The organism is Clavibacter michiganensis subsp. tessellarius (assembly GCF_021922985.1).
Classification (GTDB): domain Bacteria; phylum Actinomycetota; class Actinomycetes; order Actinomycetales; family Microbacteriaceae; genus Clavibacter; species Clavibacter tessellarius.
On record NZ_CP040788.1, the window covers coordinates 2592324 to 2704130 of the forward strand.

The 111807-nt window shown below is 74.5% G+C and carries 109 protein-coding genes (2 of these 109 running past the window's edge); 62 read left to right on the forward strand and 47 right to left on the reverse strand.

Annotation, left to right across the window (positions count from 1 at the left end):
* From FGG90_RS12250 to FGG90_RS12260, 3 genes are all read left to right on the forward strand, one after another.
* On the forward strand, positions 1–344 hold the 3' portion of the coding sequence (locus FGG90_RS12250; protein WP_094126769.1) for a hypothetical protein. 379 nt of this gene lie to the left of the window's left edge; 344 of the gene's 723 nt are visible here — the last part of the coding sequence; the start codon falls outside the window, past its left edge; its stop codon occupies positions 342–344.
* 169 nt (positions 345–513) lie between these two features.
* The gene (locus FGG90_RS12255; RefSeq protein WP_094126767.1) at positions 514–1284 is read left to right on the forward strand and encodes a YcnI family protein; all 771 of its coding nucleotides are present in this window, start codon (positions 514–516) and stop codon (positions 1282–1284) included.
* A 148-nt stretch (positions 1285–1432) separates the two neighbouring features.
* Complete coding sequence (locus FGG90_RS12260; RefSeq protein ID WP_337249883.1) at positions 1433–2785, forward strand: PepSY-associated TM helix domain-containing protein; 1353 nt, start codon at positions 1433–1435, stop codon at positions 2783–2785.
* 150 nt (positions 2786–2935) lie between these two features.
* Here the strand turns inward: FGG90_RS12260 and FGG90_RS12265 are convergent, their stop codons facing one another.
* The 5 genes from FGG90_RS12265 to FGG90_RS12285 form a co-directional block, all read right to left on the reverse strand.
* A complete protein-coding gene (locus FGG90_RS12265) occupies positions 2936–3946 on the reverse strand; it encodes a LacI family DNA-binding transcriptional regulator (protein ID WP_094126763.1) in 1011 nt (336 codons plus the stop codon).
* A gap of 80 nt (positions 3947–4026) precedes the next feature.
* Positions 4027–4434: a nuclear transport factor 2 family protein gene (locus FGG90_RS12270; RefSeq protein ID WP_094126761.1), complete on the reverse strand. Its 408-nt coding sequence runs from the start codon at positions 4432–4434 to the stop codon at positions 4027–4029.
* Positions 4427–5134, reverse strand: coding sequence for a Pr6Pr family membrane protein (locus FGG90_RS12275; RefSeq protein WP_237583375.1), 708 nt, complete (start codon positions 5132–5134; stop codon positions 4427–4429). Before FGG90_RS12275 ends, FGG90_RS12270 begins: the two co-directional genes overlap by 8 nt.
* A gap of 124 nt (positions 5135–5258) precedes the next feature.
* Complete coding sequence (locus FGG90_RS12280) at positions 5259–5897, reverse strand: YdcF family protein (RefSeq protein ID WP_210433021.1); 639 nt, start codon at positions 5895–5897, stop codon at positions 5259–5261.
* A 79-nt stretch (positions 5898–5976) separates the two neighbouring features.
* Complete coding sequence (locus FGG90_RS12285; RefSeq protein ID WP_094126757.1) at positions 5977–6231, reverse strand: DUF4287 domain-containing protein; 255 nt, start codon at positions 6229–6231, stop codon at positions 5977–5979.
* Positions 6232–6468: 237 nt separating this feature from the next.
* Here FGG90_RS12285 and FGG90_RS12290 point away from each other — a divergent pair, with 237 nt between their 5' ends.
* Positions 6469–6738 (forward strand): hypothetical protein, encoded by a 270-nt coding sequence (locus FGG90_RS12290; RefSeq protein WP_094126755.1) that lies wholly within the window; start codon positions 6469–6471, stop codon positions 6736–6738.
* A 266-nt stretch (positions 6739–7004) separates the two neighbouring features.
* Here FGG90_RS12290 and FGG90_RS12295 read toward each other — a convergent pair whose 3' ends face one another.
* On the reverse strand, positions 7005–8300 hold the full coding sequence (locus FGG90_RS12295) for an MFS transporter (RefSeq protein ID WP_094126753.1): 1296 nt from the start codon (positions 8298–8300) through the stop codon (positions 7005–7007).
* Between the two features lie 52 nt (positions 8301–8352).
* Entirely contained in the window at positions 8353–10518 is a 2166-nt protein-coding gene (locus FGG90_RS12300; protein WP_165771362.1) for a glycoside hydrolase family 3 protein, read from the reverse strand.
* A gap of 110 nt (positions 10519–10628) precedes the next feature.
* Here FGG90_RS12300 and FGG90_RS12305 point away from each other — a divergent pair, with 110 nt between their 5' ends.
* The 4 genes from FGG90_RS12305 (at position 10629) to FGG90_RS12320 (ending at position 12967) form a co-directional block, all read left to right on the forward strand.
* Positions 10629–11210 (forward strand): TetR/AcrR family transcriptional regulator, encoded by a 582-nt coding sequence (locus FGG90_RS12305; protein WP_165771361.1) that lies wholly within the window; start codon positions 10629–10631, stop codon positions 11208–11210.
* 223 nt (positions 11211–11433) lie between these two features.
* Positions 11434–11904 (forward strand): fluoride efflux transporter FluC, encoded by a 471-nt coding sequence (locus FGG90_RS12310; protein ID WP_237583376.1) that lies wholly within the window; start codon positions 11434–11436, stop codon positions 11902–11904.
* The gene (gene crcB, locus FGG90_RS12315) at positions 11901–12281 is read left to right on the forward strand and encodes a fluoride efflux transporter CrcB (protein WP_094126745.1); all 381 of its coding nucleotides are present in this window, start codon (positions 11901–11903) and stop codon (positions 12279–12281) included. The genes FGG90_RS12310 and crcB overlap by 4 nt, the downstream gene beginning before the upstream one ends.
* A 65-nt stretch (positions 12282–12346) precedes the next feature.
* Entirely contained in the window at positions 12347–12967 is a 621-nt protein-coding gene (locus FGG90_RS12320; RefSeq protein WP_094126743.1) for an NUDIX hydrolase, read from the forward strand.
* A gap of 45 nt (positions 12968–13012) precedes the next feature.
* Here FGG90_RS12320 and FGG90_RS12325 read toward each other — a convergent pair whose 3' ends face one another.
* Entirely contained in the window at positions 13013–13558 is a 546-nt protein-coding gene (locus FGG90_RS12325) for a dihydrofolate reductase family protein (RefSeq protein ID WP_094126741.1), read from the reverse strand.
* 241 nt (positions 13559–13799) lie between these two features.
* Here FGG90_RS12325 and FGG90_RS12330 point away from each other — a divergent pair, with 241 nt between their 5' ends.
* From FGG90_RS12330 to FGG90_RS12365, 8 genes are all read left to right on the forward strand, one after another.
* Positions 13800–15041, forward strand: a complete 1242-nt coding sequence (locus FGG90_RS12330) for a sugar ABC transporter substrate-binding protein (protein WP_094126739.1) — start codon at positions 13800–13802, stop codon at positions 15039–15041.
* On the forward strand, positions 15041–16030 hold the full coding sequence (locus tag FGG90_RS12335; protein WP_094126737.1) for a carbohydrate ABC transporter permease: 990 nt from the start codon (positions 15041–15043) through the stop codon (positions 16028–16030). The genes FGG90_RS12330 and FGG90_RS12335 overlap by 1 nt, the downstream gene beginning before the upstream one ends.
* Complete coding sequence (locus tag FGG90_RS12340) at positions 16023–16913, forward strand: carbohydrate ABC transporter permease (RefSeq protein WP_094126735.1); 891 nt, start codon at positions 16023–16025, stop codon at positions 16911–16913. Before FGG90_RS12335 ends, FGG90_RS12340 begins: the two co-directional genes overlap by 8 nt.
* A 79-nt stretch (positions 16914–16992) precedes the next feature.
* Positions 16993–17766: a ThuA domain-containing protein gene (locus tag FGG90_RS12345; RefSeq protein ID WP_094126733.1), complete on the forward strand. Its 774-nt coding sequence runs from the start codon at positions 16993–16995 to the stop codon at positions 17764–17766.
* Complete coding sequence (locus FGG90_RS12350) at positions 17763–18971, forward strand: Gfo/Idh/MocA family protein (protein WP_094126731.1); 1209 nt, start codon at positions 17763–17765, stop codon at positions 18969–18971. The genes FGG90_RS12345 and FGG90_RS12350 overlap by 4 nt, the downstream gene beginning before the upstream one ends.
* A gap of 20 nt (positions 18972–18991) precedes the next feature.
* A complete protein-coding gene (locus tag FGG90_RS12355) occupies positions 18992–20332 on the forward strand; it encodes an ROK family protein (protein WP_210433020.1) in 1341 nt (446 codons plus the stop codon).
* Entirely contained in the window at positions 20329–21003 is a 675-nt protein-coding gene (locus FGG90_RS12360) for an HAD family hydrolase (RefSeq protein ID WP_094126729.1), read from the forward strand. The genes FGG90_RS12355 and FGG90_RS12360 overlap by 4 nt, the downstream gene beginning before the upstream one ends.
* A 60-nt stretch (positions 21004–21063) precedes the next feature.
* A complete protein-coding gene (locus FGG90_RS12365; protein ID WP_094126727.1) occupies positions 21064–21363 on the forward strand; it encodes a hypothetical protein in 300 nt (99 codons plus the stop codon).
* Positions 21364–21413: 50 nt separating this feature from the next.
* Here FGG90_RS12365 and FGG90_RS12370 read toward each other — a convergent pair whose 3' ends face one another.
* Positions 21414–22418 carry a hypothetical protein gene (locus FGG90_RS12370; protein WP_237583378.1) on the reverse strand — a complete coding sequence of 335 codons (1005 nt, stop codon included), beginning with the start codon at positions 22416–22418 and terminating at the stop codon, positions 21414–21416.
* A gap of 187 nt (positions 22419–22605) precedes the next feature.
* Here FGG90_RS12370 and aroQ point away from each other — a divergent pair, with 187 nt between their 5' ends.
* The gene (gene aroQ / locus FGG90_RS12375; RefSeq protein WP_094126725.1) at positions 22606–23196 is read left to right on the forward strand and encodes a gamma subclass chorismate mutase AroQ; all 591 of its coding nucleotides are present in this window, start codon (positions 22606–22608) and stop codon (positions 23194–23196) included.
* 128 nt (positions 23197–23324) lie between these two features.
* Here aroQ and FGG90_RS12380 read toward each other — a convergent pair whose 3' ends face one another.
* The 5 genes from FGG90_RS12380 to FGG90_RS12400 form a co-directional block, all read right to left on the reverse strand.
* Positions 23325–23663 (reverse strand): YnfA family protein, encoded by a 339-nt coding sequence (locus FGG90_RS12380; protein ID WP_094126723.1) that lies wholly within the window; start codon positions 23661–23663, stop codon positions 23325–23327.
* Positions 23664–23736: 73 nt separating this feature from the next.
* The gene (locus FGG90_RS12385; protein WP_094126721.1) at positions 23737–24228 is read right to left on the reverse strand and encodes an FBP domain-containing protein; all 492 of its coding nucleotides are present in this window, start codon (positions 24226–24228) and stop codon (positions 23737–23739) included.
* 233 nt (positions 24229–24461) lie between these two features.
* Positions 24462–24911, reverse strand: coding sequence for an MSMEG_6728 family protein (locus FGG90_RS12390; RefSeq protein ID WP_094126719.1), 450 nt, complete (start codon positions 24909–24911; stop codon positions 24462–24464).
* 93 nt (positions 24912–25004) lie between these two features.
* Complete coding sequence (locus FGG90_RS12395) at positions 25005–25805, reverse strand: GNAT family N-acetyltransferase (protein ID WP_094131294.1); 801 nt, start codon at positions 25803–25805, stop codon at positions 25005–25007.
* Between the two features lie 70 nt (positions 25806–25875).
* The gene (locus tag FGG90_RS12400) at positions 25876–27519 is read right to left on the reverse strand and encodes a hypothetical protein (RefSeq protein WP_094126717.1); all 1644 of its coding nucleotides are present in this window, start codon (positions 27517–27519) and stop codon (positions 25876–25878) included.
* 200 nt (positions 27520–27719) lie between these two features.
* Here FGG90_RS12400 and FGG90_RS12405 point away from each other — a divergent pair, with 200 nt between their 5' ends.
* Positions 27720–28760: a LacI family DNA-binding transcriptional regulator gene (locus FGG90_RS12405; RefSeq protein ID WP_094126715.1), complete on the forward strand. Its 1041-nt coding sequence runs from the start codon at positions 27720–27722 to the stop codon at positions 28758–28760.
* Between the two features lie 58 nt (positions 28761–28818).
* Here the strand turns inward: FGG90_RS12405 and FGG90_RS12410 are convergent, their stop codons facing one another.
* Entirely contained in the window at positions 28819–29820 is a 1002-nt protein-coding gene (locus FGG90_RS12410; RefSeq protein ID WP_094131292.1) for a LacI family DNA-binding transcriptional regulator, read from the reverse strand.
* A 230-nt stretch (positions 29821–30050) separates the two neighbouring features.
* Between FGG90_RS12410 and FGG90_RS12415 the strand changes: the two genes are divergently transcribed.
* The 3 genes from FGG90_RS12415 to FGG90_RS12425 all read left to right on the forward strand — a co-directional run bounded on the left by FGG90_RS12415 (position 30051) and on the right by FGG90_RS12425 (position 33290).
* Positions 30051–31322 (forward strand): extracellular solute-binding protein, encoded by a 1272-nt coding sequence (locus FGG90_RS12415; RefSeq protein WP_165771360.1) that lies wholly within the window; start codon positions 30051–30053, stop codon positions 31320–31322.
* 67 nt (positions 31323–31389) lie between these two features.
* Complete coding sequence (locus FGG90_RS12420) at positions 31390–32385, forward strand: carbohydrate ABC transporter permease (protein ID WP_094126711.1); 996 nt, start codon at positions 31390–31392, stop codon at positions 32383–32385.
* Positions 32385–33290, forward strand: coding sequence for a carbohydrate ABC transporter permease (locus tag FGG90_RS12425; RefSeq protein ID WP_094126709.1), 906 nt, complete (start codon positions 32385–32387; stop codon positions 33288–33290). The genes FGG90_RS12420 and FGG90_RS12425 overlap by 1 nt, the downstream gene beginning before the upstream one ends.
* Positions 33291–33368: 78 nt before the next feature.
* Here FGG90_RS12425 and FGG90_RS12430 read toward each other — a convergent pair whose 3' ends face one another.
* From FGG90_RS12430 to FGG90_RS12440, 3 genes are all read right to left on the reverse strand, one after another.
* Positions 33369–34631 carry a glycoside hydrolase family 27 protein gene (locus FGG90_RS12430; RefSeq protein WP_094126707.1) on the reverse strand — a complete coding sequence of 421 codons (1263 nt, stop codon included), beginning with the start codon at positions 34629–34631 and terminating at the stop codon, positions 33369–33371.
* Positions 34628–36145 carry an alpha-N-arabinofuranosidase gene (locus tag FGG90_RS12435; RefSeq protein WP_210433019.1) on the reverse strand — a complete coding sequence of 506 codons (1518 nt, stop codon included), beginning with the start codon at positions 36143–36145 and terminating at the stop codon, positions 34628–34630. Before FGG90_RS12435 ends, FGG90_RS12430 begins: the two co-directional genes overlap by 4 nt.
* A gap of 72 nt (positions 36146–36217) precedes the next feature.
* Complete coding sequence (locus FGG90_RS12440; protein ID WP_094126703.1) at positions 36218–38743, reverse strand: glycosyl hydrolase family 95 catalytic domain-containing protein; 2526 nt, start codon at positions 38741–38743, stop codon at positions 36218–36220.
* Between the two features lie 159 nt (positions 38744–38902).
* Here FGG90_RS12440 and FGG90_RS12445 point away from each other — a divergent pair, with 159 nt between their 5' ends.
* Complete coding sequence (locus FGG90_RS12445; protein WP_094126701.1) at positions 38903–39496, forward strand: P-loop NTPase family protein; 594 nt, start codon at positions 38903–38905, stop codon at positions 39494–39496.
* Positions 39497–39741: 245 nt separating this feature from the next.
* Here FGG90_RS12445 and FGG90_RS12450 read toward each other — a convergent pair whose 3' ends face one another.
* On the reverse strand, positions 39742–40650 hold the full coding sequence (locus FGG90_RS12450; protein WP_094126699.1) for a dienelactone hydrolase family protein: 909 nt from the start codon (positions 40648–40650) through the stop codon (positions 39742–39744).
* A 272-nt stretch (positions 40651–40922) separates the two neighbouring features.
* Positions 40923–41615, reverse strand: a complete 693-nt coding sequence (locus tag FGG90_RS12455; RefSeq protein WP_094126697.1) for a YceI family protein — start codon at positions 41613–41615, stop codon at positions 40923–40925.
* 191 nt (positions 41616–41806) lie between these two features.
* Here FGG90_RS12455 and FGG90_RS12460 point away from each other — a divergent pair, with 191 nt between their 5' ends.
* The 5 genes from FGG90_RS12460 to FGG90_RS12480 all read left to right on the forward strand — a co-directional run bounded on the left by FGG90_RS12460 (position 41807) and on the right by FGG90_RS12480 (position 45836).
* Positions 41807–42313 (forward strand): sigma-70 family RNA polymerase sigma factor, encoded by a 507-nt coding sequence (locus FGG90_RS12460; RefSeq protein ID WP_094126695.1) that lies wholly within the window; start codon positions 41807–41809, stop codon positions 42311–42313.
* A complete protein-coding gene (locus FGG90_RS12465) occupies positions 42310–43170 on the forward strand; it encodes an anti-sigma factor family protein (RefSeq protein WP_094126693.1) in 861 nt (286 codons plus the stop codon). The genes FGG90_RS12460 and FGG90_RS12465 overlap by 4 nt, the downstream gene beginning before the upstream one ends.
* A gap of 42 nt (positions 43171–43212) precedes the next feature.
* On the forward strand, positions 43213–43788 hold the full coding sequence (locus FGG90_RS12470; RefSeq protein WP_094126691.1) for a helix-turn-helix domain-containing protein: 576 nt from the start codon (positions 43213–43215) through the stop codon (positions 43786–43788).
* Complete coding sequence (locus FGG90_RS12475) at positions 43788–44354, forward strand: DUF6036 family nucleotidyltransferase (protein ID WP_094126689.1); 567 nt, start codon at positions 43788–43790, stop codon at positions 44352–44354. The genes FGG90_RS12470 and FGG90_RS12475 overlap by 1 nt, the downstream gene beginning before the upstream one ends.
* A 93-nt stretch (positions 44355–44447) precedes the next feature.
* The gene (locus FGG90_RS12480; RefSeq protein WP_094126687.1) at positions 44448–45836 is read left to right on the forward strand and encodes an MFS transporter; all 1389 of its coding nucleotides are present in this window, start codon (positions 44448–44450) and stop codon (positions 45834–45836) included.
* Positions 45837–45843: 7 nt separating this feature from the next.
* Here FGG90_RS12480 and FGG90_RS12485 read toward each other — a convergent pair whose 3' ends face one another.
* Both FGG90_RS12485 and FGG90_RS12490 read right to left on the reverse strand, forming a co-directional pair.
* On the reverse strand, positions 45844–46209 hold the full coding sequence (locus FGG90_RS12485; RefSeq protein ID WP_094126685.1) for a hypothetical protein: 366 nt from the start codon (positions 46207–46209) through the stop codon (positions 45844–45846).
* A gap of 32 nt (positions 46210–46241) precedes the next feature.
* Positions 46242–47252, reverse strand: a complete 1011-nt coding sequence (locus FGG90_RS12490) for a LacI family DNA-binding transcriptional regulator (protein ID WP_094126683.1) — start codon at positions 47250–47252, stop codon at positions 46242–46244.
* Positions 47253–47476: 224 nt separating this feature from the next.
* Here FGG90_RS12490 and FGG90_RS12495 point away from each other — a divergent pair, with 224 nt between their 5' ends.
* The 4 genes from FGG90_RS12495 to FGG90_RS12510 are packed head-to-tail and all read left to right on the forward strand — an operon-like array spanning position 47477 to position 53094.
* A complete protein-coding gene (locus FGG90_RS12495) occupies positions 47477–48766 on the forward strand; it encodes an extracellular solute-binding protein (protein WP_094126681.1) in 1290 nt (429 codons plus the stop codon).
* A gap of 10 nt (positions 48767–48776) precedes the next feature.
* Positions 48777–49805, forward strand: a complete 1029-nt coding sequence (locus FGG90_RS12500; RefSeq protein WP_094126679.1) for a carbohydrate ABC transporter permease — start codon at positions 48777–48779, stop codon at positions 49803–49805.
* Positions 49802–50707: a carbohydrate ABC transporter permease gene (locus tag FGG90_RS12505; RefSeq protein WP_094126677.1), complete on the forward strand. Its 906-nt coding sequence runs from the start codon at positions 49802–49804 to the stop codon at positions 50705–50707. Before FGG90_RS12500 ends, FGG90_RS12505 begins: the two co-directional genes overlap by 4 nt.
* Positions 50704–53094: a beta-xylosidase/alpha-l-arabinosidase gene (locus FGG90_RS12510; RefSeq protein ID WP_094126675.1), complete on the forward strand. Its 2391-nt coding sequence runs from the start codon at positions 50704–50706 to the stop codon at positions 53092–53094. Before FGG90_RS12505 ends, FGG90_RS12510 begins: the two co-directional genes overlap by 4 nt.
* Before the next feature lie 90 nt (positions 53095–53184).
* Here the strand turns inward: FGG90_RS12510 and FGG90_RS12515 are convergent, their stop codons facing one another.
* Positions 53185–54033: an SDR family oxidoreductase gene (locus tag FGG90_RS12515; protein ID WP_094126673.1), complete on the reverse strand. Its 849-nt coding sequence runs from the start codon at positions 54031–54033 to the stop codon at positions 53185–53187.
* A gap of 86 nt (positions 54034–54119) precedes the next feature.
* Here FGG90_RS12515 and FGG90_RS12520 point away from each other — a divergent pair, with 86 nt between their 5' ends.
* Positions 54120–54857 carry a TetR/AcrR family transcriptional regulator gene (locus tag FGG90_RS12520; protein ID WP_094126671.1) on the forward strand — a complete coding sequence of 246 codons (738 nt, stop codon included), beginning with the start codon at positions 54120–54122 and terminating at the stop codon, positions 54855–54857.
* Between the two features lie 24 nt (positions 54858–54881).
* Here FGG90_RS12520 and FGG90_RS12525 read toward each other — a convergent pair whose 3' ends face one another.
* Positions 54882–55739: a helix-turn-helix transcriptional regulator gene (locus FGG90_RS12525; protein WP_086521316.1), complete on the reverse strand. Its 858-nt coding sequence runs from the start codon at positions 55737–55739 to the stop codon at positions 54882–54884.
* Positions 55740–55840: 101 nt separating this feature from the next.
* Between FGG90_RS12525 and FGG90_RS12530 the strand changes: the two genes are divergently transcribed.
* The 3 genes from FGG90_RS12530 (at position 55841) to FGG90_RS12540 (ending at position 57599) form a co-directional block, all read left to right on the forward strand.
* Positions 55841–56521 carry an SDR family NAD(P)-dependent oxidoreductase gene (locus FGG90_RS12530; protein WP_094126669.1) on the forward strand — a complete coding sequence of 227 codons (681 nt, stop codon included), beginning with the start codon at positions 55841–55843 and terminating at the stop codon, positions 56519–56521.
* A gap of 70 nt (positions 56522–56591) precedes the next feature.
* Positions 56592–56990: a polyketide cyclase gene (locus FGG90_RS12535; RefSeq protein ID WP_094126667.1), complete on the forward strand. Its 399-nt coding sequence runs from the start codon at positions 56592–56594 to the stop codon at positions 56988–56990.
* 42 nt (positions 56991–57032) lie between these two features.
* Complete coding sequence (locus FGG90_RS12540; protein ID WP_094126665.1) at positions 57033–57599, forward strand: GNAT family N-acetyltransferase; 567 nt, start codon at positions 57033–57035, stop codon at positions 57597–57599.
* Here the strand turns inward: FGG90_RS12540 and FGG90_RS12545 are convergent.
* Positions 57565–57897 carry a hypothetical protein gene (locus FGG90_RS12545; RefSeq protein WP_094126663.1) on the reverse strand — a complete coding sequence of 111 codons (333 nt, stop codon included), beginning with the start codon at positions 57895–57897 and terminating at the stop codon, positions 57565–57567. The genes FGG90_RS12540 and FGG90_RS12545 overlap by 35 nt on opposite strands.
* 138 nt (positions 57898–58035) lie before the next feature.
* Between FGG90_RS12545 and FGG90_RS12550 the strand changes: the two genes are divergently transcribed.
* The 5 genes from FGG90_RS12550 to FGG90_RS12570 all read left to right on the forward strand — a co-directional run bounded on the left by FGG90_RS12550 (position 58036) and on the right by FGG90_RS12570 (position 63542).
* On the forward strand, positions 58036–58926 hold the full coding sequence (locus FGG90_RS12550) for a serine hydrolase domain-containing protein (RefSeq protein WP_094126661.1): 891 nt from the start codon (positions 58036–58038) through the stop codon (positions 58924–58926).
* A gap of 78 nt (positions 58927–59004) precedes the next feature.
* Entirely contained in the window at positions 59005–60246 is a 1242-nt protein-coding gene (locus FGG90_RS12555) for an AAA family ATPase (RefSeq protein ID WP_094126659.1), read from the forward strand.
* A gap of 142 nt (positions 60247–60388) precedes the next feature.
* Positions 60389–61912 (forward strand): arabinosylfuranosidase ArfA, encoded by a 1524-nt coding sequence (gene arfA / locus FGG90_RS12560; RefSeq protein WP_094126657.1) that lies wholly within the window; start codon positions 60389–60391, stop codon positions 61910–61912.
* A gap of 258 nt (positions 61913–62170) precedes the next feature.
* Positions 62171–62728 carry a hypothetical protein gene (locus FGG90_RS12565; protein WP_063072250.1) on the forward strand — a complete coding sequence of 186 codons (558 nt, stop codon included), beginning with the start codon at positions 62171–62173 and terminating at the stop codon, positions 62726–62728.
* A 280-nt stretch (positions 62729–63008) separates the two neighbouring features.
* A complete protein-coding gene (locus tag FGG90_RS12570) occupies positions 63009–63542 on the forward strand; it encodes a hypothetical protein (protein ID WP_094126655.1) in 534 nt (177 codons plus the stop codon).
* A 174-nt stretch (positions 63543–63716) separates the two neighbouring features.
* Here FGG90_RS12570 and FGG90_RS12575 read toward each other — a convergent pair whose 3' ends face one another.
* Positions 63717–64310: a GNAT family N-acetyltransferase gene (locus tag FGG90_RS12575; RefSeq protein WP_094126653.1), complete on the reverse strand. Its 594-nt coding sequence runs from the start codon at positions 64308–64310 to the stop codon at positions 63717–63719.
* Between the two features lie 49 nt (positions 64311–64359).
* The gene (locus FGG90_RS12580) at positions 64360–64716 is read right to left on the reverse strand and encodes an Lsr2 dimerization domain-containing protein (protein WP_094126651.1); all 357 of its coding nucleotides are present in this window, start codon (positions 64714–64716) and stop codon (positions 64360–64362) included.
* 128 nt (positions 64717–64844) lie between these two features.
* Here FGG90_RS12580 and FGG90_RS12585 point away from each other — a divergent pair, with 128 nt between their 5' ends.
* On the forward strand, positions 64845–65954 hold the full coding sequence (locus FGG90_RS12585) for a CobW C-terminal domain-containing protein (RefSeq protein WP_094126649.1): 1110 nt from the start codon (positions 64845–64847) through the stop codon (positions 65952–65954).
* 39 nt (positions 65955–65993) lie between these two features.
* Here FGG90_RS12585 and aztA read toward each other — a convergent pair whose 3' ends face one another.
* Positions 65994–66641 carry a zinc ABC transporter ATP-binding protein AztA gene (gene aztA, locus FGG90_RS12590; RefSeq protein ID WP_094126647.1) on the reverse strand — a complete coding sequence of 216 codons (648 nt, stop codon included), beginning with the start codon at positions 66639–66641 and terminating at the stop codon, positions 65994–65996.
* A gap of 55 nt (positions 66642–66696) precedes the next feature.
* On the opposite strand from aztA, the gene aztB reads away from it, so the two are divergent.
* The 7 genes from aztB (at position 66697) to FGG90_RS12625 (ending at position 76070) form a co-directional block, all read left to right on the forward strand.
* Positions 66697–67650 carry a zinc ABC transporter permease AztB gene (gene aztB / locus FGG90_RS12595; RefSeq protein ID WP_237583380.1) on the forward strand — a complete coding sequence of 318 codons (954 nt, stop codon included), beginning with the start codon at positions 66697–66699 and terminating at the stop codon, positions 67648–67650.
* 58 nt (positions 67651–67708) lie between these two features.
* A complete protein-coding gene (locus FGG90_RS12600; RefSeq protein WP_094126645.1) occupies positions 67709–68959 on the forward strand; it encodes an ABC transporter in 1251 nt (416 codons plus the stop codon).
* Positions 68956–69888 (forward strand): zinc ABC transporter substrate-binding protein AztC, encoded by a 933-nt coding sequence (gene aztC, locus FGG90_RS12605; RefSeq protein WP_210433018.1) that lies wholly within the window; start codon positions 68956–68958, stop codon positions 69886–69888. Before FGG90_RS12600 ends, aztC begins: the two co-directional genes overlap by 4 nt.
* An 85-nt stretch (positions 69889–69973) precedes the next feature.
* Positions 69974–71185 carry a zinc metallochaperone AztD gene (gene aztD / locus FGG90_RS12610; RefSeq protein WP_094126643.1) on the forward strand — a complete coding sequence of 404 codons (1212 nt, stop codon included), beginning with the start codon at positions 69974–69976 and terminating at the stop codon, positions 71183–71185.
* Between the two features lie 299 nt (positions 71186–71484).
* The gene (locus FGG90_RS12615) at positions 71485–72681 is read left to right on the forward strand and encodes a glycosyltransferase (RefSeq protein WP_094126641.1); all 1197 of its coding nucleotides are present in this window, start codon (positions 71485–71487) and stop codon (positions 72679–72681) included.
* A gap of 102 nt (positions 72682–72783) precedes the next feature.
* Positions 72784–73812, forward strand: a complete 1029-nt coding sequence (locus tag FGG90_RS12620; protein ID WP_094126639.1) for an NAD(P)/FAD-dependent oxidoreductase — start codon at positions 72784–72786, stop codon at positions 73810–73812.
* A 65-nt stretch (positions 73813–73877) separates the two neighbouring features.
* Positions 73878–76070: an ATP-dependent Clp protease ATP-binding subunit gene (locus FGG90_RS12625; protein WP_094126637.1), complete on the forward strand. Its 2193-nt coding sequence runs from the start codon at positions 73878–73880 to the stop codon at positions 76068–76070.
* A gap of 101 nt (positions 76071–76171) precedes the next feature.
* On the opposite strand, the gene FGG90_RS12630 is transcribed toward FGG90_RS12625, so the two are convergent.
* Together FGG90_RS12630 and FGG90_RS12635 are read right to left on the reverse strand one after the other, a co-directional pair.
* Positions 76172–78355, reverse strand: a complete 2184-nt coding sequence (locus FGG90_RS12630; protein ID WP_094126635.1) for an alpha-galactosidase — start codon at positions 78353–78355, stop codon at positions 76172–76174.
* 66 nt (positions 78356–78421) lie between these two features.
* A complete protein-coding gene (locus FGG90_RS12635) occupies positions 78422–78790 on the reverse strand; it encodes a hypothetical protein (RefSeq protein WP_094126634.1) in 369 nt (122 codons plus the stop codon).
* Between the two features lie 152 nt (positions 78791–78942).
* Between FGG90_RS12635 and FGG90_RS12640 the strand changes: the two genes are divergently transcribed.
* The 3 genes from FGG90_RS12640 to FGG90_RS12650 are packed head-to-tail and all read left to right on the forward strand — an operon-like array spanning position 78943 to position 82065.
* Positions 78943–79947, forward strand: coding sequence for an aldo/keto reductase (locus tag FGG90_RS12640; RefSeq protein WP_094126633.1), 1005 nt, complete (start codon positions 78943–78945; stop codon positions 79945–79947).
* 7 nt (positions 79948–79954) lie between these two features.
* Positions 79955–81160 carry a dipeptidase gene (locus FGG90_RS12645; protein ID WP_094126632.1) on the forward strand — a complete coding sequence of 402 codons (1206 nt, stop codon included), beginning with the start codon at positions 79955–79957 and terminating at the stop codon, positions 81158–81160.
* Positions 81157–82065 (forward strand): GNAT family N-acetyltransferase, encoded by a 909-nt coding sequence (locus FGG90_RS12650; RefSeq protein WP_237583381.1) that lies wholly within the window; start codon positions 81157–81159, stop codon positions 82063–82065. Before FGG90_RS12645 ends, FGG90_RS12650 begins: the two co-directional genes overlap by 4 nt.
* A gap of 34 nt (positions 82066–82099) precedes the next feature.
* Here the strand turns inward: FGG90_RS12650 and FGG90_RS12655 are convergent, their stop codons facing one another.
* From FGG90_RS12655 to FGG90_RS12710, 12 genes are all read right to left on the reverse strand, one after another.
* A complete protein-coding gene (locus FGG90_RS12655; RefSeq protein WP_094126631.1) occupies positions 82100–83977 on the reverse strand; it encodes a DUF2207 family protein in 1878 nt (625 codons plus the stop codon).
* Positions 83970–84311 (reverse strand): hypothetical protein, encoded by a 342-nt coding sequence (locus FGG90_RS12660; protein ID WP_094126630.1) that lies wholly within the window; start codon positions 84309–84311, stop codon positions 83970–83972. Before FGG90_RS12660 ends, FGG90_RS12655 begins: the two co-directional genes overlap by 8 nt.
* A gap of 280 nt (positions 84312–84591) precedes the next feature.
* Complete coding sequence (locus FGG90_RS12665) at positions 84592–85818, reverse strand: glycoside hydrolase domain-containing protein (RefSeq protein ID WP_237583383.1); 1227 nt, start codon at positions 85816–85818, stop codon at positions 84592–84594.
* Between the two features lie 214 nt (positions 85819–86032).
* The gene (locus FGG90_RS12670) at positions 86033–86482 is read right to left on the reverse strand and encodes a phage holin family protein (RefSeq protein ID WP_094126628.1); all 450 of its coding nucleotides are present in this window, start codon (positions 86480–86482) and stop codon (positions 86033–86035) included.
* Positions 86483–86564: 82 nt separating this feature from the next.
* Positions 86565–87170 carry a hypothetical protein gene (locus FGG90_RS12675; RefSeq protein WP_094126627.1) on the reverse strand — a complete coding sequence of 202 codons (606 nt, stop codon included), beginning with the start codon at positions 87168–87170 and terminating at the stop codon, positions 86565–86567.
* A complete protein-coding gene (locus FGG90_RS12680; protein ID WP_094126626.1) occupies positions 87167–87745 on the reverse strand; it encodes a hypothetical protein in 579 nt (192 codons plus the stop codon). Before FGG90_RS12680 ends, FGG90_RS12675 begins: the two co-directional genes overlap by 4 nt.
* A complete protein-coding gene (locus tag FGG90_RS12685) occupies positions 87742–88116 on the reverse strand; it encodes a hypothetical protein (RefSeq protein WP_094126625.1) in 375 nt (124 codons plus the stop codon). Before FGG90_RS12685 ends, FGG90_RS12680 begins: the two co-directional genes overlap by 4 nt.
* Positions 88113–88301 (reverse strand): DUF2273 domain-containing protein, encoded by a 189-nt coding sequence (locus FGG90_RS12690; protein ID WP_015489105.1) that lies wholly within the window; start codon positions 88299–88301, stop codon positions 88113–88115. Before FGG90_RS12690 ends, FGG90_RS12685 begins: the two co-directional genes overlap by 4 nt.
* Positions 88298–88744, reverse strand: coding sequence for an Asp23/Gls24 family envelope stress response protein (locus FGG90_RS12695; protein ID WP_094126624.1), 447 nt, complete (start codon positions 88742–88744; stop codon positions 88298–88300). Before FGG90_RS12695 ends, FGG90_RS12690 begins: the two co-directional genes overlap by 4 nt.
* A gap of 250 nt (positions 88745–88994) precedes the next feature.
* Positions 88995–90167, reverse strand: a complete 1173-nt coding sequence (locus FGG90_RS12700) for an AraC family transcriptional regulator (protein ID WP_094126623.1) — start codon at positions 90165–90167, stop codon at positions 88995–88997.
* A 149-nt stretch (positions 90168–90316) separates the two neighbouring features.
* Complete coding sequence (locus FGG90_RS12705) at positions 90317–91258, reverse strand: ferritin-like domain-containing protein (protein WP_094126622.1); 942 nt, start codon at positions 91256–91258, stop codon at positions 90317–90319.
* Between the two features lie 176 nt (positions 91259–91434).
* The gene (locus FGG90_RS12710; RefSeq protein ID WP_094126621.1) at positions 91435–92016 is read right to left on the reverse strand and encodes a TetR/AcrR family transcriptional regulator; all 582 of its coding nucleotides are present in this window, start codon (positions 92014–92016) and stop codon (positions 91435–91437) included.
* Between the two features lie 156 nt (positions 92017–92172).
* Here FGG90_RS12710 and FGG90_RS12715 point away from each other — a divergent pair, with 156 nt between their 5' ends.
* The 3 genes from FGG90_RS12715 to FGG90_RS12725 all read left to right on the forward strand — a co-directional run bounded on the left by FGG90_RS12715 (position 92173) and on the right by FGG90_RS12725 (position 94614).
* On the forward strand, positions 92173–93057 hold the full coding sequence (locus tag FGG90_RS12715; RefSeq protein ID WP_094126620.1) for a poly(ethylene terephthalate) hydrolase family protein: 885 nt from the start codon (positions 92173–92175) through the stop codon (positions 93055–93057).
* A 74-nt stretch (positions 93058–93131) separates the two neighbouring features.
* Positions 93132–94226 carry a spore photoproduct lyase family protein gene (locus tag FGG90_RS12720; protein ID WP_210433017.1) on the forward strand — a complete coding sequence of 365 codons (1095 nt, stop codon included), beginning with the start codon at positions 93132–93134 and terminating at the stop codon, positions 94224–94226.
* A gap of 76 nt (positions 94227–94302) precedes the next feature.
* Positions 94303–94614: a hypothetical protein gene (locus tag FGG90_RS12725; protein ID WP_094126619.1), complete on the forward strand. Its 312-nt coding sequence runs from the start codon at positions 94303–94305 to the stop codon at positions 94612–94614.
* 10 nt (positions 94615–94624) lie between these two features.
* Here FGG90_RS12725 and FGG90_RS12730 read toward each other — a convergent pair whose 3' ends face one another.
* Positions 94625–95167, reverse strand: coding sequence for a hypothetical protein (locus tag FGG90_RS12730; RefSeq protein WP_094131284.1), 543 nt, complete (start codon positions 95165–95167; stop codon positions 94625–94627).
* Between the two features lie 251 nt (positions 95168–95418).
* On the opposite strand from FGG90_RS12730, the gene FGG90_RS12735 reads away from it, so the two are divergent.
* A complete protein-coding gene (locus FGG90_RS12735) occupies positions 95419–95811 on the forward strand; it encodes a hypothetical protein (protein ID WP_094126618.1) in 393 nt (130 codons plus the stop codon).
* Between the two features lie 126 nt (positions 95812–95937).
* On the opposite strand, the gene FGG90_RS12740 is transcribed toward FGG90_RS12735, so the two are convergent.
* The 3 genes from FGG90_RS12740 to FGG90_RS12750 form a co-directional block, all read right to left on the reverse strand.
* Complete coding sequence (locus FGG90_RS12740; RefSeq protein ID WP_094126617.1) at positions 95938–99150, reverse strand: alpha-mannosidase; 3213 nt, start codon at positions 99148–99150, stop codon at positions 95938–95940.
* A gap of 86 nt (positions 99151–99236) precedes the next feature.
* Complete coding sequence (locus FGG90_RS12745; protein ID WP_094126616.1) at positions 99237–100580, reverse strand: 6-phospho-beta-glucosidase; 1344 nt, start codon at positions 100578–100580, stop codon at positions 99237–99239.
* Entirely contained in the window at positions 100577–101323 is a 747-nt protein-coding gene (locus tag FGG90_RS12750; RefSeq protein ID WP_237583385.1) for a DeoR/GlpR family DNA-binding transcription regulator, read from the reverse strand. Before FGG90_RS12750 ends, FGG90_RS12745 begins: the two co-directional genes overlap by 4 nt.
* Before the next feature lie 201 nt (positions 101324–101524).
* Between FGG90_RS12750 and FGG90_RS12755 the strand changes: the two genes are divergently transcribed.
* The 7 genes from FGG90_RS12755 to FGG90_RS12785 all read left to right on the forward strand — a co-directional run bounded on the left by FGG90_RS12755 (position 101525) and on the right by FGG90_RS12785 (position 110580).
* The gene (locus FGG90_RS12755; protein ID WP_094126615.1) at positions 101525–102529 is read left to right on the forward strand and encodes a carbohydrate kinase family protein; all 1005 of its coding nucleotides are present in this window, start codon (positions 101525–101527) and stop codon (positions 102527–102529) included.
* A 77-nt stretch (positions 102530–102606) separates the two neighbouring features.
* Complete coding sequence (locus FGG90_RS12760; protein WP_094126614.1) at positions 102607–103893, forward strand: ABC transporter substrate-binding protein; 1287 nt, start codon at positions 102607–102609, stop codon at positions 103891–103893.
* A complete protein-coding gene (locus FGG90_RS12765; RefSeq protein ID WP_094126613.1) occupies positions 103890–104924 on the forward strand; it encodes a carbohydrate ABC transporter permease in 1035 nt (344 codons plus the stop codon). The genes FGG90_RS12760 and FGG90_RS12765 overlap by 4 nt, the downstream gene beginning before the upstream one ends.
* On the forward strand, positions 104921–105850 hold the full coding sequence (locus FGG90_RS12770) for a carbohydrate ABC transporter permease (protein ID WP_094126612.1): 930 nt from the start codon (positions 104921–104923) through the stop codon (positions 105848–105850). The genes FGG90_RS12765 and FGG90_RS12770 overlap by 4 nt, the downstream gene beginning before the upstream one ends.
* Positions 105850–106611, forward strand: a complete 762-nt coding sequence (locus tag FGG90_RS12775; RefSeq protein WP_094126611.1) for a glucosamine-6-phosphate deaminase — start codon at positions 105850–105852, stop codon at positions 106609–106611. The genes FGG90_RS12770 and FGG90_RS12775 overlap by 1 nt, the downstream gene beginning before the upstream one ends.
* A 145-nt stretch (positions 106612–106756) precedes the next feature.
* Positions 106757–109747 carry a glycoside hydrolase family 2 TIM barrel-domain containing protein gene (locus tag FGG90_RS12780; protein ID WP_094126610.1) on the forward strand — a complete coding sequence of 997 codons (2991 nt, stop codon included), beginning with the start codon at positions 106757–106759 and terminating at the stop codon, positions 109745–109747.
* 260 nt (positions 109748–110007) lie between these two features.
* Positions 110008–110580, forward strand: a complete 573-nt coding sequence (locus FGG90_RS12785; RefSeq protein ID WP_094126609.1) for an NADPH-dependent FMN reductase — start codon at positions 110008–110010, stop codon at positions 110578–110580.
* A gap of 62 nt (positions 110581–110642) precedes the next feature.
* Here the strand turns inward: FGG90_RS12785 and FGG90_RS12790 are convergent, their stop codons facing one another.
* Positions 110643–111807 carry the 3' portion of a beta-L-arabinofuranosidase domain-containing protein gene (locus tag FGG90_RS12790; RefSeq protein WP_165771359.1) on the reverse strand. The gene runs 1211 nt beyond the window's last position, so 1165 of the gene's 2376 nt are visible here — the last part of the coding sequence; its start codon lies beyond the right edge, outside the window; it ends in the stop codon at positions 110643–110645.

Below are 111807 nucleotides of genomic sequence, written 5' to 3' on the forward strand. Positions count from 1 at the left end.
TCGCCGATCCGGGTGCCATGGCCATGCCCGCGGACCACGACGGCGCCATGCTCCTCGCGCACGTCATCGCCGGCCTGATCAGCGTCTGCTCGCTCCGCGCCGGGGCCGACGCCGTCCGCCGCGTCGCGCGGGCGCTCGCCGTGCGCGTGGGCGGCGCGATCTCCGGGGCCGTCGGCGCGCTGGTGGCGGCCGCCGTCGCCGTGGCCGCCGCGCTCGCCGAGCCGGCCGTCGCCCCGCGGCCCGGCCGCCTGGCCGCCGACGTGCGCCCGGCGCGCCTCGTCTCCCTCCTCACCGCGCGGATCCGGGGCCGCCGCGGTCCGCCGCGGCGCCTGCTCGCCGCCTGATCCGCGCCCGCCGCGTCCCTCGGGGACCCGGGCGCGGCCCGCGCCGCCCGCCCGCCGACGATCGCCGCGCCTCCCGCGCCTCCCGCGCCGCCGATCGTCGCCGGGGTGCCGCGCGCCCCCGCACGCCCGGATCCGCACGGCCACGCCCGTGCCCCACCGAAGGACCCCCATGCCCCGCACCACCCGCCTGCCCGCATCCGCCCGCCCGCCGGGACGCCGCCGCCATGTCGACGCCGCCCCCCGGACGACCGGCGCCGCACCCCGGCGCACCGCCTCCCGGCGCGCGCTCGTGGCCACCGGTGCCGCGCTCGGCGTCGGCCTCGCGCTGTCGGCGCCGCTCGCCGCGTCCGCCCACGTCGAGCTCGACGCCTCCTCCACCGCCCCCGCCGCCCTCAGCGTCCTGACCTTCGCGGTCGGCCACGGCTGCGAGGGATCCGCCACCACCGCCCTCGCGATCCGCTTCCCCGCCGACGTGCAGGCCGTGAAGCCGACCCTCACGCCCGGCTGGTCCGTCGCCGAGCAGGAGGCGGCGGACGGCACGACCGTCACCTACACGGCCGACCAGCCGCTGCCCGACGCCCTGCGCGCGACCGTGCAGGTCGAGGCGCTGCTCCCCGTCGACGGCCGGGCCGGGGACGTCGTCGCGTTCCCGACGCTGCAGACGTGCGTGGAGGGATCCACCGACTGGGCCGAGCTCCCGGCCGCGGGCGCCGAGCCCGACCACCCGGCGCCGGCGGTCACCCTGACGAGCGCCGCCGGGACGGCCGCCGACGCGAGCGGCGCCGGTGCATCCGCGGACGCCGCCGCCGCGACCCCCGCCGCGGCCCCGGTCGACCCGGTCGCCCGGTTCCTCGGCCTCGGCGCGCTCGTCGTGGGCGTCGTCGCCGTGATGCTCCTCACCATCGGCATGCGCCGCCCGCAGCAGGGCGCACGCCGATGACCGCCGTCGACGACCGGGCGGATGCCGCGGCCACCGCCGCCGCGACCGCGGACGCCCCGGGGCCGGCGGGCCCGCGCCGGCCCCGGCCCCCGTCGTCACCCGCCCGCCGCGCGGCTGGCTCCTCCCGCTGCTGCTCCGCCTGCACTTCCTGGCCGGGATCCTCGTCGGCCCGTTCATCCTGGTCGCGGCCCTGAGCGGCGCGGCCTACGCGCTGTCGCCGTCGATCGAGCGGGTCGTCTACGCGCACGAGCTCCGCGCGCCCGTCACCGGCGCGACGGTCCCGCTCGCCGCGCAGGTCGAGGCCGCGGAGGCGGTGGTCGGCGGATCCGGCACCCTCACGGCGGTCCGCCCCGCACCCGGTCCCGGCGACACCACGCGCGTGATGTTCACGGGCGACGGCCTCCGCGCGAGCGAGAGCCGGGCGATCTTCGTCGACCCGGCCGACGCGTCCATCCGCGGCGACCTCCCGGTCTACGGCACGAGCGGCGCCCTCCCGCTCCGCTCGGCGATCAGCGACGTCCACCGCACCCTCGGCCTCGGCGACGCGGGCCGGCTCTACAGCGAGCTCGCCGCGAGCTGGCTCGGCATCGTGACGCTCGCGGGACTCGGCCTGTGGATCGCGCGCTGGCGCCGGTCGCCCCGCCGCCGCGACCTCGTGCGGCCGGACCCGCGCGCGACGGGCTACCGGCGCATCCTCTCCTGGCACGCGTCGATCGGCGTATGGCTGGTCGTGGGCGCGCTGTTCCTGTCGGCGACCGGGATCACGTGGTCGCGGTTCGCCGGCCAGAACGTGACCGACCTCCGCGCCGCGCTCAGCTGGCAGGCACCGACCCTGCCGACCGCGCTCGGCGAGGCCGCGGCCGCGGGCGCGAGCGGGGGAGCGGCGGCGGATCCGCACGCCGGCCACCACGGCGGCGCCGCGCCCGCGACGACCGCGCCCGTGGATCCGGCGACCTTCGACGACGTGCTCCGCGTCGCGCAGGGCGTGAACGTCGACACGGGTCTCGTGGAGATCAAACCGCCGTCGGCGGCGGGGACGGCGTGGACCGTGAGCGAGATCCAGCGCTCGTTCCCCACGCAGGTCGACCAGGTGGCCGTCGACGGGAGCACGCTCCAGGTGGTCGGCCGCACCGACTTCGCGGACTACCCCTTCCCCGCGAAGCTCGCGCGCTGGGGCGTCGACACGCACCAGGGGACGATGTTCGGGCTCCCGAACCAGATCCTGCTGGCCGTGACGGCGCTCGGCATCGCCGCGATGGTCGTGTTCGGCTACCTGATGTGGTGGCGGCGCCGTCCGGGCGTCGCGCGACCCGGCCGCCCGGCGCCCGCGGGCGCGCTGGTGCGGGCGCCGTGGTGGGGCATCGCGGCGGTGGTCGCGGTCGGCGTCGGCGTGGGGCTCTTCCTGCCGCTCGTCGGGATCCCGCTGGTCGGCTTCGTGCTGCTCGACGCGCTGGTCACGGCCGCGCGCGTGCACCGCGCGGCGCCACCCGCGGCGGGGTGATCCGGCCGGCCGTCGCGGGAGCGCGGCGGCCGGCCCGTCCGCTGATCCGGTCGGTTGGGCCACTCCGACCGGTCCGCCCGGGACGGTCCGCGCGGCGCGTCCCGGCCCGGCGTCGGCGCTCGCCTGCCCGCCCGCCGGCGCGGCGCCGCATCAGGCCGCGGGCGCCGGCCCCGTCGACGCCGCCACGTGCAGCCGGCACGGCAGCAGCGCGTGCGGCAGCTCGGCGGTCGTGCCGTCGAGGCGCGCGAGCAGCGTCTCCACCGAGAGGCGGCCGAGCTCCGGACCCGGCGCGTCCATCGTGCTGAGGGCCGGCTCCACGAGGGCGCCCACCTCGGTCGACGACGCGAGCGACAGGATCGACACGTCGTCCGGCACGCGCCGGCCCGCAGCATCGAGCCCCGAGATGAGGCCGCGGGCCGCCTGGTCGTTGAGGATCAGGACCGCCGTGATGTCCGGATCCGCCGCCAGCAGCTCGCCCGCCGCGGCCCGCCCGCCGACGGGCGTGGGCGGGCACCGGACCACCGCGGCGGCCAGCCCGCGCTCCGCCGTCTCCGCGCGGAACGCCCGCTCGGTGCGCGTCGTCGGGCCGTACCCGCGCAGGGGCCCGCCCTCGAGGTCCTCCACCATCAGCCCGAAGCGCCGGTGGCCGAGCGCCTGGAGGTGGTCGATCCCCTCGGCGACGGTGCGCTCGAAGTCCATGTCGACGAACGGCAGGTCGCGGGTGTCGGCCGTGCGCCCGATCGAGACGAACGGCACGTCGAGCGCCGCGAGGTCGGCGATGCGCGAGTCGTCCATGCGCACCTCCATCACGATGACGCCGTCGACCAGACGCCCCGAGACGAGGTCGGACACGTCGTCCGGCGACGTGCCCGTGGGCCACAGCACCAGGTGGTAGCCGAGCTCGGACGCGCGCGTGGCCGCGCTCATGAAGATCTCGAGGGCGATGCGGCTGAGGCGCTGCACGTCGGCCGGGAACAGCAGCGCGATGATCCGGGTGCGCTTGCTGGCGAGCGCGCGGGCCACGACGTTGTTGCGGTAGCCGAGCTCCTGCATCGCCTCGGTGACGGCCCGCCGCGTCTGCTCGGACACGGCCTTGGTGCCGTTGACGACGAACGAGACCGTGGCGATCGAGACCCCCGCGCGTGCGGCGACCTCTCGCATGGTCGGGATGGCGGCTCCTCGCGGTCGGGCGGTCGCGCGCGGTCGCGTGCGGGCGGGATGCGCCTCAGCGTAGCCCGGGGTCAGGCCCCGCGGGCGTCTCCGGCGGCCTGCGCGCGCTGGCGGTCGAACGCCGGGCGGAGGGGCGCCGTGTCGTAGACGATGTGCAGCCGCACGATGCGCCCCTCCGCGTCGAGCTCGGCCACGTCGACCACCGAGAAGGGCGCCGGCTCACCGTTCGCGAGGACCCAGTCGAAGTCGAACCAGAAGGCGACCGTGGGCGTCCCCTCGTCGTCCGCGCGCATCACCCGGCGCAGGCGGAGCCGCGATGCGCCGGTGTCGGCGAACAGCGCCGGGTAGAACCGGGCCGCCGGGAGGATCCCGTACAGCGGGGAGTGCACGACGCCGTCCGGGGCGAACAGCGCGAGCGCCGCCGGGACGTCCGCCTGCTCCAGCGCCGCGAGGTACCGCGCGACGAGGGGGTCAGGCACCCCGTGCCCGGAGCGTCGGGCTCTCGCCGCCGGTGCGGGGGCGCAGGCGCGTCACGGCGATGAGGAGGCCGGCGATGCCGCACACCGCGATGGTGAGGCCCACCACGTACTCGCCGACCGTGAGGTACCCGCCGGGCGAGGAGGTCGGGTCGAGGAAGCCGTACGGGTAGTAGGTGGGGCTGCCCGTGACCTGGTCGCCGGTGAAGGGCCCACGGCCGAGCGTGACCGCGATCCAGACGAGGGGGAAGACGATGAGGCGGCCGATGGCGCCGCCGCCGAGCCGGGTGCGGTCGGGCGCGATGAGCCAATCGAGGAGGACGACGATCGGCACCGCCACGTGCACGATCTGGTTGGCCCAGTCGAGCTGCAGGGGAGGCGGGACGGGGAGCCCGCGGAGCAGCAGGTTCCAGACGATCCCGGTGATGAGCAGGTACACCGTCGACGAGAGGCGCAGCGTGGCCCAGGCGACGCTCGCGTCCACCCGCCCGCGCGCCAGGCGCAGGCCGCCGATGGTGAGCACCACCACGCCGAGCAGGTTCGCCTCGGTCGTGAAGAACAGCGCGAAGTCGAGCGACTTCCCGGCGATGCCCGGGATGCCGAGGCTGATCCAGTAGGCGTAGTTGACGTGGTACTGGGCGATGACGCCGACGAGGGCGGCCGCGGCCGTGGCGAGCCGGACGGCGGAGAGGAGGATGCGCACGCGATACGTTCGCACGCCCGCGCGCGCGGCGGGTCCGACTGTCCACGGAGGGCGGGTCCGGGCGGCGATGCCCGGCGGATGCCCAGGCGCCCGGGCGCTCCGGTGCCCGGGAGGAGGTCGCGGCTCAGGCCGCGCGCGCCCGCCGCAGCACCGCGACGACGATGGCGAGCGGCTTCATCCACGTCACCTCGCCGAAGCGGTAGTCCTCCGCGCGCGCGAGGCGGTCCGCGAGGTCGGGGCGGGCCGCGCGCAGGTAGCCGCGCGCCTCCTCGGCGTGCACCGGGTCGGAGACGATGCGGACGGTGTCGGCGTCCTCGATGAGCGGGATCGCGTTCGCGACGTTCTCGCGCGTGCTCCGGCTCGCCTCCTCGAGGACGACGGGGCCCGCGTAGCCGCGCTCGCGGGCGTAGCGGGCGAGGATCCGCGCCTCGGGCTCGTCGCCCATCACGGATCCGCCGCAGAGCACGAGCGTGGTCGACGCGGCGCCCGGGTCCATCGAGCGGAGGGCTGCATCGACCCGGAAGCGGTTGATCCGGTTCGCGCGCGGGCCGGCGTCGCCGAAGCCGAGCACGACGACGGCCTCGCGGCCCACCGTGCCGTCGGGCCGGCCGGGGGCGCGACCGAGGCCGCGCGTGCTCGCGAGGAGGTGGATCAGCTCGCTCGCCGCCAGGACGACCGCGACCGCGACGCCGGCGACCGCGACGCCCGCGACCAGGGCGCCGACCGCGGCGGGCGCGGCGGGGAGGGGCCGGCGGATCCGCATGGGCTCAGGCTACGCGGCGGTGCGGGGCTGGTGATGGTGCCGGTGCCGGGGCTGGTGCCGGCGCCGCGGGCGGTCCCGCTCAGCCCGCGGTGCGCGCGGCCTTCACGAACGCGACGACCGCGTTGGCGTGGCCGTGGCCGAGCCCGTGCTCGGTCTTCAACCAGGTGACCGCGCGCATGTGCGGCTCCACGTCGAGGCGGGCGTCGGCGAGGTCGATCCAGTGCTGCACCGGCTGGCCGTAGGCGCTCTCGATGCTCGGGAAGTAGGAGGCGGGGCCGTGGGTCGTGCGTCCGTCGGCCGGCGGGGGCGGGGCGACGATGCCGTGCGCGTTCATGCTCCGACGCTACCCGGGCCGTGCCGCGGCGACCACGGCGGATCCGGCCGCGGCGGAGCCCCGTGCGCCACCGCCTCCGTCGCGGCGGGCCGGGCGATCCCGCTGCGCACCCGTGTCAAGGGGGGAGACCGCTCCCCGACTGGGGAATAGTCTCGACCCATCGAGCTCGCTCGCCCGGACCCCGTGGCGGCTCGCCAGGACGCCGGCCTCCCCGGCGCTGCGCGACACGAGGGTCACATGCACACCACCACCAGCATCCGCATCGACGGCGAGCCGATCCAGCTCGCCGAGGGCCAGGACGTCGAGGCGCTCAAGGCGCGCATCGTCGACGCCGTCACCGGGGGCGCCCGCTTCGTCGACTTCGTCGGCGCCGGCCAGGTGGGGGTGTCCGTGCTCGTCACGTCGCGCTCCTCCGTGCGCCTCGAGGTGCACGAGCGCGAGGACGAGTCGGAGGATCCCGAGGAGCAGCCCGCGAGCGCCGACCTCGACCTGTACACCTACGGCTAGCGTCCCGCGACGCGCGCTGCGCGGAGCGACCCGGGACGACGCGGGGTCCTGCGCCGTCCCGGGCTGCGCGAGCGGGGGCACGCGCGTCATCGCGGTCGGCACCGGTCGCGTGGCTCGCCCTCGGGGGAGTCCGAGTCCGGGTCCGGTGCGCCGCGGCACGCCTCGTGCGATGCACCGCACCTCGAACCTACGCAGGCGCGTCCCGCCGCGCCATCCTGCGGGCGACCCCTTGACTTCGGGGAGCAGCAGTCGGCGCGGCGCGGGCGTCAGCGCACGGACCGGATCGGCTTGATGAGGAGGGCCGAGGCCGCGACGATGCCCGTCGCGGCGATGAACACCGGCCCGTACCCACCCGTCGCGCCGACGATGCCCGAGGTCACGCCCGGCCCCAGGATCTGCCCGCCCGTGTTCGCCATGTTGAGGATGCCGAGGTCCTTGGCCGCGTTGTCCGCGTCCGGCAGCACCTCGGTGTTGAGCGCCTGGTCGACCGAGTTGTAGACGCCCGTCCCGATGCCGGCGATGAGCGCGTAGACGAGCATCGTCCACGGCTGCGCGACGAAGAACGGGAACAGGGACGCGGTCGCGACGAGGAACGCGGACGCGATCACGAGCGGCTTCCGTCGGCCGAGCCGGTCGGACAGGGGCCCGGACACGGCGCCGAAGAACAGCGACGTGACGAGCTGGATCGTCGCCATGAGCGCGATGATCCCGCCGGCCTGCTCGGTGGTCTGCCCCATGTGGTCGGTGAGGATGTAGAGCTGGTACCCCGTCAGCGAGTACGTGCCGAGCACGAACAGCAGCTTCCCCGAGAGCGCGAGGTAGTAGTCGCGGGCGCCGTGCCGCGGGAACGAGAAGCTCTGCAGCAGCATCCGCGGGCTGAACGCCTCGCGGGGCACGTCGCGGTTCGACTTCTCCGGCGCGATGAGCGCCACGACCGGTCCGGCGACGAGCACGAGCACCGCGAACACGAGCATGCCGGCGACCGGATCCGCGACGAAGCCCGACGCGACGATCTGCGACCCGTGCACGCCGAGCAGCAGGCCGACGCCGTAGACCGCGGAGTACGTGCCGCGGCGCGCGGCGGGGATGCGGTCGGCCAGCATCGCGAGCAGCGGCGCCGCGATCGCGTTGAGGAACAGCTGGAACGCCATCCACGTCGCGACGACGAGGCCAGGGGTGTCCGCCGCCTGCATGGCGAACAGGGAGGCGGACGCGCCGATCGAGCCGAGCACCATCCACGGCGCGCGTCGTCCGATGCGGCTGCGGGTCAGGTCGCTGAGCGCGCCGAACACGATGTTCGAGAGCATCGCCACGATCGAGCCGGTGATGGCGAGCAGCGCGATGAGCCCCACCTTCTCGTCCGGCGCGATCTGCTCGAGGCGCGCGGGCAGGAGCACGGCGTTGTTCGCGAAGAACGGGCCGATCCACAGGGCGGCGCCCACGAACAGGGCGATGCCGAGCCGCACCGGGCGGAACGTGGTGCGTCCGTCGTGCGGATCGGTCGTGATGCTCGTGGTGTCGGGCGCGTGCCCGGCGGATCGGGGCGGGTGGTGCGCGGACATCGTCGTCCTCCGGTCGGTGGTGCGGGTGGGTCGGCGGTCGGTCGGGGTCGGATCAGGGGCGGGCGAGGCGGAGCGAGGCGGTGGCCGCGGCGGGGTCGCCGGAGTACGCGGACGCCTCGACGACGGCGTCGTCGGCCGCGGGGACGAAGCCCTCGGCGGTCCAGCGGTCCGTCGGGCGGGTGGATCCCGTGATCGTCACGGTGCCCGTCGCCCCGGCCGCGAGCCCGATCGGCGCGAAGCCCACCAGCACGCGGCGCGGGAAGTCCTCCGCGTCGAGCGCCGCGTAGAGCTGCACGACGTGCCGGCCGTCCCGGTCGCCCGTGTTGCGGACGGTCACCTCGGCCGCGAAGCGCTCGTCGGCGACCTCGCCCACCGTGACGGCGTCGATCGCGAACGACGTGTACGAGAGGCCGAAGCCGAGCGGGAAGGCGGCGTCCACGCCGTCGCGGTCGAGGAGGCGCTGGCCGTGCCAGCGGTCGTAGGCGATCCGGGTCGCGTCGGCGTCGAAGGCGGGGAGGTGGTCCTCGCTCGTGGGGATCGAGTACGGCAGGCGCCCGGTCGCGTCGTGCACGCCGAGGAGCACGTCGGCGAGGGCGGCGCCGCCCTCGGATCCGCTGTACCAGCCCACGAGCACCGCGGGCACGGCGTCGCGCCACTCCTCGGTGATCACGGCGCCGGCCGTCACCACGACCACCACGGTGCGCGGGTTCGCGGCGGCGGTCGCGCGGATGATCTCCGCGTCCACCGGCCGCACGCGCAGGGAGCGCCGGTCGCCGCCGACGGCCGTGCCCATGGAGAGCTCGCTGCCGGACTGGCTCATCAGCGCGCCGAGGTCGACGCCATCGGGCGCCGGCGGGAAGAGGGCCGTGAGCTCCTCCTGGTCGCTCAGCTCGCCGATGTACTCGCCCTCGTCGGCGGACGTGTAGCCGACCACCACGACGGCGACGTCGGCGGCGCGGGCCGCCTCGGCCGCGGCCTCCGGGTCGTCGGCCGCGACGTGGTCGACGCGCGCGTCGGGGAGCGCGGCGCGGAGGCCGGCGAGGGGCGTGACGACCTCGGGGGAGTGCACGTTGGAGGATCCCTCGTCGCCCGTGTTCGGCAGGTCGGCGAGGCGGCCGACGACGGTCACGCGGGTCAGCTCCGCGGCGGCGAGCGGCAGCAGCGGGCGTCCGTCGACGTCGTCGTTCGTCAGCAGCACGGCGGCGGACGCGGCGGCCTCGCGGGCGAGCGCCCGGTGCTCCGCGGAGAACACGACGTCCATGCCGGGCTCCGGGTCGAGGTCGCGGGCGCGGTACGCGAGCTGGGTCGCGATGATCCGGCGGCCGGCGCGGTCGACGTCCGCCCAGCTCGCGCGGCCGGCCTCGAGGTCGGCGGGCAGGTGCTCGGCGCGCTGCTGCCGGAACGGCTCCTCGACGTCGAGGCCCGCCCGGAGCGAGGCGGTCGCGTCCCGCAGCCCCCAGATGAAGTCGGAGACGGTGACGCCCGCGAAGCCCCACATGCCGCGGAGGATCCCCTCCATCAGCTCCTCGTTCTGCCCCGCCCACTCGCCGTTGACGCTGTTGTAGGCCGTCATGATCCCGTCCACGCCCTCCTCGACGACGCGGCGGAAGTGCGGCAGGTAGACCTCCTGCAGCGTGGCGTCGTCGGCCGTGACGTCGACCGTGAAGCGCGCGTTCTCCATCGAGTTGAGGGCGTAGTGCTTGGCGACGGCCATGCCGTGCCGCTGCACGCCGCGGGTGAGGGCGACGCCGAACGCGCCGAGCAGCAGGCTGTCCTCGCCGTAGGTCTCCTGCGCGCGGCCCCACGCCGGGTGGCGCGGGAGGTTGATGCACACGCCGCCGAAGAAGTCGGCGCCCTGCGCGCGCATCTCGGCGCCGATCGCGCGGCCGATGCGCTCCTCGAGGTCGACGTCCCAGGTCGCGCCGCGGGCCATCGCGACGGGGAACGCGGTGGATCCGCCCATCACCACGCCGCGCGGGCCGTCGCTGAAGCGGAGGCCCGGGATGCCGACCCGGTCGACGCGGCCCATCGTGATGGGGCGCGCGTTGTAGCGCTGCATCATCTCGGCCATGCCGGTCCAGAAGTCATCGTCGCCGTCGAGGAGCGAGAGGCGCTCCTCGGGGGTCAGGCCGTCGAGGATCGACTGCGCCACGGCGCCGGCCTCCTCGCCGCGCCGCACGCGCTCCACGCCCTGCTCGAACTCGGTCCCGGTGCTCATGGTGATGGCTCTCCGCATCGTCGTCGACGTCTTACCTGCATCAGTGCAGGTAAATGGAGCCTAAGCCGCGCTCCCGCGGGAGCGCAACGGCCGCGTGGGAGGATCGGCGGATGGCAGCCGACCGCGTGCGCACCCGACTCGCCCCCGAGCGGCGGCGCGAGCTGATCATCGAGGCGGCCGCGCGGCAGGTCTCCGAGCGCGGGTACAACTCCTTCACGCTGTCGCAGCTGGCGGCCGACTGCGGGATCACGCGCGCCGGCATCGAGCACCACTTCGCCTCCAAGGAGGAGGTGCTCGTCGCCGTCCTCCGGCACCGGGACGAGACCGACGAGGGCGTGATGGGTCCGGCGCCCGCGGGGTCCGTCACCGCCGACGCGGCGTGGGCGGCGCTCGACGCACTCGTGCGGAGGAACGCGGAGCGGCGGGAGATCGTGCGGCTCTACGCGATCCTCGGGGCCGAGGCCCTGGATCCCGCCCACCCGGCGCACGCCTACTTCGCCGAGCGCGCGGTCGAGGCGCGGCGGTGGATCGCCGCGCTCGCCTCCGCGTGGCACCCGGATCCGGACGACTTCGCCGTGGAGGTCCTCGCGATCCTCGACGGCCTGCAGCTGCAGTGGCTCCGCGACCCGGCCCTCGACCTCGCCGGACTGTGGGAGTCGGTGGCGGTGACGCTCGACCGCGCGCCGCGCTGATCCGCCGGGGCGCCGGGGCGCCGGGGCGCCGGGCGCGGGGCTCCGGGCGCGGGGCCGTCCGGCCCGCGCGCACCCGGCCCGTGGTTCAATGGGCGTTCCTCCTCCGGGAGGGCCTCCCGCGGGAGGCGCGGCGGTGGGGCTCGCCGTACCCGAACCTCGACATCCTCGTCGACGACAGTCCCTGTCTCACGGCACCGCCATGCCATCCGAGATGGGAGACCCCATGACCCACCGCTCGCCCCACGACCGCCCGCCGCAGCCCGTCCACCTCCGCGCCTCGTCGCTCGGCCTCGTCGCGCTCGGCGGCGCCGTCGGCACGGGGATCCGCGAGGCCCTCGCGCTCACCTGGCCCGCGCCCGCGGGCGGCCTGCCGGTGACGATCCTCCTGATCAACCTCGTCGGCGCCTTCGTGCTCGGCGCGCTGCTCGAGGCGCTCGCCCTCCGCGGGCCCGACGAGGGCCGTCGCCGCGGCATCCGGCTGCTGGTCGGCACGGGCGTGCTCGGCGGCTTCACCACCTACAGCGCGCTGGCGACGGACGCGGCTTCGCTCGCCGGATCCGCGCTCGGCGTCGCCCTCGCGTACGCGGCGCTCTCGATCGTGGCCGGCGCGGTCGCCTCGCTCGCCGGGATCGCGGTCGGCGGCGCGCTGCACCGGCGCTCGGCGGCCGGCCGCGGGACGGGGGCGGCGTCGTGACCGGCCCCCTCGTGTTCGCGCTGATCTGCGTGGCCGGCGGCGCCGGATCCGCCCTCCGCCTCCTCGTCGACGGCGTCGTGAAGGGCCGCCTCGGCGCCTCGTACCCGTGGGGCACGACCGTCATCAACGTCACCGGGTCCTTCGGCCTCGGCCTCCTCACGGGCGCGGCCGCGCACGCCGGGCTGCCGCACGACCTGCTGCTGATCCTCGGTGGCGGACTCATGGGCGGCTACACGACCTTCAGCACCGCCAGCCTCGAGACCGTGCGCCTCGCGCAGGCGGGCCGGCTCGGCGCGGCCCTCGCGAACGGCGTCGGCATGCTCCTCGCCTGCGTCGCGGCCGCGGGCCTCGGGATCGCGCTGGGCGGGCTGCTCTGATGGCGCTGCTCGCGGCGCGCACACGGCCGCTCGGCGCCGCGGCGGCCCGCGCCTAGGCTCGCGGGATGAGCGTCCCCGGAGCCGACCCCGTCCCCCGCGACGCGGATCCGGTCGCGAGCGGCGCCGATGCCGAGCCCGGCTGGACCACCACCGACCGGCGCGACGCCCACCGCGGACGCGTCGTGCTCGTCGACCACGGCGTCGTGCTGCCCGACGGGTCCGCCTCGCGGTACCTGGTCGACGAGAGCGTGCCGTTCGCGGTCGCGACCCTCGTGGTCGACGGCGACGCCGTGCTCCTCACCCGCCAGTACCGCTTCCCGCTCGGGCGGTGGATCCTCGACCTCCCCGGCGGCGCGGGCGACGCCGACGAGGAGCCCGCCGACGCCGCCCGCCGCGAGCTGGAGGAGGAGCTCGGTCTCGTCGCACCGGAGGTCCGGCCGCTGCGCACCTACGCCGTGAACCCCGGCCGCGCCGCCTGGCTCGTGCACGTGTTCGCGTGCACGGCGCCGACCACCGCGGGCACGCCCGACCGCTCCGACCCCTCCGAGCAGGTGCGCCTCGTGCGGATGCCGGTCGTCGAGCTGGACGCGCTCATCGCCGGGGGCGGGATCGTCGACCCGACCCTGCTGATCGCCCGCGCGGCCGCCGCCGAGCAGGGGCTGCTGCCGCCGGTCGCGCCGCGCTGAGCGGGAGGCCGGCGCGCAGGAGGCGCCGGCCCGGACCGCGCGCGCTCAGTCGCGCCGCGCGTACGTCAGCACCGCGTTGCCCTTGCTCGTGACCTCCGAGCGGCGCAGCTCCAGCCGCGTCATCGGGTCGCCCGGGTCGAACAGGTGCCGGCCGGCGCCCGCGACGACCGGGTGGACCATCAGGGTCAGCTCGTCGAGCAGCCCCGCGAACAGCAGCGCCCGCGTGAGCGAGATGCTCGACAGCACGGCGATCTCGCCGCCCTCGCCGCGCTTCAGCTCCGCGACCGCCTCGAGCACGTCGCCCTCGATGCGGGTGGCGTTCCAGCCGAGGTCGCCCGTGAGCGTCGTCGACGCGACGAGCTTCTCGAGCGGGTTCACGAACGCGACGAACGGATCGTCGGCGGGCGCGGCGGGCCAGTGCGCCGACCACGCCTCGAACCCGCGCCGGCCCATGACGGCGGTCGTGACCGACCCGATCATGCGCCCGAGACCGGCGCCGAGCTCGGCGTCGAACGAGTCGTGCTGGAAGAGGTGGGGGTCCTCGACCACCCCGTCCACGGACGCGAACAGGCCGGCGGTCAACGTGCGCATGGGCTCCTCCTCGAGCTGCGGGTGCGCTCCACATGATCCGCGCCCGGCCGGGCGGCGTCCAGCGTCCGGCGGCATCCCGTCCCGCTCCGCCTGTGGTTAACCGCTTTACACAACCCCCGATCGGGTGTTAGCGTCGCCGCCATCGGGTGCGCGACGACGCCTCCCGGATGCGTGCGGAGCTGGCGGATCAGGAGGTCGTCGCACCCCGGACCCACCGCCACCTCAAGGAAGAGACCACGCGATGTCCCCACGATCCACCGCCCGCCGCCGCCGACTCATCGGCGCCGCCGCCTTCGCGGCCACCGTCCCCCTCGTGCTCGCCGGCTGCTCCGGCGGCGGGGGAGGCGGATCCTCGTCCGGCGGGGATCCGACGACGATCACCGTCACCGACTACTACAACGAGGGCAACGACAACACGGTCATCGGCGACACCCTCACGAAGTGCGGCGAGTCGCTCGGCGTCACCATCAAGCGCACGTCGATCCCGGGCTCGAGCCTCATCCAGAAGGTGCTGCAGCAGGCCTCCTCGCGCACCCTCCCCGACGTGCTGATGCTCGACAACCCCGACCTGCAGCAGATCGCCGCGACCGGCGCGCTCGCCCCGCTCGAGGACTTCGGCATCTCCACCGACGGCTACGCGAAGGGCGTCGTGGACGCCGGCACCTACGAGGGCAAGACGTACGGCCTCGCGCCCACCGTCAACACGATCGCGCTGTTCTACAACACGAAGATGCTGGCCGACGCGGGGATCCAGCCGCCCACCACGTGGGACGAGATGAAGACCGCGGCCGCGGCGCTGAAGGACGGCGACCGCTACGGCATCGCGATGGACGCCAACGCCACCTACGAGGGCACCTGGCAGTTCCTGCCCTTCATGTGGTCGAACGGCGGCGACGAGAAGGACATCGCCACCCCCGAGACCGCGGAGGCGCTCCAGCTCTGGACCGACCTCGTGAAGGACGGCTCGGCCTCGCAGAGCGTCGTCAACTGGACCCAGTCCGACGTCAACGACCAGTTCATGGCCGGCAAGACGGCGATGATGATCAACGGCCCGTGGCAGATCCCCGCGCTCACCGAGTCGGGCGTCGACTACGGCATCGCGAAGATCCCCGCGCCCACCGCCGGCGGCACCGCCGTCGCCCCGCTGGGCGGCGAGGTCTGGACCGTGCCGCAGACGGGGAACAAGGAGAAGCAGGCCACGGCCGCGAAGGTCGTCGAGTGCCTCAACTCCGACGAGAACCAGCTCGACATGGCCACCAAGCGCTTCACGATCCCGTCGAAGACCGCCGTCGCCACCGAGTTCGGCCAGCAGGTGCCCGCGGAGCAGGTGTTCGTCGACCTCGTCGCCGACGCCCGCGCCCGCACCGGTGAGCTCGGCGAGGCGTGGCCGAAGGCCGCGACCAAGATCTACACGGCCGTGCAGTCGGCGCTGACCGGCCAGTCCTCCCCGGAGGACGCGCTGAAGAACGCCGAGCAGGGCTGATGGCGACGACCGCCGTCCCCGCCCGCCCCACCGCGCAGGCGGCCGGGCGGGCCCGGGGCGCCGGGGTCGCGGCCTCCGCGCGGGGGCCCGTGCGCCGCCGTCCCCGCTTCAGGTGGGAGCGCTTCTTCCAGGCGATGTTCCTGGTGCCGGCGGTCGTCTACCTCGTGCTCTTCTTCGGCTTCCCCGTCGTGAAGAACATCGTCATGAGCTTCCAGGAGTACACGACGACCACCTTCTACACGGGCGAGGCGCCGTGGGTCGGGTTCGCGAACTACGCGTCCGTCATCTCGTCGTCGATCTTCTCCACGGCGCTGCTGAACACGTTCCTGTTCACGGCCGGGTCGATCCTCGGCCAGTTCGTGATCGGGCTCGTGCTGGCGCTGTTCTTCCGCCGCTCGTTCCCGCTCAACGGGCTGCTGCGGGCGCTGCTGCTCCTGCCGTGGCTGCTGCCGCTCATCGTCTCGAGCGCGGTGTGGAAGTGGATCCTCGACCAGGACTCCGGCGTGCTCAACCAGTTCCTGCTCGGCACGGGCGCGGTGCAGGACCCGGTGCCGTGGCTCACGAGCCCGGCGTTCGCGCTCATCACGGTGATCGCGGTGAACGTGTGGATCGGGATCCCGTTCAACACGACCATCCTCTACGGCGGCCTGCAGGACATCCCGCCGGAGCTGTACGAGGCCGGCTCCCTCGACGGGGCCACCGGCTGGAAGGGCTTCCGCCACATCACCTGGCCGCTGCTGCGACCCGTGGTGGGCGTGGTGCTCGTGCTCGGCGTCGTCTACACGATCAAGGTGCTCGACATCATCCTCGGCCTCACGAACGGCGGACCCGCGAACGCGACGCAGACCATCGCGACGCAGTCGTACACGCTCTCGTTCCAGCAGTTCGACTTCGGGTCGGGCGCCGCCCTCAGCAACATCCTCATCGCCATCTCGGCGGTGTTCGCGGTGGTCTACCTCCGCGCGAACAGGAAGGCCGTCGATGACTGACACTGCCGCCCGCGTCGCCCCCGCCCGCGGGGCCTCCCGTCCCGCCCTGCCGCGCCCGGTCGGGTCGCGGAGGCCGCGCGCCGACCGCAGCTGGATCTCCACGGTCGTCGGGATCGTGATCCTCGCGCTGATGCTGTTCCCCGTCTACTGGATGGTGAACATCTCGCTGCAGCCGGCCGGCCCCGCCATCGAGGCCGCCTGGTTCCCGTTCGAGGCGCAGTTCGGCGGGTACGCCACGGCGCTCCGCGAGCAGGGCCAGGCGCTCGGCACGAGCCTCGTGATCGCGCTCGGCAGCGTGGTGCTGAGCCTCGCCGTCGCCACCCCGGCGGCGTACGCGCTGGCGCAGTTCCGGTTCCGCTGGATCAACGCGGTGCTGTTCGGCATCCTCATCTCGCAGATGATCCCGGGCATCGTCGTCGCCAACGCGCTCTACGCCGCGTACAACGACGTGGGGCTGCTCAACTCGATCCCCGGGCTGATCCTCGCGGACTCCACGGCCGGCATCCCGTTCGCGATCCTCATCATGCGGGCGTTCATGGCGAACATCCCGCCGTCGATCATCGAGGCCGCGAAGGTGGACGGCGCCGGGAACTTCCGGGCCTTCCGCTCGATCGTGCTGCCGGTGAGCCTCAACGCCGTGATCACGGCCGGGCTCTTCACGTTCCTCTTCACCTGGAGCGACTTCCTGTTCGCGCTGACGCTCACCACCACCGACGACGTGCGCCCCATCACGCTCGGGATCTACCAGTACATCGGGACGTACACCGCGGACTGGAGCACGGTGATGGCGACGGCCGTGCTCGCGTCGCTCCCCGCGATCGTGCTGCTCCTCGCGGCGCAGCGCTTCATCGCGGCGGGAGCGACGGGCGGCGCGGTCAAGTGATCCGGCTCCCGCGCGCCCGCGCTCCCGACGGCCCTCCCGCCGCCTCCGACATCCGCACGATCCTCAGAGAAGAGACACCATGACCGACACCACCTCCCCGCTCCGCGTCACCGTCTGGGGCGAGAACCGCCACGAGCAGATCGAACAGCACGTGCAGGAGCGCTACCCGACCGGGATGCACGGCGCCGTCGCCGAGGGCGTCCAGGAGAACCTCCCCGGGGCGCACGTCGAGATCGCCACCATGGACCAGCCCGAGCACGGCCTCACCGAGGAGCTGCTCGCCCGCACGGACGTGCTCACCTGGTGGGGCCACGCCGCCCACGCCGAGGTGGACGACGAGATCGTCGAGCGCGTGCACCGCCACGTGCTCGCCGGGATGGGCCTCATCGTGCTGCACTCGGGGCACTGGTCGAAGATCTTCACGAAGCTCATGGGCACCACGTGCACGCTCCGCTGGCGCAGCGAGCACGACCGCGAGCTGGTGTGGACCGTGAACCCGCAGCACCCCATCACCCGCGGCGTGCCGAACCCCATCGTCATCGACGAGCAGGAGATGTACGGCGAGTACTTCGACGTGCCCACGCCCGACGAGCTCGTCTTCATCTCGGGCTTCACGGGCGGCGAGGTGTTCCGCAGCGGCATGACCTACCGCCGCGGCTTCGGCCGGATCTTCTTCTTCTCGCCCGGCGACCAGGACTTCCCCGTGTACCACCACAGGGACGTCCGCCGCGTGATCGCGAACGCCTGCGAGTGGGCCCGACCCGACCGCGAGCGCGAGACGCCGACGCTGCTCCGCTACGAGTCCGGCGAGTTCTTCCAGGGCGCCGACTACGCCGGGGCGCTCGAGCGATGACGGACGCGGGGGAGCGCACGGGCGCCGACCACCGCGTCGTCGCGCCGGCCGACGGCGCGCGCCTGCGGGTCGTGCAGGTCGGCGCGGGCGGCATGGGGCGGCAGTGGCTGCAGGCGGTCGCGGAGGATCCCGACGTCGAGCTCGTGGGCGTCGTCGACCTCGACGAGCAGGCCGCGCGGGACGGCGCCGCCGCGCACGGGGCGACGGCCGAGGCGTCCACCGACCTCGGCGAGCTGATCGAGCGGGTGCGGCCCGACGCGGTGATCGACGTCACCATCCCGCGCGCGCACCACCCCGTCACCACGCAGGCGCTCTTCGCCGGCATCCCGGTGCTCGGCGAGAAGCCCGTCGCGCTCACGGTCGCGGAGGGGCTGTCGCTCGCGGCGGCCGCCGAGATCACGGGCGAGCTGTTCATGGTCAGCCAGTCGCGCCGCTACAACGACCAGCTCGTCGCGCTCAAGCGGCGGGCGGCCGACCTCGGCGGCGTCGGCATCGTCACCACCGAGTTCTTCAAGGCCCCGCGCTTCGGCGGGTTCCGCGAGGAGATGGACGACGTGCTCCTGCTCGACATGGCCGTGCACCAGTTCGACGCCGTGCGGTACCTGCTCGACGCGGATCCGGTGAGCGTCTCGTGCGAGTCGTACAACCCGGCGTGGAGCTGGTACCGCGGCGACGCGGGCGCCACCGCGGTCTTCACGTTCGAGGGCGGCGTGCGCTACGTCTACACGGGCAGCTGGTGCAGCCCGGGCGCGGAGACGTCGTGGAACGGATCCTGGCGGCTGAGCGGCGCGCACGGCACCGCCCTCTGGGACGGCGACCACGCGCCCACGAGCGACGTCCCGGACGCGCCCGACGGACCGCCCGCGGAGCCCGCGGCCGCCGAGTCGGTGGGCGTCGAGATCGCCGGCTCGCTGCGGGCGTTCGTGCGCGCGCTGCGGACCGGAGAGCGGCCGCACGGCGAGGTGCACGGCAACGTGATGAGCCTCGCGATGGTGGAGGCCGCGATCGAGTCCAAGGACGCCGACGCGCGCGTCGCGATCGACGACGTGCTCGAGCGCGCCCACGCGACCGCGCTCGCCGACGAGCGGCGCGACGACGTGCGCGCGCGGCTCGAGTCGTGGCGCGGCCAGGGGGTGCGCCGGGCGCTGCAGGGGCAGGCGTCCGCCGGCGCCGCGGCCGTCGCCCGCCCGGCCGCCGCCGGGTAGCCTCGTCGGGTGGGGATCCAGTGACCGGGCAGGAGACGGGCGACGCCGAGCGCGCGCCCCTCGCCCCGGTCGCGGACCCCGCCCGCGCGGTGCCGCTCGCGCCGGATCCGCGCTCCCGCGAGGTCCCGCCCGCCGGCGACGCCCGCTCCCGCGGCACGACGCCCGACCACGTCCGCCGCTCCAACCTCGCGACCGTGCTCCAGATCGTGCACGAGACCGGCCCCGCGTCGCGCTCCGAGCTGACGCGCGAGACGGGCCTCAACCGCTCCACCATCGCCGCGCTCGTGGGCGAGCTGCAGGACCTCGGCCTCGTGGTCGAGTCCGAGCCGCCCGGCACCAACCGCGTCGGCCGGCCGAGCCCCATCGTCTCGGCGGATCCGCGCATGGTCGTCTTCGCGGTCAACCCCGAGATCGACGCCGTCACCGTGGGCCTCGTCGGCCTCGACGGGGTCGTGCAGCGGCGGGTCCGCCGCGACACCGACGGGATCCCGACCGCCGCGCAGGCCGCCGACCTCGCGAGCGCGATCGTCGCCGAGCTGCGCGCCGACCTCCTCGCCGCCCGGCCCGACGCGCGCGTGCTCGGCGTCGGCGTCGCGGTCCCCGGCCTCGTGCGCTTCGACGGCGGCCTCGTGCGCCTCGCGCCGCACCTCGGCTGGGTCGACGAGCCGTTCGCCGCGCTCCTCGCCGAGGCCACCGGGCTCCCGGCGCTCGCCGCCAACGACGCGAGCCTCGCCGCCGTCGCGGAGGGGCGCTTCGGATCCGGCCGCGACGTCGACGACCTCGTCTACCTCAACGGCGGCGCGTCGGGCGTCGGCGGCGGCGTGCTCATCGGCCGCCGACCGTTCGGCGGCGCGGAGGGCTATGGCGGCGAGCTCGGCCACACGCTCGTCGACTCCGGCGGCGAGCTGTGCCACTGCGGCGCCGTCGGCTGCCTGGAGACGACCGTCGGCCAGGACGCGCTGCTCGAGGTCACGGGCCTCCCGCGCGCCCGCGCCGACGAGCTCGGCGACGTGCTCGCCGCGGCGCTCGCGGCGGGTGAACCGGCCGTCACCCGCGAGGTCGAGCGGCAGATCGACAACCTCGCGGTCGCGCTGCGCAACGTCGTCAACATCTTCAACCCGTCGCTCGTCGTGCTCGGCGGGTTCCTCGGCTCGCTGCACGCGGCGGATCCCGACCGGATCCTCGCCCGCGCCACCGCCCAGGCGCTCCCCGGCGCGCGCGAGGCCCTGCGCATCCGCCGCGCCGCCCTCGGCCCCGACCGGCTCATGATCGGCGCGGCCGAGCTGGCGTTCGCGCGCGTGCTCGTGGATCCGTCGGGCGTGATGCGCGCCGCCGGCGCCTCCGAGCTCCCCCCGGCATGAGCGGGTCGGCCCGACCCGGCGCGCCCGTCGACCTCGTGATCCTCGACTGCGACGGCGTGCTCGTCGACAGCGAGGTGCTCGCCGTGGAGATCGACCGGGCGGTCCTCGCCGAGCTCGGCTGGGACATCACGACCGAGGAGGTGGTCGAGCGCTTCGTCGGGAAGTCGCACGCGTCCTTCACGGCCGAGGTCGCCGCGCACCTCGGCCGCCCGCTCGCCGACGACTGGGACGCGCCCTACCTGCACCGCTACGCGGACGCGTTCGAGGCGCACCTGCGGCCGGTCGACGGGATCGAGGACGCGCTCGACCGCATCACGACGCCGACCTGCGTGGCCTCGAGCGGCGGCTTCCCGAAGATCCACGCGAACCTCGCGCGCACGGGTCTCCTGCCGCGCTTCGCGGGGCGGATCTCCAGCGCCACCGAGGTGGAGCACGGCAAGCCCGCGCCCGACCTCTTCCTCCTCGCGGCCGCGCGCATGGGCGTGGATCCGGCGCGCTGCGTCGTCGTGGAGGACAGCCCCTACGGCGTGCAGGGCGCCCGGGCCGCGGGCATGCGCGCCCTCGGCTACGCGGGCGGGCTCACCCCGGCGCACCGGCTGCGCGACGCGGGCGCGACGGCCTTCGACGACATGCGCGACCTGCCGCGGCTGCTGCGGGAGCTCGCCGGCTGAGCGCGGGGTGCCCCGAGCTGGGGCGCGCGCCGCGTCGCACGGCGCCGTAGCGTCGAGCGCATGGCCTCCTTCCCGCGTCCCGTCTGGGACGCGGCCGCCGCGATCCTCTTCACGGCCGCCGTCCTCGCCGTCGGCGTGTGGTCCGGCGGCTGCAGCCGGTTCGGGGAGGCGCCCCTCCGGTGCTGGGCCGGGCCGAGCCTCGGCTGGCCCGTGGCGATCCCGGTGGCCGTCGTCTGCGCGTCGCTCGCGGTCCTGTGCCTCCGTCGAGCGCTCCGCGGACGGGCGGCTCGGGCGGCTCGGACGGATCCCGGGGACGGCGACCGAGCCGCCGCCGACCCGACCCCCGGGCGTGACGCGTGAGCGCGCCGGATCCGGGATCCGCGCGCGGCCGCCGCTAGCGGCCGGACGGATCAGGCCGCCGCGGACCGCACGCGCCGGCGCCGCACCACGAGCGCGCCGGCGACCGCGACGACGACGAGCACCGCGAGCTCCGGCAGCACGCGCGCGGCCGGGCCGAGGGCCGCGACGAACACCTGGCTCGCGAAGTCGACCAGCTCCAGCGGGTAGCGGAGGAGGGCCCGGGATCCGAGCGCGGACGAGACCGCCGTGACGAGCGCCTGGCCGAGCCAGAGCACGACCGTCGCGAGCACCGCGCCCACGATCCGGCCCGCGCCGCGCAGCCCCGTCGCCGCGATCGCGAGCCCGAGCGCGACCGACGGCACCCAGCGCGCGACGGCCGTCAGGGCGGGCTCGATCGACCCGATCCATCCGCCGTCGACGACCGGCGGCGCGCTCGTCACCCACGCCGCGAGCAGCGCGGCCGGCACGGCGGCGGCCACCACCGCGAGCCCGACGGGCGCGAGGGCCAGCACGAGCGCGACGACCGCGGCCACGGCGATCGCCGCGACCGTGCCGCCGACGAACGCCACGAGGTCCACCTGCGCCTCGCTGATCACGGCGCCCGTGCGGTCGACGCCGACGGGCTGCGGGTCGTCGACGCCGAGCCCGTCGGCCGTGACCGTCGCGGCCTGCAGGAGCGCGAGCGCCTGCGCGACGACGAGGCCCGCGACGACCAGCCACGCTCCGCCGCGAGGCAGCCGGGGTCGCAGGATCCGCGCGGCCGCGCCGGCGAGCCCGCCGCCGACCACGATCACCGCGGCCAGCAGCGCGACCGTGTACTGGTTCAGCGGCAGCAGCGCGAGGGGCATGTCCGCCGCGGACGCGACGTCCTGCGCCCACAGGTCCTGGAGCGGGAGGCGGAGGCCCGCGAGGATCCAGGGCAGCAGGCCGAGCGCGGCCGCGGCGACGCCGACGACCAGGGCGAGGAGCGCGCCGCGGACGCCGCGGATCGCGCCCGACCTGCCGGGAGCGTCGGAGGCAGGGGCGGCGTCGGGCGCGGCGTCGGGTGCGGTCATCCGCCCACGCTATCGACGACCGCGCGCGATGCCCCCGCCCCCGATCGGGCCGGCCTGTGGACGCCGCCGTCCGCCCGGGCGCGTCGTCTGCCTATGCTCGCCGCTACCCGACCGCGCCGACCCGACCCGACGTGCGCCGACCCGCTCGCCCCCCTCGATCGACCCGCCCTCCGCAGAACGGATCCCCATGCCCCACCGCGCGCTCCTCGTGTCGTCCGCCTTCGCCGTCTCCCTCGCCGCCGTGCTCGGCGCCGCCGCGCCCGCGCAGGCGTGCCCGCGCGATCCGGCCGAGCAGCAGGCCGTCACCGCCGTGGCGTCCGCCGCGCTCGACCGCCTCGAGATCGCCGACGACGTGGCCGCGTCGAAGTACCTGTCGGGCAAGGCCGTGGCGGATCCCGCGCGCGAGCAGGCCGTCATCGACGCGACCATCGCGGCCGCGAAGGCCGACGGGGTCGACCCGGTCGCCGCCGAGCGCATCATGCGAGCGCAGATCACCGCGAGCAAGCAGGTGCAGTACGCGCTCATCGCCCGCTGGCACGCGCACCCCGACGAGGCGCCGACCACCGCGCCCGACCTCACCACGAGCGTCCGCCCGCGCATCAACGCGGTCGACGCCCGCCTCATCCCGGCCATCGGCCAGGCGCACGACGCGCTCGACGACCGGTCCTGCGGCCACCTCGTGAAGGACGCGCGCGGCGAGCTCGGCCAGGGCCTCGACGACGCGCACCGCAAGGCCTTCCGCACCGCGCTCGCGACGGTGTGCACCCCGGAGTCCTGAGCTCCCCCCGAGACCCGGTCGGGTCCGCTGCCCCCGATGCGCGGATCCGGCCGACCCACCGCGCGCGTCCGTCCTCCGGGGCGGGCGCGCCGTCGTGAGCGGGATCGGCCTCCCGCGTCGACCCGGGTTCAGGCGCCCGCGCCGCGCGGGCCCGCCATGATCACCGCGACGCCGAGCAGGCAGATCACGGCGCCGGCGACGTCCCACCGGTCGGGTCGGTAGCCGTCCACGATCGCGCCCCACAGGAGCGAGCCGGCGACGAACACGCCGCCGTACGCCGCGAGGATCCGGCCGAACGAGGCATCCGCCTGCAGCGACGCGATGAACCCGTAGGCGCCGAGCGCCATCACGCCGAGCCCGGCCCACCACCACGGCCGGCCTTCGCGCACAGCCTGCCAGACGAGCCAGGCGCCGCCGATCTCGGCGACCGCGGCGAGGGCGAACAGGATCACGGTGCGCAGCAGCATGCTCCGAGCATGGCCGACGCCGGGGCACGCCGGCCGGCCCCGCGGTCGCGGCCGGCCCCGCCGTAGCAGCGGATCAGGCCGTCGACGCCACGTCCGCCGCGAAGGACGCGACGCGCGTGCGCAGGTCCTCGATGAGCTGCGCGGTCGCCGCCTCGGGGTCGAAGCCGAGGTACGGGATCGGCCGGGGCTTCCGCACGTTGGCGCTGCACTCGAAGTCGGTGCAGACGAGCGTGCCGATGGTGTTGCCGTTGCGGCCGGCGGATCCGGCCCGGCGCGCGCCGTAGAACACGACCGGCGCGGGCAGGCGCACGTCCTGGCACCACGAGCACTGGGCGCGGGAGCGCGGGGCCGTGCCGGCCTGCTGCAGGAGCACGCCGATCAGCTCGTCGCCCGCGGGGACGACGACGATCCCGCGCTGCGGGGCCTTCGGGTCGCGCCAGCCGAGGAAGTCGAGGCGGTCCCAGGCGAGGTCGGCGAAGCCGTCGGGGAGGCGGACGTCGCGCGCCTCGCGCTGGGAGGCGTTCACGAGGGACGCGCGGATGTCGGATTCGGTGAGGGGGAGCATGGCTGCCTTCGTACGGGGTCGCGGCGGTGCCGCGGGATCGGGTGTCAGGGGTGGCGGCCGGATCCCATGAGGATCGACGGCGTGCCGGGAGCGGCCGGCCCGACCGGGCGCGGCGACGGATCCGTGACTACCTGGTGCCGACGGACGTGCCGCCGACGACCTCCCCACGCCCCGAGGGCGTCGCGCTGCTCATGTCGCTCACGAGGCAACGGTACCCCGGGTGGGGGAATGCATCACGCGCTCGCGACCGGCCAGACGTAGTCGAGGTCGTCGGGATCCCCGGGGAACGACGGGCGGTACAGCTCCGGCGCCTTGGCGAGCAGCTTCGAGCGGTGGGAGAGGTGCAGCTCGGGGCGGCCCCACCACGGCGGCCGGACGATGCGCCCCTCGGAGTACGCGGCGAGGTCCTCGGGCACCTCGGCGATGACCGCCAGCGTCTTCTCGAAGCACGTGTCGGCGAAGCCGCGCCGCATCCACTCGGCGCAGGTCGCCTCCTGGTACTCCATGAGCGCGGGCCGGTATCCGCGCCACATGCGCGTGACGGGGTGGCTCTGCCAGCCGTAGCCGGCGACGGTCACGGCCCTCATCACCTGCAGCGTCTCGACGCGCTGCTTGCCGAGCCGCTTGTCGTCGAGCACGGCCATGCTCGCGTCGAGCTCGGGGTAGGGGAGGAACGTCTGCACCCGGCCAGTCAACTCCGGTGGGCGCGGGGGCGGCCGGGGGCGGCCTCGGGCGATGCCGGCTCCGGATCCCGCGGGGCGGGCCGTGCGCCGCGGTCAGCGCGACCAGGCGTACGGCGTGGTCGTGGAGCAGGCGAGGAGGCCGGACCGCTCGAGGATCGGGCGCGACAGGTCGGTCGAGTCGCTGTGGATCAGGGTCCGCCCGGCGGCGAGGGCCGAGCGCGCGCGGGCGGCTGTGAGCGCGCGGTAGATCCCGCGGCCGCGCCACCCCGGCACGGTCGCGCCGCCCCAGATGCCGGCGAAGTCGGATCCGGGCACCGGCTGCAGGCGTCCGGCCGTGACGACCCGGCCGTCGGCCTCCGCGACCCACAGCTCCATCGCGTCGTCGAGCTCGAGCCGGCGGAGGATCGCGTCGGCGTGGTCGGAGGAGACCGCGTCGCCGAACACCTCGTCCTGCATCGCGCTCATGGCCCGCACGTCGGCCTCGGCCGTGACCCGGCGGAGCGTCACGCCGTCGGGCAGCGTCACGTCGACCGCGAGCCCGCGCGCCTCGCCGAGCATGATCGTCTCGCGCTCCTCGGGCGCGAAGCCGTGCGCGCGGAGGATCCCGTCGAGCCCGGGTGCGCGGTCGTGGCCGCGCGTCTTCCACTCGACCGCCGTGATCGTCGGGTCGTCGCGGAACCGCGCGAGGGCCGCGGGGACCAGCTCGCGGATGGCCTCCTCGTCGAGGCCGCCGAGGTCGGCGTACGTGATGAAGCCGCGGCCGCCGGGGAAGGCGGCGAGCCGCAGCGGGCCGAGCTCGCGCACGTCGAGCGCGTCCGTCGTCTCGGCGTCGGTGCGGAGCTGGGCGTCGTAGGCGGCGAGGAGGCGGGCGGCGGATGCGTCGTCGGGGGTCACGGGCCGACCCTGCCGCACGTGGCCGCGCTGACGGCCGGTCTCGGCGGGCGGCACCACGCGCGCCGCCGGCTCACGCCCGCCGACGCAGCTCCAGCACGCGCGCGGACGGCCCGCCCGGGGCCGACCGCACCGTGAGGATCCCGCGCACGGCGTCCCACTCCGCGTCGCCGCCCGCCGCGCCTCCCTCGGGCACCCGCGGGAAGACGAGCACGACGTCGACCCGGCGGCCGAGGAGCGACGGGAAGGAGAGGAGCGCGGCGTCCGCGTCGCCGAGGTCGATCGCGACGACGACCGCGTCCCCGGTGTCGCGCGCCGCGCAGGTCACGTGGTCGTCGCCCGCGGGGACCCCCCGGGGCCAGAGCGGCACGGAGCGGGTGAGGCCGTCGCGCAGGTCGTCGGCGACCCGGAGGGCGTCGGCGGCGAGGGCGCGCTGATCCGGCCGCAGGGCGTCGTCGGCGTCGTCCGCGTCGTCCGCGTCGAGGTGGAGCACGCCCGCGAGCCCGGCGACGAGCGCCGCGGTCGTCTCCGCGGTGGTCATGTCGGACCGGAGGCGCACCGGGATCCGGGTCTCCTCGGGCAGCGTCGAGAGCGCCGCGGTCGCGATGCCGGTCGCGTCGTGGACGCGGTCGGACGGGATCGCGCCGGACGCCCGGTGCTCGGCGCGCCGGGCGCGGGTCAGCGCCGCGGCGGCGTCCTCGAGGTCGGCCCCCACGGCGAGGAGGGCCGACGCGGGGGCGGTGGAGGCGCCGGGGGCCAGCGGCGCCGCGGTGGTGGGCTCCGCGGGGGCGGGGCGCGAGAGCGCGAGCCGGCAGTCGGCGGTGCCCTCGAGCACCTGCCACCGCCAGGACGCGTCGGCCGCGACCTCCCACAGCCAGGCGACCTCCTGCCGCTCGGAGAGGAGGGCGGCGACGGGCAGGGCGGGCCCGGTCCCGGTCCCGAGGGCGGCGGCCAACGCGCGATCCACGGATCCGCGTCCCGCTCCCGCGCCACCCGCGCCTCCCGCGCCCGGGCACGGCAGCAGCTCGCCGCTCCGCAGGGCCCGCGCCGACCAGCGCTCGACGCCCGCGGCATCCACCCGGCCCTCGAGGAGCTCCCAGTCGGCGGCCGGATCCGGCACGTCGCCCTTGTCGAGCCGCACGCCGAGCGGCGCGGCCCAGCAGGTGACGGCCGCGACGCGCACGGGGGCGCCGGTGCCGTTGGTCACGACCACGGTGCTGCGGAGGGCGCCGTCGCGGCCGTGCAGGGTGGCGGTCACGCGGATCCCGGCGGCCGTCGCCTGCACGAGCACGAGCGTGGCGCCGTCCGCGGAGACGGAGTGGGCCACGTATCGCAGGTCGGCGCCGACGGCCGCCGCGACGCCCGAGCCGACGGCCGCCGCGACGCCCGAGCCGACGCCCGAGCCCGATCCCACGCCCGTGCCCACGCCCTCGGCCACGAGCGCGTCGACGAGCGGGACCGGCTCCGCGACCACCGTCTCGACGCACCCCGCGACCAGCCGCGCGAGCACGACCGGGCCGTCGGCGGCGCGGCGGAGGTGGAGCTCGAGGCGGCCGCTGCGCCAGACGAGGTCGTCGCGCCGGTCGTCGGGCGCGGGATCGACGCGGCGGGAGCGGCCGGCGACGCGGGCCCGGTCGCGGCCCCGGTCGGCCTCGCGGCGGGCGGCGGGGGAGGACGCGGATCGCGGACGCAGCTCGACGAGCGGGGTGGCGGTCATCGTCGTCCTCCGGGTGCCGGGCGGATCGCTCCGCAGTTCGTCATCGAACAGTCGTTGCGCAACTCCCACGAGTTCCGCACGGCGTCCCGTCATTGTCCACCCCGGCTCACTGGGCGGCAAGAGGGTGCCGGGTCTCGATCCGGCATCGGGAGGGCGCGGAAGTTGCGCAACTACGCCCCTCGCTCGGCTAGGCTCCGCCCATGGACAGCAGAGCGGCCGCGCCCCGGCCGACCATGGCGCAGATCGCCGAGCGGGCCGGCACCACCGTCCCGACCGTCTCGAAGGTGCTGAACGGCGGCACCGACGTCTCCGAGGCGACGCGCGAGCGCGTCATGAGCGCCGCCCACGCCCTCGACTACCGCCGGCGACCGCGCACCCGGGCGACCGAGCCGGATCCGCGCGCCGGCCGCATCGTCGACGTCGTCGTCGGCCACATCGAGGGCAGCTGGATCGGGCCCGTGCTGAGCGCCATCGAGGAGGAGTCGTCCGCGGCGGGCGTCGACCTCGTGCTCACGCGCGCCCGACCCGACGGCGAGTGGATCCGCCGACTCCTCCGCCGCCCGTCGCTCGGCGCGATCCTCGTGCTGGTCGACGTGTCCGCCGCGGGCCTGCACACCCTCACGACGGCGGGCATCCCGGTGGTCGTCATCGACCCGAGCACCCGGCCGCCGGCGGAGGTGGCGAGCGTCGGATCCACCAACTGGGAGGGCGGGCGGATGGCGGCCGAGCACCTCATCGCCCAGGGGCACACGCGCATCGGCGTGATCGGCGGCCTCCGCTCGCACCTGTTCGGCAGCGCGCGCATCGACGGCCTGATGACGGCGCTGCGCGCGGCGGGCGTCGTGGTGCCGGACGAGCGCGTCGCGTTCTGCGACTGGGACCGCGAGCGGGCCCGCTCCGCCGCGGGCGCCATGCTCGCCGCGCGCGACCGGCCCACGGCGTTCTTCGCGTGCTCCGACGTGATGGGCCTCGGCGTCTACGAGGCCGCCGACGACGCGGGCCTGCGGATCCCCGACGACCTCAGCGTGCTCGGCTTCGACGGCGTGCAGGAGTCGGCGTGGGCCATGCCGCCCATGACGACCGTGCGCCAGCCGATCGCCGAGATGGGCGCCACCGCGTTCCACATGCTCGAGCAGGCGCACCGGTCGCCGAGGTCGCGCGCGACCGGCTCGCCGGCGTCGCGGATGGAGCTGGAGACGGAGCTCGTGCTGCGCGGATCCGTGGCGCCGCCGCGCCCCTAGGCCGCCGCGCCCGAGATCGATCTCGCGTCGCCCACGCGGTGACGCGGCTCACGCGGACTCACGCCGACTCGCGCTGCACGAGCGTCGTCGGGAGCACCGGCTGCCGGTCGACCTCCTGCCCGAGCGACGCGGCGATCACCGTCTCGGCGGCGACGCGGCCCATCTCCTCGAGCGGCTGGCGCACGGTGGTGAGCGGCGGGTCCGAGGTCGCCGCGATGATCACGTCGTCGAAGCCCACGACCGAGACGTCGACGGGGACGCGGCGCCCGGAGGCCTGGAGCATGCGGATCGCGCCGACGGCCATGAGGTCGGAGGAGGCGAAGACGCCGTCGATGTCGGGGTGCCGGTGGAGGAGGCGGGCCATGGCGGCCGCGCCGCTCTCGAGCGTGAACTCGGCGTGCACGATGGCGCCGTGCTCGATCCCGAGCTCGGTGAGCTCGTCGCGCCAGCCGCGGATCCGGTCGCGAGCCGGCTCCATGTCGTGCGGCCCCGCGATGATCCCGAGCCGCCGACGCCCGGCGTCCGCGAGCGCGCGGGCCGCGAGGCGCCCGCCGCCGTGGTTGTCGGAGTCCACGATGATCGCGTCGTCCGCGAGGGCGCCGCGCGGGCGGCCGACCCAGCCGATCGGCACGGGGGAGTCCGCGAGCGTCGGGGCGAGGTGCGTGATCTCGTGCTGGAGGATCACGACCGCGCCGTCGACCGCGCGCGAGCGGAGGAAGCGGGGGATCCGGTCGGCGTCGTCCTGGTCGGCCGGCAGCAGCACGGGCTGGAGGTCGGCGGCATGCAGCGCCTTCGCGGCGCCCTTCAGCACCGAGGTGAAGAACGTGCCGGTGAGGCTGTCGAGCTCGTCGACCGCGATGACCAGGCCGATCGCGCCCGCCCGGCCGCCGCGCAGCATCCGGGCCGCGCTGTTCGCCTCGTAGCCGAGCTGCTCGGCCGCGTGCAGCACGGCGGCGGACATGCGGGCGTCGACCTTCGTGCCGCCGGAGAGCACGCGCGCGGCGGTCGCGCGGGAGACGCCGGCGGCCTGCGCCACGTCGACGAGCGTGGGGCGCGTCATGCGGCGGCCGCCGTGCTGGTCATGGACCCCTCCCGGATCGGCGCCGCCCACGGGCGCGGAGCCTCCCTGATCCTAGGCGGAGATCGATGTCCGGGCGCCGGTCTCGGTTCGGCATCGCCGCTTGCACGACCCCGGCACGCGAGCTACGGTGACGCCAAGAGATCGTTCTCTCGGCGGGAGCACCGGCGCTCCGATCACGCCGCGCGGATCCCCAATGAAGAGGAAGCATCGTGAGAAGAACCCTGACGGCCGCCATCGCCGCCGCCGCAGTCGCCGTCGCCCTGACCGGATGCTCGTCCGGCGGAGGCGGCGCCGGATCCGACGACCCGAACGCGGAGGCCTCCTTCTGGTCCTTCACCGGCATCGGCGCCAAGGACGGCGTCGCCGAGTACCAGCAGAAGAAGCCCGACGCGAAGGTCAAGCTGACCGAGGTCGGCTCCACCACGGAGACCGCGACGGCGCTCACCGCGGCGCTCGCGGGCGGCAAGGTCCCCGACCTCGTCATGATCCAGAACGACGACCTCCCCCAGTTCGTCGAGAACAGCGCCAACTTCCTCGACCTGCGCACGCTCGGCGGCGACGGCATCGCCGACGACTACCTGCCGTGGGCGGCGAAGGCGGCCACCGCGGAGGACGGCTCGGTCATCGGCATCCCGACCGACGTGGGCGGACTCGGCTTCGCGTACCGCGCCGACCTCTTCGCCGCCGCGGGCCTGCCCACCGAGCCCGACGAGGTCGCGGCGATGTGGAAGGACTGGCCGTCGTTCATCGCGATGGGCGAGCAGTACACGAAGGCGACGGGCAAGCCGTTCGTCGACAACATCGAGACGAGCGTGTTCTTCTCCACCGTCAACCAGGTGAGCGAGAAGTACTACTCGGAGGACGGCGAGCTCGTCTACGACACGAACCCGCAGGTCGAGGACGCGTTCCAGGTCGCGGTCGACGCGCATGACGCCGGCATCAGCGCGGGCATCGCCGCGTGGTCGTCGGGCTGGGCGCCGGGCCGCGCGAACGGCGCGTTCGCCGTCACGGTCGCGCCGTCGTGGATCCTGCAGGGCATCAAGACCGACGCCCCCGACACCGCGGGGGACTGGCGCGTCGCGAGCGTCCCCGGCGTCGGCGGCAACTGGGGCGGTAGCGTCATCGCCATCCCGGCCCGCGCGGAGCACCCGCAGGCGGCCTGGCAGTACATCGAGACGATGATGTCCGGCGAGGCCCAGCAGGAGCACTTCGAGCGCACCGGCACGTTCCCGGCGGCGACCGCCGCGATCGGGAGCGACGCCGTCTCGGCCTACACGGACGACTTCTTCGGCGACTCCAAGATCGGCGAGGTGATGTCGCAGTCGGTGACGGAGTTCCCGTCCTTCTACAACGGACCCGACACGTCGCCCATCAACGCGGCCCTGCTCAACACGCTCGTCGAGCTGGAGTCGGGCAACGTCACCTCCGCGAAGGCGTGGCCGCAGGCGCTCGCCTCGGCGAAGACCGCCATCGGCGGCTGATCCCGTCCCACCCACCCGGCGGCCCGGGGCGCTCACGCTCCGGGCCGCCCCCAGACGGAGGTACCCCATGTCGACGGCGACATCACCCCGCACGAGCACCGAGCCCCCCGCGCCTCCCGCCCCGCGCCCGCGCCGCGGGAAGGCACCGGCGGCGAGCCCGACCCGCAGGATCCAGCAGTCGCTCTCCGAGCGCATCGCGCCGTACGCCTACGTCGCGCCCTTCTTCGTCATCTTCATCGTGTTCGGCCTGTTCCCCCTGGTCTTCACGTTCTACGTCTCGCTGTTCGACTGGAACCCGATCGGCAAGCAGACCTTCGTCGGGCTCGCGAACTTCCAGCAGCTCTTCGCCGACGACCGGTTCTGGAACGCGCTCGTGAACACGTTCGCGATCTTCCTGATCTCCACGATCCCGCAGCTGCTCCTCGCGCTCTTCCTCGCGCACCTGCTCAACCACGCCCGGCTCAAGTGGGCGAACTTCTTCCGCATGGCGCTGCTCGTGCCGTACATCACGTCGGTCGCCGCGACCGCGATCGTGTTCGCGCAGATCTTCGACCGCAACTTCGGCCTCATCAACTGGGTGCTCGGGATCTTCGGCCTGCCGTCGGTGAACTTCATGGCGACCAACCACGGCTCGTGGATCCTGATCTCGGCCATGGTCATGTGGCGCTGGTTCGGCTACAACACGCTGCTCTACCTCGCCGGCCTCCAGGCGCTCCCGCGGGAGATGTTCGAGGCGGCGGCGGTGGACGGCGCGTCCAGCTGGCAGCAGTTCCGGCACCTCACGATCCCCGCGCTCCGCCCGATCATCATCTTCACGGTGATCATGTCGACCATCGGCGGCCTGCAGATCTTCACGGAGCCGCTGCTCGCGGCGCCCGAGTCGGGCCTCACCTGCGGCGCCGGGCGGCAGTGCCAGACGCTCGCGCTGTTCCTCTACGAGCAGGGCTTCGGGCAGTTCGAGTTCGGCTACGGGTCCGCCATCGGGGTCGTGCTGTTCGTGATCGTGGTGGTCGTCGCGCTCCTCAACTTCTACCTGTCCACCCGCACCCGGAAGGCGAGCTGATGTCCGACGTGATCGACCAGACCGTGTCCCCCGTCGTCGCCGCACCGGTCACGAAGCGCGCGGCGCTGCCGCGGCGCCGGGGCAAGGGCGGCGGCATCAGCCCGATCGTCTACGTGTTCCTGAGCATCGCCGTGCTGATCTCGGTGTTCCCGCTCTACTACATGCTCGTCGTGGCCTCGGTGGGGGCGACCGCCGTCACCTCGATCCCGCCGCGCCTGTTCCCCGGCACGAACTTCCTCGAGGTCGCGGGCAAGGTCTTCGACACGGTGCCGTTCATGCTGTCGCTGCTCAACAGCGTGCTCGTGTCGACGACCGTCGCCGTGCTGTCCGCGGTGCTCTGCGCCATGGCCGGCTTCGCGTTCGCGAAGCTCACGTTCCCGGGGCGGAACACGCTGTTCCTCATCGTGCTGCTCACGATGACGGTGCCGGCGCAGCTCAGCGTGATCCCGCAGTACCTGATCATCAGCCAGCTCGGCTGGGTCGACACGCTGCAGGCGATCATCGTGCCGGGCCTCGCGAGCGCGTTCGGGATCTTCTGGATGCGGCAGCACATGTCCACCACGGTGAGCGACGAGCTCATCCAGGCGGCCCGGCTCGACGGCGCGAACTCGTGGCAGCTGTTCTGGGGCGTCGCGTTCCCGGTGGTGCGGCCGGCCGCGTTCGTGCTCGGGCTCATCACGTTCACGGGCGTGTGGAACGACTTCATGTGGCCGTTCATCGTGCTGAAGTCGCCGGAGCTGTTCACGGTGCAGATCGCGCTGAAGCAGCTGCAGGCGAACCGGTCGATCGACGTGGCGCTCGCGATGGGCGGGTCGTTCATGGCGACGCTGCCGCTGCTGATCCTGTTCTTCTTCGTGGGGCGGCGGATGATCACCGGGATCATGGACGGCGCGTTCAAGGGCTGAGGCCCGCGCCCGCATCCGCGCCCGTCACGACGCCGGCCGCCGTCCCCTCGGGGATCGGCGGCCGGCGTCGTCGCGTCGTCAGGCGAGCCGCAGCAGCCGCACGCCGTGGGCCTCGACCTCGAGCGGGATCCCGCCGTCGACGACCGCGAGCTCCTCGCCGGTCCAGAGATCCGTGGCGCGCGTCGCGTCCGGGCAGCCGAGGTCGGCGAGGTGCGCGACCGTGGCGAGCGGCGCGTCGCCCAGCTGGAAGACCGCGCGCCACCGGGTGGCGCCCTGCTCGGCCGCCCAGATCACGAGGTCGCCGTCGCGCACGATCTCGCGGCTCGCGTCGCTGCCGAGGAGCGCGAGCACGTCGTCGTTGGTGAGGAGCGCGAGCGTGGCGGCGTCGGTGTCGGGCAGGTGCCCGCCGAACATCAGCGGCGAGCGGAGCAGGCACCACAGCGACACGAGCGTGCGCCGCTCGGCCGGGGTGAAGCGGCTCTGCCGGTCGCCGCCGACGTGGGCGCGGATCCCGATGCGGCCGAGCGGCAGCATGTCGGCGTCCGCCCACCCGCCGGGACGCTGGTGCGGCGCCCACCTCGCGGCGCGCTGGAACTGCTCGCGGAGGTGCGCCCAGTCGTCCCAGAAGTCGTCGGAGATCCGCCAGAGCTGCGCGGTCTCCCGCAGCAGGTCGAGGTGCTCGAGGCTGAGGCGCTTGCCGGGCGAGAGGCTCAGGGTCATCGGGCGGCCGGACGCGGCGATCGCGCGCGAGATCGCCGTGACCTCCGCGGCCTGGACCGGCGGGTACAGCACGTCGTCGAGCTTCACGTAGTCGACGCCCCACTCCGCGAGCATCGCGAACACGGAGTCGTACCACTCCTGCGCGCCGGGCCGCGTCATGTCGACGCCGTGCATGTCGGGGTTCCACGGGCAGGGGTTCGCCGGGTCGGCGATGTCGGCGCACGTGGCGTCGGATCCGAGGACCGGCAGCCGCTCCTCGGCCGCGCGCCGGGGCACGCCGCGCATGAGGTGCACGCCGAAGCGGAGGCCCATCGCGTGGATCCGCCGCGCGAGCTCCGCGAACCCGCGCCCGCCCGCCGCCGACGGGAAGCGGCCGACCGCGGGCTGCGGCCGGCCCCACGCGTCGAGCTCGGCGGCGGACGCCTCCCGGTAGTCGTGCGCGCCGGGATCCGGCTCGTACCACTGGATGTCGACGACGACCGTGTCCCAGCCGTGCGGCAGCAGGTGCGCGGCGAGGAAGCGCGCGTTGGCGAGCACCTCCTCCTCGGTCACGGATCCGCCGAACGCGTCCCAGCTGTTCCACCCGAGGGGCGGGATCGCCGCGCAGACGGGCGCGGTCACGCCTCGAGCCGCAGCGAGAGGGTCGCGAACGAGTGCGGCGGGAGGGTGAGGCGCACGCCGTCGGCGGTCGTCTCGATCCCCTCGAGCGGGACCGGATGCACGGCGTCCGCGTCGCCCGGGCGGTTGTGCGCGTCGGGCCGGTCGGCCGTGAGGATGCGGCCCACGACGTCGACCGCGCGGCCGCCGCGGAACGACACCACGACCTCCTGCGGCTCGTCGAGGTCGACGTTCGTCAGCGACACGAGCACGCGGCCGTCCTTGGCGCTCGCCGAGGCGGAGGCCAGCGGGATCTCGCGGCCGTCGACCCGGCGCACGGGCCCGGCCACCACGGCGGGCAGCGAGGTGGCGTCGTGGTGCCCGCGGTTCATCTCGAACACGTGGTACGTGGGGGTGCGCACCATCTCGCCGCCGTCGGGATCCGTCAGCAGCATCGCCTGCAGCACGTTCACCGTCTGCGCGATGTTCGCCATCCGCAGCCGGTCGGCGAACGCATGGAAGACGTCGAAGTGCCAGGCGGCGACCATGGCGTCGCGGATGGTGTTCTGCTGGAACAGGAACCCCGGGTTCGTCCCCGGCTCCACGTCCCACCAGGTGCCCCACTCGTCGAGCACCATGCCGTACTCCTTGGCGGGGTCGTGCACGTCCATCACGTCGGCGTGCGCGCGGAGCAGCGGCTCGATGCCCTGGGCCGCGACGATGGTGCTCCAGTAGGCGTCCTCGTCGAAGCCCGTGGCGCTGCCCTTCGCCGTCCAGCTGCCGCCGAGCGTGTAGTAGTGGACGGAGATCGACTCCCACGGCACGGACGAGAACGGGTGCGCGTCCATCTCCGGGATCACGCGCATGAGCGTCTCGGTCCACTCGGTGTCCATGGTGTCGGCGCCCGCCGCGATGCGGTGCAGCGGGGTCGCGCCGCCGCTCTCGCAGAAGGTGCCGAACTGCCGGGCGAGGTCGGCGTAGGTGACCGAGCGCATGTTGCCGCCGCAGCCCCACGCCTCGTTGCCGAGGCCCCAGAACGGCACGGTCCACGGCTCGTCCCGGCCGTTCGCGCGGCGGAGGTCGGCCATGCGCGACTGCCCCGCGCCCGTGAGGTACTCGACCCAGTCGGACATCTCCTGCACCGTGCCCGAGCCGATGTTGCCCGAGACGTACGCGTCGGCGCCGAGTAGCTCGCAGAGCGCCATGAACTCGTGCGTGCCGAAGGAGTTGTCCTCGACGGCGCCGCCCCAGTGCGTGTTGATGAGCTTGGGCCGCTCCTCGCGCGGGCCCACGCCCTCCCGCCAGTGGTACCGGTCGGCGAAGCAGCCGCCGGGCCAGCGGAGGTTGGGGATGTCGAGGGCCCGGAGCGCCTCGACGACGTCCAGGCGGATCCCGCCGGCGTTCGGCACGGGCGAGTCCTCGCCCACGAAGAAGCCGTCGTAGATGCAGCGGCCGAGGTGCTCGGCGAAGTGCCCGTAGAGGTGGCGGCTGATGGTGGCGCCGGGGCGGTCGAGGTCGACGGTGATGGTGGTGGTCACGGATGCTCCTGCGATGGGGCGGCGACGGTGCCGCTGGGGTGGGGACCGGGGTCCCGGAGTGAGAGATCGATCTCACAGTACGCCGCGGGGAGCCCATCCGACCTCGACGCGCACGGGTTCCCCGCCGATGACGAGGGGCGCGCCCGCGTCGTGCACCGCCCCGTCGACGCGCACGGTCGCCGCCCGCGGCAGCCGGAGCGCCGTGCCGCCCTCCGGCGCGAGCCACGCGGCCGCGGGGAGGCGACGCACGACGAGGGTCGCGCCGGTCGGATCCCACGCGAGCCGGTCGACCACGAGGCCGCCGCGCGCGCGGAGCCCGGTGACGCACCCGCGGGGCCACGCCGCCGGCACCGCGGGGAGCACGGCGAGCGACCCCTCGTCGGATCCGAGCAGCATCGCCGCGACGAGGCCCGGCAGGCCGCCGCTCGCGTCGAGGTTGAAGATCCGGCCGGCATCGTGCCGCGTCGTGAGCGTGGGGCTCCAGTGGTCGACCGCGAGCCACTCGGCGCACGTCAGCGCGGACTCCGCGTCGCCGAGCGCGGCGGCCGCCCGGCCCACCTGCACGAGGCCGAACGCCATCTCCATCCGGCCGGGCGGGGCCGTCGGGTCCTCCGCGCGCCACGCGATCTTCGCCGACACGGTGCGCGCGGCCGCGGCTCGCAGGCGCACGGCCTCCGCGCCGTCGCCGTGGAACGCCGGGTCGGTGCCCGTGCCGACGGGGTGCAGCTGCGACGCGTGGCGGTGCGCGACCTCCTCCGGCCAGCGCGGATCCAGCCACTCGGCGAGCGTGCCGTCGTCGGCCACCCGGTACGGCGGCAGGTCGCGGACCACCGCGTCCCAGCGCGCGTCGAGCGACGCGTCGCCGCGGGCCCGGCCGAGGAGGGCGGTGGCCCGGGCGGCGTCGCGGAGGATCGCGACGTCCATGGTCGCGTCGGTCGCCGCCGGCACCCGCTCGCCGCGGGGCGTGTTCTCGGGCGAGTAGGAGGGGACGAGGCGACGCACGCCGTCGTCCAGCACGGTCGCCGTCTCGGCGAAGCGCAGCACGCCCTCCGCGAGCTCCCACAGCCGGTCGTCGACGATGCCGCGGTCGCCCGTGGCGGAGACGGCGTCCGCCGCGATGCGGAGGATCCAGCCGCCGCAGCCGATCCAGAACGTGTGCGGGTAGTCGGGGGAGAGGTGGTCGGCGCGGCCGTGCGTCGACATGCGCGCGGGCAGCAGCATCCCCTCGGCGCCGAAGACGCGGCGGGCGTTCTCGCGGAAGTCGTCGAGGTGCGGCAGCACCAGCGCGAGGATGCTGCGGGCGAGCTCGGGCGTGCCCGTCGCGACCATGCCGGCCATCGCGCCGTCCTGCACGTTGCCGTTCAGCGTGTAGTCGGCCGACCACGCGGGGCGCCACGTGCCCTGCCAGACGCCCTGCAGCGTCGGCGGCAGCTCGCCCGTGGCGGCGATCACGTTCGCGCGGCCGCTCAGGTAGGCGATCTCCACGACGCGGCGGCGGGCGGCCGGGTCTCCGGCGCGGGCCGCGGCCCAGACGGCCTCGGTGTCGGGATCCACGGGGGCGGTCGCGGTCGCCGGTGTCGCTGCGGCTGTCGCTGCGGCTGCGGCTGTGGCTGTGGTCGTCGGCGTCGGGCCGGCGGGCGTCGCGCCGTCGAGGTCCAGCGTCGAGGCGGCGACCAGCAGGCCGTGGGTCGCGCGCTGGGCCGCGCGGAGGTCGTCCCAGGTGGGCGCGGATCCGGCGGCCGGCTCGGCGGGCGTCGTCGTCGCGTGGGCGGGGCCCGTGGCCACGGCGACGCGCACGAGCCGCGGTCCGCCGGGGCCGGTGCGGACGGTCGCGCGCGCGGATCCGCCCGCCTCCGCCCACGCCGCGCCCGCGTCGACGGCCGTCACCGCCCGCACCGCGACGGGTCCCGCGCCCGCGTCGGCCGTGAGGATCCCGCGCCCGCCGCCCGCGACGGACGCCTGCACCGCGGCCGACGCATCCGGCACGCCCGTGTCGAGCGAGGTCGCGTCGCCCGCGCCGAGGCCGAGCTCGACCTCCACGTCGTGGTCCCGGTCGGACTCGAGCGCGATCCAGAGGACGCCGCCGTCGGAGCGGCCCGCGCCTGCCGCTGCGCCTGCGCTCGCGCTCGCCCCTGCCCCCGCGTCCGCCCGCGGCGCGACCATCCGCACCGCGTGCCGCCCGCCCTCCCGGTCCGCCCACGCGATCGCGACCTCGCCGCCGACCGGGTCGACGCTCCGCCGCATGCCGACCGCACCGCCGGGCGTGCGGATCACGAGGGTCGCGCAGATGCCGAGCGGGTCGGTCCAGACGAGCCCGTCGCCGTAGCCGTCGTCGCGCGCGGCCGCCTCGAGCTCGGCGCTCGCCGTGTCCGCGTCGCCCGCGAGGAGCGCGCGGCGGATCGCGTCGAGGCGCGGCCGCAGGTCGGGGGCGGCGGGCCGCGGGTTCACGGGCGGGAACCAGCGCTCGTGCGCGAGCGAGACGGTGATCGCGTCGGCCGGGCCGTGCGCGACGGCGCCGATCCGGCCGCTGCCGACGATCACGCCCTCCTCCCACGTGGGCGCCGCGGTCGCGGTCGTGAGGACGGGATGGGCATCCACGGGCTGCGCGTCGTCGCGCGAGAGCGATCGGATGATCGGCCCCTTCCGGTTCGTCGGCGAGTCCTTGCGGGCCGCACCACGCTACCGGCCGGGGTGCGCGGCGGGAAGGACGGGGACGGATCCCGACGCCCGTCCACCCTCCCGCCCTAGGATCGGCGGATGCTCGGACCCCTGCAGCGCCTCGATCCGCCCGCCCGGCGCATCGTCATCGCCGCACCGTCGGGGGCGGGCAAGACCACGCTGGCGCGCCGCATCCAGGAGCGCACGGGCCTGCCGCACACCGAGATGGACGCGCTCTTCCACGGCCCCGGCTGGACCGAGCTGCCCACCTTCCGCGACGACGTCGAGGCCTTCACGTCGCGCGACGCCTGGGTCACCGAGTGGCAGTACACGACGCAGCTCGGCCCGCTGCTGCCGTCGCGCGCGGACACGCTGGTGTGGCTCGACCTGCCGGTGCAGGTGCAGATGGGGCGGCTGATCCGCCGCACGGTCGTGCGCCGCTGGCGCCGCGAGCCGCTCTGGCACGACAACGTCGAGCCGCCGATGCTCACCGTCTTCACCGACCCGGACCACATCGTCCGCTGGGGCTGGCGGGGCCGCGCGAAGGTGCGCAGCCGCGTGGTGCACGCGGCCATCGCGCACCCGCACCTCCGCATCGTGCGCCTCCGCTCGACCCGCGAGGTGGACCTGTGGCTGCGCGGCCAGCCGCGCTCGGATCAGCCGCCGATGTCGACCGTGGCCTCCGAGCGCTGACGCCGGTCCGGCCGTCGCCCGCGGGCACGACGGGGATCGCGCCGGATTGGTGACCGACCGGCTCTGTGCGCCTGCTGCACGGGGCTGTCCTCGACGCGCGCCACGTCCTCGACCTCGAAGGCGCCCGTCACGCGGCGGCCCGCGCGGGCGACGGCGGCCCGGTCGCACGCCCCGGAACGCCGAGAGCGGCGTGCGACCCGAGGTCGCACGCCGCTCTCATGGGGCCCGGAGGCCGTCGATCGGTCCTACTTGGTGCAGGAGCTGGCGGAGTCGCTGATGGTGTCCGAGATCGGCGCGGCGGTGCAGGCGGACGCCTTGGCCGCGCTGTCGCCGTCGAGGTACGCCTTCAGGAAGTTCGTCACCGCGTCGCGCACGGTGGCGTTGGACTTGCCCCGGGCCACGAAGTGGTCCGCGCCGCGGAGCTCCAGGTACTGCTTGGCGGTGGTGCTGGGGATGGACTCGTAGGCGGGCTTGCCCATGAACGACGCCGGAGCGGTCGTGTCGGTCTGACCGGTGATGATCAGGGTCGGGGTGGTGATGGTGGGGTACGTCGGCGAGGCGGTGGGGTGGTACGGGTCGGTCGTGCCGGCCGGGATGTCGTACGGCATGAGGGCGACCGCGGCCTTGAGGCCGTGCTGCTCCACGGCCGCGTTGAGCGAGCCGCCACCGGCGAGCGAGTAGCCGACCACGCCGAGGTCCGCGGGGTCGACCTGGTCCTTGACCGGGCTGTCGGTGGCGAGGTACTTGGCCGCCGCCAGCATCTCGTAGGAGCGCTGGTTGGGGAGGTCGTAGCGGTTGAGGGTGTCCATGTTGAACACGATGAAGCCCTCGCCGGCGAGGTCCTTGGCGAGCCACTCCATGTCGGAGCGCGTGCCCTTCAGACCGGGAGCGACGACGATCGCGCCGAGCTTCGCCTTGCCCGTGTTCTGCGGGGTGAAGATGGTGGCGGAGCCGAAGCCGCTGCCGTCGACGGCGGGGATGTTGGTGCGGGTGATGGGGTACGTCGCGTGGTGGCGGGCGGTCGCGTGGTCCGCGACGGCTGCGTGGGCGGGGGTGGCGGCCTGTGCGGCGGTCGGGACGCCGAGGAGGGCGAGGGTCGCGAGCGCGGCGACGGCCACGGGACGGGTGCGGAATGCGGAGCGGGTGACGGACATGGTCGTGTCATCTCTCTGTGGTGGGCAATGAATGACGTCTCGGCGGGAGGACCCTCGCCGGACCGCGATGACCTTAGACGCGGGGATCCTGGGGAACGGCCCGCCCGTCCCCAGGCGCTGTCGCCCGTGGACAGACGGCGCGCGGGATCCGGGGACGTGCATGGCCGCGGCGTCCGTCCCGCGCATCCGCCGGGCACGCAGAAGGGGAGGAGGAGCGTCCCGAACGCGCTCCTCCTCCCCTCGTCTGGGGCGGCCCGTGGGCCGATCCGCGACTACTTCGCGGGCGTCGCCTTCACCAGGAACTCGACGGTCCCCTTGTCCTGCACGCTCACGAAGCCGAGGCTGGGGGCCTCGACGCCGTAGTCGGAGAAGGTGACGGGGATGGATCCGCTCACCTGCACGCCGTCGCCCGAGAGCGCGGCCTGCAGCGGCACGGTGACCGACTGGGTGACGCCGTGCATCGTGAGCTCGCCGGTCGCCTGGACCGTGGCGACCTGGCCGCTCGCGGGGACGGCGGCGTCGACCGGCTGGGTCAGCTTGAACGTCGCGTCGGGGTACTTCGAGACCTCCATGGCGGTGCCGCGGAAGTAGTCGTCGCGCGGCGCCTGGTCGGTGGCGATGGTGCCGACGTCGACCTTGACGGTCGCGTCCTTCAGGGTCGAGCCGTCCACCGTGATGGTGCCGGACACGTCCTCGGTCTTGCCGACGACGGTCACGTCGGTGCCGTTCAGCACCTCGGCGACGCGGTAGCCGGCGGTGCTGCCGGTGCCGATCTTCCAGTCGCCCGACAGGTTGCTCGTGTCGAGGGTGGAGTCGGCCGGGTCGGCCGAGACGGACGGGGCGGCGGCGGGGGCGCCGACGATCACGTCGCGGTAGAACGCCGGGCCGAACGCGGCGGCGCTGACGCCGAGCACGACGACCACTGCCGCGCTCGTGCCGAGGATGATCTTGCTCTTCTTCTGCATGGGGGTCTCCTGACCGGGATGGTGCGTCTTCGTCCGCCGCGGGATGTTGCGCCGACATGGAGGACGACGGGGCAGCCCCGGACAACGTTCACACCCTCAGGGGTCTGCCAGGTTCAGGTCCGCCTGAGATGATTCCCGCACCGCGGTGAACCTTCCGGCCGTCCGTCTCGTCGTGGGAGGAGGAGGTACGGATGACCACGGAGAGCACGGCGCGCATGAGGGCGCTGCACGATGCGCACGCCCCCGCGCTCCAGCGCTACGCGCTGCGGCTCACGGGGGACGCGGCGCTCGCCGAGGACGTGGTGCAGGAGGCCCTGCTGCGCGCCTGGCGCTCGCCCGCGATCCTCGCCGAGGAGGACGAGTCGGCCCGCCGCTGGCTCTTCACGGTCGTGCGGAACCTCGTGATCGACGACCGCCGCAGCGCCTGGCGCGGCCGCGAGACGCCGACCGACGTGCTGCCGGAGGATCCCGTCGCGGATGCCTCCGACGCCATCATCGACCGCCTGCTCGTAGCCGAGGCGCTCGCGTCGCTCTCCGCGGAGCACCGCCGCGCGGTCGTCAGCTGCTACCACCTCGGCCGGTCGGTCGCGGAGACCGCGGAACGCGAGGGCGTCCCGCCCGGCACGATCAAGTCCCGCCTCCACTACGCGCTCAAGGCGCTCCGTCTCGCCCTCCAGGAACGAGGAGTCACCCGATGAACGACCGCGCCGACGACATCCACGAGTGGGACGCCGCCTACGTGCTCGGCAGCCTGAGCGCCACCGACCGCGCCCAGTTCGAGGCCCACCTCACGCACTGCGACGCGTGTACCCGCTCCCTCGCCGACCTGGCCGGCCTGCCCGGCGTCCTGCGCATGCTGCCCGTCGAGGACGCGCTCGCGCTGCTCGACGAGCCGGATCCCGCCGCCGAGATCCCCGGTGCCGCCGCGCCGACCGCCGCTGCCGCCGGCTCCACCGCGGCGGGACCCGCGCCCGTCGTCCCCCTGCCGTCCACCGCCGCATCCGCGTCGCACCGCGTGCCCCGCGGCCGCGGACTCGGCGGCGGACGTCGGCTCACCGGATCCGCGTCCCGTCCCGCCCGGCTCTCCCGCCGCGCCGGCGGGTGGCTGCTCGCCGCGGCCGCCGTGGTGCTCCTCGTGGGCGGCGCGGGCCTCGGCTCGGCGCTGCGCGCCGGCGTGAGCGCACCGGTCGCGGATCCGACCCCGGCCGCATCGTCGCCCGCCGGCGACCTCGCCGACGGCCTGCCCTTCGACGCCGTGAGCATGCGCTCGGACCTCGACGACGGCGTCACCGCGCAGCTCGCCGTCACCGCCAAGCCGTACGGCACCCGCTTTGACTGGAGCTGCGCCTACGCGGGCGGCGGCGTCGGCCAGGGCTCCTACGACCTCGTCGCCATCGACGACGCCGGCTCCCGCACGGTCGTCGCCACGTGGGGCGCGGGCCAGACGGAGTCGCGGCTGCTCGCGGCCACCTCCAGCCTCCCGATGGACCAGATCCGCTCCGTGCAGATCACCCCCTCCGACTCCGACGTGGTGCTGGCGAGCCGGGACCTCTAGGGCCATCTCCGATAGCATCGGGGCTATCTGAAAGGGGTCGTGATGTCGATCGGTGAACTCGTCCATGCTGCCCGGCGGAGTCGTGGCTATACGCAGCGGCAACTGAGCGGACGCTCGGGAGTCGCGCAGTCGACGCTTTCCGATCTCGAGTCCGGGAAGCGGAGCCCCAGCGCCGAGACCGTCGATCGGCTCCTGCTCGCGACCGGTCATCAGCTCATCTCGATCCCGACGCGGCGGCATTCCGCGGCCAGCGCGACGTCGTACATCGCCGCGCGCCTCGCTGAGGGCGATCGAGAGCTCGCCGTCCGTCACTTCATCCAGCTCGCAGACGACCTGGCCGCCGTCCACCGCGAGGTCCGCTTCGCGCTGACGATCGCCGAGCCGCCCCGGACCGGTGAGAAGCGCTGGGACGCGGCGGTCGCCGGCCTCGTCGAACACCGACTCGAGGAGGAGGGCCTGCCCCTCCCCTCCTGGGTCGACTCGGAGGACCGTCGCCTGCGGAGGAGCTGGGTCTTCGGAGACGGCGTCTACGACCTGCCGGTGGATCCGAGCCGCGCGCTCCCCGCGTTCCGACGCCACGGAGTGCTGCTGGATCCCGCAACCCTCGCGAGCGTGTGATGCACGCCCTCGATCGCGCAGCACTGGTGGAGGCGCTGTCCGAGCTGATCGCCGTGCTGCGCCTCCGCGGCGTCACCGGTCGCATGCAGGTGTTCGGGGGCGCGGCGCTCGCGCTGTGCCACTTCGACCGCGGGACGACGGTCGACATCGACGCGCGTCTGCGTTTCGATTCCGATGTCCGGGAGTCCGTCGCGCGCATCGGCGACGAGCGCGGTTGGGGATCGGACTGGCTGAACGACGACGGGGCGTTCTTCATCCCGGCGTACGGCCGGGACGTGGAGTGGATCGAGGTGTTCGAGGGTGACGGCCTGGTCGTCGAGATCGCGTCTGCCGAGGCTCTGCTCGCGATGAAGCTCCGCGCGGCACGGCCGGGGCGGGACGGACGCGACATCTCCCGCCTCATGGTCATCTGCGGGGTCTCGTCGGTCTCCGAACTGGACGACGTGCACGAGGCCTACTACCCGGGAGACGGCCTCTCGCCTCAGGCGGTGAGGCTCGTCGAGAGGATCATCGACGTCGGACTGCCCGAACGTCCCGAGACCCCGACCCCGCCGATCATCGGGTGAGGGCAGAAGCCCGGTCCACCCCTGGCGCGCCGCCGTCGCGGGGCCGTACCCTGGCGTCCCACACCCGAGGAAACACGAGCGGACGAGGACCCGATGAGCGACCCGGCAGCGCACGCCGACCTGCCCGAGACGCCCGCGATGAGCGCGGCCGACCAGGCCGTCGTCGCCGCGCGCTGGAAGCGCAACGCGACCCTCTTCCTCAGCGGCCAGACCGTCTCGCTGTTCGGCTCGATGCTCGTCCAGTACGCGGTCATGTGGTACGTCACCTTCGAGACCCGCTCGGGCCTCGCGGTCGCGCTCTACGCGGTCTGCGCGTTCCTTCCGCAGGGCATCGTCTCGATCTTCGGCGGCACGCTCGCCGACCGCATGAACCGGCGCGTGCTCGTCATCGTCTCCGACAGCAGCATCGCCGTGGTCACGCTCGCGCTCGCCCTGCTCATGATGAACGGCGTCACCGACCTCTGGATCATCCTGCTCGCGGTCGCCGTGCGCTCCGTCGGCGCCGGGTTCCAGACGCCCGCGGTGCAGGCGATGATCCCGCAGATCGTGCCGCCCGAGCAGCTGCTGCGGGTGAATGGGATCTTCGGCACCATCCAGTCGGCGATGGCGCTGCTGGCGCCGGCCGCCGCGGGCGCGATCTTCGCCGCCTACGGCCTCGTGCCGCTGTTCTTCGTCGACGCGATCACGGCCGCCATCGGCATCGCGTTCCTCGTGTCGGTGGCCGTGCCGACGCTCGCGTCCATCGCGGACAAGACGTCGAGCTACCGCGAGGACCTCGTCGAGGGGATCCGGTACATCGGCGGCAACCCGGTCGTGCGTTGGCTGCTCGTGGTCTTCGCGATCATCTTCCTGCTCACCGTGGCGCCGTCCTTCATCACGCCGCTGCTGGTGGCCCGCACCTACGGCACCGAGGTCTGGATGGTGACGGTGCTCGAGGTCGCGTTCAGCGTCGGCATGCTCGGCGGCGGCGCGCTCGTGTCGACGCTGTTCGCGAAGTCCGACCGCATGACCCTGATCCTCGTGAGCTGCTTCGGCTTCGCGATCTTCACCGCGGGCCTCGGCCTCAGCCCGAACCTCTGGGTGTTCTACGGCTTCATGTTCGCGATCGGCCTGTTCGTGCCGCTGTTCTCGGCGCCGTTCATGACGCTCGTGCAGGAGACCGTCGCGCCCGAGATGCACGGCCGCGTCTTCAGCTACGTCGGCATCGTCATGGCGCTCGCGACCCCGATCGGCGCGGTCGCGTTCGGCCCGCTCGCCGACGTCTTCAGCGTGCAGGAGCTCCTCGTGGCCGCGGGGATCATCACGGTCGTAGTGATCTCGGTCGCCATCTCGCTCCCCTCGGGCCGCGCGGCGATCCGCATCGCCCGCGAGAAGAAGGCGGAGGCGGATGCGGTGGATGCGGACGCCGCCGCCACCGCGGTCCCGGACGCCGACGCCGCGCCGACCGCGGTCGACCGGGCCCGCTCGGCCCCCGGCTCCTGATGAGCGGCTAGGGACCCGGCGTACTCGGTCCCCCTGCGCCGTCGCCGACGGGGCCGTCGCCGGGTCCCGCGCCCGGACCCTCGGACGCGCCCCGCTGCGCCGACGGCCGACGCAGGCGGCGGAGGCTCCACGCCGCGAAGCCGACGAGGACGAGCCCGATCCACACCGGCCGCAGCACGTCCGGCAGGAAGAACACGACGACCGTCGCCGGGATCACCGCGAAGAACCTGACGAGGAACGCCTCGTTGGAGCGCTCCCGCATCTCGAGGGCCGCGCCCTGCGGCGCCCGCGACCACCACGGGACCCGCGCCTGGTCGCCGTCGTCGGTCGTCGCGTCGTGCTCGTCCGGCGTCCCGCGCCCGTCGTCTGCCATGCCCCGAGCCTGCCAGCCGCGGGGCGAGGCGTTCACCGCCGGCGCGGCGGCGGGGGCGCCGTGGTGGCGCGGCGCACGAGGCGGGTGGGCAGCTGGATCCGCATGGCGTCCGGCTCCTGCCCCGCCATCAGGGACATGAGCAGGTCCACCGCGGTGGTGCCGAGGCGCTGCATCGGCTGGCGGATCGTCGTGAGCGACGGCGTCATCTGCGACGCCTCCGGGATGTCGTCGAAGCCGATGACGGAGAGGTCCTCGGGCACGCGGATCCCGAGCTCGGCCGCCACCTGCAGGATCCCGATGCCGGAGAGGTCGTTGGCCGCGAAGATCGCCGTGGGCCGGTCGGGCAAGGACAGCAGCGCGCGCGCCGGCTCCCGCGCGGCCGCCGTGAGGAAGAGGCCCGCGCGCACGAGCGCCGGGTCGAACGCGATGCCCGCGTCCTGCAGCGCCCGCCGGTAGCCGGCCTCGCGGAGGCTGGCCGAGCGGAGGTCGGGGCGGCCCGCGAGGAACCCGATCCGCCGGTGCCCGAGCTCGAGCAGGTGCCGCGTGGCCTGGAGCGCGCCGCCGAGGCTGTCGGACTCGACGGTCGGCAGGTCGGCGGGCCCGGTGTGCGGGTCGATGGAGACGACGGGGATCTCGGTCGAGGCCGTCACCACGGTGGGCGTGACCATGATCGCGCCGTCGATGAGGGTGCCGCTCAGCCGGCTGAGCGACCGGCGCTCCCAGCCCGTGTTGTCCACCTGACGGGATCCGCTGTAGGCCAGCAGGTCGTAGCGCGACTCCCGGAGGGCCGCGCCCACGCCCTTGAGGATCTCGGCGCTGAACGGCTCGAAGCCGGCCACGAGCACGCCGATCACGCCGGTGCGGTGGGAGCGCATGCTGCTCGCGACGAGGCTCGACTCGTAGCCGAGCCGCTCGACGACCTCCATCACGCGGCGGGAGGTCTCGACCGAGATCCCGTAGCGGCCGTTCACGGCCTTGGAGACGGTGGACACCGAGACGCCGGCGGCAGCGGCGACGTCGTGGATGGTGGCACGGCGGGTCATGGAGTGGACCCTACGCCCGAGGAAAAGGATTTCGAAAACGTTTGACGAGGATCCGCGCACGACCGAGACTTGCCGGACCGGCCCCCGTCACGACGGAGCGACGACGCGATGACGCGACAGAGGGCCGGAGGAGCCGCACCACCACAGCACCCGGCGCGCGGCTCGTGCACGTCACCCCCCGACACCCGCCAGGGTGCGCTCAATGAAGAGACAGGTAGAACGACATGAAGGCACGGAAGATCCTCACCGGATCCGCGGCCCTGCTCGTGGGGGCCCTCGCCCTCACCGGCTGCAGCGGCGGCTCGGGCGGCAGCGACGACGGCGGCCCCGTCGAGATGACGCTGTGGCAGAACTCCACCACCGGACCCGGCAAGGCGTTCTGGGAGAAGACCACGGCCGACTTCAACGCCGCCCACCCCGGCGTCACGGTCACGGCCACGTCGATCCAGAACGAGGACCTCGACGGCAAGCTCCAGACGGCGCTCAACTCGGGCGACGCCCCCGACCTCTTCCTGCAGCGCGGTGGCGGCAAGCTCGCCGCCATGGTCGCCGCGGGCCAGATCATGGACATCACGGACGGCATCTCCGACGAGGCGAAGGCCGACATCTCGAAGGGCTCCTTCGACGCGAACACGATCGACGGCAAGGCCTACGCGATGCCCGTCGCCGTGCTCCCCAGCGGCATCTTCTACAGCCAGGACCTCTTCACCGCCGCGGGCATCACCGAGACGCCGAAGACGATGGACGAGCTCGACGCCGCCGTCGACAAGCTGAAGGCCTCGGGCGTCGCGCCCATCGCCCTCGGCGGCAAGGACGCCTGGCCCGCCGCGCACTGGTACTTCAACTTCGCGCTCCGCGAGTGCAGCTCCGACACGCTCGAGAAGGCCGCGAAGGACAAGGACTTCAGCGACGACTGCTGGATCAAGGCCGGCGAGGACCTCAAGGACCTCACGGGCACGGAGCCCTTCAACGAGGGCTTCCTCACCACCGCGGCGCAGCAGGGCGCCGGCAGCTCGGCCGGCCTCATCGCCAACCACCAGGCCGGCATGGAGCTCATGGGCGCCTGGGACCCGGGAGTCATCGCGGGCCTGACCCCCGACCAGAAGCCGCTGGCGGACCTCTCCTGGTTCCCCTTCCCCGAGATCTCGGGCGGCAAGGGCGAGGCCGGCTCCATCATGGGCGGCATCGACGGCTACTCCTGCTCCGCGCAGGCGCCGAAGGAGTGCGTCGACTTCCTCAACTACATCGCGACCCCCGAGGTGCAGAAGGAGTACTACGTCGCCTTCAACGCCCCGCCGGTGAACACGAAGTCGCAGGAGGCGGTCACCGAGCCGTACCTGCAGGAGATCCTGAAGGCGTACAACGACGCGCCCTACGTCTCCCAGTGGCTCGACACGGTCTACGGCCTGAACGTCGGCAACGCGATGAACGTCGGCGTGGTCGACCTCATGGCGGGCGACGGCAGCCCGGAGAAGCTCATCCAGACCGTCGGCGACGCGGCCAAGAAGGCCTAGGCGACCCGACATGGCACTCCGCGAGAGCTCGCTCGACGAGCAGCGTCCCGCGGCTGATCCTGCACACCCCGAGGGCGGCGTCGTGACGACGCCGCCCTCGGCGGTGCGGGGTCGACGCCGCGGCCTGGGTTGGTCCGGGCGCCTCGAGGTCCTGATCCTCGTGGGCCCGGCCCTCCTCTTCTTCGTGGGCTTCGTCATCTACCCCGTGGTGATGGCGGCCTACTACGGCTTCTTCAGCTGGCAGGGCTTCGGCCCGCCCACGATCTTCGTGGGCTTCCGGAACTACGTCACGATCCTCCAGGACCCCACGTTCCACGAGGCGCTGATGCACAACGCGGTCATCGTGATCCTGTCGCTCGTGCTCCAGGGCCCGGTCGCGATCCTCGTGGCGCTCCTGCTCAACAGGAAGCTGCGCGGACAGTCGATCATCCGCGTGCTGATCTTCGTGCCGTACGTGATCTCCGAGGTCGTCGTCGGCACCGGCTGGAGCCTCATGCTCCAGGGCTCCGGCGCGCTCAACGGCTTCCTCGCGAACATCGGCCTGGCGGACCTCCAGCAGGACTGGCTGGCGAACCCGGACATCGCGATCTGGTCGCTCATGACGATCATCACGTGGAAGTACATCGGCTTCGCGGTGATCCTCTTCCTCGCCGGCCTCCAGGGCATCCCGGAGGAGCTCAGCGAGGCGGCCGCCATCGACGGCGCCTCCTACTGGCAGATCCAGCGGCGCATCACGCTGCCGCTGCTCGCGCCGACGCTGCGCATCTGGGCGTTCCTGTCGATCATCGGCTCGCTGCAGCTGTTCGACCTCGTCTACATCATCTGGGGCCAGTACATCTCGGCCACCGCGGGCACCTCGACCATGGCCACGTACCTCGTGGCGAACGGACGCGGATCCGGCAACTACGGGTACGGCAACGCCGTCGCCGTGGTGCTGTTCCTCATCTCCCTGGTCGTCGCGCTCGTCTACCAGCGGTTCGTGCTCAACCGCGACACCGCCGGCGCCCTCACGGGCGCAGGAAGGAAGGCGAGGAAGTGACCGTCGCCACCGCCGCTCCGCGCAACGCGGACCTGGATCCCACCTACTCGGCGAAGACGCCGAGGCCCAAGCGGGCCAAGACGCCCGGGCAGGGCAACAACCCCATCCCGTACCTCGTCGCGGTCGTGCTCATCGCCCTGATGCTGACGCCGGTGGCGTACATCATCCTCGGCGGGTTCCGCACGAACGCGCAGATCACGACCGACCCGGCGGGCTTCCCGGCGCCGTTCCAGATCCAGAACTACCTCGACGTCCTCACGGGCTCGATGTTCTGGCGCCAGGTGGGCAACTCGCTCATCGCGGCCGTGGGCACCACGGTCGGCGCGGTCGTGCTCGGCCTCATGGCGAGCTACGTGCTGGCGCGGTACACGTTCTTCGGCCGGGGAGCGCTCTACGCGATCTTCGCGTCGGGGCTCATGTTCCCCATCACGGTGGCCATCACGCCGCTGTACATCGTGATCCGCTCGCTCGGGCTCACGAACTCGCTGCCGGGGATCATCCTCCCGCAGATCGCATTCGCGCTCCCGACGACGATCATCATCCTGGTGCCGTTCCTGCGGGCCATCCCGGACGAGATCCAGGAGGCCGCGTTCATCGACGGGTGCAGCCGCCTCGGGTTCTTCTTCCGCATGGTCGTGCGGCTGTCGATGCCGGGCGTGATCACGGTCGGCATCCTCGCGTTCATCGGCAGCTGGAACAGCTACCTGCTGCCGCTGTTCATCCTCAGCGACGCGTCGGCGTACACGCTGCCGCTCGGCGTGCAGTCGTTCTCGTCGCAGTACTCGGTCGACACGGCCAAGGTGCTGGCGTTCACGTCGCTGTCGATGATCCCGGCGCTCATCTTCTTCTCCATCTTCGAGCGCCGCATCGTCGGCGGCCTCACGGGCGCGGTGAAGGGGTGACCGGGGCGGAGACGCCCCCGGGCGCCGTCGCGCTGCCCGAGGTGTCGGACCGCGTGCGCGAGCTGCACGCGCGCATGACCCTCGAGGAGAAGCTCGCGCAGATCGTCGGCTACTGGGTCGACCAGGGCGGCGAGGTCGTCGCGCCCATGCAGGGCGAGATGGCCACGACCGGCCGCTACGAGGAGGCGACCGAGCACGGCCTCGGGCACCTCACCCGCGTGTACGGCACGCGGCCGGTGGATCCGGTCGAGCGCGCGTCGTGGCTGTGGGCCGAGCAGAGGCGGCTGCGGACGGAGACGCGGCTCGGGATCCCGGCGCTCGTGCACGAGGAGTGCCTCACCGGGCTCGCCGCGTGGCAGGCCGCGACCTTCCCCACGCCGCTCGCGTGGGGCGCGTCCTTCGACCCGGGCCTCGTGGAGGAGATGGCCGCGCTCATCGGCGGGTCGATGAAGGAGCTCGGCGTGCACCAGGGCCTCGCGCCCGTGCTCGACGTGATCCGCGACGCCCGCTGGGGCCGCGTCGACGAGTGCATCGCCGAGGACCCGTACGTGGTCGGCACCATCGGCACGGCGTACGTCCGCGGGCTCCAGTCCGCCGGGATCCACGCGACGCTCAAGCACTTCGTCGGCTACTCGGTCTCGCAGTCGGGACGCAACCACGCGCCCGCGCACGTGGGCCCGCGCTTCGTGGAGGACGTGCTGCTGCCGCCCTTCGAGATGGCGGTGCTCGACGGCGGCGTGCGCTCGGTGATGAACTCGTACGCGGAGATCGACGGCGCCCCCGTCGGCGCCACGACGGAGTACCTCACGGACGTGCTCCGCGGCCGCTGGGGGTTCGACGGCGTCGTGGTCTCGGACTACTTCTCCGTCGCGTTCCTCCAGGTGATGCACGCCGTCGCGGGCGACCGCGGCGAGGCGGCGGCGCTGGCCCTCGAGGCCGGCATCGACGTGGAGCTGCCCACCGGCGACGCGTACCTCGCGCCGCTGGCGGAGCGGATCCGCGCCGGGCTCGCCGACGAGTCGCTCGTCGACCGCGCGGTGCTCCGCGTGCTCGACGAGAAGGAGGAGCTGGGGCTGCTCGACGCGACCTTCGAGGATCCGCCCACCGAGATCGACCTCGACACCCCGGCCCACCGGGATGTCGCGCGCCGGCTCGCGGAGGAGTCCGTGGTGCTGCTCGCGAACGACGGCACGCTGCCGCTCGCCGGCGCGGACCGCACGGCGCCCGGCCAGGCAGTGCCCTCCCGGATAGCGCTCATCGGGCCGAACGCCGACAGCGCCGAGGCGCTCATGGGCTGCTACTCGTTCGCCAACCACGTGCTCGCGCACCACCCGGGCACGCCGCTCGGGTTCGCGATCCCGACCGTGGCCGAGGCGCTCCGCGCGGAGCTGCCCGACAGCGAGCTCGTGCTCGCGCACGGCGCCGACGTCGAGGGCGACGACCGCTCCGGCTTCGACGCCGCGGTCGAGGCAGCGCGCGGATCCGACCTCGCGGTCGTGGTCGTCGGCGACCGGGCGGGCCTGTTCGGGCGCGGCACGGTCGGCGAGGGCAACGACGTCGAGAGCCTCGAGCTGCCCGGCGTGCAGCGCGAGCTGGTCGAGGCCGTGCGCGCCACCGGGACCCCCGTGGTCGTGGTGCTGCTGACCGGCCGGCCGTACGCGGTGGCGTGGGCTCTCGAGGGGGACTCCGCTCCGGCGGCCGTGCTGCAGGCGTTCTTCCCGGGCGAGGAGGGCGGATCCGCGATCGCGGGCGTCCTCTCCGGCCGGGTGTCGCCGTCGGGCCGCCTGCCGGTGTCGCTCCCGCGCTCGGCGGGCGCGCAGCCGTTCTCGTACCTGCACCCGATCCTCGGGGGACCGAGCGAGGTGACGAGCGCGGATCCCACGCCCGTCCTCCCGTTCGGGCACGGCCTCTCGTACACGACGTTCGCGCGCAGCGACCTGTCCGTGGAGTCGGCCGAGGTCGCGGCGGGGGAGGCGTTCACCGCCACCGTCGAGGTGCGCAACACGGGCGACCGCGACGGCACCGACGTGGTGCAGCTGTACGCGCGCGACGTGCAGGGCAGCGTCACGCGGCCCGTCGCGCAGCTGCTCGGCTACCTGCGGCTGGACCTGGCCGCCGGCGAGTCCGCGCGCGTCACCTTCCGGGTGCCCACCACCCGCCTCGCCCTCACCGACCTGCGGTACCGCCGCGTCGTCGAGCCGGGCGCGGTCGAGCTGTGGGTCGGGCCGTCGAGCGCGGTGAAGGAGACGGAGGCGGCGATCGAGATCACCGGATCCGCGCACCACGTCACCATCGCCGACGAGCGGTACGTGGGCACGTCGGTGGAGCGCGTCGGCGCGTCCGCGAGCGCGTCGGCCACGCCGGAGCGGGTGCTCGAGCCGAGCTGATCCCCGTCGCCGGAGCCCCGGACGCCGCGCCCTCGACGCGCGGCGGCCGGGGCTCCGGCGTGCGCGGGCCGGGTGCGGGTGACCCGCGGGTCAGCCGCGCGCGAGATGGTCGCGCACGCTCTCGGGCTCGCGGCCCAGCAGCTGGGCGAGCAGCGGATCCGTGCCCGCGAAGAACCCGCCGGCGGCCGCCATCGGCAGGGTGACCAGGAAGCGCGCGACGAACTCGGGCGTGCCCGCCTGGACGAGCCCGGCGATCCATTCCTCGGGGTCCACGAGCTCGAGGCGCACCTCGCGGCCCGCGACCTCGGACGCCTGCTCGGCGACCTCGGCCATGGTCGGCGCGGCGCTCGCGGTGAGGGTGACGGGGCCGTCGAGCGGCGCGTCGGCGAGGAGGATCCGCGCGGCGCCCTCGGCCGCGTCGGCGCGCGAGGTCCAGGAGACCGGGCCGTCGGCAGGCACGCGGATCACGCCGGTCTCGCGCCAGCCGCCGAGCAGCAGGTCGACGCTGTGCAGGTAGAAGCCGTTGCGGAGCGCGGTCCACGGGACGCCGGAGCCCGCGAGGATCCGCTCGGTCGCGATGTGGTCCCGCGCGGGGCCGAAGGGCGAGTCCTCGGCGGCGCCCTGGTGGCTCGTGTAGAGGATCCGGCCGACGCCGGCCTCGGCCGCCGCCGCGATGGCGGTGCGGTGCAGCGCCACGGCGTCGGCGTGCGGGTCGCTGGAGGAGACGAGCAGGAGCTGGTCGGCGCCCGCGAACGCCGCGGGCAGCGAGGCGGGGTCGGCGTAGTCGCCGCGGCGGACCTCGACGCCGCGGTCGGCGAAGGACCGCGCCCCTTCGGGATCGCGGGCGACGACGACGAGCTCGCTCGCGGGGATCCGCTCGAGCAGGTGCTCGGCGGTGGCGCCGTTGAGCGCGCCGGTGGCTCCGGTGATGGTGATCATGGATCTGCCTCTCGTGTTAGCAACGTTAACGTATCGACGGTAGCACGGGAAGCAACGCGCTAACAGTGGTGCGTTATCGTCGTTCCATGACCGCCGAGACCTCCGCCCCGGCCGACCCGCGCGCCGGGACGCGCGATCGCCTCGTCGATGTCGCTGCCGACCTGCTCCGCGCCGAGGGCCGCGCCGCCGTCACGACGCGCGCCGTGGCCGAGGCCGCCGGCGTCCAGGCGCCCACGATCTACCGGCTCTTCGGGGACAAGGAGGGTCTCCTCGATGCCGTCGCCGAGACGGAGATGACGCGGTTCGCCGCGCAGAAGGCCGTCGTGATCCGCGCCGCCGCCGAGGGCGTCGTCGACGCGGTCGACGACCTCCGGGCGGGCTGGGACGCGACCATCGCGTTCGCCCTCGACAACCCGGAGCTGTATGCGCTCATGAGCGACCCCGCCCGCGGACAGGGTTCCCCCGCCGTGCGCGCCGGCGTAGCGCTGCTCGAGGAGCGCGTGCACCGCGTCGCGCTCGCCGGGCGCCTGCGCGTGGCCGAGCCGCTCGCGGTCGAGCTGATCCACGCGGCCGCTACGGGCGCGCTCCTCTCGACGATCCGCCGCCCGGCCGCGGAGCGCGACCGCGCGCTCGTCGACGCCATGCGCGACGCCGTGCTCGAGCGGATCCTCACGCCGCCGCCGCGCGGTCGCACCCGGCACGAGCCCGGCCTCGTCGAGCGTGCCGTCGCGCTCCGCGCCCATGTGGCCGACGCGGACCGCCTCAGCTCGGGCGAACGATCGCTCCTCGCGGAGTGGCTCGACCGGATCGCCGCGGCGCGCTGACCCGGATCCACCCGGCCGGCGCGGTCAGGCCCCCGCCACCTCCACGGGCGCCGTCGTCAGCGCCTGCAGCCCCGTGACCCGCAGCAGGTCGAGCCGCGCCTCGTCCGTGCTGCCCGGCTCCGCCGTGTAGACGACGATGCGGAGGTCGCTGCCCGGCACCGAGAGGGTGTCGCAGTCGATGGTGATGGGGCCGACCGGCGTGCTCGTCACGGTCTTGCGGCTCGACCGGTGCTCGGCGACCCGCGCCTCGCTCCAGCGCCGCTCGAACTCCGGGACCTCGGCGCGCAGGCGGGCGACGAGCCGGGCGAGCGCGCGATCCGCGGGGTAGCGTCCGACGGCCGTGCGCAGGTCGGCCGCGAGGTCGCGCGCGAACTCCTCCTCGTGCACGGCGTCGAAGTCGGTGCCCCCGTGGCCCTGCGTGAAGTAGGTCCAGACGAGGTTGCGGTCCCAGCCGGTGCGCGTCGACGGATCGCCGTTGAGCGCCGCCCACAGCGGGTTCCAGAGCAGCATGTCGTGCGTCGCCGTGAACACCGCGATGGGCACGTCGCCCAGCCGGTCGACGATGCGGTGCACGCCCGGGGTGATGTGCCGCGGCACCTCGCCGCGGCCGGGCGGGGCGACGCCCGCGACCCGGTGGAGGTGGTCGCGCTCGTCCTCGGTGAGACGGAGCGCGCGGGCGAGCGCGCCGAGCATCTGCGGCGACGGGTTCACCGAGCGGCCCTGCTCGAGCCGCACGACGTAGTCGACGCTGACGCCCGCGAGCGCGGCCAGCTCCTCGCGGCGGAGGCCCGCGGTGCGGCGGTGCGATCCCGCGGGCAGGCCCACGTCCGCGGGCTGCACGCGCTCGCGCCAGGAGCGGAGCACGCTCGCGAATTCGGTCATGCCCCCATCCTCCGCGCTGGCGGGCGGATCAGCCTGGTACCGCCGGTCCTCCCGTCGACCGGTGCCTGGGCGGCGCGGCCACGGAGGCGCAGGCTCGACCCATGACCACGACACTGATCACCGGATCCAACCGGGGCCTCGGCCTCGAGACCGCCCGCCGCCTCGTCGAGGCCGGCCACACCGTCCACGCGGGCATGCGCGACACCGCCGACGGCGACGCCGCCCGCGCCGTGGGCGCCCACCCCGTGCAGCTCGACGTCGACGACCCGGCCAGCGTCGAGCGCGCCATCGCGTCGCTGCCCGAGCTCGACGTGCTCGTCAACAACGCCGGGATCCTCGGCACCTCGCAGGGCGTCGACGACCTCACGCCCGAGGCGATGCTGGCCGTGCTGCAGACGAACGTGGTCGCCGTGGTGCGCGTGACGCAGGCCGCGCTGCCGCTGCTGCGGGCATCCTCGGCCCCGGTGATCGTCAACGTCGCCTCGGGCGTGGGCTGGCCGCGCGCGCTCGCGGGCGACGGCACCGACGAGAGCCACGTGATGACCGTGCCCTACGCGACCTCGAAGGCCGCCCTCATCACCGCGACCGTGCAGTACGCCAAGAACCTGCCGGGCTTCCGGATCAACGCGACCGACCCCGGCTACACCGCGACCGACTTCAACGGCAACACCGGCCACCAGACCGTGACCGAGGGCACGGACGCGACCGTCGCGATGGCGCTCGTGGGGCCCGACGGGCCGACGGGCGAGTTCCACAGCCGGCACGGGCGGATCGAGTACTGAGGGGCGGGTGGGCGCGGTTGGCGACGGATCCGCCTCCCGCCGTCGCGCCGCTCCCCGGTAGCGTCGGACCGTGACCTGGCCCGCGCTGCACATCACCCGATCCGTCGACGCCGACGTGGCGTCCGTCGTGGCCGTCGCGGGGGATCCCGCTCGGCTGCCCGACTGGGCGGCGGGCGTCAGCTCGGGGATCCGGCTCGAGGGCGGGCGCTGGCTGTCGGACTCGCCGATGGGCGCGATCGAGATCGCGTTCACGGGCCCGCGCGAGCTCGGGATCCTCGACCACGACGTGACGCTCCCCGACGGCACAGTGGTGCGCAACCCGCTGCGCGTCCTCGCGAACGACGACGGCAGCGAGGTCGTCTTCACGCTCTTCCGGCGGCCGGGCACGACCGACGTCGCGTTCGCGGAGGATGCGGCGCTCGTCGCGGACGACCTCGACCGGCTCGCGGCGCTGGTCGCCCGCGGCTGAGCGCCGGCCCGGACCCCCGGACCCGCCCGCTACCGTCGACGCATGCCGCCCGCCCGCCTCGCCGCCCCCGAGGGCCGAACCGCGCGGCTCGACCTCCACCTCCCCTCGCCCGATGACGCCGCCGAGGTGCACGCGATCCTCTCGGACCCCGCCGTCTGGACCCACTACCCGTCGCTCCGCGTGACCGATCCCGCGCAGACCGACCGGTTCCTCCGCACGCGCATCGAGGCCTGGGAGCGCGACGGCCTCGGCACGTGGATCGTCCGCCAGCGGGACGCCGACGCGGTCGTCGGGTTCGGCGGCTGCGGCATCGCCCACGACTCCTTCTGGAACCTCGGCTACCGCTTCTCGCCGGCCGTGCAGGGCCGCGGCTACGCGACCGAGATGGCCGCGCGGGCGATCGCGCGGGCGCGGATCCTCCGCCCCGAGCTGCCGGTGGTCGCGTACCTGGTCGCCCACAACCGGGCTTCTGCCGCCGTCGCGGAGAAGGCCGGGCTGTCGCTCGTGCACCGCGGCCCGGATCCGGGCAACCCGGACCCCGACGTGATGCGCCTCGTCTACGCCGACCGCGCCCTCAGCGACGCGCAGCGAGACGCGACGATGCGCTGAGCGAGGCCGCGGCTCCGGCTACCGCGGCGGCATCCGCCTGCTCCCGGTCCCACGCCCGCCGCGCGCGCCGCGCCCGCGTCTCCGCCATGACGATCCGCGTCCCCGCCAGCAGCACGAGCACCACCGCGGTCATCACGACCAGCGGCGGCAGCGCGAAGCCGACCGCGATCAGCGGGTGCTCCATCCCGACCGCGGGCCAGCCCATGTCCTCCCACCGGTCGGCGAGGAGGAGCAGTACGGCCAGGGCAGCGAGCTCCGCCGCCAGCGCCCCGATGGTGATCCGCGTCGCGAGCCGCATGCCGTCCCCTGCCGTCCCGATCGGCCGCTCCCGTCCGTCGCGCCGATGCCGAGCCGCCACCCTCGCACGGTTCCCCCGCCCGGGGAAGGCCTGCGCCCCCGCCGATGCGGGCCGTCCCGCCCGCGCCACACTGGATCCATGAGCACCGCCGCCGACGCCCTCGCCCGCCTCGTCGAGGGCATCGACCGCGAGCGGCTCGGCGCGTACGGCGTGGTCGTGCGGATCGGCGAGGACGAGGTCGCCCACCGCTGGCGCAGCGACGACCGCGAGAACCTGTACTCGGTGTCGAAGGGCGTCTGCGCGCTCGCCGTCGGCATCGCGGTGGACGCGGGGATCCTCTCCCTCGACACCCGCGTCCCCGAGCTGCTGCCCGCCCTCGACCTCGGCCCGGGCGTCGACGGGGTCACCGTCGAGCACCTCCTCACCATGACGAGCGGCATCGACTTCGCCTGGTTCGGCGACGAGCCCGTGCCCGGCCCCGACCTCGCGCAGGCGATGCTCGGCCGCCCGAGCCGCGGCCGCGTCTTCCAGTACAGCGACGCGAGCCCGTACGTCGCGATGCGGATGCTCGCCGCCGCGGTCGGCGACGTGCGCGACTGGCTGCTCCCGCGCCTGTTCGAGCCGGTGGGTATCGACAACCCGCAGTGGCACCGCTGCCCGCTCGGCTTCGTCGTGGGCGGCAGCGGCCTGGAGCTCCGCACCGGCGAGCTCGCGCGCATCGGCCGGCTTCTGCGCGACCTCGGCGCGTGGGAGGGCCGGCAGCTCGTGAGCGCGGAGTGGATCGACCGGATGCACGCATCCTGGGTCGCCACCGGCGCCGACGACCCGCACGCGCCCTTCGCCCGCTACGGCCTCGCGACCTGGGACGGCCCCGGCGACGCGTGGCGCCTCGACGGCCGCTACGGCCAGTACGTGCTGGTCGACGGATCCCGCGACGCGGTCGTCACCATCACGGCCCACGAGGAGGAGCGCGACCACCGGCTCGCGGAGCTGGCGGTGGAGGCCGTGGCAGCGGCCGCGGCGGGCTGACCGGACGCCATCTCGGCGGCCCGCGGCCGTCGGTTGATAACATTACCAACGCGTCCCGGGATTGGTAACATTACCAACATGCGCGATGCGACCGACAATCCCTTCAGCCCCGGCTCGGACACCGTCCCCGAGATCTGGGCCGGCCGCACCGAGCAGCTCGGCGACTGGCGCGACGTGGTCAGGCCTCGGCTCCTCCGCGGGCTCCCCGAGCGCGGGCGCACCGTGCTCGGCGAACCCGGGCTCGGCAAGTCCTCCCTCGTGCGGCGCATCGCACAGACCGCCGCCGGCGACGGGGACTGGGTCACGCCGCAGCTCCGGATCCCCCTCGGCGCCGATCCGCTGAAGCCCGTCGCGGCTGCGGTGCTGGAGCTCGCACGTGCCGCGGGCCTGCCCTCTGTGCGTGAGAAGCGGATCAAGGAGGCCATCGCGCGGGTCGAGGCGGTCGCGGCGGCCGGGCTGTCGCTCACCGTGCGCGAGGCATCCGACACGAGCGGCCCGGAGCCCTACACGTCGCTGACCGCGCTGCTCGTCGAGGTAGGCCGCGCGGCGATGCGGAAGGGCCGGGTCGCCCTGGTCCACGTCGACGAGGTGCAGAACATCACGGACGAGCGGACGCTCTCGCAGTTGCTCATCGCCCTCGGCGACGCCATCACGCACGAGGAGGAGGTCGCGATCCCCGGTGGTGCGCACGTGCGCCGGTCCCTGCCGATCGCGGTGTACCTCACGGGCCTGCCGGACTTCGAGGACCGGGCGGGCGCGCACAAGGGCGCGACGTTCGCACGCCGCTTCCGCACCACCGTCCTGACCGCGATCGACGACGAGGACATCCGGGCGGCGCTGCAGGACTTCGTCCTGCCGGGCTGGGAGGTCGCGGACGGCTCGGGTCGCACCCGCCGCATCCGCATGGACCAGGACGCCGCGGCTGCGATCGTCGACCTGTGCCGCGGGGAGCCGTTCCTCTTCCAGTTGGCGGGGGAGCGCGCCTGGTACGCCGGATCGGGGCCGACGATCACCCGCGCCGAGGTCCACGCAGGCTGGCGGGGCGCGGAGCGCGAGGCGGCCGCGCACGTGGAGCGGATCCTCGAGCGGCTGCCCCCGCGGGAGCGTGCCTTCGTGGAGGCCATGGCCGCGCTGCCCGCCGCGGAGCGCACGCTCACCCGCATCGCGAAGGAGATGGGCCGGTCGAGGGCCGCGGAGGTCGGCACCACGGCGCAGCGCCTGGACACCGTGCGCGGCATCATCGACCGGGGGACGTCCTACGGCTTCCGGCATCGCGCGATCGAGGCGCACCTCACCAGCTCCTGGCCGCGCATCGGGTGAGGCGCCAGCGTCGCGTTGACACCTCGCCCGCGCCCCCGGGAGAATGGGGTGACGTTGCTCTTACAACGTTGTAACGGCTCGGATCCACCCGGCACCGCCGGCGTCGATCGGCCCCGCTCCCGATGAAGTGAAGGACCATTCCATGACCGACGCCCGCCCCACCCCCGACGCACGGATCGCCATCGACCGCACCGCGGTCGTCGCCCCCGTCAACCGCCGCACCTTCGGCTCCTTCGTCGAGCACCTCGGCCGCTGCGTCTACGACGGCATCTACGAGCCCGGCCACCCCACCGCCAACGCCGACGGCTTCCGCCTCGACGTCGTCGACCTCGTCAAGGAGCTCGGCTCGAGCACCATCCGCTACCCCGGCGGCAACTTCGTCTCCGGGTACCGCTGGGAGGACGGCGTCGGGCCGCGCGCCGAGCGCCCGAAGCGCCTCGACCTCGCCTGGCACTCGCTCGAGACCAACGAGGTCGGCCTCGACGAGTTCGCGCGCTGGTGCGAGCTCACCGGCAGCGAGCTGATGATGGCCGTCAACCTCGGCACGCGCGGCGTGCTCGAGGCCCTCGACATCCTCGAGTACGCGAACCACCCGGGCGGCACCGCCCTCTCCGACCAGCGCATCGCGAACGGATCCCCCGAGCCCCACGGCGTCAAGATGTGGTGCCTCGGCAACGAGATGGACGGCCCGTGGCAGGTCGGCCACATGACCGCCGACGACTACGGCAAGCTCGCGAACCGCACCGCCGGGGCCATGAAGATGGTGGATCCGACGCTCGAGCTCGTCGCGTGCGGCAGCAGCGGATCCGGCATGCCGACCTTCGGCGAGTGGGAGCGCACCGTGCTCGAGCACGCGTACGACAACGTCGACTTCATCTCGGCCCACGCCTACTACCAGGAGCGCAAGGGCGACCTCGGCAGCTTCCTCGCCTCCTCGCTCGACATGGAGTACTTCATCCGCACGGTCGTGGCGTCGGCCGACCAGGTGAAGTACCGCCGCAAGAGCGACAAGACGATCAACATCTCCTTCGACGAGTGGAACGTCTGGTACCTCGACGAGCACCAGGAGTCCGGCGTCATCACCGAGGGCTGGCCCTACGCGCCGCACCTGCTCGAGGACGTCTACTCGGTCGCCGACGCGGTCGTGCTCGGCAACCTCATGATCACGCTGCTCAAGCACAGCGACCGCGTCACGTCGGCCAGCCTCGCGCAGCTCGTGAACGTGATCGCGCCGATCATGACGGAGACCGGCGGCGGCGCCTGGCGCCAGACCACGTTCTTCCCGTTCTCGGTCACGAGCCGGCTCGCGCAGGGCGAGGTGCTGCGCCCGCGCATCGACGTGGGCACGTACGAGACCGAGGTGCACGGCACCGCGCCGCTCGTCGACTCCGTCGCGACCTTCGACGAGGCCACCGGCCGCGCCGCGGTCTTCCTCGTGAACCGGAGCCTGTCGGAGTCGCTCACCATCGAGGTCGACGTCGCCGGCCTCGCCGTGTCCGAGGTGCTCGAGGCCGTGGGTATCCACGACGACGACGTCTACGCGAAGAACACCTTCGAGGACCGCGAGCGCGTGGGCCTCACGCCGAACGCCTCGGCGTCGCTGACCGACGGCACCCTCACGATCACGCTGCCGCCCGTGTCGTGGACGGCCGTGTCGCTCGGCTAGCCGCACCCGCTCGACCACGCGCCCGTCGCGCCGCCTCCGCGGCCGGCGGGCGTCGTGCGTGATGGGGCGGGCGCGGATCGTTCGCGGTGCGCATGCGTCCGGCGCGGTGCGCGGCGTACGCGAACGCGCATGCACATCCGAGACGGAAGGGTACGGCGGTGCCCCCAGCGCCTGCTCGCTGTGGATGGGCGCGCCCGCGGGATCGGGATGGTTCCCTAACCTCTCGCTCTACCCACACACGAACGGAGCACCATCGCCATGCCATCCATCGCGCCCTCGACCCGATCCTCGCGTCGCCTCCGCCGGGCGGGGACCGTCGCCGCCGCCGCGGCCATCGCGCTCTCCGCCACCTTCGGCCTCGGCATCGCGCCGGCATCCGCAGCCACGGCCGCCGCGGCCCCGGCGTCCACCCCCACCGACGCCTCCCAGATCACCATCCCCGGAGCCAAGCCCGGACCGGCGCCCAAGTGGCCCGGCGCGCAGTACCGGTTCGTGTTCCAGACGCACTGGGTCAAGGTCGCCGACGGGGGGCAGAACATCCGGTCCTTCCGCATCCGGGGCTACTCGGTCAGGCCGGGTGGGCTGGCCGTCAACGACATCAACGAATGCGTCACGTACCCCGGATATGACCCCAAGATCACTGACTACCGCAACGTGGGCATCGTCCTGCCGCAGATCCTCAACACCACCGTCACCAGCTACTCCGGCCCCTCGTGCACCGGCTACGACTACTCGAAGGTCGGCGGAAGCGGTCCGATCGACAGGGGGGATATCCACTGGACGCTCTTCACGCACCACGCGCCGGCTCCTCGCTGACCGGACGATCCGCACGCACCGACGGCCGACGTCTCCCTCGCGGAGACGTCGGCCGTCGTCCGTCAGCGCGACCCGCCGACGAGGTGCGGTCGGTCCCTCCACCAGCTTGGCCTCGCGCGGCGGGGCGCGTGCGCGGCGTCGCGGGTCGTGCGCGCATGCACATCCGCGGTGCGTGGGTGCCGAGAGTCCCCATCACCCGCTCGGTGTGGATGCGCCCGTCCGCGGGATCGGCGGGCTCCTTAGCCTCTGATCTCCCACCCACGAACGGAGCATCATCGTCATGCCATCCACCACGCACTCCACCCGACCCTCGCGCCTCCGCCGCCGAGCGGGGACCGTCGCCGCCGCGGCGGCCGTCGCGCTCTCCGCCACCGTCGGCCTCGGCATCGCGCCGGCGTCCGCGGCCCCGTCGACCACCCACGCCGCCGAGTCCTCCGTGAGCACCAGCCCGGCCGGGGACCTCACGGAATCCAAGGTCGCCACCCAGATGTACACGTTCACGACGCACTGGACCCCGGTCTCCCGCGGCGGGCAGAACGTCGAGTCGTTCATGGTCGCGGGCCCCAGCAACAAGTGGGTCAACGGGGCCGACCGTCCGAGCTTCCATTACTGCGAGACCTTCCCGAACTACCGGAACAACCTCGACACCGACAGTCACGTGAATGTCTTCATCCCGTCGGAGTACGGCACCAGCGTCGTCAGCTTCCCCAGCCCCAATTGCGAAGGCCAGTTCGTCGACGGATTCGGTCAGATCGACACCGTGCACCACAGCTGGACCCTCTTCACGCGCCACGCGCCGACCTGGCGTCGCTGACCGGACCATCCGCACGTACCGACGGCCGGCGTCTCCCTCGCGGGGACGCCGGCCGTCGGCGCGTCAGCGCGGTGCATCTCCGGGATCCAGCGCGCGGGCGGCTCCCGGGCGGCTGTCGTCGTGCCGGTCTGGCCGCGCCCGTCGCGCTCCTCTCGGGGTCGGGGCGAGGCCGGATCAGCCTCGCCGCTCCGCCCGCAGCACCGCCATCACGATCACGTCGACCGGCTGGCCGTCGAAGCGGAAGGCCGCCCGGAGGCGGCCCTCCTCGACGAAGCCCGCGCGCTCGTAGACGCGGCGGGCGCGGGGGTTGGAGGCCAGGACCTCGAGGGAGACGCGCTCGAGGTCGGTCGCGGCGAAGGCGTGGTCGACGAGCAGGCGCACCGCCTCCGAGCCGAGGCCGCGGTCGCGGCCGGCGGGGCCGATGAGGATGCGGAGGTTCGCGCTCCGGTCCTCGGGGCTCCACTCGTTGAGCACGGCCTCGCCCACGCACACGTCGGTCGCGCGGTCGACGAGCGCGAGGTCGAGGCGGTCGGGCTGGTCGGCGCGCGTCGCGTACCAGGTGCGCGTGCGGTCGTCGAGCTCAGGGCGCCCGGCCATCTCGGCGACCTCGGCGCTCGTGTGCGCGGATCCGGTGAGGCGTATCACGTCGGGGTCGGCGAGGATCGGCCCCATCGCCTCGACGTCGGCGGGGGTGAAGGGGCGGAGGACCGCGCGCTCGCCCTCGAGGCGCGGGAGTACGGGGAACAGGCGGGGGTCGGCGGCGCTCACGCCTCCATCGTGCCCGGACGGGTCGCGCCCGTCACGTGCGTCGCGCCGGTCAGCGCCCGTCGCGCTCGCGGTACAGCGTCATGAGGGTGGCCGAGATGCGGCCGCGGGTGCCGATGCGGTGGCCGTTCGCCTCGAGCCAGGCGCGGGCGGCGGCGCGCTCGCCCGTCGCGGCCGGGCTCGCGCCGGAGGACACGGGCGGGGGATCCGCCACGGGCGTCACCGTCACGGTGGTCCGCCGACCGGCCGTGGCGTAGGGCGAGAGCGTCGAACGGAGCGCCCGGGCGTCGGCCTCGTCGAGGTCGACCTCGAGCACCCACCCGTCGAGCCCGAAGCGCACGGCCTCGAGCGCCTCGGTGCCGGGCGCGGAGCCCTCGTCGGCGCGCTGCGGATCCCTGTCGTCGGCCATGCGTCTCCCTGTCGTCGTCCCCCTCCCGCAGCCTAGGTCGCGCCGGGGGCACCGGCCGCCCCGCCGATCGCCGCCCCGGATGCCCCGCCCGGTGCTTGATGAGAACCGTTCTCTTCTAAGCTGGGCGGATGGACGCCCACCCGAACGCCATCCCTCCCGTCACGCGCGGCGGCCTGGCCGTGACCCTCGTCTCGGCGAGCACCCTGCGCGCCGCCTCGCGAGTGGCCGCCGCCGTCACCGGATCGCCCGAGGCCGCGGATCCGCAGGTCGTCGAGGCGCCCGACGGCGACAGCGGCCGGCTCGGCGCCGAGCTCGCCGAGGGGCTGATCGCGGACGTCGACGACGGCCGCCGCGGCCTCGCGGTCGTCGCGCTCGAGCCCGCCGCGGATCCGCTCGAGGTCGCCCTGGTCCTGGAGCACGTGGTCGAGGCGCGGCATCCCGGATCCACGCCCATCGGCGTGCTCGACGTCGTGGCCGTCTCGTCGGTCGCCGAGATCCGCGACGTGCTGCTCGACCCGCGCGACGACGACGCGGACCCGTTCGACGCGGGCGAGCGGCTCGCCGGGCGGCTGGAGTGCGCGAGCGTCGTGGTGCTCGCGGACCTGGATCCGGACCGGCCGACCGCCGACGCCCGCCGCGTCGTCGCGCTGATCGGCCTGCTCGCGCCTGACGCCCGGATCGTCACGCACGGCGACCGCGACGCCCTCGTGCCGGTGCCCGTGCGGATCGCCCGGCAGCGCGTGCGGCGCCTCGCGGCGGGCATGGGCTGGCAGGCGGCGCTGGCGGGGCGGCTGCCGGCGCGGCTCGCGGTGCTGGCCGCGCCCGACGGGCCGTCGGATCAGGCGGCGCCGATGGGCGTGCACGTCTTCCGGGATCCGCGCCCGTTCCACCCCGGCCGCCTGCGCCGGGCCGTCGCGTGCGAGCTCGTGCCGGGGCCGGCGGGGCGCATCGTGCGGTCGCGCGGGCTCGTGCGCCTCGCGAGCCGGCCGGAGACGGTCGGCCAGTGGTCGACCGCGGGCGACGTGCTGAGCCTCGACCCGACCGGCATGCCGAGCTGGGATCCGGAGTCGCCCGCGGGCCAGGAGATCGCGTTCGTGGGGGAGGGGCTCGACGGCGAGGCGCTCGACCGGATCCTCGGGGCCTGCCTCCTGGAGCCCGCCGAGCTGGTCGCGGGGCCGGACGCCTGGCGCGCGTACGCGGATCCGTTCCCCGCCTGGGACACCGAGCACCGGCACTGAGGCGGGCGGCGGCGGGCACCGCTAAGCGCGCCGCGACGCTCAGCGCGCTTCGTCCCCGATCACGCGCCCGTCCTCGAGCCGCACCACCCGATCCGCCTCGGCGAGCACGGCCGGGTCGTGCGAGACGGCGACGACCGCGATCCCGCGGTCGGCCTCCGCGCGCATGATCGCGCGGATCCGCGCGGCGCTCGCGGCGTCGAGCCCGGTGGTCGGCTCGTCGAGGAGCAGCAGGTCGGCGCCGCGCGCCAGCCCCTGCGCGAGCAGCGCCCGCTGGCGCTGCCCGCCCGACAGCGCGGCGAAACCCTGCGAGGCGAGGGGGATCAGGCCGAGGCGGTCGAGCGCGTCGTCGACCGCCCGGCGGGCGTCCGCGTCGAGGCGTCGCCACCTCCCGGATCGACCCCACGCGCCGACGGTCACGACGTCGCGGACGGTGACGGGCAATCGGTCCGAGACGGCGGCGCGCTGCGGCACGAAGGCCGCGCGATCCGCGGCGGAGCGGGTCCCGGCGGCGTGCGCGCGGGTGCCGGCGACGACCTCGAGGAGGGTCGACTTGCCGGCGCCGTTGGGGCCGGCGATCACCGTGAGGGTCCCCGGCAGGAGGTCGAGGTCGACGCCGTCGAGCGCGCGCCGGTCGCCGAAGTCGACGCGGATGCCGCGGAGGGCGACGGCGGGTGGAGGAGGGGGCACGCTCCGATCCTACGCATTTGATAAGCGTTCTCATTCTCGACTACGGTCGGGGATCGTGCCCTTCCTCACCCGCGGAATACTCGAGCCGTTCGCGCTCGACTTCCTCCAGCGCGCCCTCCTCGGCGGCGCCCTCGTCGCGATCCTCTGCGGCGTCGTGGGCACGTGGGTCGTCATCCGCGGCATGGCGTTCCTCGGCGAGGCGCTCGCGCACGGGATGCTGCCCGGCGTCGCGCTCGCCACGGTGCTGGGCCTGCCGGTGCTCGTCGGCGGCGCGCTGAGCGCGGTCGCGATGAGCCTCGGGATCGCCGCCCTCCAGCGCCGCGGCCGGCTCTCCTACGACACGAGCATCGGCCTGCTCTTCGTCGCGATGCTCGCCCTCGGCGTCGTCGTGGTCTCGCACTCGGGCAGCTTCGCGACCGACGCGACCTCGATCCTGTTCGGCGACATCCTCGCCATCGCGCCCGTCGACATCGCCCTGCTGGCCGGCGCCGCGGTCGTGGGGCTCGGCGTCGCGTGGGCGTTCCATCGTCCGCTCGTGGCGCTCGCGCTGGATCCGCGCATCGCCGCCGTGCTCCGCCTCGGCCCCCGTTCGGCGCAGGCCGCGCTCGTGGGGCTCGTGACGCTCGCGGTCGTCGCGTCGTACCAGGCGGTCGGATCCCTGCTCGTCGTCGGCCTGCTGCTCGCACCCGCGGTCGCGGCCGGGCACTGGACCGCGCGGATCCCCACCCGGATGGCCCTCGCCGCCGTGCTCGGCATCGCCTCGGTGCTCGTCGGGCTGCTCGTCTCCTGGCACGCGGCGACGGCGGCCGGGGCGTCGGTGGCGGCCACCGCGATCGCCGTGGCCGCGCTCTCCGGGATCGCGCGGGCGGGTCTCACGGCGCTGCGCGCGCGGGGCCGGGGGAGCAGGGGCGCGCCCGGTGCGGGGGACCACGGTGACGCCGCCCGCGCCGACGCCCTCGACCCGGTCCTCGCGGGCCCGCCCGCCGGATCCACCGCCCCCACGCCCTGACCTCCGCGGCGGACGACCGCCGCGATCCCCGCCCGTCCATCCCCACCGAGAGGACCCCGTGCGCCCCCGCACCACCGCTCCCGCCCTCCTGGCCGGCCTCGCGCTCGCCCTCACCGCCTGCTCGACCGCGCCCGCCGCGGCGCCGACCGTCGATCCGACCGCCGACGACCGGGGGGACGGGCACGGCGCCGTCTCCGGCGCCGCCGAGCTGTCGGAGCCCCGCCTCGGCCTCACGAGCATCGACCCGGCGGGCGCCGTCACGCACCTCGACCTGCTCGACGGATCCGTCGCCGAGCTCGGACGCATCGGCGCGCCGACGGCCGTGGACACCGACGGCCGGTACCTCTTCGCGCAGACGGACCAGGGCGTCGAGATCGTCGACAGCGGCGTCTGGACGTGGGACCACGTCGACCACTTCCACTACTACCGGGCGGATCCGCGCCTCGTCGGCACGGTCCCGGGCGCGGGCACCGCGACCATCGCGACCACCAACCTCTCCACCACGGGCGGCACGGGACTCTTCTTCCCCGCCTCGGGCGAGGCCGTGCTGCTCGACACGGAGGCGCTGTCCGAGGGCGAGGTCGATGAGCTGTTCCGCCTCGACCGCGAGCCCGGCCCCGGCATGGTCGTGCCCGTCGGATCCCTCGCGCTCGTCACCGAGGGGCAGGGCGCCGACGCGAGGGTGGCCGGCCACACGGCGGACGGCGAGCGGACCGGCCTCGTCGAGGCGTGCCCGGATCCGGCCGGCACCATCACGACGCGCGTCGGCGCCGTGATCGGCTGCTCGGACGGCGCGCTGCTCGCGAGCGTGGACGGCGAGGAGCTCACCGTCGAGCGGATCCCGTACCCCGACGGCACGGGGGCCCCCGACGCCACGACTGCCCCCGCCGCCACGTCCTTCGACAACCGCGAGGGCCGGCCGACGGTCGCCGCCCTCGCCGGCGACCAGGGGATCTGGCTGCTGGACACCCGCGAGCGCTCCTGGCGGCTGCTCCCGGCGCCCGCGCCGCTCGTGCACGTGACGGCCGTCGACGACGCCGACGACCACCTGCTCGCCCTCACGACGGACGGCCGCATGCTCGTCATGTCCGCGGCCGACGGCGCCGTGATCGCCGACACCGGCCCGCTCGTCGCCGACTCGCTCGCGGCGGGACGGATCCCGACCCTCGTCGCCGACCAGCAGCGCGCCTACCTCGCGGGCCCGGTCGAGCGGCGGCTGCACGAGATCGACTTCGCCGACGGCGGCCGCGTCTCGCGCACCTTCGACACGCCGGCGGAGCCCGCCTTCACCGCGGAGACGGGCCGATGAGCCGCCGGACCCGTCGCCTGCCCGCCGCACTCGCGGCGGCCGTCGCCTCCGCCGCGACCGCCCTCGCCCTCGCCGGCTGCGCGACCGCGGGCGACGACCGGCCGACGGTCTACGTCTCCACGAACATCCTCGGCGACGTCGTGGAGGAGCTCATGGGGGACGAAGCCGACGTCGTGACGCTGATGGAGCCGGACGCGGATCCGCACTCCTTCGAGATCTCCGCGCAGGAGGCCGCCCGCCTCCGCTCGGCCGACCTCGTCGTCTCCAACGGCCTCGGCCTCGAGGAGGGGCTGCAGCAGCACCTCGACGCGGCGTCCGACGCCGACGTGCCGACGTTCGTCGCGGGCGACCACATCGAGGTGCTCGACTACGCCGTGGGCGACGCGGCCGGCATGCCCGACTCCCACTTCTGGACGGATCCGGCCCGCATGGTCGACGTCGTCGACGCGCTGGAGCCCGTGCTCGCGCGCATCGAGGGCGTGGATCCGGACGTGGTCGCCGACCAGGCCGCCGCCTACCGCGGCGAGCTGGAGGCGCTCGACGCCGAGATGACCTCCGCGTTCGGCGCGATCCCGGCCGAGCGCCGCGCCCTCGTCACCAACCACCACGTCTTCGGGTACCTCGCCGACCGCTTCGGGTTCGAGGTCGTCGGCGCCGTGATCCCCGGCGGCACCACCCTCGCCGCGCCCTCCGCCAGCGACCTCGCCGACCTGGTCGACGCGGTCGAGGAGACCGGCGTCCCCACGATCTTCGCGGAGTCCTCGCAACCCGACCGCCTCGTGCAGGCGCTCGCGAGCGAGGCCGACATCCGCGTGGAGGTGGTCGAGCTGTTCACGGAGTCCCTCACGGGCCCCGAGGGCGGCGCCCCCGACTACCTCGCCATGATGCGCGTCAACACGCAGCGCATCGCATCCGGGCTCTCCCCTTGAGCGCGGCGATCCACCCATGACGAGAAGGGACCGCCGGGCTCTCCCGCTGAGCGCCCGCGATCCCTCCCACACAGAAGGAACCACCATGCGCACCCCCCGACTCCGACGGACCGGCATCGCCGCCGTCACCCTGGGTCTCGCCGCGACGCTCGCGGCCTGCTCCACCCCCGCCCCGGAGGGCTCCCCGTCCTCCGACGCCGCGGCCGGATCCGGCGAGGCAGCCGGACCCCGCCTCGCCGTCGCGTACGAGGGCGGCATCCTCGTCCTCGACGGCGAGACGCTCGAGACCGTCGCCGACCTCGGCTCCGAGGAGTTCACTCGCCTCAACCCCGCGGGCGACGACCGGCACGTCATGGTCACGATGAGCGAGGGCTTCCAGGTGCTCGACACCGCGGCCGGCACCGGCGACGCACCCGAGCTGACGGACACGGTCTTCGCGGCCGACACCCCCGGCCACGTCGTCCGCCACGCGGGCAAGACGATCCTCTACGCCGACGGCACGAGCGACACGACGGTCTTCGACACCGCGGCCCTCGCCACCACGGACGGCATGCCCGAGACCGAGACGATCGCGGGCGTCGAGGCGCACCACGGCGTCTCGATCGTGCTCGAGGACGGCACGTTCCTCACCACCGTCGGGAACGCGGACGGCCGGAACGGCATCGAGGTCCGCGACGCGTCCGGCGCGGTCGTCGCGCAGAGCGACCAGTGCCCCGGCGTCCACGGCGAGGGCACGGCGGCCGGCGAGGTCGTGGTCTTCGGTTGCGAGGACGGCGCGCTCCTCTACGACGACGGCGCGATCACCAAGCTCACCGCGCCCGACCAGCCGTACGGCCGGATGGGCAACGCCTACGTGAGCGAGACCAGCCCGATCGTCGTCGGCGACTACAAGTCCGACCGCGACGCCGAGGGCTACCTGCTCGAGGCCGTGGCCCTGATCGACACGGAGGCGGCAACCCTCCGCGTCGTCGACATGCCGGAGGGCGTGGGCTACACGTTCCGCGACGTCGCGCGGGGCCCGGGCGACATGGCCTACATCATGGGCTCGGACGGCCAGGTCCACGTGCTCGATCCCGCGACCGGCGAGCTGACCGGCTCCTTCCCCGTCATGGACGCGTGGGAGAGCCCGGTCGAGTGGCAGGACCCGCACCCCGCGATCGTCGTCGCCGACGGCGTCGGGTACGTCACCGAGCCGGCCGCGAAGAAGGTGCACGCGGTCGACCTCACGACGGGCGAGGTGCTCTCCCGCACGACCCTCGAGGTCACGCCGAACGAGATGGCGGTCGCCGCGGGCTGATCCGCGGAGGGGTCGTGGGGCGCGGGGCGGAGGCTCCGCGCCCCGCGCGCGTCGGGCGTCCGGCTGGCGTGCGTCCGGCCTCCGGCCTCCGGCGTCGGGCGTCGGGCGTCCGGCGTCCGGCGTGCGGACGCGCGGGTCGCGTGCGGTCGCGTCTGTGGGCGCGGCCGCCGCGGATGTGCGGCCGCGTGCCACGATCCTCGTTCCCGCTGCCGCACGTCCCGCGTCGCATCCCCGCGGCCGACGCCGGCTCCGATCCCCTGCGGGCCGATCGGCAGCACCCGACCGGAGGAGCGCCCCGCATGACGACGACCGTGACCCGAGCGCCCCGCCCCGCGCGCATCCTCTTCTCGTTCGCCCGCGGCCGGGGGCATCTGAACCCGATGCTGCCCCTCGCGCGCGCGGCCGCGGCGGCCGGCCACGAGACCGCCCTCTGCGGCGCCCGGCCGATCGTGCTCGACCAGACCGGCTTCGACCACCTCCACCCGCGGGAGGTGTCGACGATGCCGTCGACGGCGGGCGCGGACTGGAGCGAACGCGACACGGGCCGGCTGACGCCCGTGTCCGCCGCGGGCCTGCTGGCGAACATCGCCCCGCACTTCCTCGGCGACACCGGGCGCGAGTCCCGTGCCGCCGTCATCGAGGTCGCCAGGGAGTGGGCGGCCGACGTCGTCGTGTGCGACGGGCAGGACTTCGGGGCGATGGTCGCGGCGGAGGTCGCAGGGCTCCCGTGCGTGGTGGTGGAGGTCCTCGCGACCGTGCCCGACGCGTGGCTCGAGCGGATCCGCGAGCCCATGCAGGGGTTCCGGGCGGAGGTCGGCTTGGCGCCGGATCCCGAGCTGCGCGTGGCGCACGGCGCCCTCACGGTGGTGCCGTTCCCGCCCGCGCTCCGCGCCGATCGGGCATCGCAAGGCCCGGTGACGCGCATGCGCCCCGACGCCCCGCAGCCGGAGCGCGACCACCCCGCCGTCGCCTGGCTCGCGGCGGGCGACGAGGAGCAGCGCGTGTACGCGACGCTCGGCACCGTCTTCAACCGGGCGTCCGGCGACCTGCTCCCGCGGATCATCCGGGCGCTCGAGTCGCTCCCGGTGCGCGCGCTCGTCACGACGGGGCCCGACATCGACCCGGCCGGGTTCCGGGCGGCCAGCCCGCGCATCCGGGTGGAGCGGTACGTGCCGCAGGACGGCGCGATCGCCGCGGCCGACCTCGTCGTGTCGCACGGCGGATCCGGCACCATGACGCAGGCGCTCTCCCACGGCGTCCCCGTCCTGATGCTGCCGCTCGGCGCCGACCACCTGCCGAACAGCCAGCGCGTGCGGGACCTCGGCGCGGGCGCGATGGTCGACGCGCGGGCGACGACGGACGAGCTCGCCGCGCGGATCCGGGACCTCCTCGCCGATGCGGCGCCACGCGCGGCCGCCGCGGCCGTCGCCGCGGAGATGCGCGCGCTGCCCTCGCCCGACGACGTGATGCGGCGCATCGAGGCGCTGCTCCGCTGACGCCCGCCTGCTGTCCGCCCGCCGGCCGCGGCCCCTCGCATCCCTCTTGCCGATCCGGCAAGGACCCGTGCGTCGGACGCCCGGGTCGGCGAGGCTCGACCCATGGACATCGCACAGGGCATCAGGGGCAGGCACGAGTGGGACGCGGTCGTCGTCGGGGGCGGCGCCGCGGGATCGAGCGCGGCGCTCATGCTGGCGCGCGCCCGCCGGAGCGTGCTGGTCGTCGACGCGGGTCAGCCGCGCAACGCGGTCGCCGCGCACATGCACGGCGTCCTCGGCCACGACGGGAAGCCGCCGCGGCAGCTCCTCGCGGAGGGGCGCCGCGAGATCGCGGGCTACGGCGGCGTCGTGGTCGACGGGCGGGTCGAGGGGATCGAGGCGGTCGAGGCGGTCAGCCCCGAGGCGCGCCCGGACGGTCCGCGCTTCCGCGTGAGCCTCGACGACGGCGCCGTGGTGCGCGCCCGCCGCGTGATCCTCGCGACCGGCCTCGCCGACGTCCTGCCCGAGGTCCCCGGCCTCGCGGCGCACTGGGGCGCGGGCGTCGTCGTGTGCCCGTACTGCGACGGCTGGGAGGTGCGCGACCGGCGGATCGGCGTGCTCGCGACCGGGCCCGGCAGCCTCCACCACGTGCAGATGCTGCGCCAGTGGTCGGCCGACATCGCCTTCCTCGTCGCCGGCGGGACGGCGGACGGCGCGCCGCTCGCCATCGACGCCGCGACCCGCGCCGGGCTCGACGCGCGCGGGATCCGCGTCGAGGAGGCCGCGGTCGTGCGCGTGCTCGGCGAGCGCGGCGCGCTGGAGGGCCTGGAGCTCGCCGATGGCCGGATCCTCCCGCTCGACTCGCTCTTCGCGATGCCGGGCGTCGCGCCGCGCGACGCCCTCGCCCGCGCGCTCGGCGCCGCCACCGAGGAGACGCCGTGGGGCCCGTTCGTGACGGCGGATCAGATGGGCCGCACGAGCGTCCCCGGCCTCCTCATCGCGGGCAACGCGTCGAGCGGATCCGCGAACGTGCCCGTCGCGATGGCCGCGGGCACCATGGCGGGCGCGATGGCGAACGCCGACATGGTGACGGAGGACGTGGCCGCCGCGGTCGCGATGGCGGACGCCGTGCCCGCGGGCGCCGCCCGGTAGCGGTCGACGCCTGCCACGCGTAAACTTGAGTCACTCAGACTCAAGTACGTGAGGGAAGGAACGCAGTGGCCAACATGCAGGGCGCACCCGCCACCGACGAGAACGCGAAGACCGCGCTCGAGCAGTACGGGGTGAACCTGACCGAGATCGCGAAGAGCGGAAAGCTCGACCCGGTCATCGGACGCGACGCGGAGATCCGGCGCATCAGCCAGGTGCTCACGCGGCGCACCAAGAACAACCCGGTGCTCATCGGCGAGCCCGGCGTCGGCAAGACCGCCGTGGTCGAGGGCCTCGCGCAGCGCATCGTCGCGGGCGACGTGGCCGACTCGCTGAAGGGCAAGCAGCTCGTCTCGCTGGATCTCGCGGCGCTCGTCGCGGGCGCGAAGTACCGCGGCGAGTTCGAGGAGCGGCTGAAGGCCGTGCTCAAGGAGATCGACGACGCCGACGGCGAGGTCATCACCTTCGTCGACGAGCTGCACACGCTCATGGGCGCGGGCGGCGGCGAGGGATCCGTGGCGGCGTCGAACATGCTCAAGCCCATGCTCGCGCGCGGCGAGCTGCGCCTCATCGGCGCCACCACGCTCGACGAGTACCGCCAGTACATCGAGAAGGACGCCGCGCTCGAGCGCCGCTTCCAGCAGGTCTACGTGGGCGAGCCGAGCGTCGAGGACACCGTCGCGATCCTCCGCGGGCTCAAGGGCCGGTACGAGGCGCACCACCAGGTGCCCATCACGGATGCGGCGCTCGTCGCCGCGGCATCGCTCTCCAACCGCTACATCCCGGCCCGGCAGCTGCCGGACAAGGCCATCGACCTCATCGACGAGGCCGCGTCGCGGCTGCGGATGGAGATCGACTCGTCGCCCGTCGAGATCGACGAGCTGCGGCGCGCGGTCGACCGGATGCGGCTCGAGGAGCTGGCGCTGAAGCGCGAGAAGGACGAGGCGTCGAAGGCGCGGCTGGAGAAGCTGCGGGAGGACATCGCCGTGCGGGAGGCGTCCCTCGGCGACCTGCAGCGGCGGTGGGAGGCGGAGCGCGCGAGCGTCAACCGCGTCGGCAAGCTGAAGGACGAGCTGAATGAGCTGCGGATCCGCGCCGAGCGGGCCCAGCGCGAGGGGAACCTGGAGAAGGCGTCGCGCCTGCTCTACGGCGAGATCCCGGTGATCGAGCGCGAGGTCGCGCAGGCGGAGGCCGCGGAGTCGGTGCCGTCCGCGGAGGACCGGCTCGTGAACGAGCAGGTGACGGCCGAGGACATCGCCGCGGTCGTGGCGGCCTGGACCGGGATCCCCGTCGGCCGGCTGCTCCAGGGCGAGACCGAGAAGCTGCTGCACCTCGAGCAGGAGCTCGGCAAGCGGCTCATCGGCCAGAAGCCGGCCGTGCGGGCCGTCGCCGACGCGGTGCGCCGCACGCGCGCCGGCATCTCCGACCCGGGCCGGCCCACGGGATCCTTCCTCTTCCTCGGCCCCACGGGCGTCGGCAAGACGGAGCTCGCGAAGGCCCTGGCGGAGTTCCTGTTCGACGACGAGAAGGCCATGGTCCGCATCGACATGAGCGAGTACGGCGAGAAGTTCGCCGTCTCGCGGCTCGTGGGCGCCCCTCCCGGGTACGTCGGCTACGAGCAGGGCGGCCAGCTCACCGAGGCCGTGCGGCGCCGCCCGTACTCGGTGGTGCTGCTCGACGAGGTCGAGAAGGCCCACCCCGAGGTGTTCGACGTGCTGCTGCAGGTGCTCGACGACGGCCGGCTCACCGACGGGCAGGGCCGCACGGTCGACTTCCGCAACGTGATCCTCGTGCTCACCAGCAACCTCGGCTCGCAGTTCATCAGCGACGCCACGCTGCCGCTCGACCAGCGCGAGCAGGCCGTGCAGCAGCTCGTGCGCCAGACGTTCAAGCCGGAGTTCGTGAACCGGCTCGACGACATCGTCGTGTTCCAGACGCTGTCGCTCGAGGACCTCGGCCAGATCGTCGAGCTCTACATCGACCGGCTCGGCGTGCGCCTCTCGGAGCGGCGGCTCACGCTGGGCGTCACGCCGGACGCCCGCCGCTGGCTCGCCGAGCGCGGGCACGACCCGCTGTACGGCGCGCGTCCGCTCCGCCGGCTGATGCAGCGCGAGATCGACGACCGCCTCGCGCGCGAGCTCCTCGCGGGCGACGTGCGCGACGGCGACGCGGTGCGGGTCGACCTCGCGCCCGACGGCGACGGCCTCACGGTCGGCCGCGCGTGGAGCGACGAGCCGGGGGAGCAGGCGCCGGGCGCCTGACCCGGACGCGGCCCGCGGCGCGCTCCTCGCCGGGAGCGCGCCGCGGGCCGTCGTCGTGTGCGTCGCGGTCGCGGTCGCGGTCGGGGCCTGCGGCTCGCGGATCAGACCGCCGTCACCCGCAGGATCGCGATCGACTCCGGCAGCATCGCCGGTGCGTGCAGGCCCGACGCGGCCAGCGCGCGGCCGGTGAGCTCGACGCCGTCCCACCAGGCCGGGGCCGTGAAGCCGGGCTCGGGGGTGCCGACGCGCACGGGCTCCACGCGGTAGCGGCGCTCGGGATCCAGGCCCGGCAGCAGGAAGCGGCCGCGCGGGGAGACCTCGGAGCGGCCGATCGACGCGAGGAAGAACAGCGCGGAAGCGGCGTCCGGCGCGACGGCGCCGTGGACCAGCAGCGTGGGGTCGCTCCCGTCGGCGCGCACGACCGTGCCCGTGTGCATCAGCGCGCGCTCCTCCTTGTAGAGGGCGATCCACGCGGCGAGGTCGGCGTTCTCCTCCTCGGTGGCCTGCGCCAGGTCCCACTCGATTCCGAGGTGGCCGTACAGCGCCGAGCCCGCGCGGAACGCGAGGCGGTGCGCGCGGCCGGTGGTGTGGCTGACGCCCGAGGCGATGTGCGAGCCCATCAGCTCCGGCGGGAGGAGCTGCATGGTCCAGCGCATCATCTGCTGGCGGTCGAGCGGGTCGATGCAGTCGGAGACCCACACGCGGTCGGTGCGCTCGAGCACGCCGAGGTCGACACGGGCGCCGCCGGATGCGCACGCCTCGATCTCGAGGCCGGGGAAGCGCGCCCGCAGCTCGTCCATGAGCCGGTACGCCGCGAGCGTCTGCCGGTGCACGCCCGCCTCGCCGCGCGGGTGGACGCCGGCGTCGACGAGGTCGCGGTTGTGGTCCCACTTCACGTAGGCGATGTCGTGGGCGCTGAGGATCGCGGTCATCCGCTCGAGCACGTAGGCGTACGCCTCCGGGATCACGAGGTCGAGCACCTGCTGGTCGCGGGCCCGGCGGGGGAGGCGGCCGCCGGTGGCCATGATCCACTCCGGATGCGCGCGCGCCAGGTCGGAGTCCTCGTTCACCATCTCCGGCTCGAACCAGAGACCGAACTCCATGCCGAGGCCCGTGACGTGGTCGACGATCGGGTCGAGCCCGTCGGGCCACACGGTCTCGTCGACGTACCAGTCGCCGAGGCCGGCGTGGTCGTCGCGGCGGTGGCGGAACCAGCCGTCGTCGAGCACGTAGCGCTCCACTCCGAGGGCGGCGGCGCGATCCGCGAGGTCCGTCAGGCGCGCGAGGTCGTGGTCGAAGTAGACGGCCTCCCAGACGTTGATCGTCATGGGCCGGTCGCGGCGCGGGTGGGAGTCGCGGGCGCGCAGGAAGCGGTGGAAGCGGGCGGCCTGGTCGTCGAGGCCGTGCCCGAACGCCGCGTAGACCCAGGGGCTCGCGTACGCCTCGTCGCGGGCGAGGCGCACCTCGCCGGGCAGGAGGAGCTCGCCGCCGCCGATCACCTGGCGGCCCGTGGAGAGGCGCTCGGCGTAGTGGCGATGGTTGCCGCTGAACGCGACGTGCACGCCGCGCACGTCGCCGTGGCGGAAGCCGAAGCCGGGCGTGCCGACGGAGAGGAGGGTCGCGGCGTCGGGCCCGGTGCGGCCCTTGCGGCCCTCGCGCTCGTGGATCCCGACGACGAGCTCCCGGCGCTGCGGCGTGCGCTCGAGGCCCCAGCGTCCGGCGAAGTCGAGGATCTCGCGGGCCTCGGCCGGGAGCGGCAGCGCGAGCTGGAGGGCGCCGACGGAGTAGACGTCGTCGCGCAGATTGCGGACCTCGGCGCGCATCCGGACGAGGCCGGACGGCAGCAGCTCGACGTCCATGCCGAGCGCGAGGCCGGCGGCGTCGTCGACCGCGTCGACGTGCACGAGCGCGGGGCCGGCGGACGCGGATCCGGGCCGGCCGTCGACGCCCGACGGGAGCGGGGAGCCGTCGACGGTCGCGGCCGTGACGCGGAACATCGGCGACCAGTCGGCGCCGTCGCGGTGCCCCTCGAGGCCGGGCTTGCCCATCCACGACGTGTGCGCCTCGGGCAGGATCGAGAGCCGCACGGGCGTGTCCGCGATGCTGCCCACGATCGGCTCGACCGACGCGCGCACCAGCGTCTCGAGGTCGGCCGCGGTCGTCTCGCCGAGGTCCGCGCCCCAGTGCACGACGGCCGGGAGGCGCCCGTCGACGAGGTCGAGGACCAGCGAGACGCCGGAGGCCCGGAGGTGGAGGAGGGCGGAGGGGACGGCGGTGTCGGACATGGGGCTCCTCGCGTCGGTGCGGGTGGGGACGGATCCATCCTCCCGTGCCGGCGCGGGTGCGCGCGCCTAGTCCAGGTCCTCGAGCCCGGGGACGGCCGTGCCGTCCTGCCGGTCGGCGGTCACGCTCGTGCTCGACTGCGACTGGCGTGCGCGCACGGAGATCGCGCGGATCCGCTCCACGGCCTCCGGGTCGCGCAGCTCGTCCTCCGCGGGGCCGGCCTGCTCCACCACGATCTGGCTGGCCGGGCCGATGAGGATCTCCACCTCGCCCACGCCGCCCTCGGGCAGCCGGACGGGCACCGTCACGGTCGCCGCCGCCATGCCCTCCCGGGCGAGCGCCTGCGCGCACTCGACCACGGCGCGGGCGATGTCGTCGCCCGTCAGGTAGCGGCCGTCGGCGTAGTGGATGGTGTGCACGCTCTCAGTGAAGGCCATCGCCCGCCGGTCGCCTAGGGGCTTGTCGCCAGCGGACAGCGGGTGGAGGGTCCGCCCCGCGCGATGGCCGCGCGATGGCCGCGCGATGGCCGCGCGCCGCCGCCCGGGCCGGCCGCGCAGGTCGCGCCGGCCGCCCTCGCTACGCTCGGCGGATGACCTACGTCGCTCATCCCGATCGCTACTCCTCCATGCCCTACCGCCGCTCCGGCCGCTCGGGGCTCAAACTCCCCGAGCTCTCCCTCGGCCTCTGGCACAACTTCGGCACCGCCCGCCCGATCGACACCCAGCGCGCCATCGTCCGTCGCGCGTTCGACCTCGGCATCACCCACTTCGACCTCGCCAACAACTACGGCCCGCCCCCCGGCAGCGCCGAGACCGCGTTCGGCCGGATCCTCGCCGAGGACCTCCGCCCGTACCGCGACGAGATCGTCATCTCCTCCAAGGCCGGCTACCTCATGTGGGACGGCCCCTACGGCGAGTGGGGCTCCCGCAAGTCGATGCTCGCGTCGCTCGACCAGAGCCTCGGGCGCATGGGCCTCGAGTACGTCGACGTGTTCTACTCGCACCGGCCGGATCCGGAGACGCCCATCGAGGAGACCATGGGCGCGCTCGCGACCGCGGTGCACCAGGGCAAGGCGCTCTACGCCGGCATCAGCAACTACTCGCCCGAGCAGACCGAGCGCGCGGTCGCGGCGCTCGCCGAGCACAAGGTGCCGCTGACCATCCACCAGCCGAGCTACTCGATGTTCAACCGGCACGTCGAGGGCGGGCTGCTGCCCGTGCTGGAGGAGGCCGGATCGGGCTGCATCGTGTTCTCGCCGCTCGCGCAGGGGCTGCTCACCGACCGGTACCTGTCCGGATCCATCCCCTCCGACTCGCGCGCCGCGACCAGCGGGTTCCTCGACGAGTCCGCCGTCTCGTCCGTCTACCTGGAGCGGGCGCGCGGCCTGCAGGCCGTCGCCGAGGGGCGCGGGCAGACGCTCGCGCAGCTCGCGCTCACGTGGGTGCTGCGGCACCCGGGGATCACGAGCGCGCTCATCGGCGCGTCGAGCGTGGAGCAGCTGGAGCAGAACGTGGCCGCGGCCGGCGCCCCGGCGCTCACCGACGACGAGCTGGCGGCCATCGAGCCGCTCGCGGTCGACGGCACCGGGCGCTGATCCGCGGATGACGGACGCGCCCGCCCCCTCCCCCCTCGCCGACCGCGTCGCGCGCCTGCTCGACGCGCAGGGCGTCGTCGACGGCCACGACGACCTCGCCTGGGCGCTCCGCGAGCGCGCCGTGCGGGAGGGCGGCCGGGGCGCGTCCGTCGGCGACGACGTGCTCGCCCGGCTCGCGGTGGAGGACGCGGTGCCCGGCCTGCACACCGACCTGCCCCGGCTCGCGCGCGGCCGCGTGTCGGCCCAGTTCTGGTCGGTGTGGGTGCCCGACCTGCCCGACGTGGATCCGGTGCGCTCCACCCTCGAGCAGATCGACGTGGTGCGCCGCCTCGTGGCCGCGCACCCGGACCGGCTCGCGCTCGCCGTGACGGCCGACGACGTGGACCGCGTCGTCGCGTCGGGCCGCATCGCGTCGCTGCTCGGCATGGAGGGCGGCCACTCGATCGGCGGCTCCCTCGGCGTGCTGCGGGCGATGCGCGCGCTCGGGGTGCGCTACATGACGCTCACGCACAACGCGAACGTGGCCTGGGCCGACTCGGCCACCGACGCGCCCGTGCTGCACGGGCTGAGCCCCGCGGGCGAGCGCGTCGTGGCGGAGATGGAGCGGATCGGCATGCTCGTCGACCTCTCGCACGTGTCGGCCGACGTGATGCGGCACGCGCTGCGGATCGCCCGGCGACCCGTGCTGTTCTCGCACTCGGGGGCGCGCGCCGCGTGCGACGTGCCGCGCAACGTGCCCGACGACGTGCTCGCGTCGCTGCCGGCGAACGGCGGCGTCTGCATGGCGACCTTCGTGCCGCAGTTCGTGTCGCCCGCGGTCGCCGACTGGCACGACGCGACGCTGGCGCTCGCCGTGGCCGAGGGCGTGGACCCGCGCGACCACGAGGGCGTGCAGGCCGTGGCCGCGCGGCGCCCGGGGGAGCGGCCGCGCGCGACGCTCGCCGACGTCGTGCGGCACGTGGAGCGGATCCGCGAGGTCGCCGGATCCCGGCACGTGGGCCTCGGCGGCGACTACGACGGCATCGACCGCACGCCCGACGGGCTCGAGGACGTGTCGCGGTACCCGGCGCTCATCGCCGCGCTGGCCGAGCGCGGCTGGTCGGACGATGACCTCCGGGCGCTCGCGGGCGGCAACGCGCTGCGCGTGCTCCGGGCCGCGGACGCCGACGACGAGGTGGCGCGCGGGCCGGCGGACGCGGGGGAGCTGGCGTGAGCGGGGGATCGGCGGGCGCAGCCGGTGCCGGTGCCGTAGAGCCCGCCTCGGTCGCCGCCGCGTCCGCCTCGGCCGGTGGCGGCGCCGTCGCCGCGATGGACCCGCGCGCGGCCGCCGCCCTGCTCGACGACCTCGCCGACCGCGGCTGGCCCGCCGAGCACCGCGAGCGGCACGGCGGCTGGATCCTCCGCGCGGCCGGCGGCGTCACCAAGCGCGCCAACTCGGCGCTGCCGGCGGGACCGGTCGACGATCCCGCCGCCGCCCTCGACCACGCCGAGGCCTTCGCGCGGGATCACGGCATCGCCGCGTGCGTGCAGGTGTCGCCCGCGTCCGAGCCCGCCGACCTGGCGGCGCTGCTGGCCGCCCGCGGGTACGCCCCCGCGGCCCGGACGCTCGTGCAGGTCCAGGACGCGACGGCGGTCGTCGACGCGCTCGGGGCGGCTGATGCGCGCGGTGCGTCGGCCGCGCTCGGTGCGGGCGGCGCGCTCGACCCGGGCCTCGTCGTGACGGTCGACGACGCCCCCGACGACGCCTGGCTCGACGCGTGGTGGAGCGTCGACGGGCGCGGCGGATCCGCGGAGCGCGACGTCGCGCGGCGGATCCTCGTGCGCGGCCCGGCGCTGTACGCGGCGGTCCGCGCCGGCGACCGCGTCCTCGCGACCGCCCGGCTCGCGCTCGTCGACGGCTGGGGCGGCCTCTTCGCGGTCGCCACCCGTCCGGAGGCCCGGCGCCGCGGCCTGTCGCGCGCGGCCATGGGCGCGGCCGTCCGCGTCGGGCTCGACCGCGGGATCACCGGGCTGTGGCTCCAGGTCGTCGAGGAGAACGCGGGTGCGCGGGCGCTCTACGCGCGGCTCGGCTTCAGGACCGCCTCGCGCTACGAGTACTGGACGCGGCCGGGCGCCTGACCCGCGGCCCCGAGCCGCGGGCCCCGAGCCGGCGTCAGACCCCGCCGCCCCCGCCTCCTCCACCGCCGCCGCCGGAGGTCGTCCCTCCCGTGGATCCGCCGCTCGTGCTCGACCCCGAGTACGCGCCGCCCATGCTGGAGGACACCGACCCGAGGCTCGACGCGAACACGGCCGGCGCGAACGGCGTGCTGCCGGAGTACCAGACCGGCTCGCGCCGCTGGTGCTCGTAGCGCCGCCCGAGCTCGTCGCCCCACTCCCGCTCCTGGCCGAACAGGGCGGCGTACGGCAGCAGCTCCTCGGTGAGGCGCAGCATGTCGCGGTCGTCGCGCGGGAGGTCGGCGCGCAGGGCGCCCTCGGGCGACTGCAGCATCCGGATCCGGTCGGCCTCGGCCAGCCGGATGAACTCCTCCAACCCGCGCAGGTGGTCGCGCAGCGCCACGCCGCGCTCGGTCAGCGGGTGCTTCACGACCGCGACGATCGTCACGCCGAGCGCGAGCGCGGCCGCCACGAGGAACGCGATCACGATCGGCCCGCCGTACGCGTCCACGAGCGACAGCACGGCGAACGCGATGGCCGCCGCCATGCCGATCGACGCGGCGACGAGCAGCAGCACGATCGCGGTCACGGGCAGCGGCTTCCGCAGCCCGTCGGCCAGTGTGCGCTTCCGCACGGACGCCATCACCTTCTGGATCCGCGTGGCCGCGTGCGCATCCGTGCGCTTCAGGTCCGTGACGGTGCCGGCCCCCGCGCCGTCACCGAAGACCGCGGCGACGAAGCCGCGCTCGTCCGGGTCCGTGACGCGCGACGGATCCACCAGCTCGAGCGCGAACGACGGCTTCCCCGTGCCGTCGCGCTCCAGGATCCGCACGGCGCCGCGCACCGCGAGGTCGAGCAGGAGCGCGGTCGTCGCGCGCGCGGCGGAGCCCGAGACCACCGCGGAGACGAGGAGGCCGACGCCCTCCGGCGGGTCGTACTCGGCGACGATCGTGCCGCGGCCGGGCGCGTCCGACAGGCGGCGGCGCCGCAGCACGACCGCGCCGACGGCGGCGGCCACGGCGAGCAGCGCGCCCGCGAGCGACAGCGACGGCCACGGCGCCGCGAGGAAGGAGGAGTCGCGCGCGGTGAAGGTGCCGCGCTCGAAGCCGATGGACAGGCTGAGGTTCTCGCGCGGGCCGAGGTCCGTCGCGGTCGCCGTGAAGCCCGTGTCGGTGCGGGTGATGTACGCCGGGCCGTCGGCGCCCGCGGGCCCGGCCGCCGCGTCCGCCCCGCCGGTGAGTCGGCCGAGGAGCTCCGGCGCGATCTCGACGGTCGCCGTCACCCGCCCGAACGGCTGCGCCCAGCCCAGGCCGTTGACGTCCCAGTAGAACTCGTCGGCGTCCGTGTCGGCGAAGGAGCGCGTGACGTCGCGCTGCTCGTAGTCGACGACGTAGGTCTGCTCGCCCCGCACGAACCCGTCGTCGGCGATGGTGAGCACGGTCGCGCCGTCCTCCGACTCGGTGTCGAAGGCGCGCGGGGCGCCGGATCCGTCCGTCACGGAGAGCACGCGGAGGGCGGTGGGGTGGCCGTCGTAGTCCCGCACGAGCTCGCGGCGGATCCCGCGGTTCTGGTCCCGGTCGGGGAACTCGGCCACGAGCGTCTCGGTGGTGCGGAGCACGGAGCGGCCGTCGGCATCGGCCGACAGCCGGTAGACGGCGTCGAAGGACCGGAAGGAGAAGTCGTCCACGTCGGCGTGCGCGGGCGCGGCGAGCCCGAGCGGGATCGCGAGCGCGGTCAGCAGGGCGGCGATGAGCGCGAGGCGGATGCGGGCGGCGCGGTCGGCGGTCCCGCCGCGGCCCGCCTCGCCGATCCTGCCGGCCGTCGTGACCCGATGCGCGGCACCGTCTCGGCGGCCGAACCCGACGCGGTCACGCATCGGCCGACCTCGCGTCGACCAGCTGCCAGTCCGCGGCGAACGCCCGCGCGCTCCGCGTCTCCAGCTCGAGCCGGGCGCGCTGGAGCAGCCGGTCCGCCTCCACGAGGTTCCCGGCATCCCGGCGCAGGACCTCGCGGCCCGTGTCGATGCGCCGCACGACGAGCTGGGCCTCCCGGCCGAGGTCGCTCACCTCCGCGCCGACCACGGCGGACAGGATCGCGCCGGCCGCGCGGAGCGCCCGCCGGATCGGCCGCCGCGGCCCCGGCTCGAGCCGTGCCTCGAGGACCTCGGCGGCGACCGCCTCGTCCTCCCCGTGCGCATCCGACGTCGTCATCGTGCTCCCCTCGCGCGACCCCCGTCGCCCCTGGAGTCAACCACGCGGGGGCTCCGCCGGCAGGGTCGCGGCGTCGGCCGCCGGCACCGCGTCCGCGGACCGCCGCTCCGGCCCTGCCGCCGCGCGGGCCGTGACGAGCGGGCCGGACGGGGCGGACGCAGCGGGGACGGGGCCATGTCCCCATCCCAACGGAACGGGGCCGCCCGGTCGTCCCCCACGAGGGGGAATCGTCCGGGCGGCCCCGAGGGTCGCGGATGCGGTGCCGCTGGCGCGCCGTGGATCAGGGGCGGGGCGCCACCTTGCCCTGGCCCGGGTCGCGGCCCGACACCACGTTGGTGTCGACGTCGAACGCCTGGTCGCCCTCGCCGACGGTGTGCTCGAGGATCTGGTCGAAGGCCCAGTTCTCCGGGATCTTGACGCCGAGGTTCGCACCCCAGCCCGTGGACATGTCGGCCACGTAGCTGAGCTCGGTGAGGTGCGCGGCCGCGAGCGTGGCGCAGATGCGGCGGCCGGCGTAGACGCCGACCCGGTACGCGCTGCCGCGGCGCTTGAGCTCCGCGTGGATGCCCCGGAAGTGCGGCTCCAGGTACGTCTCGACCTCGGCGCGCGTGGCGTCGAAGTCGATGGCGTAGTAGATGACCGTGCCGGGCAGGAACCCGAGGTGGTCGGCGGCCTCGACGGCCCGGCCCGCGGCGCGCACGCCGAGGTCGTACGAGAAGTACGTGGAGTCGGTGCCGCCCTCCTGGAAGATCGGGAACACCTTGAGGCCGCCGGCGAAGATGGCCTGGAGCTCGCCGTCCTGGATGCGCTTCTCGAGCGCGTCCGGCCGGTCGGAGTTCGTGAGGTAGCGCCCGACGACCGTGTAGCCGGCGTCGCGGAGGGTCTTCGCGCGGGCCGCGTTGATGACGGTGATGCCGTCCACCGCCTTGCCCGGACGCGTCGCGTCGCCGTTGCTCGCGAGCAGCGCGGCCCACGTGCGGTAGTCGGCCTGGCCGTTCTCGGGGAGGGCGACCGTGCGCTGGAACTGCGCGAGGCGCTTCGACTGCTCGGCGGAGAAGCGGCCGTCGACCGGGCCGTCCCACGTGCTCATGACCACGAGCGCGGCCTGGAGCAGGTGGCCGAGGTACCCGGTGGTGTCGGCGGATCCCACGGTGGGCAACGACTGCTTCTGCAGCGTGGCGCGCGTGAGCGGACCGAAGGCGCCGTTGGCGGTGGCCTCGTCGATGCCGATCTCGAGCTGCAGCGCGTGGATGAGCGCCTTGTGGGCGTCCCCGGTCCACACGCCGTCGGTGACGACGGCGGGGAAGCCGGTGCGGGTGCCGTAGCGGGCGACCAGCTGCTGCTGGATGTCGCGCACGACGGCGCGCCCGTTCGAGGCGAGCGCGGCCCCGGTGGGGGCGGGCGTGGCGGGTGCGGCCTCGTCGGCGTGCGCGGGACCCGCGGCGACGAGGGCGACGGGGACGGCGGCGAGGGCGCCGCCCAGGACGGAGCGTCGGGACAGGTTCATCGGTGTGCCTCCCATGCCGGGCCACCGAGCAGACCGCCCGCGTGGCGGGTCGGTCGTCCGGGGGACGGCGGTCTGCGGTTGTCCGACGGCCTGATGGCGACGCGTGGTGCCGCCGGGCCGAGCGGGCGTGAACGGTCAACATACGGGAGCGATCCCGACGCCGCCGCCCGGCGTCCACAGGGGAGCCGGGCGGCGGGGCGTGCGGATGGCGCGGTCATCGGTCGGCGGAGGCGGCGGATCCGCTCGGGCCCGCGTCGCCCGACGCGTCGCGGTCGCCGGGCCGGATCCGGTCGCGCGCGTGCGACAGCGTGTCCGACGGCACGGGTGGCACGCCGCGCGAGAGCCGGGCGAGCCCGACCTTCACGACCACCGCGGTCGCGATCGCGAACAGCGCCAGCGTGATGAGCGCGGACGCCCACAGCGGCAGCGCGAGCAGCAGGAGCGCGACGACCAGCGTGGCCAGGAGGCCCAGCGACACGAGCGCGAGCGCCACGCCGGCGCCCAGCAGGATCGCGCCCGTCCGGGCGGAGCGGGCGCGCTCGCCGATCTCGCGCTTCGCCGAGTCGATCTCCGCGCGCACCGCGCGGAGCACGGGGTCGACGGCCTTCTGCGCGAAGGACCCGCCGAACCAGCCGCCGCGGGAGGAGGTGCCGTCGTCGGTCATGGTGCGTCTCTTCTCTCGTGGTGCGGGCAGGGGTCCGCCCCGGCGCGGACCGATGGGGATCCGTGCCGGGGCGGGCGGGCGATCAGGCCAGGCGGGTCTCGCTCGACATGCTCGAGCGGAGGCCGCCGGTGATCTGGATGACGACCGGGACCTCGGTGCCGAGCACCGCGTCCAGCCGCGTCACGGCCTCGTCGACCGTGCGGCGCACCGCGACGGGCGAGACGCCGCGTCGGGCGACCGCGGTGACCCGCAGCACGGTGGCGTGGGCCACCTCGAACGCGGCCACGTCGACGGACACGATCCCGGAATCGTCGTGCAGGGCGTCCTCGATCAGCTGCTGCGCGAGCTTCGCGTCGATGACGAGCGCGCCGCCCGTGGGCGTCGAGCCGTCGCGTCCGCCCTCGATGCGCACGAGGGTGCCGGTGCGGCCGTGCCCCTGGCGGAGCGCGAACCACGCGAGGACCACGATGAGCACGAGCGCCGCGAGGGCGACGACCCAGAGGATCCACGGCTGGCCGCCCGAGAGCGCGTCGGAGACCGGCTGCTCGGCGTCGGACGCCGCGCCGGAGACCGTCGACTGCACGTCGGGCAGCAGGCTGCCCGCGCCGAGGGCCACGCCGACCGCGAGGAGGACGAGCCCGACCACGATGACGAGGAGGCGGTTCAGCGCCCGGTTCGTGCTGGTCATGAGCCCACCTTCCCGTTCGTCGCGAGCGTCACCTTGGCGGTGAGCGCCGGCGTGTAGTCGTACCCGTCGAGCTCGGCGCGTACGGCCTGCTCGATGGCGGCCCGGTCCGGCGTGTAGCCCGTGGAGGGGGTCAGCCGGACGAGCGCCTGGCGCGCGGAGACGCTGACGTCGACCTGGTCGGGCGACACCTCGCCCGCGTAGCTGGCCGTGAGGGCGATCGAGCGCGCGATGACGCGGTCGTCCACGACGGCCGCGGTGCGGCCGATGGACCCGCCGCGACGGCCGCGGCTGCCGGGCTTGAGGCCCACGATCACCAGGACGAGCCCGATGATCGCGACGACGACGCCGATCGCGACCAGCGCGCCGGCCGGGGCCGACGCCGCCTGGAGCGCGGACGACGCGAGGTCGGCGGGCGCCAGGAGCAGCGGCGCGGTGCCGACGGCCGCGAGGACCGACTCGGTGCCGAGCCAGGCGAGCACCAGGATCAGCAGGACGGCGATCGTGATGGCGATGCCGGCCCGCGACGAGTGCGTCTCCCGCCGCACGAGGCGGCGGTAGGTGCTGTCGGTGCTCATGAGACCCTCCTGCGTTCCTGGATCCGGGCTCCCGTGATGCGGAGGTCGACGCGCCCCACGGTGGATCCCGTGAGGCCGAGGACCCGCTCGCGGACCTCCGTCTGCGCCCGCGTGAGGCGCTCGACCAGCGAGCCCTCCCGGACCGGGCGGTCCGAGAGCGCGGGGACGCGGATGGGCGTGCGCGCCTCGACGGTGAGCTTGCCGCCGACGTCCGTCAGGGTGACGGAGACGTCGCCGGCGGGCACCTCGAGGGCGTCCGCCGTGACGGCGGAGACCACGCGGCGCACGGCGCGCGACGTGATGGTGGTGCGGCCCCGCGTCGCCCGGGAGGCGGTGTCGGGCGTCCCGGGCTCCGCGATCGCGGAGGTCACGACGACCGGCGCCCGCGGAGGGCGTCGGCGAGGCCGCGGACGTCCAGCTTGCCCTCGAGCACGCGGCCGACGCCGAAGCCGACGGCCATGAAGATCAGGACGAGGAGGAAGCCGCCGAACCCGAAGGCGAGGCCGGAGAGCGCGAGGACCGCCCCGACGAGGAGGCCCGTGACGGTGGGGGTCACTGGACGCGCTTCTCGGCCGCGTCGTCGTCGGACGACTTGTCGGAGGGGAGGTTCACGTCGGTGATCGTGACGTTGACCTCGGTGACCTCCATGCCGACGACCTGGTCGATGGCGTCGGTGATGGCGGAGCGCACGTCGTCGGCGACCTGCTGCAGGTCGACCGGGTACTCGGCGATGAGCGTGACGTCGACGGCGACCTGGGTCTCGCCGACCTCGACGGAGATGCCCTGGCCGCGGTCCTGCTGGCCGATCACGTTGCGGATCGCGCCGACGGCACGGGCCGCGCCGTTGCCGAGGTCGTGGACGCCGGCCACCTGGCGCGCGGCGATTCCGGCGACCTTCTCGATGACGCCGTCGGCGATGGTGTTCTTGCCGCCGGTGCTGCCGGTGCTGCCGGTGCCGGTGACGCCTGTGGACGCGGACGTGGGGGTGATGCTCGACATGGTGTCTCTCTCTCGTGGTGGTGGACGGTCTGCGGTGGTGCTGCTGCGTGGAGGGGATCGGAGGTGGCCTCGCGAACCCGACTCGTCATTCAGACGCATCGACGGGGCGGTTCGGCACGCGGCTCAGGCGACTCCCAGGGAGGCCGGGCGTCGCTTCGTCCGCCGGACACGGGACGGGGCGGGAGCGGATAGCTCCCGGCCCGGCGGCGGCCCGGCGGTCGCGGCTCCGCGTCTGCGGCCCGGCGGCGGGTCAGCCGCGGAGCGTGGCGCTCGGCAGCTCGCCGAACCGGTCGGCGTAGGACGCGGCGAAGCGGCCCAGGTGGCCGAAGCCCCACTGCTCGGCGACGGCGCGCACGGTGGTCGTGGCGGGCGACGCGTCGCGCAGCTCGGCGCGCACCCGGTCGAGGCGGATCCCGCGGAGCAGCGCGCTCGGGGTCGTGTCCTCGTACCGGCGCACGGCGAGCTGGAGCACGCGCGTGCTGATCCCGGCGGCTCGCGCCGCATCGGCCGGCGTGATGGGCCGGTCGGCGTGGTGGTGCAGGTACTCGATCGCGGTGCGCACGGAGCTCATCCGCGGCGCCCGCATCTCGGCGCTGAACGGCACGTCGTGCCACGGGAAGAGCTGGAGCGTGGCGCGCGCCACGAGGAGCCCGGCCTGCATCCGCAGCAGCGGGCTCGCGGCGACGTCCTGCAGCACGGGGCTCGCCTCGCCGACCGCGCGTCGCCAGAGGGACGCCTGCTCGACGCCCGGCGCCTTGGCGTGGTCGAAGACGAGCGGGCGCGGGCGGCCGTCGTGCACCTCGGCCGCGGTCTCCTCGAGGAAGCCGGCGTCGATGTGGACGAGGTTCTGCACGCCCGGCTCGCAGCGGAAGCTGAATGGCCGGCCGGAAGGGAGCAGGAAGGGACGGGATCCGCTCGAGCGCACCTCGTGGGAACCCACGTCGACCGCGCCGGACCCCTCGCGCCACCAGGCCACGACGTAGTCCGGCAGGGCCGGGAGGCGGCCCCAGTGGCGGGCGGGGAAGCTCGACGAGCGCAGCGTGACGTTGTCGTCGCCCACGAAGGAGTACCGGTAGGCGAAGTCGCCCGGCCCCTCCTCGGCGTGGAACTCGGTGCCCGGGTGGAGCGCGGCGTAGCGGTCGACGGCCTCGTCGAGGTCGGTGCCGGACATGCTGCCGCGGCGGAGCGCGGGGGCGGCGCTCTCGGCCGCCCAGCTCGCGGGGTCCGCGGCGCGGGCGAGGAGGGACCCGTCCTCGGGCGTGAGGGCCCCGGGCGCGATGGAGTCGACGGTGGCGTCGCCCCCCGGACCGATGCCGCGGTGTCGTGGGGCCGGGGCGCCGTCGGTGCGGGCGCCGAGCGCGGCCAGCGCGTGCAGGGGGGACGCCGCTCGGGAGCGCGCGTCGGGCGCGGATGCGGTGCTCATGGATCCTCCGTCCTGCGCGACCGGGATGCGATCGCGTGTCATGGAGTGGACGTTCCGGGCCGGGTGTTCGTCACGCTCCGCCGGGGATCCGGTGCGCGGGAGACGGGCAGGGGCCGGGGTGCGCGAGGGCACCCCGACCCCGGAGCGGGCTAGTTGGCGCCGCTGGTGTTGATGCCGCCGTTGACGCCGTTGGGGTAGAACCCGCCCTTCGTCACGGCCTTGTTGTTCAGGTACACGATGTTCAGGACCTGGCCGGTCGTGCGGCTGAACGCGATCGCGTTCGCGTCCGTCGGGACCAGGTTCGCGCCGCCGTTGATCGTGATGCCCTGGTCCAGGTCCGAGGACCCGTCCAGGGAGTCGCGGGCGTTGGAGATCGCGTTGGTCGGCGCGGCCAGGCCCCGCGCGTACAGCGAGGTGCGGATGATCCCGGCGTGGTACGCCTCGACCGCGAGGATGCCGGCGGCCGCCTCGAGGTACGTCTTGTTCGTGATCAGCGGGGCTGCGCCCTTGTAGGCGGTGACTCCGACGTCCTCGAACACGAACGACGCGAGCAGGAAGTTCTCGTCCGACGCGAACGCGTCGAACTTCTGCCCCGGCTGGATCAGGCCCGCCGCGGTCGCGGCGGCGGAGAACGCGGCGTCGAGGTCGATCGCGGGACGCGCGACCTTCGCCGACCCGAGCGCTGCGCGCAGGAACTTCACGTGCGCCTTCTCGTCCTGCGCGATCTCGCGCGCGTACTCGCGGATCGCCCGGTCCTTGAACTGCACCTGACGACCACCGGTCACGCCACCCGCCGTGCCGACGCCGGAGATGTCGTTCGGGACCAGCCCGTTGCCGGTCGACGCGCGGAGGTAGAACTCCGCCTCGAGGTACTCGAGGTTCAGCGCGAAGTTGAGGACTGCGGCGTCGGTGACGGCACCGGCGTCGGCCTCGGCCTGCGCGTCGGCCGCCTGGGCGCCGGTCGCGGGGATCAGGGCCGCGGCACCGACGCCGAGTCCCGCGACGCCCGCGGCGGTGAAGAAGCGGCGACGGTCCAGCGGCGACTGCGCGCTCTTGTCGATGGCCTGGGTGATGAACTTCTTGTCGAACATGGGCACGCTCCGAGAGCTCTGCGCTGCGCACGGCTCGTCCATGGGCATCCGCGCTCCACACGATCCGCTGGCGCGGGGCCGGGCACAACGGCCAGGGCGGGCGGATCCACTGGCTTTCCGCGTCGCGCTACCGGGATCCGGAGCCCGGGCCCCGGATCGGGGGGTGGGTGCCGTGGTCAGCCCGCGGCGCGCGCCTGCCCCGCGACGAAGGCGGCGAACGCCGCGTCGACCCGCGCGGAGTCGCCGGTGACGAGCAGGTCGACCATGAGGCCGCGCATCACCCCGAGGATCACGGTGGCCGCGGCCGACGCCTCCGCCGGCGGGCGCCCGGCGGCCTCGAGGGCCCCGGCGACGAGGGCGGTGCGGTCGCGGAGGGAGCGCGCCACGGCGTCGGCGAAGGGCGGGTCGCCGTGCATGCTGCGGCCGGTGATCGCGACGAAGAGCCGCACGTGCCTCCGGCCCTCGGGTGCGGTGGCCCGCGCCCACAGCGCGCGCAGCGGGTCCTCGGCGCCGGCGACGAGGTCGGGGGAGGAGAACGTCTCGGCGAGCACGCGCTCGACGATCTCCGCGATGAGCCCGTCGCGGGTCGCGAAGTGGTGCACGAGCGTCGCGTGGCTGACGCCGACCCCGTCCGCGAGGCCGCGCAGCGTGAGGTCGTCGAGGCCGTGCTCGAGGACGTGCTCGGTCGCCGCCCGGAGCAGCTCGCCGCGGCGGTGGGCGTAGCGCAGCCGCCGTCCGTCCACGGGATCGTCGCCCATGCGGATCCGCCCCCTCTTCGGCGCACGGGCGCCCCCGTCACGCAGATTGCTTGACCACTCGGTAGAGCAAATGTAGCGTCCATCGCACGACGCGCCCGCGGGGCCCGGGACCGTGTTCCCGGGATGGGCGGGCGCACCAGACGTCCGGGGGGACACATGAGCACGATCACGACCACGAGGGGCCGACGCGGCCTCCTGACCACGGCGGCGATGCTGGTGGCGGCGGGGGCCGCCCTCGGCCTCGCCGCTCCCGCGCAGGCGGCGGCGGTCAACCCGTACGAGCGGGGACCCGAGCCCAGCACCGCGAGCATCGAGGCCACGCGGGGATCCTTCGCCGTGGCGGAGACGTCGGTGTCGCGGTTCGCGGCGCGCGGATTCGGCGGCGGCACCATCCACTACCCGACGAGCACCAGCGCGGGCACCTTCGGGGTCGTCGCCATCGCGCCCGGCTACACGGCGCGCGAGTCGAGCATCGCCTGGCTCGGCCCGCGCCTCGCGTCGCAGGGCTTCGTCGTCTTCACCATCGACACGATCACCACCTCCGACCAGCCGAGCTCGCGCGGCGACCAGCTGCGCGCGGCGCTCGCGTACGTGGTCGACGAGAGCTCCGTGCGGGGCCGCGTCGACGGCTCCCGCCTCGCGGTCATGGGCCACTCGATGGGCGGCGGCGGATCCCTGCAGGCCGCCAAGGACGAGCCGGCGATCCGCGCGGTCATCCCGATGACGCCCTACAACCTCGACAAGACGTGGCCGGAGGTCGTCGCGCCCACGCTCGTCATCGGCGCGGAGGACGACAGCGTCGCGCCGGTCTCCCGCCACGCGGAGCCCTTCTACGAGTCGCTGACGCAGGCGTCGGAGAAGGCCTACCTGGAGCTGCGCGGGGCGAGCCACTTCGCGCCGAACATCTCGAACACGACCATCGCGAGCGCGAGCATCGCGTGGCTGAAGCGCCACGTCGACGCGGACACCCGCTACGAGCGCTTCATCTGCCCGGCGCCCGTCGTGAGCCTGCAGATCAGCGAGTACCGCAGCACCTGCTGAGCGGGCGCTGGCGCTCGCCTCGCTCGCTCGCTCGCGGCGGCGGCGATGTCGGGGGTGGCCGGTAGACCGGATCCGTGACCACCCCCGCTCCCGTCGCCGACGCCCGACCGCGTCGCGGCCTGCTCGACATCACGCGCATCTACGCGGAGCCGGCCGCGCTCGAGCTGCCGCGCGGGCAGGAGATCGTGGCGGCGTGGCCCGACGCCACCATCGTGGAGGTCGCGTCGCACTGGCGGATCCCCGAGGTGCACGGCGACGAGGCGAACGTCGCGCGCTGGGTGCGCATCAAGACGGAGGCGCTCGTGGTGGGCGTGAAGAAGTCGCTCGTCACGCGGCCCAACGGGCGCTCGGCCGACTTCATCGCGCCGTCCACCGCGAACGGCTGCGCCATGGCGTGCGCCTACTGCTACGTGCCGCGGCGCAAGGGCTACAGCAACCCCATCACCGTGTTCGCGAACATCGACCAGATCCAGCGGCACGTGGCCCGGCACATCCACAAGCAGGGCCCCAAGGTCGAGCCCACCCAGTGCGACCCCGAGGCGTGGGTCTACGACATCGGGGAGAACAGCGACTGCTCGGCCGACGCCCGCGTGAGCGCCAACGTGCAGGACCTGGTGGAGCTGTTCCGCATGTCGCCCACCGCCAAGGCGTCGTTCGCCACCAAGCACGTCAACCGCGACATGCTCGGGTGGGATCCGATGGGCCGCACGCGCGTGCGCTTCTCGCTCATGCCCGAGGCCGTCGCGCGGGTCACCGACATCCGCACCTCGCCCATCCCGGAGCGCATCGCCGCCATCGACGACTTCGTGGAGGCCGGCTACGAGGTGCACCTCAACTTCTCGCCCGTCATCCTCACGCCGGGCTGGCGCGCCGAGTGGGAGCAGCTGCTCCGCACGCTCGACGACACGCTCAGCGCGCGCACGAAGGCGCAGCTCGCGGCCGAGGTCATCATGCTCACGCACAACGAGCAGCTCCACGAGGTGAACATGGGCTGGCACCCGAAGGCCGAGGAGCTCATCTGGCAGCCGGGCATGCAGGAGCGCAAGGTCAGCGAGAACGGCGCCATCAACGTCCGCTACCGCCGCGGCCTCAAGGGCGACGCGGTGGCCGAGTTCACGGCGCTCGTGGCGCGGATCATGCCGTACTGCCGCATCCGGTACGCGTTCTGACTCCTGGCCGCGCCGCCGGACGCACGCCATGCTGGAGGTCAGGCGGGCACCTGGCGTCCGCACGGAGGGACGGCCCATGCTCACCAGGCTCGCCAAGGAGACGAGGTCGCCCGCGGGGGCGATCGGGGGCGGGATCTTCTTCCTCGCGTTCGGCCTGATCGCGGCGATCCAGACGCTGGCCGATCCCGGCCGCGTCGGCTACCGGGGCACGCCGTTCGCCGTGCTCGCCGCCGGGATGCTGATCTGCGGCGTCCTCATGCTCCTGGGCGGGCTGAAGGCCCGGAGCATGCGCGCCCGCGATGCCCGGGACGCGGCCCGCGAGGCGAGCGCCGACGACGACCCCGCGCAGCACGACGGCGGGGCACCCGGAGGCACCCCGCCGTCGTGACGCATCGGGTCTAGTGCTTGATGCGGTCGATCCAGCCCGCGACCGGCCGCTGCTGCTCGCCCTGCTGGGCGGCGAGCACGACGAGCACCGCGGTCAGCGCGGGGATCGCCCACTGGAGCGCCTTCTGCTGCTTCTGCGCGCTCGCGAGCTCCTTCGAGGAGCCGGCGCCGGGCTCGGTGGTGCCCTTGGCGCCCTCGTCCTGGTGCTTGGCCATGCGCGTGCCGACGAGCGCCGAGTACAGCGTCGTGCCGGCGGCGGCGATGGTCAGCACGGCCTTCACGTTCGTGTTCGAGCGGGCCTCGCCCTGGGCCGCGAGGCGGCCCTTGTTCGCGTAGATGAGGCCGAGCCCGCCGACGGCGTGCGCGCCGAGGGCCGCGAGCTGCACGGGCGCCCACCTCGCCCAGCCGATGGACGACAGGCGCAGGCGCTCCTGCGGCTGCTTCGCGGCGGCGGCAGCTCCGTTGAGGCCGACCGCGCCCATGAGGGACCCGCCGAACCAGGCCGCGAGGCCGAGGTCGTGCATGCTGCGGATGACGGTGTTGCGTTCTGACATGTGCATCTCCGAGTCGTGTCGAGGTCGGCTCCTGGCCGGCCGATGTGCTGTCCGTCGGACGCTACGCCGGGGATCGAGCAGTGTGTCGGCGGGCGGCGGATGCCCAGCCTGCGGGGGCGGGCGGCTTCGCCGGGAGGACCTCAACGGATCCTGGGAGTCCCGTCCCGCGACCTTGGCGCTCCCCGTCGCGCCCGGTTCGGTGGAGGAGGTGCCCGTCGAGCGGCGGGCCCGTCACCGAGGGGAACCGGATCATGGGCAAGGCGTGGATGGTGATGGTCGCGGCCGTGCTCGGCGGCCACGGGTTCGTGGGGCTCTTCATCGAGGGCTCGCACCTGCTCGGGATCCTCAACGTCGACTTCTTCGTCGACGTCCTCTACCTGGCCAGCGCCGTCGCGCTGCTGCTCGCCGGCACCCGGCAGATCGGCCCGGGCGCCATCCGCGGCGCGCTCGCCGCGTTCGGCGGCCTGTTCACGCTCATGGGCGTGCTCAGCGTCGTCGACAACGAGCTCGGCGGCCTCACGCCGACCGGCTTCACGATCGTGGACGACTTCCTCTTCTTCGGCATCGGCCTCTCCGGCCTCGCCCTCGCGCTGACCCCCAGCTCGGTCGAGCCGCTCACCACGGGCGGCAAGGCGCTCAACTAGCGCACCCGCACCCGCACCCGCAGCCGCAGCCGCAGTCGCAGTCGCGGGTCGCGCACACGACACGACGACGAGGGCGCGACCCGGCACCGGCCGGATCGCGCCCCCGTCGCGTGCGCAGGGCGCGCGTCAGGCCCGGTGGATCCGCACCGTGATCACCTGGAACGCGCGCAGCACGAGCCGCACGCCGCTGCCGTCGGCCTCCGGCTCGAACGCGATCGCGCGCGGGAAGCCCGCTCCGAGGGGACGCTCCAGCACGTCGACCTCGGTGAAGCGGTCGACGGGCAGATGCGCCTCGAGCCGGGTCGCGACGCGCGCGCCGGTGGACTCGTAGAGCCGCACGATCACGTCGCCCGAGGCGTCGTCGGCGAGCTTCAGCGCCTCGATCCGCACCGTGCCGCCGTGCACCGAGACGAGCCCGGCGGCGGTGGGCAACGACGAGGGCACGGCGACGCCGGATCCGGAGTCGGACCCGGGCGCCGCGGCGACCTCGGAGGCCGACGCCGTGCCGGCCGGGGCCGCCGAGGCGTCGCCCGCGTGCACGACGCGCACCGGCAGGTTCTGCTCGAGCCCCGCGTCCACCGCGCCCTCGATGCCGACGCCCGGCACGAGCGCGTACTCGAAGCGGTGGTGGCCGATGTCCTGCACGGGGTCGGGGGAGCGCGCGGCCCGCACCAGGCTGATCCGCATCTCGGTCTCGACCTCGCCCGTCGCGCCGACCGTGCGCGTGATGTCGTGGCCGTAGCTGCCCGCGTTGGTGAGCGCGACGCCGTAGCCGGGCTCCTCCACGTGCACGAAGCGGTGCGCCATGACCTCGAAGCGCGCCTCGTCCCACGACGTGTTCGTGTGCGTGGGGCGGCGGACGTGCCCGAACTGGATCTCGGCGCTGTGGTGCTGCGCGTGGATCGTGAGCGGGAACGACACCTTGAGGAGCTTCTCGTCCTCGAGCCAGTCGAGGTCGGCCGTGGCGTGGATCCGGGCGTCGTCCGCGTGCAGCGACACCCGCTGCACGACGCGCGAGCGCCCGAACTGGCGGACCACCTCGACGGTCGCGCGGAGCGGCGAGTCCTCGACGAGCTCGACCGACTCGGCCTCGACCAGGTCGGTGCGGCTCGCGCGGTAGTGCGCGTCGACGTCCCAGGCGTCCCACGCCGTGGGGATGTCCTCGTGCAGCTGGAGCAGGTTCGCGACGCGGCCGGCGGGCACGAGCTCGCGGTCGGCGTGGCGGAGGTCGAGGATCGAGGTGACGAGACCGCGCGCGTCGATCGTGACGCGGAGCAGCCCGTTGTCGAGCACGGTGCCGCCGTCGGCCCGCGTCGTGACGACGGGCGAGGCCGGCTCCACCGCGACGAGCGGCGCGATGCCGCTGCCGGGCACCGCGACGAGCGCGAGCGCGGATCCGTCGGGCGCCTCCACGAGCGCCGTGCGCGCGTGGCCGGTCGAGTTCACCGCGAACGCGCCGGATCCGTCGCCCTCGCCGTCCGCGACCGCCTGCGCCGTGACCCGCGCGATCGCGTCCGCCACGAGCGCGTCGAGCTCGGCGAGGCTGCGGGCGTAGTCCTCCTCGTTCTCCCGGTGCACCCACGTGATGGAGGAGCCGGGGAGGATGTCGTGGAACTGCTGCAGCAGCGTCTGCTTCCAGAGCCGGTCGAGCGCCGAGTACGGGTAGTCGGCGCCCGTGCGGACGGCCGCGATCGTCCACCACAGCTCGGCCTCGCGGAGGCGGTGCTCGGCCTGGCGGTTGCCGCGCTTCTCGCGGGCGTGCGAGGTGAACGTGCCGCGGTGCAGCTCGAGGTACAGCTCGCCGACCCACACGGGCGCGTCCGGGTACTCGGCCTCGGCCTTGCGGAAGAACTCGTCCGGGTGCTCCACGATCACCTTCGGCGACCCCTCGAGGTCGGCCGTGCGGCGCTGGCGCTCCATCATGTCGCGCGTGGGCCCGCCGCCGCCGTCGCCGTAGCCGAAGGGCGCGAGCGACATCGTCGCCCTCCCCTTCTCGCGGAACTGCCGCACGGCGTGGTGCGTCTCCTCCGCCTCGAGCGTGGAGTTGTAGGTGTCGATGGGCGGGAAGTGCGTGAAGATCCGCGACCCGTCGATGCCCTCCCAGAAGAAGGTGTGGTGCGGGAACGTGTTGGTCTGGTTCCACGAGAGCTTCTGCGTGAGGAACCAGTCGAGGCCCGCGAGCTTCGCGATCTGCGGGAACGACGCCGTGTAGCCGAACGAGTCGGGCAGCCACACGCCGTGGGTCTCGACGCCGAGCTCGTCCTGGAAGAAGCGCATGCCGTGGGTGAGTTGGCGGATCATCGCCTCGCCGCCCGGCAGGTTGCCGTCGGGCTCGATCCACATGGATCCGACCGGGTACCACGTGCCGTCCGCGATGGCCTGCTTGATGCCCTCGAACACCGTCGGGTAGTTCTCCTTCACCCACACGTACTGCTGCGCCTGCGAGCACGCGAAGCGGAAGTCGGGGTACTGCTCGGCGAGCCGCAGCACGTTGGAGAAGGTGCGCGCGGTCTTGCGCTTGGTCTCGCGGATGGGCCAGAGCCAGGCGCTGTCGATGTGGGCGTGGCCGACGCCGCTCAGCGTGTGGGCGCTCGGCACCGCCTTGCGGGAGAGCACCTCGGCGAGCTCGGCGCGGGCGGCCGCGGCCGTGCCGACGATGTCGTCCATCGCGAGCACGTCGAGCGCGCGCTCGATCGCGCGGAGCACCTCGTGGCGGCGCGGCTCGGTCTCGGGCAGCTCCATCAGCAGCTGGTACAGCACCTCGACGTCGAAGCGCAGCGCCCACACCTCGGGCTCGAACACGGCGAGCTCGGCCTGGCGGAAGCGGTAGATGGGCTCGGCGGGCGCGGTCGCCTTGTCGCCGTAGGGGGTGGGCACGAACTCGTTCACCAGGATGTCCGGGTTGCCCGCCGCCTCCACGAGGAAGCGCACCTGCTCGCCGCCCGCGGCCTCGTCGGCGAGGCGCACGTAGGTGTTGCGCGGGTGGATCCCCTTGACCGGCACGCCGTCCATCGTGTGCACGAGGCACTCGGCCTGGTTGCCCGGCCAGTCGCCGATGAAGCCCGGGTCGATGAGCAGCTCGACCGTGCGGCCGGCCCACTCGGCGGGCACCTCGCCCGACACCTCGAACCACCAGGTGGACCACGCGCGGCCCCACGGCTGGCCGAGCTCGAACGGAACGTACTCCTGCCGCATCGCCTCGGCGACGGGCACGGGCTCGTCGGGCGCCATCCAGGCGCGGAGGGTCACGGGCGCCTTCGACGAGTAGACCGCGGGGGTGATCCGCTCGTCGAGCGCGCGGAGGATCCGCTCCTGGACGAGCTTCTGGTTCTGGTGCATGGGTGTCCTCCGGGTTCGGGGGTGGGGACGGGCGGGAGGGGCGTGCGGGAGGGAGGCGCGGGCGGCGTGCGCCGGGCGACCGGCGGTCAGCGCAGGTAGGACAGCGCCGGGAACGCGTGCATCGCGTCCTCCAGCAGGGAGCGCGCGACCGTGACGGAGTCGACGAGCGGGTGGTGCGCGAGCGCGCGGACGGCGGCGGCGCGGGATCCGCCGAGGCCGGCCTCGATGGTCTGCCGCTCCACGTACTTCGCGTTCGTGACGAGGCCCACGCCGAAGTCCGGGAGCTCCGTGCCGGCGACCGGATGCGCGCCCGAGGCGTCGACCACGCACGGCACCTCGACCACGGCGTCCGCGTCGAGCGCCGCGAGCGTGCCGCGGTTGCGCACGTTGAGGATCAGCCGCGCGCTCTGGTCGTACGCGATGCCGCGCATGAGCGCGATCGCGACGTCCTCGTAGCCGCCCGAGACGAGGTCGTCCTCGTCGCGGTCGCCCATGCCGGCCGACTGCCGGTTCGTGGCCATGTAGGTGGTCTCGCGGTCGAGGCGCGTGCGCTCCCAGAGCGCGAGCGCGGACACGTCGTGCCGGTGCTCGAGCTGCTCGTAGAACCGGCCCTGCTGCTCCACGAGGAAGCCGCCGCGGGTCTGCGCGGCGAGCTGGTCGGCGTGCCGCACCTCGCGCTGGAAGTAGTAGTAGTGCAGGTACTCGTTCGGCACGGCGCCGAGCTCGGTGACCCACTCGGCGCCGAAGAGCCGGCCCTCCTCGAACGTGCCGATGAGGTCGGGCCGGGCCATGAGGTCCGGCAGCACGTCGCGGCCGTCGACCCGGAGCCCGCGCAGCCAGCCGAGGTGGTTGAGGCCCGCGTAGTCGATGACGACGTCGTCGCCCTGCACGCCGAGCGCGCCGAGCACGCGGCGGGCGAGGCCGATGGGGGAGTCGCAGATGCCGATGACGCGGTCGCCGAGCACGCGCGACATGGCCTCGGTGACGACGCCCGCGGGGTTCGTGAAGTTGATGACCCACGCGTCGGGGGCCTGCGCCCGGATCCGCTCGGCCAGGTCCATCACGACCGGCAGCGTCCGCAGCGCGTAGGAGATGCCGCCGTAGCCGACGGTCTCCTGCCCGATGACGCCGTGCGCCATGCCGAGCCGCTCGTCGCACGAGCGCCCGGCCATGCCGCCCACGCGGATCGCCGAGAACACGAACGCGGCGCCCGCGAGCGCCTCGTCGAGGTCGGTGTGCAGCGAGATGACGGGCGCGTCCGGGTACGCCGCGGCCTGCTCGGCGAGCACGCGGGCGACGGCCGTGAGGCGCACCTCGTCGGTGTCGTAGAGGGCCACGTGCGAGACGCGGCCGGCCTCGTGGTCGCGCAGCAGCGCCGAGTAGACGAGCGGGACGCGGAAGCCGCCCCCGCCCAGGATCGTGAGCCTCATGCGACGGTCACCGACACTCCCTTGTCCGCGAGGCCCTGCGACACCCGCTCGTGCGGGGCGGCCTCGGTGATGAGCTGCGTCAGAGACGCGGTGGGGGCGACGCGGCCGGCGCCGGTGCCCGGGAACTTGGAGGAGTCGGCGAGCACCGTGACCCGGTCGCTCACCTCCGCCATGGCGCGCTTGATGGGCACCTGGGCCATCGTCGTGTCGCGCAGGTCGCCGTTGTCGGCGATGCCGCTCACGCCCACGAAGGCGTGGTCGGCGTGCAGCATCCGCAGGCTCTCGGCGGTGAGCGGGCCGGACACCGAGCGGTAGACCGGATCCCAGTCGCCGGGCAGCAGGATGAGCCGCACGCTCCGGTCGTCGCGCAGCACGTCGAACGCCGCGACGTTGGCGGTGATCACCGTGAGGGAGCGGCCGCGGAGCTGCTCCGCGAGGTGCAGCGTGGTCGTGCCGATGTCGAGCACGACCGACTGGCCGTCGAGGATCTGCGCCGCCGCGGCCCGCGCGATGCGCTCCTTGGCCTCGCGGTTGACCTGCTCGACCTCGGCGAACGGCGCGTCGACCTCGACGAGGACGGCGCCGCCGTGCGTGCGCCGGACCGCGCCCTGCTCGTCGAGCCGGGCGAGGTCGCGGCGGATGGTGGCGTCGCTCGTGCCCGCCGCCTCGGCGAGCTCGGCGACCGTGGCGCTCCGCGTGGCGCGGAGCCGGTCGAGGATCACGAACTCCCGGGCGTCTCTCATGAAGTGAACATTAGCGTGCAGATCCGAGCAGAAACAATCTCGTAATGAACAAGGTCTTCCATCCATGTGCTCACATGGGCTAGAAACGTCACTACCGGTCGACGTCCACCCGACGACCGCGTCCACCGGCAGCGTCGCCGTCGGCGGACCGCCACCCACCGCCGTGTCCGCACGGCGCGATCCCGAGAAGCCGAGGTCACCGTGCCCGCAGCCCCCCGCCCCGAGCGGCCCGCCGGCCTGCTGGTCGTCGGCCAGCTGTTCGCGGACGTCGTGTTCGGCGACCTGCCGAGCGGTCCCCGCCCCGGCCACGAGATCTGGACCTCGTCCTTCGGCCACGGCCCCGGCGGCATTGCCAACTTCGCGGTCGCCGGCGCGCGCCTCGGGGTCCCCACCGTCATCGCGGCCGCCGTGGGCGTGGATCCGTTCTCCCGCCTCGTGCGCGCCGAGCTCGCCGCGGAGGGGGTCGCCCTCGACCACCTCGTCACGCTGGAGGACTGGGCGCTGCCCGTCACCGCGTCGCTCGGCTACGACGACGACCGCGCCATGGTCACGGGCGGCGTCGCCTGCCCGCTCACCTCCGACGAGCTCGTGCCGGGCGCCATCCCGGCCGTCGCCGCGGCGCTCGTGCACCTGGATCCGCGCCGCGCCTCCTGGGTCGGCCGCGCCGCCGCCGCCGGCACCGACGTGTACGCCGACGTCGGCTGGGATCCGTCCGAGCGCTGGGACCCGGCCATCCTCGAGCAGCTCGACGAGTGCCACGCCTTCCTCCCCAACGAGCTCGAGGCCTCCGCGTACACGGGCACCGACTCGGCGGTCGAGGCCGCCCGGGCGCTCGGCGCGCGCGTGCCGCTCAGCGTCGTCACCTCCGGATCCCGCGGCGTCGTCGCCGTCGACTCCGCGCGCGGAGAGGAGGTCGTCCGCCCGCCGCTCGCCGTGCGCGCGGTCGACGCGACCGGCGCGGGCGACGTGTTCGGCGCCTCGCTCGCCGCCTCGGCCCGCGCGCCCTGGTCGCTCACCGAGCGCGTCGACTTCGCGTGCCTCGTGGCGGGGATCACGGTCACCCGCCCCGGCGGCGCGGCCGGCGCCCCGCGGCTCGACGAGCTCGTGCCGTGGCTGCGCGCCCATCCCGAGGCGGCCGAGCCCGGCCGCTACGACTACCTCGCCGACGCCCTCTCCCGCCCCGACGCCGACCGCCTGCTCGCCTGAGCCGGCCCGCCGCGTCCCCTGCTCCCCGACTCCCGCCCGCTCCGACCCGCCCGTCCCCCACCGAATCGAGAACCACCATGCCCATCCCCTCCGCCCGCCGCGCTCGCGCCCGGCGCATCGTCGTCGGCGTCGCGACCCTCGCGCTCCTCGCGCCGGTCCTCGCCTCCTGCTCGTCGTCGTCGGGATCCTCGGCCGGCGGGCAGCTCGACCTGTGGATCTGGCCGGACGGCCTCAGCCAGACGGTCCTCGACAAGGTGCCGGCGGAGGTGCCGGGCACCACGCTCAACGTCTCCACCATCGGCGGCGACTTCAAGCAGAAGCTCGTGACCACCTTCACCGGCCGCTCGGGCCTGCCGTCCGTCACGGGCGTCAAGGGCGAGGACATGCCGTACTTCCTCAGCGAGGACGGCCTCTTCGAGGACCTCGACCAGCTCGGCGCGAAGGACGTCGCCGACCAGTACCCGGCGTGGAAGCTCAAGGAGGCGACCACCGAGGACGGCCAGCTCATCGGCCTCCCCATCGACATCGGCCCCACCGCGCTCTACTACCGCGCGGACGTGTTCCAGAAGGCCGGACTGCCGAGCGAGCCCGCCGACGTGGCCGCGGCCACCGCCACCTGGGACGACTACTTCGCGTTCGGCAAGAAGCTCAAGGCGGCCACCGGCGGCGCGATCTTCGTGGACGCGTCCGACGTGTTCACCAAGTCGCTCGGCCAGGGCACCACCCGCTTCGTCGACGAGGACGGGAACTACACGGGCGACAGCGCCACCGTGAAGACCGCGTGGGATCGCGCGGTGCTCGCCTACCAGGACGGCCTCACCGCGAACGTCACCGACGGCAGCCCGGACTGGGCGTCGGCCATCAGCAACGGATCCCTCCCCGCGCTCCTCGGCGCCTCCTGGTACCAGGCCGACCTCAAGAGCGCGACGGCCGACACCTCGGGCGACTGGCGCGTGGCGCCCATGCCCGGCGGCCCGGCGAACATCGGCGGATCCTTCCTCTCCATCCCGTCCGGCACCAAGGACCCGCAGGCGGCCTTCGCCGTGATCAAGGACGTGCTGAGCGAGGACAACCAGGTCACCGCGTACGCCGACAAGGGCATCTTCCCGTCGGCCACCGCCGCCTACGACTCCCCGGAGCTGCAGAAGGGCGACGACTTCTTCGGCGGCCAGTCGACCGTCGGGATCTTCGCCGACGCCGCGTCGAAGATGCCCACCGCCTACACGAGCCCCTACGACAACCAGGTGCAGGCCGCGTTCGTCACCGAGCTGCAGAACGTGACCTCGCTCGGCAAGGACCCCGACCAGGCCTACTCCGACGCCGTCGCCGCGGGCGAGGCCGCCCTGAAGACCGCGAAGCAGTGATCCCCTCCGTCGTCCGCCCGGGTGGGCGCCCGCCCGCGCCCACCCGGGCGGGAGCGGGCGCTCCCGGCCCCGCCCGCTCGCGCGGTGCCGCGGGCACCCGGGGCCTCCGCCGCACGTGGCCGTACTACGTCGCCATCGCGCCCTTCTTCCTGCTGTTCCTCGTCTTCGGCCTGTTCCCCGCGCTCTACTCGCTCGTGCTCTCGTTCCAGGACTGGAACGGGCTCGGCACGGCGAAGTGGGTGGGCCTCGCGAACTTCCAGGCCCTCGCGGCCGACGGCACGTTCTGGCTGTCCATCAAGAACACGCTGGTCATCTTCGCCCTGTCGACGTTCCCGATGATGGCCATCGCGGTGGTCGTCGCGGCGATGCTCAACTCGGCGAAGCGGCTCAGCACCTTCTACAAGATCAGCTACTTCGTGCCGAACGTCACCTCGGTCGTCGCGATGGCCGTGCTGTTCGGCTCGATCTTCGGCGACAGCTTCGGGCTCGTGAACGCCGGCCTCCGCGCCATCGGCCTCGACGGCGTGGCATGGCTCTCGACGCCGTGGGCGATCCAGGTGACCATCGCCATCCTCATCACGTACCAGTGGACCGGCTACAACGCGATCATCTTCCTCGCGGGCATGCAGGCCATCGGCACCGAGGTCTACGAGGCCGCGAAGCTCGACGGCGCCGGCGCGATCCGCACCTTCTGGTCGGTGACGCTGCCGCTGCTGCGCCCCACGATCCTGTTCGTGCTCGTGGTCTCGACCATCACCGGCCTGCAGAGCTTCACGGAGGCGCAGGTGCTCACGGCCTCCTCCAGCACGACGAACCCGAACTCGGGCGGCGCGGGCCAGGCCGGCCTCACGACCGTCCTGTACTTCTACCAGCAGGCCTTCAACTACAACCGCTTCGGCTACGGCGCCGCCATCGCGTGGGGCGTGTTCCTGCTCGTGGTGATCTTCTCCATCATCAGCTTCCGACTCGGGTCGGAGAAGAAGGAGAAGGTCGTGCGCGCGCCCGGCACGAGGAAGGGAGAGCGCGCATGAGCGCGACCGTCCACGCCGCGGGATCCGCCGCGACCCGCGTCGCCGACCGGGCCTCCGGGCGCGCGCGGTCCGACGGGGAGCGCACCGGCCGGCCCGCGGGGCGCCGGCAGCTGCCGCCCGGGCGGGTGATCCTGCACGGGATCCTGTTCGCCGGATCCATCGTGAGCCTGTTCCCGCTCTACTGGCTCGTCGTGATGGCGAGCAACACCACGAGCGACATCTACAAGTCGCCGCCCGTGCTCGTGCCGGGGCCGTACCTGTGGGACAACATCCAGGCCGTGTTCCGCACGATCGACTTCGGCGGCTCGCTGATGAACACGATCGTCGTGGCGGTCTCCGTCACCGTGCTCGTGCTGTTCTTCGACTCCATCGCCGCGTTCACGTTCGCGAAGTACGAGTTCCCGGGGCGGCGCGCGCTGTTCGCGCTGCTGCTCGTGACCTTCATGCTGCCCGCGCAGCTGTCGGTGATCCCGCAGTTCGTGACGATGATCAACCTCGGCTGGGTCGGCCAGCTGCAGGCGCTCATCGTGCCGGCCGCGGCGAACGCGTTCGGCATCTTCTGGCTGCGGCAGTTCATCATCTCGAGCGTGCCGGACGAGCTCATCGACGCCGCCCGCATCGACGGCGCCGGGTTCTTCCGCCAGTACCTCACGGTGTGCCTGCCGCTCATCCGGCCGGGCCTCGGCTTCCTCGGGATCTTCACGTTCATCGCCGCGTGGAACGACTACCTCTGGCCGCTGATCGTCCTCAACGACCCGGGTACGCTCACGCTGCAGGTGGCGATGAGCCAGCTCAACAGCGCGCACGGCAAGGACTACGGCATGGTCATGGCGGGCGCGCTGCTCGCGGTGATCCCGCTCATCCTCGTGTTCCTCGTCGGCGCGAAGCAGTTCATCGGCGACATCGCGAAGGGCGCGCTGAAGTGATGCGCGCCCCGCTGCGCACGGCGCGGATCACGGCGGTCGACGACGCCGCGGGCCTCGGCACGGCCGCGGCCGACGTGGTGCAGGCGTTCCTCGGCGAGGACCCGGCGGGCGTGCTCGGCGTCGCGACCGGATCCAGCCCCGAGCCGCTCTACGCCGAGCTCGGCCGCCGCCACCGCGAGCGGGCGCTCGTCACCGACGGCCTGTCGCTCGTCGCGCTCGACGAGTACGTGGGGCTGCCGACCGGGCACCCGGAGTCGTACCTCGCGTTCGTGCGGGCGCGCATCGCCCGGCCGCTCGACGTGCCGGACGCGCGCGTGGTCGTGCCCGACGGGGCGGCGGCGGATCCGGCCGAGGCCGCGGCCGAGCACGAGCGGCGGATCCGGCGGCTCGGCGGCGCGGGCCTGCAGATCGTGGGCATCGGCGCCAACGGGCACCTCGGGTTCAACGAGCCGGGCTCGCCGTTCGACGGCGTCAGCCGGGTGGTGCGCCTCGCCGCCGCGACCCGGCGCGACAACGCGCGGTACTTCGGCGGCGACGCCGACGCGGTGCCGACGCACGCGATCACGCAGGGCATCGCGACGATCATGTCCGCCCGCCGGATCCTGCTCGTCGCCTCGGGGGAGCGGAAGGCCCGTGCCCTCGCGGCGGCGCTCGCCGGCCCCGTGAGCGAGCGCGTGCCCGCGTCGGTCCTGCAGCGGCACCCGCAGGTGACCGTGGTCGCCGACCGGGCCGCGCTCGCGGGGCTCGACGAGCGGGGCTGATCCGCGGCTCGTCGCTCGTCGCTCGCCGCTCGTCGCCTGTCGCTCGCCGCGCCGCTCCGCTCCACCTCAACTCGCCTCGCCTCGTCCCGCCCGCCCGCCCGCCCCGTCGCGCCGCCGCGCGCACCCGTCCGCACGGAGGACCCGCATGTCCCACCTCGACGACGTCGCCCCCGGATCCGCGTCGCGCCTCGCCCCGCGCACGCGGTTCGCGACCGACGCGCCCGCCCTGTCGCTCGACGGCGACTGGCGGTTCCGCCTGCTGCCCGAGGCGCCGGTGGACGCGGCCGACGCGCTCCCCGCGGTCGCGGATCCCGCCCTCGACGACGCCGCGCTCGACGCCGCCGGCTGGACCACGCTGCCGGTCCCGTCGCACTGGGTGCTGCACGGCCACGGAACGCCCGCGTACACGAACCTGCAGTACCCCTTCCCCATCGACCCGCCGCACGTGCCCGACGCGAACCCCACGGGCGAGCACCGGCGCGCGTTCCGGCTGCCGGCGTCGTTCGCCGACGCGGAGCGCGTGCTGCTGCGCACCGACGGGATCGATGGGCTCGCCACCTTCTGGGTCAACGGCGTCGAGGCGGGCTGGACCACCGGCAGCCGCCTCGCGACCGAGCTCGACGTGACCGCGCTGCTCGTGCCGGGCGACAACGTGCTCGGGATCCGGGTGCACCAGTGGTCGGCCGCCTCCTACCTCGAGGACCAGGACCAGTGGTGGCTGCCCGGGATCTTCCGCTCGGTCGAGCTGCTCGCCCGCCCGGCCGGCGCCCTCGACGACGTGCGGGTGCGCGCCGACCGCGACCCGGCCGACGGATCCGGCCTCCTCGACCTGGAGGTGGACGGCGCGTTCCCCGTGGTGGTGCGCGTGCCGGAGCTCGGGATCCACGCGACGTGGGGGACCCCGGCCGACGTCGCGCCCCTCGCGATCCCCGCGGTCGACGCGTGGAGCGCCGAGCTGCCGCGCCTCTACGACGCGACCGTGTCGTCGCCCGGCGAGACGGCGACCCTGCGGATCGGCTTCCGCACCGTGCGCATCGACGGCGACGCGCTCCTCGTCGACGGCCGGCGCCTCACCTTCCGCGGCGTCAACCGGCACGAGTCGCACCCCGAGCGCGGCCGCGTGTTCGACGAGGCGGAGGCGCGCGCCGACCTCGAGCTGATGAAGAGGAGCGGCGTGAACGCGATCCGCACCTCCCACTACCCGCCGCATCCGCGCCTCCTCGACATCGCCGACGAGCTCGGCTTCTGGGTCGTGCTCGAGTGCGACCTCGAGACGCACGGCTTCTGGGACGTCGAGTGGCGGGACAACCCGTCCGACGACCCGCGCTGGCGCGACGCGTACCTCGACCGCATCGCGCGCACGGTGGGCCGCGACCGCAACCACCCGTCGATCGTCATGTGGTCGCTCGGCAACGAGTCCGGCACCGGGCGCAACATCGCGGCCATGTCGGCGTGGGTGCGGCGCACGGATCCCACCCGGCCCGTGCACTACGAGGGCGACCTCACGGGCGAGCACACCGACGTCTACTCGCGGATGTACCCGACGCTCGAGGAGATCGCCTCGGTGTGCGGCACGCCCGTCGCGAGCATCCACGAGACCACGGGCGCGACCGGCGCGACGCAGCGCGCGAAGCCGTTCCTCCTGTGCGAGTACGGGCACGCGATGGGCAACGGGCCCGGATCCCTCGCCGACTACGAGGACGCGATCGACCGCTGGCCGCGCCTGCACGGCGGCTTCGTGTGGGAGTGGCGCGACCACGGGCTGCTCGCGCGCACCGCCGACGGCCGCCCCTTCCACGCGTACGGCGGCGACTTCGGCGAGCCCGTGCACGACGGCCCCTTCGTGATGGACGGCCTGCTGCTCTCCGACGGCACGCCCACGCCGGGCCTCGCCGAGCTCGCGGCGGTCATCGCCCCGGTGCGCGTGCGGGTGGCGGCGGACGGCGGATCCGTGCGCGTCGAGAACCGGCGGCACACCGCGTCCACCGCCGACGTCGACCTGGTCTGGATCCTCGCCCACGACGGCCGGCAGGTCGCCCGCGGGATCCTCGAGCACGGGCCCCTCGCGGCAGGCTCCGCCGCGACGATCCCGCTCCCCGAGGAGGCGCGCGTCGCCGGCCACGCGGAGGAGGCGCACGTGACCGTGCAGGTCGTCACCCGCCACGACGCGCCCTGGGCCGAGGCCGGCCACGTCGTCGCGCAGCACCAGGCGCTCGTGCGCGACCGGCCCGCGCCGCGACCCCGGCCGGTCGGGCGCTGGCATGGCGACGCGCTCGGCGTCGGCACCTTCGACGCGCGCGGCGACCTCGTCGCGTGGGGCGGCGTGCCCGCCCGCGGCCCGCGCCTCGAGCTGTGGCGCGCGCCCACCGAGAACGACCGCGGCGCCGGGCAGGGGTCGTACGAGCTGGCGGAGCCCGAGCTGACCCATGGCCGCGGCGCCGAGGAGACCCCGCCGTCGGCCGACCGCTGGCGCGAGCGGGGCCTGCACCGCCTCACGCACCGGCTGCTCGGATCCACCCGCACGGCGGACGGCCTCGAGACGCGGATGCGCGTGCAGGCCGCGCACTCCGGTGCGGGCGTCGACGTCGCCTTCCGCTGGACCGCGACCGACCGCGGCCTGCTGCTCGCGACCGAGGTCGTGCCGTTCGGCGTGTGGGACTGCACCTGGCCGCGCGTCGGCGTGCGGATCGACCTGCCGGCCGCGCTCGCGGAGCACCCGGTCGCGTGGCACGGCACCGGGCCCGGCGAGTCCTACCCGGACAGCCGCACCGCCGTGCGGGTCGGCCGGTTCGCGTCGACCGTCGACGGCCTCGCCGCCGCGTACGCGCGCCCGCAGGAGACGGGCCACCGTCCGGAGCTGCGGTCGCTGGTGGTCGGCGACGGGTCCGCGACGCCGCTCACCGTGACGACCGTGCCCGACGCCTCCGGCCACCGCGCGGGCTTCCAGCTCTCCCGCTGGACCCCGCAGGAGATGACCGACGTCGGCCACCCGCACGAGCTCCCCGCCCCCGACGGGCTGCACCTGTTCCTCGACGACGCCCAGCACGGCCTCGGATCCCGCGCGTGCGGCCCCGACGTGCTCCCGCGCCACGCGCTCTGGCCGTCGCTGCGCACGTGGGAGGTGCTGCTGGGGTGAGGCAGCGGGCGGCACCGTCCTCGAGGCGGGGAAGTGCAACGGGTCGTTGCACTTCTCGCCGTCGGGTCGACTCGTCACCCATCTCGAGAACCCGGCCTGATCGCGCAACGACCTGTTGGGCACGTGCTCTGCCGTAGGAGGCCGCGCTCTGGCGGGCTGTCCGGGATCCGCGCGAGCCCCGCACGCCCGGGTGACGCGCATCCGCCGACGCTAGGCTCCATGCGCGCGCATGGAACTGATCCGTGCGAGAAGGAGCGAACATGAGCACCACCTACCGCGTCGGCTACCTCGTCGGCAGCCTGTCGTCCACCTCCATCAACCGGGCCCTGTCGCTCGCGCTGAAGCGCCTCGGCGCGCAGGCCGGCCTCGAGCTCACCGAGATCCCCATCGCGCCGCTGCCCTTCTACAGCGCCGACATGGACGGGGACTACCCCGAGGTCGCGAACGCGTTCAAGGCGCAGATCGCCGACGCCGACGCCGTCCTCATCGTCACGCCCGAGTACAACCGCTCGGTGCCCGGCGTGCTCAAGAACGCGCTCGACTTCGCGAGCCGCCCCTACGGCGAGAACGCGTTCCAGGGCAAGCCCAGCGCGGTCATCGGCACGTCCATCGGCGCGGTCGGCACGGCCGTCGCGCAGCAGCACCTCCGCAGCATCCTCTCGTTCCTGGCGTCGCCCGAGCTGTCGCAGCCCGAGGCGTACATCCAGACCACCGAGGGCCTCATCTCGCCCGAGGGCGCGATCTCGAACGCCGGCACGGAGGAGTTCCTCCTCTCCTGGCTGCAGGCGTTCCACGCGCACATCGAGAAGAACCTGCAGGCCGTCTCCGCGTAGTCGGCGAGGGACGACGCGAGGGGCCCGGGCGGATCGTCCGGGCCCCTCGTCGTGCGCGGGGGTCAGCGCCGCAGCTGGATCCCGAGCACGTCGCGCGTGCGCCCGCCCGGCCGCGCGTGAACCGACACCGCGATCGCGCCCGCGGGGGATCCGGCGCGCATGGCGTCGGTGATCCGCACGTCGAGCGCGTCGTCGCCGACCTCGCCGCCGAGCCCCGCCTCCTCGACCCGCTCGGCCTCGACGCCGCCGACGCGGATCACCTGGCCGACGGGACCCGCATCCGCCGCGGCCCCGGAGGGCCCGTCGTCGCCGGAACCCGCCCCGATTCCCGCCGCCTCGCGCCGCAGCACCACGCGCACCACGGTCGCCGTATCGGCGGGATCGCGCAGCTCGTACCCGAACCAGCCGGTCGCGCTCCGCCAGTGCCGCCCGTCGGCGCCGCCCGCGCGCGTGCCCTCGCCGCGGAAGCCGTGGTCGACCTCGGGCTGCTGCTCGCCGGCGACCACCTCGTCGACCACGTCCGCGTCCGTGCCGGCCGCGTCCATCGCCGCGAGCTCGGCGGCGCGCGCGACCGGGTCGGCCCCCGTGGGCCAGACGAGCGTGTGCCGCTCGTCGTGGATCCCGGCGAACGGCTCGAGCGCGACCTCCACCCGCTCGCCGCCCCGCCACGCGTCGAGCCGGAACGCGAGCGCGCCGCGGTCGACGAGCGACACGGCGTCGGCCGGGTCGGCCGCGGTCACCACGGGCGTCCGCTCGAGCGGAACCTCCGGCGCGGGCGACACGTGCCCCATGCGCGAGTCCTCCGCGAGCGACGTCGCGATCCCGTCCCGGCCGTCGCGGGAGGCCAGCGCGACCGGGCCGTAGCGGAACGACGTCCACGCGGATCCGTCGGGCAGGCCCTCGGCACGCACCTCCATCCCGAAGCGCACGGACACGACGGCCTCGCCCGCCCAGGTGCGGCGGATCGGCACCCAGGCCGCCCCGGGCACCACGGCCACGCGCTCGTCGCCGACGCGCACCTCCATCGACGTCGCCCAGCCCGGCCGCCGGAGCCGCAGCTCCAGGTCGGCGGGCGCGTCCGCCGACATCGTGAGGGTCGCCTCGCCCGTGCGCGCCACGTCGCCCGCGATGCGCGCCCGGATCCCGCGCGCGGCCCAGTCCAGCTCGGCCGGCACGTAGAGGTCCACGAGCAGCGCGTCGTCCGTCCGCGCGAAGACCTGCTCGCCG

Excerpts from the sequence above, each read along its gene's own strand:
- FGG90_RS12255 (WP_094126767.1), top strand. The coding sequence starts at position 514 with ATGCCCCGCACCACCCGCCTGCCCGCATCCGCCCGCCCGCCGGGACGC.
- FGG90_RS12265 (WP_094126763.1), bottom strand. The coding sequence starts at position 3,946 with ATGCGAGAGGTCGCCGCACGCGCGGGGGTCTCGATCGCCACGGTCTCG.
- FGG90_RS12280 (WP_210433021.1), bottom strand. The coding sequence starts at position 5,897 with ATGCGGATCCGCCGGCCCCTCCCCGCCGCGCCCGCCGCGGTCGGCGCC.
- FGG90_RS12285 (WP_094126757.1), bottom strand. The coding sequence starts at position 6,231 with ATGAACGCGCACGGCATCGTCGCCCCGCCCCCGCCGGCCGACGGACGC.
- FGG90_RS12290 (WP_094126755.1), top strand. The coding sequence starts at position 6,469 with ATGCACACCACCACCAGCATCCGCATCGACGGCGAGCCGATCCAGCTC.
- FGG90_RS12295 (WP_094126753.1), bottom strand. The coding sequence starts at position 8,300 with ATGTCCGCGCACCACCCGCCCCGATCCGCCGGGCACGCGCCCGACACC.
- FGG90_RS12300 (WP_165771362.1), bottom strand. The coding sequence starts at position 10,518 with ATGAGCACCGGGACCGAGTTCGAGCAGGGCGTGGAGCGCGTGCGGCGC.
- FGG90_RS12305 (WP_165771361.1), top strand. The coding sequence starts at position 10,629 with ATGGCAGCCGACCGCGTGCGCACCCGACTCGCCCCCGAGCGGCGGCGC.
- FGG90_RS12310 (WP_237583376.1), top strand. The coding sequence starts at position 11,434 with ATGACCCACCGCTCGCCCCACGACCGCCCGCCGCAGCCCGTCCACCTC.
- FGG90_RS12320 (WP_094126743.1), top strand. The coding sequence starts at position 12,347 with ATGAGCGTCCCCGGAGCCGACCCCGTCCCCCGCGACGCGGATCCGGTC.
- FGG90_RS12325 (WP_094126741.1), bottom strand. The coding sequence starts at position 13,558 with ATGCGCACGTTGACCGCCGGCCTGTTCGCGTCCGTGGACGGGGTGGTC.
- FGG90_RS12330 (WP_094126739.1), top strand. The coding sequence starts at position 13,800 with ATGTCCCCACGATCCACCGCCCGCCGCCGCCGACTCATCGGCGCCGCC.
- FGG90_RS12335 (WP_094126737.1), top strand. The coding sequence starts at position 15,041 with ATGGCGACGACCGCCGTCCCCGCCCGCCCCACCGCGCAGGCGGCCGGG.
- FGG90_RS12340 (WP_094126735.1), top strand. The coding sequence starts at position 16,023 with ATGACTGACACTGCCGCCCGCGTCGCCCCCGCCCGCGGGGCCTCCCGT.
- FGG90_RS12345 (WP_094126733.1), top strand. The coding sequence starts at position 16,993 with ATGACCGACACCACCTCCCCGCTCCGCGTCACCGTCTGGGGCGAGAAC.
- FGG90_RS12350 (WP_094126731.1), top strand. The coding sequence starts at position 17,763 with ATGACGGACGCGGGGGAGCGCACGGGCGCCGACCACCGCGTCGTCGCG.
- FGG90_RS12360 (WP_094126729.1), top strand. The coding sequence starts at position 20,329 with ATGAGCGGGTCGGCCCGACCCGGCGCGCCCGTCGACCTCGTGATCCTC.
- FGG90_RS12365 (WP_094126727.1), top strand. The coding sequence starts at position 21,064 with ATGGCCTCCTTCCCGCGTCCCGTCTGGGACGCGGCCGCCGCGATCCTC.
- FGG90_RS12370 (WP_237583378.1), bottom strand. The coding sequence starts at position 22,418 with ATGACCGCACCCGACGCCGCGCCCGACGCCGCCCCTGCCTCCGACGCT.
- aroQ (WP_094126725.1), top strand. The coding sequence starts at position 22,606 with ATGCCCCACCGCGCGCTCCTCGTGTCGTCCGCCTTCGCCGTCTCCCTC.
- FGG90_RS12380 (WP_094126723.1), bottom strand. The coding sequence starts at position 23,663 with ATGCTGCTGCGCACCGTGATCCTGTTCGCCCTCGCCGCGGTCGCCGAG.
- FGG90_RS12385 (WP_094126721.1), bottom strand. The coding sequence starts at position 24,228 with ATGCTCCCCCTCACCGAATCCGACATCCGCGCGTCCCTCGTGAACGCC.
- FGG90_RS12400 (WP_094126717.1), bottom strand. The coding sequence starts at position 27,519 with ATGACCGCCACCCCGCTCGTCGAGCTGCGTCCGCGATCCGCGTCCTCC.
- FGG90_RS12405 (WP_094126715.1), top strand. The coding sequence starts at position 27,720 with ATGGACAGCAGAGCGGCCGCGCCCCGGCCGACCATGGCGCAGATCGCC.
- FGG90_RS12410 (WP_094131292.1), bottom strand. The coding sequence starts at position 29,820 with ATGACGCGCCCCACGCTCGTCGACGTGGCGCAGGCCGCCGGCGTCTCC.
- FGG90_RS12420 (WP_094126711.1), top strand. The coding sequence starts at position 31,390 with ATGTCGACGGCGACATCACCCCGCACGAGCACCGAGCCCCCCGCGCCT.
- FGG90_RS12425 (WP_094126709.1), top strand. The coding sequence starts at position 32,385 with ATGTCCGACGTGATCGACCAGACCGTGTCCCCCGTCGTCGCCGCACCG.
- FGG90_RS12445 (WP_094126701.1), top strand. The coding sequence starts at position 38,903 with ATGCTCGGACCCCTGCAGCGCCTCGATCCGCCCGCCCGGCGCATCGTC.
- FGG90_RS12450 (WP_094126699.1), bottom strand. The coding sequence starts at position 40,650 with ATGTCCGTCACCCGCTCCGCATTCCGCACCCGTCCCGTGGCCGTCGCC.
- FGG90_RS12455 (WP_094126697.1), bottom strand. The coding sequence starts at position 41,615 with ATGCAGAAGAAGAGCAAGATCATCCTCGGCACGAGCGCGGCAGTGGTC.
- FGG90_RS12460 (WP_094126695.1), top strand. The coding sequence starts at position 41,807 with ATGACCACGGAGAGCACGGCGCGCATGAGGGCGCTGCACGATGCGCAC.
- FGG90_RS12465 (WP_094126693.1), top strand. The coding sequence starts at position 42,310 with ATGAACGACCGCGCCGACGACATCCACGAGTGGGACGCCGCCTACGTG.
- FGG90_RS12470 (WP_094126691.1), top strand. The coding sequence starts at position 43,213 with ATGTCGATCGGTGAACTCGTCCATGCTGCCCGGCGGAGTCGTGGCTAT.
- FGG90_RS12475 (WP_094126689.1), top strand. The coding sequence starts at position 43,788 with ATGCACGCCCTCGATCGCGCAGCACTGGTGGAGGCGCTGTCCGAGCTG.
- FGG90_RS12480 (WP_094126687.1), top strand. The coding sequence starts at position 44,448 with ATGAGCGACCCGGCAGCGCACGCCGACCTGCCCGAGACGCCCGCGATG.
- FGG90_RS12485 (WP_094126685.1), bottom strand. The coding sequence starts at position 46,209 with ATGGCAGACGACGGGCGCGGGACGCCGGACGAGCACGACGCGACGACC.
- FGG90_RS12490 (WP_094126683.1), bottom strand. The coding sequence starts at position 47,252 with ATGACCCGCCGTGCCACCATCCACGACGTCGCCGCTGCCGCCGGCGTC.
- FGG90_RS12495 (WP_094126681.1), top strand. The coding sequence starts at position 47,477 with ATGAAGGCACGGAAGATCCTCACCGGATCCGCGGCCCTGCTCGTGGGG.
- FGG90_RS12500 (WP_094126679.1), top strand. The coding sequence starts at position 48,777 with ATGGCACTCCGCGAGAGCTCGCTCGACGAGCAGCGTCCCGCGGCTGAT.
- FGG90_RS12515 (WP_094126673.1), bottom strand. The coding sequence starts at position 54,033 with ATGATCACCATCACCGGAGCCACCGGCGCGCTCAACGGCGCCACCGCC.
- FGG90_RS12520 (WP_094126671.1), top strand. The coding sequence starts at position 54,120 with ATGACCGCCGAGACCTCCGCCCCGGCCGACCCGCGCGCCGGGACGCGC.
- FGG90_RS12525 (WP_086521316.1), bottom strand. The coding sequence starts at position 55,739 with ATGACCGAATTCGCGAGCGTGCTCCGCTCCTGGCGCGAGCGCGTGCAG.
- FGG90_RS12530 (WP_094126669.1), top strand. The coding sequence starts at position 55,841 with ATGACCACGACACTGATCACCGGATCCAACCGGGGCCTCGGCCTCGAG.
- FGG90_RS12540 (WP_094126665.1), top strand. The coding sequence starts at position 57,033 with ATGCCGCCCGCCCGCCTCGCCGCCCCCGAGGGCCGAACCGCGCGGCTC.
- FGG90_RS12545 (WP_094126663.1), bottom strand. The coding sequence starts at position 57,897 with ATGCGGCTCGCGACGCGGATCACCATCGGGGCGCTGGCGGCGGAGCTC.
- FGG90_RS12550 (WP_094126661.1), top strand. The coding sequence starts at position 58,036 with ATGAGCACCGCCGCCGACGCCCTCGCCCGCCTCGTCGAGGGCATCGAC.
- FGG90_RS12555 (WP_094126659.1), top strand. The coding sequence starts at position 59,005 with ATGCGCGATGCGACCGACAATCCCTTCAGCCCCGGCTCGGACACCGTC.
- arfA (WP_094126657.1), top strand. The coding sequence starts at position 60,389 with ATGACCGACGCCCGCCCCACCCCCGACGCACGGATCGCCATCGACCGC.
- FGG90_RS12565 (WP_063072250.1), top strand. The coding sequence starts at position 62,171 with ATGCCATCCATCGCGCCCTCGACCCGATCCTCGCGTCGCCTCCGCCGG.
- FGG90_RS12570 (WP_094126655.1), top strand. The coding sequence starts at position 63,009 with ATGCCATCCACCACGCACTCCACCCGACCCTCGCGCCTCCGCCGCCGA.
- FGG90_RS12580 (WP_094126651.1), bottom strand. The coding sequence starts at position 64,716 with ATGGCCGACGACAGGGATCCGCAGCGCGCCGACGAGGGCTCCGCGCCC.
- FGG90_RS12585 (WP_094126649.1), top strand. The coding sequence starts at position 64,845 with ATGGACGCCCACCCGAACGCCATCCCTCCCGTCACGCGCGGCGGCCTG.
- aztC (WP_210433018.1), top strand. The coding sequence starts at position 68,956 with ATGAGCCGCCGGACCCGTCGCCTGCCCGCCGCACTCGCGGCGGCCGTC.
- aztD (WP_094126643.1), top strand. The coding sequence starts at position 69,974 with ATGCGCACCCCCCGACTCCGACGGACCGGCATCGCCGCCGTCACCCTG.
- FGG90_RS12615 (WP_094126641.1), top strand. The coding sequence starts at position 71,485 with ATGACGACGACCGTGACCCGAGCGCCCCGCCCCGCGCGCATCCTCTTC.
- FGG90_RS12620 (WP_094126639.1), top strand. The coding sequence starts at position 72,784 with ATGGACATCGCACAGGGCATCAGGGGCAGGCACGAGTGGGACGCGGTC.
- FGG90_RS12630 (WP_094126635.1), bottom strand. The coding sequence starts at position 78,355 with ATGTCCGACACCGCCGTCCCCTCCGCCCTCCTCCACCTCCGGGCCTCC.
- FGG90_RS12635 (WP_094126634.1), bottom strand. The coding sequence starts at position 78,790 with ATGGCCTTCACTGAGAGCGTGCACACCATCCACTACGCCGACGGCCGC.
- FGG90_RS12640 (WP_094126633.1), top strand. The coding sequence starts at position 78,943 with ATGACCTACGTCGCTCATCCCGATCGCTACTCCTCCATGCCCTACCGC.
- FGG90_RS12645 (WP_094126632.1), top strand. The coding sequence starts at position 79,955 with ATGACGGACGCGCCCGCCCCCTCCCCCCTCGCCGACCGCGTCGCGCGC.
- FGG90_RS12655 (WP_094126631.1), bottom strand. The coding sequence starts at position 83,977 with ATGCGTGACCGCGTCGGGTTCGGCCGCCGAGACGGTGCCGCGCATCGG.
- FGG90_RS12660 (WP_094126630.1), bottom strand. The coding sequence starts at position 84,311 with ATGACGACGTCGGATGCGCACGGGGAGGACGAGGCGGTCGCCGCCGAG.
- FGG90_RS12665 (WP_237583383.1), bottom strand. The coding sequence starts at position 85,818 with ATGAACCTGTCCCGACGCTCCGTCCTGGGCGGCGCCCTCGCCGCCGTC.
- FGG90_RS12670 (WP_094126628.1), bottom strand. The coding sequence starts at position 86,482 with ATGACCGACGACGGCACCTCCTCCCGCGGCGGCTGGTTCGGCGGGTCC.
- FGG90_RS12675 (WP_094126627.1), bottom strand. The coding sequence starts at position 87,170 with ATGACCAGCACGAACCGGGCGCTGAACCGCCTCCTCGTCATCGTGGTC.
- FGG90_RS12680 (WP_094126626.1), bottom strand. The coding sequence starts at position 87,745 with ATGAGCACCGACAGCACCTACCGCCGCCTCGTGCGGCGGGAGACGCAC.
- FGG90_RS12695 (WP_094126624.1), bottom strand. The coding sequence starts at position 88,744 with ATGTCGAGCATCACCCCCACGTCCGCGTCCACAGGCGTCACCGGCACC.
- FGG90_RS12700 (WP_094126623.1), bottom strand. The coding sequence starts at position 90,167 with ATGAGCACCGCATCCGCGCCCGACGCGCGCTCCCGAGCGGCGTCCCCC.
- FGG90_RS12705 (WP_094126622.1), bottom strand. The coding sequence starts at position 91,258 with ATGTTCGACAAGAAGTTCATCACCCAGGCCATCGACAAGAGCGCGCAG.
- FGG90_RS12710 (WP_094126621.1), bottom strand. The coding sequence starts at position 92,016 with ATGGGCGACGATCCCGTGGACGGACGGCGGCTGCGCTACGCCCACCGC.
- FGG90_RS12715 (WP_094126620.1), top strand. The coding sequence starts at position 92,173 with ATGAGCACGATCACGACCACGAGGGGCCGACGCGGCCTCCTGACCACG.
- FGG90_RS12725 (WP_094126619.1), top strand. The coding sequence starts at position 94,303 with ATGCTCACCAGGCTCGCCAAGGAGACGAGGTCGCCCGCGGGGGCGATC.
- FGG90_RS12730 (WP_094131284.1), bottom strand. The coding sequence starts at position 95,167 with ATGTCAGAACGCAACACCGTCATCCGCAGCATGCACGACCTCGGCCTC.
- FGG90_RS12735 (WP_094126618.1), top strand. The coding sequence starts at position 95,419 with ATGGGCAAGGCGTGGATGGTGATGGTCGCGGCCGTGCTCGGCGGCCAC.
- FGG90_RS12740 (WP_094126617.1), bottom strand. The coding sequence starts at position 99,150 with ATGCACCAGAACCAGAAGCTCGTCCAGGAGCGGATCCTCCGCGCGCTC.
- FGG90_RS12745 (WP_094126616.1), bottom strand. The coding sequence starts at position 100,580 with ATGAGGCTCACGATCCTGGGCGGGGGCGGCTTCCGCGTCCCGCTCGTC.
- FGG90_RS12750 (WP_237583385.1), bottom strand. The coding sequence starts at position 101,323 with ATGAGAGACGCCCGGGAGTTCGTGATCCTCGACCGGCTCCGCGCCACG.
- FGG90_RS12760 (WP_094126614.1), top strand. The coding sequence starts at position 102,607 with ATGCCCATCCCCTCCGCCCGCCGCGCTCGCGCCCGGCGCATCGTCGTC.
- FGG90_RS12770 (WP_094126612.1), top strand. The coding sequence starts at position 104,921 with ATGAGCGCGACCGTCCACGCCGCGGGATCCGCCGCGACCCGCGTCGCC.
- FGG90_RS12775 (WP_094126611.1), top strand. The coding sequence starts at position 105,850 with ATGCGCGCCCCGCTGCGCACGGCGCGGATCACGGCGGTCGACGACGCC.
- FGG90_RS12780 (WP_094126610.1), top strand. The coding sequence starts at position 106,757 with ATGTCCCACCTCGACGACGTCGCCCCCGGATCCGCGTCGCGCCTCGCC.
- FGG90_RS12785 (WP_094126609.1), top strand. The coding sequence starts at position 110,008 with ATGAGCACCACCTACCGCGTCGGCTACCTCGTCGGCAGCCTGTCGTCC.